Origin of the sequence: Prolixibacter denitrificans, assembly GCF_003014495.1 — a bacterium.
GTDB lineage: Bacteria > Bacteroidota > Bacteroidia > Bacteroidales > Prolixibacteraceae > Prolixibacter > Prolixibacter denitrificans.
Genome location: NZ_PYGC01000002.1, coordinates 346,028 through 461,370, shown reverse-complemented (window position 1 = coordinate 461,370; position 115,343 = coordinate 346,028). Strand labels below are relative to the sequence as shown.

Here is a 115,343-nt window from a genome sequence, read left to right as displayed (position 1 = left end):
CAAGGATATCTGATCATGCTGGTGGGCGGAATACTACTCGCCTTTGGAACCGGGCTCATCAGCTTGAAGACATTGCGAGCCATTTTAACTGAGCAATAAGTCTTCCGGTTGAACCGGAAAAATTAGTGCGATAAAGTGAACCGGAAGCTTACACCAATGTTGGAATTAGCCGTGGGATAAGAGAGCGAAATAAACGGATTATTCACAATTCGGTCGTAATACAACCGGACGATAAAGGCTTCACTCAGATTGTAATCGGCCGATAATTTGATGGTCATTGCCTGCTGGCCGGCCGTAAGCTGATCATCTGATTCCACCAGTTTTCTCAGAACGGTTTTGTTCTTCCGCAAGCCAAAGTCCGCCCTGACTTGCAAGTCGTTGTTCAATGTCTTCTGCGAGTTCTTCGTCTTAATGAACAACTTCAAATCCTCGAAACGGTAGCCCAAACCGACACTCATCTCGTTGTTGTACACTTCCGTCAACTGATTATTTGTCAAGCTAAGCGTCAAATTCCGTGATTTCCGGTATTCGAAACGAGTGGTCAGGTTATTTAACCAGGTCACATCCACGTTGAACAGCGGACTGAACGACTCATTGATACTGATGGCGTTAATGTCATTCTTTGGCAGGAAGTTATCCTGATAGTCACGCACATAACTGAAGCCATCACCAAGCTCATCATAATTCAGGTTACTGATAAACGACCCCACGTTATAAGAAGAACGGTAGGCATGTGAAATACTGACCGTTTTCATTATATTCTTCAAACCCGGAACAGCGTTAACAGCACCATTGTATTGAAGACGCCAGTTAGGCATCATGAACTTGACCGAAGGGAACGGATCGAGCGATACTTTATTTGGATCGGTTCCGGTATACGCAGCAAAGAACGAAGGTATCAGAACCTGAGCAGCGGTTGGACCATAGCCATCGGGGAATCCGGTCGTCGGATCAGTTTTACCCGGATCGTATCCCTGGTTCGGATTCGCCACCCGCTGAGCGGCTAACCGACCGGCAATAATATGACGGTAATCCCGAAACTTATCCCATGCCGAAGATTGCTGCACACCACTGGTACCCAGCTTATCGAAAGCTGATCCGATTGTAATAACCGACATGGTGAAGTTCCCGAAATAATTTTTGTTGTAAGCACCCCAGCCATCCTGCGCATCGTACAAATAGAATTCCGATGAGTTTTCGGAATAACTCCGGTTGGCCGTCAAATCAATTTTCAATCCCGGAATGGGTTCGAGTTTAGCCCGCAGGTTCAGTGTATTGTTGTGAGTCATTTGATACGGGCTGTTTTGAGCAGAATCCGTCGTCATCCAACCATTCTGAATCGCTTTCCAGGCAAAGTCCGGGTCCTGTTGTCCCAAAACAAAAGGCCATCCCGGGGCCAGTGATTTGACGGTACTGCCATCGGGAGCATAATTCTCCAGTCCAAAATAGCTGGTATTTGGCAGGTAGCCCGGAAGAACCGTTCCGTCGGTCTGTGTATAGGAAATATTGATATCGCGGACCATCATCAGTAAACGCGAAGTGAATTGGGCTATCTCCAGGGCGATATTGGCAGATGGTTTTTGTGTACCTACCACCAACACATTGGCATTGGTATAATCCCTGGGAGCTGTAAAAGTCACCCGGTTTTCATTCACGATCTTCACCTCACCGTTAATCGGTTTTCCCTTAGCATCCGTAACGGTTACCCGGACATCTTTCGTACCCAGCTTATGGAAAATCGAGCGGGCCTTCCCAGCCTTCAGGTTGAGTCCCTTGTCGGCGAACCGCACCTCTTTCCCATTCCCTCCGTTCCGGGCATCCGAACGCATCGGCGAAGGCCGCCGCATCATGCTTCTTCTTCCCCGTCCTCCCGAATATTTTTGATTTACTTTTCTCAGGAACGGGACTTTGTTATACAGGTTTACCAGGTTGGCCTGACCGTTAAACTGCATCGAACGTGAGTTTTGGATAATATTACCCAGCTGGTATTCACTGCTGGTAATCGGTCCGGTATCCCAGTCAAAAGTCGATTGATAGCGCGCCGAACCCGATGTCCAGTTCAGCAATGGAATTTTATTAATCGGCAATGTGTACGAAGCATTCACCGTATGATGATAATGCGTGTTACGACCTCCGTCGAGAATACTCTGAATAATTGTATCACGCCGTGCCTCATACTCATCCTGATTCTTGTTTAACCGGACTCCCAACGGCTCTTCCACGCGTGATGTATTCTGAGCCGAAACATCCAGCTTCAAACTGCGGGTGAGGCTGTATCGCAAATCATAGTAGCGGTCCCAGATAAAATCTTTCTCGTAAGAAGAAGGAATAATAAAATCGGGATTGGTGATGTTACGATACTGCAGCTCGCTGTACCTCCGGTTCATATCCGAGCGGAAAGAAATCTGTTCCGGCGAGTAATAGAAGTTGAAATCACGAATCAGCGAGAACCACGGCGAGCGAAACAACTTCACATTTTTGAAGGGCTCCACAGCCTTTGGACGTGTGTTGTAGTTGTACGAAAACAGCATGCGTGTATTACGCGTCTCATTCCTCGTGGTGTTGATGTCACGGTGATAATACTGGTTGAATGAATAGGTCACCGCGAAATTCGAAATATCATAGACCTTGGGTTTCCCTTTTTTGTTAGGCTTGTCGATGTGCACATTCGTGAAATTGATACTTCGACGAGTGGTATAATCCTGCGAAATTCGCTTGATAGAATCCCTTTCGGACTTATTCGCAGCAGCATCCAGCGCATCTTTCAATTTCACATCCGGGTCGAGCGGCGAATATTCCGGCGTTTGTACCGCTTTCGAAAAACCGAGGTACATCGGAATCTGTACTCCCGACTTCTCCCCAAAGAATTTTCCTAATTGAAGATTCGTAGAAATATCGTACTCATGGCTGTCTTCCATACTGCGCTGCTGCATCTTCGAATCGATACTTCCGAAGCCGGCCGTACTGGTTCGTCCGGCAAACGAATAAGTACCCAAATCAGCCAAGTTACCCGAAATGCGGCCCAAGGCTGCCCAACCACCTTTCTCGTCGAAATCCGTCAATCGAAGCTCGTTGACCCATACTTCCACCGATTTACTTCCCGGATGCGGGCTACCATCCTTGTTCCGGATACCAATCATCACCGAAGTCACCTCTCCCAGGTTGGGATTACCCTTCACCTTAATGATGTTCTGGTTGTTGTTCACACCATTCTGAATCTTTTCAAAGACATCATTCATCGAAAGCTGGGACCCAGCTTGCCGCATTTTGGCATTTCGCTCGAGCTTTAACTTTGGTAACAGATCCAGCGGGATATACATCCGGTTCGCTTCGGGCCACACAATGAACCGGTCGTTCTGCGAATCATTACTGTAGTAACCCGGCGGCGTCAGCTTCAGCGGAATTTCATATTCGTAATAGTTGTAGCGGTAATCCGACCCGATGCGAATGAAAAGCGAAAGATCGTCATCATTCAACGCATGGTTTTTAATTGCTTCGGCATGCACCTCCATTTTCAGCGTTTTATACCGCCGCATGTCTACTGTAGTGGTTTTGTATGCTGCCCGCGCATCGCCGGTTGGCAAATCGATCGTCCGCAGCACCATCGACTGTTCGTTCAGTTGTCGGATCTGCGGGTTGGCGGGGTCGATCACACGGCTGATTCCGGGAGGTAACACGTAGTTCACCGGCTCGCGATTCGCATTCTCCTCAATGTTGACAGCTGATATCTCGAACTTGGTATTCGGAGAAGGAACACTGTTGTTTTCCGACAAATCCTTTTCATAAATCCGCCAGTCAGAGCGAACCAAATCGAGCGTGGCAAAACGCAACACGACCGGCTTCTTCCATCCGCGCAGGAACATCCGCATAAAACGGATAGAACGGAAATCGGAAATAGTTCCGATAGTCGAAGTCGGTTGTTTGACCGGGATCTTAAACTGGTACCAGGTAATCTCCGAAGTGGTACCATCTTTCAGTTTAACACGCGCCGTTTTCGCGTCGGTGATGTAATTCTTTCCAACAGTCAAATCCTGCCGATCCAGCTTCAGGTGGTATTGAAAATATGACTCATTCTCACTTAACGTATTATCGTCGTTAATATCCTCGGCATCGGGAATTGATGTTGCGGCCGTACTATAGGGTTCCGGCGACATATCGGACGTCGGCGAGTTGCCATCAGGATTGTTGTAATTTTTGTATCGCTGAAGAATACCCAGCTTTTCATTATCATAATCGGTTCCCCGGAAATAGTGGAAGTTATCATTCGCCGGATCGGCATAAACCTTAGCGTATACACTATCAATCAACAAGCCTTTTAGCTGGTCGAGATACGTTTTATAAAAACTCTCTTCATCCTTCGAGTCCAGACCATCCAAACCAACATCCTGATAACGACGGGCCTGTGGATTGTTGTCGAAAGCCTTCACCAACGACTGTTGTCTCGAAACACGGCCCCAGGCAGTCGTATCGCAGGTAGCTGCGTAATTACCATCGGCCGGCAATCCGTTCTCAAACGATTTTCTTCCATCCCGAAGAATATCCTCTGACACATTTCCCAAATCGAAATACAAATCTCCACCTGGATTTTGCTGCAACGTATCTTCGGCAAACGGATCCATCATCCAGAACTCGATGTACTCGATATTCGCTGCTTCAAAATCGCTGGTCTGCACCTGACGCATAATTCCGCCCCAGCGCGTCTCAGGCTGATTCAGCGAACCATTGGGAGCTACACCGGCAGAGTAAGTCGAAGGGTAAGTATCAAAGTTGTATGGACCTTTTTCCGAAGGATAATATGCCAAATCAAGTGTCGGAATATTCGTAGGTTGACCTACAGGTGTCTGCCTGTCGGGATAAATTTCACTCTGATATACTTCGCGCACATAGTTACTCGAGCGCTGTTTCGGAAACTCTAAGAGATGCTTCGGCGTAGTCGCGGTATTTCGTTGCAAGAGCGGATCGATAACATACCACGCCAGCTTTGCCCGGTTGTAGCCATTGGCCAGGTTGTCAACCAGCTCTCCTTCCGGGAACATGTCTTGTCCCTGCGGCGTGCTGGCGAAGGTCCACGCATGCTGCGTTTTCATATCGATGGTCGTTTTCGTCCCCTCGAAATCATCGATATACACTGCACCGGCATTCGAAATCACCTTCGAGTGTCCGGGAAGTAACTGTGCAAACTCCGCATCCACAGCCACTTTCGATTCCGCTTTCGTATCAAGGAATGGCAGTGCATCCACCAAATTAGTAATCAGTTGCGATGATGTTTTATACGAAGCATTCAATCCCAGCATGGTGTTCGAAATGGGATCTTCACCGTAATTCACTTTCTGCGTCAGCGGCTTCTCGTGCAGATACATTACCGTACCGCCCAGATTAAAGTTCTTATTGAACTCGTAATTCATGTGGGTCCCCAACAAGGTCTTCCGCTGCATACTGAACAGATTGTTACTTTCGGTGGAAACCGAAATAGGCGTTCCCGATTCGAGCAGCCCCTGGTTAATAATCTTCACCGTTCCCTGGGCGTAATCCAGCACGTAATCGACGTTTTCCGTCAGCTCCCGGCCACCGGCAGTTACTTTTACCGATCCCCGCGCTACGTTAATTGTATTGAGCGAAATTTCGTTGCTGGCACTTCCCTTGTAACTACCTACCAACTGATATTTATTTTTTTCAGCATCCTGCTCGGCTACTGTCTTTGTTTCATCATACAAACTCTGGAAAACATATCGGTCGATTGCCGTCTGATCGCTCCCCAGTTGCTTTTTCAGGTTGGAACCGAATGGCTGAACAACCGGGAAGAACACCCGCCCTGTAGCGGCATCGATCGTCACGCCGTCGATAAAGTCGAAAAGTCCGTCGGGATACGGATCCTTTTGCTTGTTCAGATTGTCAAGGTTCATCACCTTGAGCAATATTTTCTCCTTCAGCGGACCTGTAGGCAGGTAATTCAAATTAGTACCGGTCGAATCGTTCTGGTATTCCACGTCGAAACGGAAATCTTCCGGCGAAAGCTGGTAAGCCCCGAGGTTATAGACGTTTTTCATCATCAAATCCCAATTCTTGAATTTGGGATTTAAATCGGTGCCTTTGATTAGTTTCAGAACCAACGTCTGCGGCGCATCGATACCATCGGTCGAGAATTCACCCACCTGGTAGGTTTTCCCGTTGGCCGTGTACTGGTAAGCGACAGCCAACACCTCATCCGCATTCAGAGCTGAGTTGAGCGAAATGTAACCCAGTTTCTTATTGACGGTATATTCTGAAGGAGAGAGCCTGCGGGCATTTTCTATTTTTTCGTAGTCGCGGCCGGCCACAAATCCTCGACTGGCCAACGGAGCCATTACCTGTGTCAGCTGTGCAATATTACGAATACCGGAATAGGTAGACGTGATGGACTTATACATTTGGTTGGCACCGTTGAACGTATAAACGTTTTCCGGGTACGAGAGTCCGGGCGTATCGCCAAATTCTGAAATCGATTGATTCTCACGGTTCGCACCCCGTTCACCCAGGTCGGTTAGTGCCAGAATATTTCGGGATTCCTTAAAGTCGTTGGATTTATTGGTGACCCATACTTCCACCTTGTTGATGGTGATGGCTGAATTGATAACCGGCAGGTTGGCCAGTGCCTGATCGTAGTGATCGTAAAAATACTGCCCGAGGAAGAAGTGCCGGTTGGCATCGTAATCCGTTACATCGAGTTTGAACTTGGTCTTCTGGGCACCGCCCTCCGTTTCGATGGTCTTGGTTTCTCCTTTTTGCTGCGAGAAAATTGTCGAAACCGCGAGTTTACCAAACTGCAGATCCGTTCTCACCCCAAAGAGATTAGTCCCTCCGGTAATCAGCGACCCCGACAACGGCATCGAAACGTTACCGGCTTCCACATTCTTCACAATCTCATCCTCATCGCCGGTGTAGTTCAGCTTCATCTTGTTTTCAAAATCGAAAGTCGCTTCGGTATTATAATTCACCCGCATATTCAGCTTACTTCCGATTTGTCCCACCACATTCATGTTCACTTTCTCGTTGAAATCGAATGTTGTGGTTTTACGCATCCTTTCGGGAATGGAAGGATTATCGATGCGGTTAGTTTGCACACCAAGGCTCAGTTCTACATAGCCCTGTGGGCGAATGCTCACCGTATTCGAACCGAATATTCTGTTGAAAGATTCGCCGCCTACCTTGAGTTGGGGGATGAGTTGCGACTGTTGTTCGAAGGATTGTTGTGCCATCCGTTGCCGCCAGTAGCGCTTAATGGACTCCTGAAAATCCCAATGGCGGTACTCTTCCAGCGACATGGTTCGCGGTAGCCGGTAGTTGAAGTCTCCAATCCGGTCGTAGAAAATATAATCGCCGGTTTCCGGATCGTACTCCACCTCCTTTTTCATATTCGAAGGATCATGAAGATACAAGGCGGATGAATCCTGTTGTCCTGCATTTCCGAAGGGGCCTTTATCCCGAAAGGGATAGGGTAATTTCCCAATGGTATCTACGGCAAGCGTATCACCCTCTTCTTTAACCGGACCGTTATCATTCCACCTGACAGCTTTTCCCATGTTGACCGACGCATCGCTGTTTCCGATAATGGACACAACGATAATCAGCAGGGGAATAGCCAGTATATATCTACGGTACCTTCTCAACACCAGCTACTACAAATTTTTTCCGCAAAAATGCAGGGAAAGGGAGCCCTCAAAGATTTTTCAGCGCAATTTTTATGGTTTCCTCAACAGAAATACCCGGATTGTCGGAAAAAATCCGGTCCAGTGCTTTTTCGATTGCCCGCTTGTTGAACCCCAGCATCACCAAAGCAGATAACGCTTCTTCCCGCGTGGTATTGTCTGCTTTGTCGAAAACCTGCACTGATTCTGATGATTTACCGATTTTATCCTTCAAATCGATGATAACCCGCTGCGCCGTTTTGGCTCCAATGCCTTTGATACTTTTGAGCACATTCACATTCTCGGTAGCAATAGCGTCCCTCAGCTGCTCCGGCTGATACGACGAAAGCATCATAACAGCCGTATTGGCTCCGATGCCGTTCACCGATATCAGTAACCTGAAGATCTCCCGCTCATCCCGGTCGGCAAAACCATACAGGAGATGGGCGTCTTCGCGAACAATTTGCTGAAGAAAAACCGTCACATTTTCCCGTCCGTTCAAACGGGTATAGGTGGTTAGTGAAATGTTGATAAAGTACCCGATACCTCCGGTCTCAACAATGACCGAAGCAGGCGTTAGTTCAGTGATATTTCCCTTGATGTATTCGTACATCCTTTGCGTTCATTCAAGTTTATTCATGGAATCGGGGAGAAAACTATTCTCCCCCGGTTCGATCGATCTCCTGACTCTGCAGCGGATCTTTCGAAAACTCTTTGTACTGCTCCCGGTTCAGGAACAGGTCAATGGCCAGGTACATGGCGTTCCGGAACGAATCTTCCGAAGCGGTTCCTTCACCAGCCAGACTGTAAGCCGTTCCGTGTCCCGGAGATGTCCTGACAATGGGCAAGCCTGCGGTGAAATTCACGCCCGACTCGAACGACGCCAACTTAAACGGCGTCAGTCCCTGATCGTGGTACATCGCCAGAATAGCATCGAATTTCTTGTAATCGGATGAACCGAAAAATCCGTCGGCGGGATACGGTCCCATGGCAATCATTCCCTCTTCATTCGCCGCTTTGATGGCAGGAATAATTTCACGCTCTTCTTCGTCACCAATCAATCCATGGTCACCAGCGTGCGGATTCAACGCCAGAACTGCAATACGGGGCTTGTGCAACGTAAAGTCCTCCATCAATGTCCGGTTCAATACCCGGAGCTTACTCAGGATCATGTCCGTGGTAATCGTCGAGGCCACTTTCGACAACGGAATGTGTTCAGTAACAATACCAACTTTCAGGTCGTTGCTCACCATCAGCATCAGGTGATCATCCGCCTTAAACTCTTCGGCCAGATACTGCGTGTGTCCCGGAAAGTGAAAAACGTTGGACTGAATATTCTCCTTGTTGATGGGAGCCGTAATCAGCACATCAATCTTCCCCTCTTTGATATCCTTAACAGCCGCTTCGAGTGCCATGTAGCTCGCTTCGCCGGCCATCTTGGTCGATTTACCCAGCTCGACCCGGATATTCTCATCGATACAGTTAATAATATTGGGCCGCTTGGGCACTGCTTCTTCCGCCGTGTTAATGTGGTTAAAACTGAAATTATTAATATTTAAGGCCTTTCGGTGATAAGCGGCTACTTTGGGCGAACCGTAGACAATGGGAGTACAGTTTTCCATTATCCGGTTGTCCAGCAGAGCCTTCATGATAACCTCATAACCAATTCCGTTGATGTCGCCGTGCGTAATTCCGACCTTGACAATATGTTGCTTCATAGTCCTGTCTAAATGTTAGATTTTCAACAATTCCCCTAAGGAGAAAGGATGGTCAAATTTAAACTTTTCTTCGGTATATCCCTGAACAGCCCGTGTTTTTATAGAGGTTTCAGAGCATATCATCCAACCATGCTTTTCAGGAAACGGTATAACAGGCGTACACCAGTGCCCGTAGCTCCCTTTCCACGATAGCCGTCCGGTTGCATCAGAAAAGCGGCTCCGGCGATATCCAGGTGAATCCAGGGATAGTCCACAAAGTTTTCGAGGAACTTCCCGGCAGTAATCATTCCTGCTTCGCGCGGCCCCAGGTTTTTCAGGTCGGCAATATCCGATTTCAACAATTCGCCATATTCCTCCCAAAAAGGAAATTCGACCACACGCTCGTACACTTCGTGCCCGGCTTTTTGAAGTTGCTGCATCACTTCCGGTTTCGCAGTTCCCATACCCGCAATTCCATAGTGTCCCAGCGCAACGGCTGCTGACCCGGTTAGCGTAGCCGCATCGATGACCAGTTGCGGTTCAAATTTCTTCGCATAGCTTAATGCATCGGCCAGCAACAAACGCCCTTCTGCATCGGTGTTGAGCACTTCCACGGTTTTGCCGCTATGCATCGTAATCACATCACCCGGAACATAAGCGTTTCCGTCGGGGCGGTTATCAGTTGCCGGAATCAGCGCAATAACATGCAATGGCAAACGGTTCAGCGCCGCCGCATAAATGGCTCCACCTACAGCAGCGCCACCGGCCATATCCGATTTCATGTAATCCATCGAATTGGCCGTCGGCTTGAGGCTCATACCTCCCGTATCGTACACCACGCCTTTACCGACCAGCACAATCGGTTTTTCATTCACCGGGTTTTCCGGTTTCCATTCCATGATGGTGAATGTGGGAGGATCGATACTTCCTTTATTGACCGCCAGCAGGCCGCCCATTTTTAGCGATTCTATTTTTTGCATATGGAAAACATCCACCGTCACTCCGGCTTCCTTTCCCATCTTCGTGAAAGCTTCTGCCAGCCGCTCAGCATTCATGTGCGACAGCGGTTCGTTTACTAAATCGCGTGTTTGGCAAACACTCTTCACCAGGTTGCTCAATTCAGTTACGTCAGCATCGCTCAATTGCTCAGAGACCAGAGACACACTTTTTAGCGAAGTCTCTTTCCCTTTTTTATCTGTAAAATGGTTCAAAAACCGGTAGCTGCTCAATGCCACTCCTTCAGCGACAGCCAAAACAGCCTGAGCATTGTTTCCCAATATGCCCAGATCTTCCAGTTTTTCCTCGGTAGCCCGCACTGCAATTTCATCTCCTTTTTTCCGGCATTGCTCTAAAAATGCCTCTTCACCTTTGTCCTGTTTCGGAACAACCAGAAAAATCCATCCATCCAATCGGTTGATGAAAATTAATTCGGCTTTATCTTCCAACCGCTTTTCGGCATATTTTTTTTCTTTTTCGCTAAGCGGAACAGAGGCCAGCTCCAGACCATCTTTTAATATGTATACCAGATTATTACCACTGTATTTGCTTTGTCTTTTCAGTTCCATATCGAAAATTTAAATTTACTGATGCAACATTATCCCCTGAAAAAGGTTGAATCTTTTTAAAAAGGATAGCCGTAAAAATCAGCAACTATCGTATTTGAAAATTAGTACCTTTACGCCAAATTTTTACTACATGAATTTCGAATCAATATACCAAAAAGCCTTAAATTTTGAGGCATTGACCGTTGATGAAGGATTGCTGCTGTATGAGCATGCTCCCACTCCGGAGTTGATGCATGTAGCAAATGAGCTGCGGAAGAAGAAGGTGCCCGGCAACGTGGTAACCTGGATAATCGACCGCAACGTAAATACCACCAACGTATGTGTGGCCCACTGTAATTTCTGTAATTTCCGACGCGATATCGGCGATAAGGATACCTATACAACCACCATCGAAGAGTATTCTGAAAAAATTGAGGAAATGCTCAAGCAGGGTGGTAATCAGCTGCTGCTCCAGGGCGGCATGCATCCGCGATATGGTATCAAGTTTTATACCGACCTGTTCAGTGAGTTGAAACGCCGTTATCCGGAAGTGAAACTGCACTCGCTGGGACCACCTGAGGTGGCACACATCGCCAAGCGCTCTCGTTTGAGCTTCCGCGATACGCTTATCCAACTGCGGGATTCGGGGCTGGATAGTTTGCCCGGAGCCGGTGCAGAAATTCTGTCGGATCGGGTTCGCCGGATTTTATCACCCGGAAAGTGCAACACGCAGGAGTGGCTTGACGTAATGCGTCAAGCTCACAAACTGAAAATGGTGACTTCGGCTACCATGATGTTCGGAACGATTGAAACCAACCGCGAGCGCATCGAACACCTGGCACTGCTTCGCGATGTGCAGGACGAACGCCCGGAAGGTAGTGATGGCTTCACCGCTTTCATTCCTTGGCCGGTGATGCTGGAAGATACCGAGCTCTACCAGAACATCGAAGTTACTCCGATTGAGCCAATGGAATATGTGCGGATGATTGCCGTTGCACGTATCATGTTGCACAATGTGACCAACATCCAGGCATCGTGGTTAACAGTAGGAAGAGATACCGCGCAGCTTTGTCTGAATGCCGGAGCTAACGACATGGGTTCCATCATGATTGAGGAAAATGTTGTTTCTGCCGCAGGCGCATCGTACCAGATGAATGCCAAAGGTATTCAGCAATCGATTATCGATGCTGGTTTCCGTCCGCAACTGCGTAACCAGGGTTACGAGCATGTAGAATTGCCGGAAATGGTTCCGGAATTGCAGCCGGCATAATTAAAAAGAAACTTTACTCCCGAGAGTTACCACATAAAAAAAGAGGCGGAATTAATTGTTCCGCCTCTTTTTTTTTATGCCCAATTGCTTTCGCAAATTTATTTCGTTTCTACCGAATCTACCGGTGGCGCACTCGTGTCGTTGCCCATCTCAGCCATCCGGTTAATCTTGTCGTTCTTTTTCTGGTCGGGGAAACGCACCGAATAAATCATCGCTTCCACCTGCCTCATCAATTCCCGCTTATCTTTCTTCGGAGCATAAACAAATCCTTCCAGTGTCAGCACACGACCACGAATCGGGTCGAGTGTGCTGATGCTAACAAAAGGACCTCCCATGAAATCGCCGTGCACCTTCCAGAGCCCGCGCAGCATAGCAGTGTAATTACCGTTCAGCTTAAAGGCACGGAAAAGAGTAGGAATCTGTCGCTCTGTCATCATGTAAGTTCCGGGATCGGGACCGGGAACATTTTTCTTCAGCACTGAATCGCGCTTATTCAGCAGATAATTCCTGGTAAAGGTACTATCGGAAGTATACGGGTACCAGTAAGCGATTACATCCTGGCTGATGTTCGGAGTCTCGTAACGAATCCATACAAAATTGGTCGTATCCACTGAAACAACAAATCCTTTCGGCACGTTGAGCGTGAAATGGTGCTCTTTTGCCATCCGCTCGGCAACGGCATCATTTTTAAATTTTCGGTCGGCATACATTTTCATCAACCGGTTCCGCTCTTCTTTCACGAAGATGCTCACGATATCGTTTCCCTTTTTGGCAAAGAAATCGGTAAAACTCTTTTCATTGGGCGCCTGTACCGAAACAATTATCTGCGGTTTCGCCCACACATTGCGCTGTATCGTAATCTTAGGTTCTTTCACCGAAGGGTTAATCTTTGTCAGCAGAAGATTTCTGCCGGTTTTAAAAATCTCGCCAAATGCCTGCGGCGGGATATGCACCACGTTCAACATCGGCTCCTCCTGGGGCAAATCGGCAACAGGCTGCGCCAGGAAATGAAAGATGGTATCGCCTGCCTCGCCCTCCCAGGTAGCCTTAGGAATCACGACAACAATTTCGCCTGGCTTTCCGGTAGAATTTTTCATTGTTGGATTACTGTCTCCCCCGCAGGAGGAAAGCATCGCTCCCAATACAAAGGTGACAGTCAGTTGAAATAGTATCTTCTTCATGATACGCTATATTTTAGATTTATTGACTCGATAAGAAAATAAACAGAAACAACCTTGCGACAAAACCGTAATCCGGTTCTCATTCCGGGACGAATCACAAATGGTCAGGTCAAGGCTGCATGGTTATCAAACGTTGTCTTACAAAATGATACAATGGTTAATTCGAAATTAACAAAATCATTTTAGGAAAAAAAGTTAAAGAATATCAACGAACGAACCCCGGCTCATTCGAACCAGGGTTCTGTTTGGTATGCTTAATATTTTGCAGACTACTCTTTGAGTGTTTCTTTCGAACTGTCTTCTTTCTTGGAAGATTTCTCTTCAGAACCACCCTCATCGTTGGTGGCGTTTTTAAACTCTTTCATACCCTTCCCAAGGCCGCGCATCAGTTCCGGTATCTTCTTGCCTCCAAACAGAAGCAGAACAATGACCAGTATGATAATGATTTCCTGCGGGCCAATGAACCCTGCTATCACGAATAAGTTCATAATGTCATGTTTTAAAGGTTTGGTTACAAATTTAGAATTTTTTTCATACGATGTTCTTCATCCACAGGAAATGACACACTAACCCTTGAATAATTTAATAATGTCGTTTCCATTGGCGAAAATCAACAGTGCAAACAGAATCACCATTCCGGCAATCTGCGCGTACTCCAGGAATTTATCGCTGGGCTTGCGGCCCGAAATAATTTCGTAGAGCAGGAACAATACATGACCACCGTCGAGTGCCGGAATGGGCAGAATATTCATTACGGCCAAAATAATCGACAGGAAGGCGGTCAGGTTCCAGAACGAGCGCCAGTCCCAAATGCCCGGGAAAATGTTCCCGATAGCAATAAAACCGCCCAACGATTCGTATGCTTTCGTTTCGGGCTGAAACAACAGCTTGAATTGCTTCAGGTAATTATCGACAGTATTAAAACCTTTCGTCACACCGGCCGGAATGGATTGCCAAAAACCATAGGTGAGTGTTTTAAAGGTAAACAGGCTGTCGAGGTTCATCATGGTACGTTCGACCCCAAGCAAGCCATTCTCACCAATCGTCACCGGTAATGTCTTCGTTGCACCGTCGCGGTCAATCGTCACATCCACCGTTTTGCCTTTCGCATCTTTCAGTGCCTGGACAAACTGGTCGTTGTAGGTAAAATGCTGTCCGTTGATGGCTACTACTTTGTCGCCAATATCCATTCCGGCATCCCGCGCGGGCGATTTCTTCATGAAGCCATGCACCTTAAGGGAATAAGGAATCCGGACACCCATTACGTTTTTATTATTCAGCAATTTGGCAATATCTTCCTGCGTAATCGGAACTTTCACGTCCTTGCCATCACGTTCCACCTCTACATAGCTCGCTTTTTCAAGCACAATGGTCGGAACGATTTTCGTGAAATCAGCAACCTTCTTCCCGTCTACATTTAATATTTTATCGCCGTTCTGAAAACCAATTTCTTTGCCGGTATCACTGGTGACGATTCCGTACTTCACATTAGCTGTCGGCAGGTATTGCTCGCCCCAGGTGTACAACACCATGGCATACAGGAAAAGCGCAAAAAGAAGGTTGAACAGCACACCACCAATCATGATTAACAGGCGCTGCCAGGCCGGTTTCGACCGGAATTCCCATGGCTGCGGAGGTTGTTTCATCTGCTCTTTGTCCATCGACTCGTCGATCATCCCCGAGATTTTCACATAGCCACCCAACGGCAGCCAGCCGACGCCGTACTCGGTTTCGCCTTTTTTGAATTTGAAGAGCGAAAACCACGGATCGAAGAAAAGGTAGAATTTTTCAACCCGGCACTTAAAGAGCTTGGCGAAAATAAAGTGTCCAAACTCGTGAAGGACAACCAGAATCGAAAGACTCAGGATAAGCTGAGCCGCCTTAACCAAAACAACCATAGTATCTTTATCGAATCGTTTTTAACTATTTTCATTTACCAATGAGACAGCCCTTTCGCGAGCTTCCCGATCGGTTTCAACATAATCTTCGTACGAAGGTTCATTTACCAACGAAGTTTTCATCATAACTGCCTCATTGATACATGCCATTTCGGTAAAAGCGATTTTTCTGTCGAGGAATGCTTTTACAGCAATTTCGTTGGATGCGTTGAGTGAACAGGCGATATTTCCACCCTGATGCAAAGCCTCATACGAAAGTGCAAGATTACGAAAATTTTCGGTATCGGGTGTATCGAATGTAAGCGTCGGGTAATCGGAGAACCGGAAGCGCGGGAAATCGCTCGCTAACCTTTCGGGATAAGCCAATGCGTACTGAATCGGGACCCGCATATCGGGCATGCCCAACTGCGCTTTCAAAGCGCCATCCTGGAACTCAACCAGCGAGTGAATGATACTCTGCGGATGCACGACCACGTCAATCTGTTCCGGCTTTAAGCCGAACAGCCATTTGGCCTCGATCACCTCAAAACCTTTGTTCATCAGCGAGGCCGAATCGATGGTAATTTTCGCGCCCATGTCCCAGCTCGGATGCTTCAACGCATCTTCCGGCGTAACTGCCCTCAACTCTTTCGCTGTTCTTCCGTGAAACGGTCCGCCCGAACAAGTCAGAATCACTTTTTCGATGGGATTCATGAACTCACCGGCCAGGCATTGGAAAATGGCCGAGTGTTCCGAATCCACCGGAAGGATATCCACCTTCTTTTCGTTGGCCAGTCGTACAATCAGCTCGCCGGCAACGACCATCGTTTCCTTGTTGGCCAGTGCGATGGTTTTTCCGGCATTAATCGCATTGATGGTCGGAAGTAAGCCCGAGTAGCCCACCATGGCTGTTAAAACCAGGTCGACGGAGCCCATCGAAACCACCTGTGCCACCGCATCGGCACCGGCATACACTTTTATCGGTTCCGAAGCCAGCGCATCGCGGACCTCGTCGTATTTTTCTTCGTTGGCAATAACCACAACATTGGGCCTGAACTGACGCGCCTGCTCAATCAACAACTTCGTGTTATTGTTGGCCGTCAATACCTCCACAGTGAACCGGTCGGGATTTTTCTCGATCACCTCCAGCGCCTGTGTTCCGATAGAACCGGTTGAACCCAGTATGGCAATGTTTTTCATGATGTTCCGCCTAAAAATTGATGTAATCTTCGGGATTCAAAGGTACACCAGATTGCCACATTTCAAAATGAAGATGCGGTCCGGTTGTTTCCATTCCGGTATTCCCCATAATGGCAATGGCTTCGCCGGCTTTCACCTTGTCGCCGGCCTTTTTCAGCAGCTCGGAATTGTGCTTATAGAACGTCACAAGGTTATGCTCGTGCTGAATCTCAATCACATATCCGGTTTGCATTGTCCATCCGGTAAATACAACCGTACCGTCGAGCACCGACGAAATACGGGTGTTTTTCTTCGCCACCACATCGACGCCAAAATGACCCGAGGCCGCATCGAAGTGATTGGTGATGACACCGTTAATCGGCGGGAAGAACAACAGCTCCGAGATGCCGCGTTTGCGGTCGGGAGCCTGGTTATTCAGAGATAGATTAAATTGTTCGCGCGACAGTTGGTCCTGGAACAGGCTGTCGTGGTCGTATTTTTTGAAATGTATCTGGTCGAGCCGAACGATGGTATCGGGCGAAGTCGTTTCGTCGGGGGGCGTTTCGCCGGCCAGCAACATACGGATGTCGCGGAAATACCGATCGCGCACAGCCAGCTCGCTTTCCAGCGAATCGACCATCAACGCATTTTGAACAATGGTTTGACGCATTTCTCCGGTAGGATAACCGGGTATATATTCCCTGAGCGGTGTAAAGGCGATAAGCAAGATAACAGCCACAATCAGTAAAATCACCACCGAGGCGATGAGCATGAACAACGATTGAGGCGTAAACCGAAACTGCCCAACGGTATGCAGGTTCTGGTCGTTAAAAATCACCATCCGCAGGGGATTCTTCATTTTATAGCGAAGGCGCTTCTTCTGGTTTTCCGTAATCATTCCATCCTGTTTTCTCTGGATGCCAAAGTTAATAAGAAAAAGGAGAAATTTTTTTATTTGCGGCTACCGCTTCACCTTCAAGTCACAACACCCAAAAGTGCTCCTATTCGCAATGAATTTTCATGAATTTATTTGGAGGGACACAAAAACTGATCTATATTTGCAACCGCGTTTGAGAAACATACTCAACGCCTACATTGCGGGGTAGAGCAGTTGGTAGCTCGTCGGGCTCATAACCCGGAGGTCGCAGGTTCGAGTCCTGTCCCCGCTACTACAGAGCCGGTTTCTTAACCGGCTTTTTTATTTCACCCTCCAAACATTTTCTGATTATGCTACCTTTGATGGACAGTAAGCATGATTAAAAACAACAAACCGACTATGGTTTTTTCCGATTTTCAAGAACTGAAACCTATCATACTAAAATCCGTCATCACCTGCCCCGAATGCGGTTTTCAGAAGGAAGAAACGATGCCTGAAAATGCGTGCAGTTTCTTTTACGAATGTACCAACTGCCACACCATCTTAAAACCTAAGGAAGGTGATTGCTGCGTGTATTGTTCGTATGGTACCGTTCCCTGTCCCCCAATTCAACAAGGAAAGAACTGTTGCTGATACAATCTCAGATTTTACTCATTCCAGATACGAAAAGAGAAACCCGAAGTCATTGGCTTCGGGTTTTTTGTTTTTTATTGATTTAATTGAAAAACGTTTTCAATAATAAAAGAATGTTATCGAATATTTCTAGGCAAATAATAATTAGTTATCGCTTCAGTTGCTGATGTATCCCTGCCAACGATTGTGAAACTTTTCAGATTTCCCAATCTTTCCAGTTCAGCTTCTGTTGTTCCGAACAAATCGTAACCAGAATCACGCCTCAAGAGACAATGGTAAGTTACCGATATACTGTCTTTTGAGTTTATCAGACTATCATACCAAAATAAGCTTAGCTGATAATAAAAATCATTCTTATCATTTGATGGTACAACAATCGCATCTGATATATTTCTTGACTGTCCTTGAAAAATTGGATTTGCCCATTGTGCAGAATCCAATGTATAAATTAAACTTGATTTGAAAAAAATTGCTCTTGATTTCAACTTAAAATTACATGCGGTTCGCTGCCCTGTATTCTTTATCTCCACTCTAAACAGCGGCAGGTTATAAATAAAGTAACTATTCTTCCCTAAATAATATTTCTTTTCTGGAACTCTTGATGCATAACCACGCTGATCCATTATTGATATCTGAGGTTTTGCTGCATTTACAGAAAATTGAAGTGTACAATACGCGATGTATAGAGATAAGGTAGCTACCAACACCGTCATCAAATTAACAATCGTACTAAACTTAACTGGCTTTATCCATCGCCACGTCCTCGAGAAGAACTTTTTAATTGATTCTAATAAAAGAATAGCAACGTTATATACTGAAGATTTGAGCGTATTAGCAAAGTTCACAAACCTGCTTTTCGCAGCAGATTTAGATTCTTGTCCACTGACCTGTTTCATCTAAGTCAAATATGATTTTCTTGAATAAAGTTAATAAAAAGTACTTACTGTTCAATAAAATAGCTCAAACCAATTATCTCTCTTGAACCAATACTAAATAGTTTTATCCTTCTCCTGAACATTTCCCCTTTCCAACCCTTTACTATATTTACGTTTTAAACCCATCGAAAATTCAATTATGAACTGGAAACATCTTGCGCGCGGAAGGTACCTACTGCTGATTCTTTCGCTCACGCTTCTCCTTTCTTCCTGCCAGAAGAAAACCGTCAACCTCGAATTCATCGAAACCAGCGATGTGCACGGCTCACTCTTCCCATGGAATTTTATGACCGATACGACCGCCAACCATTCGCTGGCATCGGTTTATTCTTACGTGAAAGCAGAGCGGGCCAAACCCGACCAGGATGTGATATTGCTCGATAATGGCGACATTCTGCAAGGCGAACCCGATGTATATTTCTCAAATTTCCTGCAGCCCGATAGTACCAACATCGTGGCACGGGTCTACAATTTCATGAAGTACGACGCCGCCACCGTGGGTAACCACGACATCGAAGCGGGCCATCACGTGTACGACAAGGTGCGCAGTGAGATGCACATGCCGTGGCTGGCTGCCAACGCCGTCCGCACCGACGACGGGAAACCGTATTTTAAACCTTACACCATCATCGAGAAAGAGGGCGTGAAGATTGCCGTGCTGGGCATGATTACCCCGCACATTCCGTACTGGCTTCCGGAGAAAATCTGGAAAGGGATGGAGTTTGAAGACATGATTGAAACCGCCCGCAAATGGGTGAAGATTATACAGGAAAAAGAGCATCCCGATGTGCTGATTGGCCTGTTCCATTCAGGTGTCGATTATACCTACGGCGGAACAACTGCCAAGACGTACAAAAACGAAAATGCCTCGGCGCTGGTAGCCGAGCAGGTGCCCGGTTTCGACATTGTATTTGCCGGCCACGACCACCGCGAGTGGAACAAGTGGGTGACCAACACCGCTGGCAAAAAAGTTCTCATCATGGGACCACAGGCCCATGCCCGGGAATTTCCGGTAGCCAAAATGAAGCTAACCTACGACAGCTCCGACAAAACCTGGAAGAAGGAAATCACTTCGGAAGTGAAGCATTCCAAAAACTACCAGCCCGACCCGGAATACATGGCGCACTTTAAGCCGTTTGTGAACGAGGTGAAAAAATGGGTGAACCAGCCGGTGGCCAAACTCACGGCCGAAATCGATACCCGCGATGCTTTCTTTGGTAGCTCCAGCTTTATGGGACTCATCCACAAGGTGCAGCTCGCACAAAGCGGCGCCGACATTTCCCTTTCGGCTCCCACCATTTTTGACACGCAACTGAAAAAAGGCGAGCTGTACGTCCGCGACATGTTCCGCCTGTACAAATACGAGAACCTGCTGTACACGATGAAGCTCTCCGGGAAAGAAATCAAAGGATACCTGGAATATTCGTACGCCGGTTGGTTCAACACCATGAAAAGCCCGAATGACCACCTCATCAACTTCCGCAAGGACAAAGAGGGCCACCTGATGGAGAACAAAGGTCGCGGCACGTATTCGCTGGCCAAGCCGTATTTCAATTTCGATTCGGCCGGCGGCATCAGGTACACCGTCGATGTGCGCAAACCGGCCGGTCACCGCGTACACATCATCTCCATGTCGGACGGAACGCCCTTCCGGGAAAACCACATCTACGAAGTGGCGGTGAATTCATACCGGGGAAATGGCGGCGGCGGTCACCTCGAAAAGGGAGCCGGCATCCCGCATGACGAATTGAATGCGCGACGCATTAGCACCACCGAAAAGGATTTGCGCTTCTACATGATGAAGTGGCTGGAAAAACAGGGAACTTATACTCCGGTTAATCCGGAGAACTGGAAAGTGATTCCACAAGCCTGGGAGAAAAAAGCCCGCGCCGTCGACGAACCGATGATGTTCGGCAAAGGAGGAAACGAATGATATTACCCTTTCGGGAAAACATATTGAAGAGGCTGTCTGTGAAGGCAGCCTTTTTTATTTAACTCAACCCGCTTCGGGGTTGGGGTCCAACCTCAGAAACCCAACCCTCAATTCCATTGGGGGAGATGAATATTCATCCGGCTTCGCCGGAAAAGCTAAGTAGATTTTGGCCCCAGTATCTGGAAACTGAGATTCCCGCAAGGGAATAATCATTCTTCACCTCAGGTGAAACCGGAGGACAAGCGACTTCGCTAAAAACCAACTCAGAAGTGTTGAATCGAAATGAAGAAATCTTTGAAAATTTGCGTCCCGTAATGTTGTGATATGAAAAAGCTCTCAGAATTTTCTTTGTCTCCGAGTTGCAGCATCAAAAAACTTCAACGGTTTTTGTTCCCCTTGGGCCAGGGCGTGAGAGAACGCGGTCGGATTCCGTTCTCCGGGAGCCCAGGCATGAAAAAACGCGGCCGGATTTTGTTCCCCTTGGGCCCGGGCATGAGAAAACGCGGACGGATTTTACTCCCCGGGGGCCCGGCACGAAAAAACGCAGGCGGATTTTGCTCCCCGGGAGTCAGGACACGAGAAAACGCAGAAAGTTTTGGTCGCCTCAGACTCGCGGTAACCTCATATTTTTCCCGAGCCGTTCCAGTCCAACCGAGCCCAGTTTCAGGATTCCGAACAGGATCACCAGCGCAAAGATGATGGAAGCACCCGAAGGAATATTAAAGGAATAGGAAAAGAGTAATCCGGCCATGGAACCAATGAAGGCAAAAATCACCGACAGAATCATCATGGTACCGAAGTTCCGGGTGAAGATATTGGAAATGGCCTGCGGAATGGTCAGCAGTGACATCACCAGAATGATTCCCACCACGCGAATATTCATCACGATAGTTAGTGCTACCAAACTAATCAACACCAGGTTGAATAACCGTACCGGCGCGTTGTTGGTAAGGGCAAACTCTTCGTCGAACGACACAAACAGGATCATCCGGAAGAAGGTGATGAAAAAGGCAATCACCGCCAGCGTTATCAGCCCCATGAAAAGTAAATTCCCGGCCGAAACCGTCAGGATATTCCCGAAAAGGTAACTCATCAGGTTGGGTGCATAACCCGGCGTGAGGTACACGAAAATAATTCCGATAGCCATACCAAACGCCCACAACATCGCGATAGCCGAGTCCTCGCGTACATCCGCTTTGCGCGTGAAGAATTCGATTCCCAGAGCTGACAAAACACCAAATATCAACGCGCCCAGAATCGGGTTAATGCCCAGGAAATATCCCAGACCGATTCCCCCAAACGAAGCGTGCGTAATACCTCCGCTGATGAAAACAATGCGTCTTGAAACAATGTACGTTCCTACCAACCCACAGGTGATGCTCGCCATGAGCGCCGCCCAGAAGGCATTTTGAAAAAATCCGAATTGAAAAATTGAGGCCAGGCTATCCATTAGTGATCGTGTTGTAAGAGAACGGTGTGCGGTATTTGTCCGTGCGAGATAATCTGAATCGGACATTCGTAAGCCGCCAGTTGTTCGGTTGATATTTTATTCGACGGGTGATAATGCAGGTTGCGGTTCACACAAGCAATGGTTTTTACATAAGAAGTAATCGTACCCACATCGTGGGAAACCAGCATTATCGCCATATCCTTGTTCAGGATACGCAAGCGCTCGTACAATTCGCGCTCAAATTTATTGTCGACATACGTGTTCGGCTCGTCCAAAATCAACAATTTAGGCTGGTTCACCAGGGCACGGCACAGCAAAACGCGCTGCAATTGCCCACCCGACAATTCGCCTACTGCTTTTTTTCGCAAAGCGTAAATGCCCATCTTTTGTAACAAATCGGCTGTTCGTTCATTTTCCTCGCGGGAATAACGTCCAACCAGCCGCTTCCGCGACATCAATCCGCTTCGCACCACATCGAAAACAGTGATAGGAAACTTCTTGTCAATCCGGTTCACCTGCGGCAGATAACCGATGTGATGATGGGAGCCCTCCCGCATCGATTCGTTGAAGACAATTTCACCTTTGATGGGCGGCAACAACCCCAGCATGGTTTTCAGCAAGGTCGTTTTTCCACCGCCATTGGGGCCAATTACCCCGATAAAATCTTCGGGATTAACGGTCAGGTTCACGTTGCTCAGGACCACTTTCTTTTCGTAGCCCGCAGACATATTGCGTATTTCGAGGAGACTTTCCATGTGTATTCGTTTCCGTTTCAACCGCCGGTTCATTCCCCGATGGAATACTCCGTCAGTAAAAAATGAAATTAGCAATTAAACAATGAAGTAACAACCCTAAGCGGGAGTAGTTCACCAAAGACTGTCGAACAACTTGGCTGCAATAGAGAGTGTTTCCTTTGGCCAGTCCTCGTCCAGCGGGTCGATTTGCACCACATCCGCATGGATTTCCCGGGCAATGGTTTCGGCGTCTGCTTTATCGAATTGTTTCTGAATCAGGATCAGCTTGATGTGCTGCTTCCGGGCCTTTTTCACAATCTCCTCCATGTGTTTGGGTGAAGGTGATTTCCCTTCAAATTCGATCGACTCCTGAATCAGGCCATAGTCACGCGCCAGGTAGCCCAGTGACGGGTGGAAAATCAGGAACCGTTTCCCTTTCAAAAGGGACAGCTTCATGCCGACTTCGTGGTCAACCCGCGCAATTTCGTCGAACAGCTTCTGCAGGTTTTGGTAGTAATATTCCCGGTTACCCGGATCGATGGCCACCATTCCTTCGAAAATATTGATGGCAATTTGCTTGGCCTGCTTGGGCGATGTCCAGATATGCGGATCAACTCCTTCGTGGTGATCATGGTCGCCATGTTGTATGGTATCACCCTTAATCAGCGTAATTCCGGTGTCGGTGTAGAACAATTCCATGTTGGGATTGGCCTGCCGGATGCGATTCAACCACGCATTCTCGAAACCGAGATGACCAACCGCGAAGTAAGCCGCTGCATTCGATAGTTTTTGTATCTGCCGGGGCGTAGGCTCATAGGTCGCCGGACTGGCACCCGGCGGAACCATCACCTCGACGGGAAACCGATCGCCAATGATTTGTTTGGCAAAATATTTTAACGGTAGAATACTGACAAAAACCGCAGCAGAATCAGCCTGACTTCCACCAGACGATTTGTGCGAACGATTTGAACAGGAACCAAACAGAAATGACGCAATGGTCAACAAAATTAAAATCTTCTTCATGCAGAAATGCTACTTCAGTTTAAGGGGTTTCACTTTAATTTTTCTTGGCGGAACCGGGTCATACCCATGTGTCCCCCAGGGATGACAATGCAGAATACGTCGGGTTCCCAGAAACAAACCCTTAATGGGACCATGAATTTCCAGTGCTTTCACCGCGTACTCCGAACAAGTCGGAATATGGCGGCACGAAGCCGGAGTCATTGGCGAAATGAAATACCGGTAGAAGTACACCGGAATCTTCAAAATCCAGATAAAAATTTTACGAACCCACTTTCCCATCACTCAAAATCCCTGTAAAGTAAACTCGGTTGTATCCCCTGATTCAATTGATATTTTCCACTATTGTACCGTTCGTATTGCCCTTCGATGGAGTGGTAATAAATCTGGCAGATTTCCACACCAGCGTAGATACGAACCGGCTGAACACAAAATATTTCCAGTGTCCAGTAACCGCTGAACCCCACGTCGCCGAAGCCTGCAGTCACATGAATAAACAGCCCCAGTCGCCCGACAGACGAACGTCCTTCGAGCATCGGAACGTAATCCTCGGTCCGGGTGTACTCCAAGGTACGTCCCAGGTACAGTTTATTGGGTTGCAGTGTCAGGCCTTCCGGTGGAATTTCCATCTCACTCACCTTGTTCGGACTCTTCATGTCAAGCACATCCTCATCGTACACCAATAGTTGGTTATGCAAACGAAGATTGTAACTGTTCGGATTCAACTGCTCTGGCCGGAAGGGATCGATAAAGATCTTCCGGTTCAGCTGTTTTTCAATTTCCTTTCCCGACAGGATCATCGTGCGATGGTATTTCCATGAGATTCAAGACGTAAAATTACCTTTTTTAGCATGACTGCCGAAATTTTTGAAGGGAATTTCGGAGAAAGCCATCCAAATTATAGTGCATCAGTCATTTTTGACGAAAGTTGCCTGATTTTTCCCGACGCTGAACCAACCGGATGAATGGGTGTTTATTCAACACAAACGCATAACGCTTTATGGGAAAATCAGCTGATTACACAAAATACGACGACGAATTATACCAGGTGGCGCTTTTGAAAAATAACGAAATTGCCCCCGGTGTTTATGTCCTTTCCTTGCCCCGTCTTCATGATTTCAAAGCAGGTCAGGTGGTAAAAATCGGTCTGCCGGAAGGCGAACCACCTCGCATGTACAGCATTTGCAGCGGCGAAAAAGAAGATGAACTGAAAATCCTGTTCAACGTAAAAGGCGGAGGCTGGCTGACTCCACGTTTGGCCAAGTTACAGCCCGGCGATTCAATACTCGTTTCCGAGCCCATGGGCGACTTCACCGGTGATGATAAACCAGCCTGGTGGGTAGCTTCCGGAACCGGAATTGCACCTTTCTACAGCATGTTCAAATCAGGTCTGGGCTCCAACAAAACCGTTGTGCACGGCGGACGTTACCTGCAGAATTTCTATTTCGAAGATGAATTCATGCCCGAATTGAAAGACCAGTACGTCCGTTGCTGTTCGCAGGAAAAAGGCGGTGATGTATATCATGGACGACTTACCCATTTCCTGGAAGACCAGGATAATTTACCGAAGGATCAGAAATTCTATCTCTGCGGTAGCCCGGAAATGGTCGTCGAAACCCGCGACCTACTCATCCGGAAAGGCATTCCATACGGAAACATTGTGGCCGAAATCTATTTTTAATGAACGATTTACATGCATCGTTCGCGAAGCGGTGTACAATGATTATCTTTGCAGCGGCGAAAGGAAAATCAAAAGCTTTGGCCTAAACAGAGGAGCAGCATGGAGAAGGAAAGATTATTTGGAAAAACGCTCGATGAACTGAAAGCAGTAGCAGCACAGGTTGGCTTGCCCAAATTTGCAGCCAAACAGATGGCTGACTGGCTGTATAAAAAGGACATCCGTTCCATCGACGAGATGACCAACCTGTCGGTGAAGGGAAGGGAAGCGCTGAAAGAATTCTACGAATTCGGATTGACCGAACCGACCAAAGTACAGGCCAGCATCGACGGAACCAAGAAATATCTTTTCCCCACAGACCATGCGAAATTCATCGAAACAGCGATGATCCCGGAGAACGATCGCAAAACCGTTTGCGTATCATCACAAGTAGGTTGCAAAATGGGCTGCCTCTTCTGCATGACCGGGAAGCAAGGTTTCCAGGGACAACTGACCGCTGGCGAAATTGTGAACCAGATTCGCAGCATTGAGGAAAACGGTGAGGTAAGCAACATTGTCTACATGGGAATGGGCGAACCGTTTGACAACCTCGACAATGTCCTGAAGAGCGTCGAAATCCTGACGTCGGACTGGGGCTATGCGATGAGTCCAAAGCGGATCACCGTTTCAACCATTGGTATCATTCCGGCAATGAAAAAATTCCTGGAAACCAGCACGGCCCATTTGGCTGTCAGTCTGCACTCACCTTTCGATGAGGAGCGGAAACAGCTGATGCCGATCCAAACGGCTTACCCGATTCAAAAAGTGTTGGACGAGATCAAAAGCTGGGAATTTGGCAGACAGCGTCGCGTTTCATTCGAGTACATCATGTTCGGCGGATTAAACGATACGCCGGCACATGCCAAAGAGCTGGCCCGCATCCTCAACGGAATCAAATGCCGTATCAACCTTATCCGGTTCCATCCCATTCCGGATACGCCGCTTAAAAGCAGCGATGAAGAGACACTACAATCATTCAAGGATTTGCTCAACAGCAAAGGTATTCTGACCACCATTCGTGCTTCGCGCGGACAGGATATTTACGCCGCCTGCGGGTTGCTGTCGACCAAAGCGCTGGTGAAAAAAGAAGAAGAGCCGGATTATTAATCTCTTCGCGAAAGCGAAAAAATTCCAGACAGAATTTCATAAATTCGTTTTACCTTGGGTGAAAACAACTAATCTTTCAACCCATGGACCGTTACGAATATAAATTCTACCGGATTAAGCTGACTCCTTTTTTTAGGAAGCCCAAAGAAGACTACCAGGAGGTGATTGGCCGTATGACCAGAGATGGCTGGCGGCTAATTCAGATTTTTTCTCCGGCCGTTTCAGGCCACGGAGCCTCCAGCTATTTCGAGCTCATTTTCGAACGTCAGCGCATGTAATTTCGCTTAGCGCGGAGACAGCGTAACGAAAGGTACCAACATTTCCTCCAGTGAAATGCCACCATGCTGAAACGTGTCGCGGTAGTAGCTTACGTAATAATTGAAGTTATTCGGGTACGCGAAGAAATCGGTTCCGCTGGCGAAGATAAACGTTGAACTGACATTGGACGATGGCAAAAAGCCCGCTCCCGGATTCGTCATTTCAAATACTTCCTTCCGATTGTATTTAAGATTGCGGCCTTGCTTGTAGCGCAAATTGGTATTGGTCGAACGCTCACCTATCACCTTCAATGGGTTATGCACGCGTATGGTACCGTGGTCAGTCGTGACCACCAGTTTAATATCTCTTGTCGAAAGTTCCTTAATCAGTTCGAGCAACGGAGAGTGCCGGAACCACGATTCGGTGAGAGACCGGTAAGCTGCTTCGTCGTTGGCCAGCTCGCGAATCATATCCATTTCGGTCCGCGCATGCGACATAATATCGACAAAGTTGATGACCATCACGGAGAGCGGATTTTCAAGCATGTTCGCCAGATTATCGAGTACACGACGTCCAGATTTCAGGTTGGTCATTTTCTCGAAACTGAATTTCTCACTTCGCCCATAACGAGCCATTTGGCGTGTAAACAACTCTTCCTCGTGCTGGTTTTTGATACCCTCTTCCTCTTCGTTCAACCAAAGATTTGGATAGGTTTTCGCTATTTCCGACGGCATTAATCCCGAAAAGATCGCATTCCGCGCATACATCGTCGCAGTAGGTAAAATACTGAAGTACAATTCCTCTTCGTCGGTCGTATAGTATTCACGGACTATTTGCTGAAGAATACGCCATTGATCGTAGCGGAGGTTATCAATCAGCAAGACAAAGACTTTTTCACCCTGGTCAAGCAGCGGGAAAACGCGGTGACGGAATAGATCGGGCGAAATTAACGGACGTTCGCCGGCCGGTTGCTCCAGCCAGTCGAAATAGTTCTTTTTCACGAAACGGGAAAAAGCCTGGTTGGCTTCACTTTTCTGCATCAGCAGCACTTCGTCCATTGTGTGATCATCCGATTCCTCGAGTTCCAATTCCCAAAAAACCAGTTTCCGGTACACTTCCACCCAGTCTTCATGTGTCAGCGAATCGTTTATTTGCATTCCCAGCCGCGCAAATTCACTCTGATAAGCAGAGGTCGTTTTCCGGGTAACCAGCTCCGTCTTCTCGATATTCTTCTTGATGGAGAGTAGAATCTGATTGGGATTGACAGGTTTAATAAGGTAGTCAGCGATTTTGGCACCGATGGCCTCCTCCATAATGTCCTCTTCCTCACTTTTGGTAATCATCACCACGGGGATTCCGGGGACAACATTCTTGATGGAAGCGAGTGTTTCCAAGCCGCTAAGACCGGGCATGTTTTCATCAAGAAAAATAATGTCAAAGTTCTTTCGGTTGACCTGTTCGATGGCATCATCGCCGTTTGTTACAGCAGTTACGCTATACCCCTTTCCTTCGAGGAAAAGCAGGTGAGGTTTAAGCAAATCAATTTCATCGTCGGCCCAAAGAATTCGGATCGTCTTCATATATTAAGTTCAGGATTAACGTCTTTGTCTTACCGCAGTCCCAATTTAAAAAAACTATCTAGTTTTTCAGGTAGAACTGACCAAAGAACTCGAGATAAGGTGTGAGATTTTTCTTTTGCTTAAGAATCTTCTCATTGGACGCGCTGATGACAAAGTTTCTGTACTCCCTGTCTTCCAACGGTGTAAACAGCGGCCGGCTGGCAATCACCTTACGGAAATAGACCATTGAACTTTCCTTTCCTCCCAGACCACTAATCACTAACATCATCCGGCTAGCGTCCAGTGGTTCGGTCTCCACTTTGATTTTACCAGAACCAAAGTTGTCCGTATTAAACTTCTCGAAACCCGATTGTAATTTTGCCAAATCAACACCTGCAGCTGAGAAGACCAGGATAAACCGGTTGTCAACTCCCAGATTGGTATTGTAAGGTCCGTTGTACGAAGGCGCAGGCTTTGCCACCGGTGTTGCAGGCTGAGTTTGAGTTTCAGGTGCTGTTGTCTGTGGCGTTGATTCCGGCTCTTTCGGTTGTGGAATTTTTCCCAGATATGCGCGAGAGAAGAAATCCATGTAACCATCGATGTCTTTCTTTTTCTCCAGTAATTTCATGTTCGTATCCGAGATATAGAAATTCCGGTAGTTTCCACCGTTCAACGGAGCGAACAACTCGCGGGTTTTCACCACGGCTCCAAAATAATCTTTTGCCACTGCTTCCCCGGTTAAACCGGTTACCAGTAATGCCGGTTTCCCGGAAACGGTTCCTTTAACAACGGCCAAATTCAAATCGGCATAGTTGGTCGAATCGAATGCGGCAAACAATTTTAGCAGCGGCTGCAAATTCTGCTTCGCATTTTCCGGAATCAGCACAAACTGGTGCGCTTCATCAGCCGTCCGGTGGTAACTGTTCGGATCTACCGTCGTTTTCACCATCACAAACTGACCCTTTTCTTCCGGCTCTTCCTGCTTGCGCGCTTTGGCCAGCAACTCTTCCAGATTAGGCAATTCATTCTGCGGGAAATCGGAACTGATGTACCGGCTGTAATTCTTCATGAAGAACTTCAGGTATTCATGGTAATCGTGGTCAGCCAGCATAGTCCGGTAGTTAGGCGAAGAAGCAATGAAATTGACATATTCCACACCTTTGAGCGTTTCGAATACTTTCCGTTTCCGGATGATGGAGCGGAAATAAATCAAGCCTTCTTCCTTGTCGGGAAGACTGCGCACAACCACCATCTGCGAACGCGCGTTCAGGTTCACTTTTTCAATATCGAAATCCTGCTGCGTGTAATAGTCAATATCGTAATTGGCGATGTCGAAAATCAACCGGTTGACATCCACCTTCGCCTGACGCGGGAAGACGATAACAAAGTAATGGAACACATCTTCCTTGTAAGAGAATTTACCTCCGAACTCATCGTTCTTTTGGTTCTCCTCCTGCACAACTTCCGGGTTTTGAATATTCTGATGGATATATCCTTCTGCCAGCATTTTCTGGTAATCTGCCAGTGTACTGTCCTGAAGCCGACTGTAAATTTTATTGGCCAGCGGCAGTGTTTCCGCGTGGGGATTGGCAGCAATGTATGCTTTCAGACTATCGGCAAATACTTTGCGATCCTGCTGTGTACCTTTTGAAACCACTTCCAGGAAGCGGGTTTTGGCTACCAGCCCCGTGTCAGGGTGCATTGCTAGCAATTGACGCGCTTTCTGTGCAGCTCCTTTGAAATCCCGATCCTGATACAAGGTAAATGCCTTGCTGTAGATGCGGTTCATACTGTCGCGTTGTGCTTCCAACGTCACAAAGTAGTTCGGATCTTTCAGGAATTTCGCGTATTTCGAATTAGGATACTTGGCTACAATCAACTGCTCATATTTGGCGGCGTCTGCGGTTTTCTCCTGTGTCTTATAAATCTGGTACAAGTCGAACCACGACATGAGCTCCAAACTTCCTCCCGGGAATTTCCGGTCCAGTTCCTCCAGCATTTCCGCCGAGCGCTGATAATCGTTGAATTCTGAGCGGTAAATTCGTGCAGCATTGTAATATGCCAGCATCAACCGGTCGTTGGAAGCCGCCATCAGTGAATCGGTCAATGGCACATCCTGCAGGTAATAATCGCGCTGTCGCGGATCGGAAACCCGTTGTTCCGTCACCTGAGCGGAGTCGCTTTGCGTTTCTTCGGCCAGCTGGTCAGTATCGCTTGCCGAAAGCTGGGTTTTATTCAGCCTGCGCCAGTTATCCTCCAGTTTTCTCTTTCCCCAGATGCGGCGGAACTCTTCTTTCCCGATTCCCACTGTAGTGGGATTATAAAAATACCAAGAGCCGTCGTTGCTTCCCTGAATCGTATTTCTTCGCTGGTTATACCGGTAATAATTCTGCGTCAACTGCTGGTTGCGTTCTTCTTCCCGTTTACGGGCCTCTTCTTTATTAATTTTGGAAATCCAGCTGTCAATCAACGCATTCCGATCAGCGGTTGTCATTTGGGCCAACCGCTGCAAACTATCTTCCCGGGTAATGGTATTCAGGTTCGTCACCAGACGGCCTAAACTGGCTGCCCGCGATGAAATCTCGTCATATCCGGGATACGTATTATCAATCACGACCAATGTGCTGTCGTAATAACTTTGCGATTGCACATAGTTTTCATCCTGAAAATAAATACGAGCCAGAGTTAGGCAGGTTTCTGCCCGCTGAGCATTATTGTTCTTACTGTAAGCGGCCGATTTCCGGTAGTCATCAATAGCCTCCGCCTTCATGCCTTCCTTCATCGCCACTTTTCCCATGGCAAAGTAAATCCGATCGCGAAACTCTTCGTTTTTCTCGTCGCGAAGCATACGCCGCAACTGCTTTTTCAGATCGTCGGCACTTCCGGCTCCGGTGTATTCTTCGGCCCGGTTAATCCGAGCGTTGAAAGCCATCTCGTAAGGTGGACGCATCTTCAAAACCTTCCGGTAGTAAGCTACTGCATCTGACTGTTGGTCAGTTTCAGCATACAATTGCGCCAGAATATAGTTGTACCGAAGTTTCTTTTTTCGGGAAAACCGGTTATTTACAGCCGACTTCAAATGTGGAATGGCTTGCCTGTACTGGGCCTGCTTCATGAAATAATCAGTCTGCACCAGCTCAAACTCCTTCAACAGTTTTTTGGGAAAATTGGGATCGCCCTGCAGTAAATCGAAAATATCGCGGGCATTGCTGTATTGCCCATTTTCGTTGTATGCCCGGGCCAACCAAAGATAGGCATCATAACGAATAGGCTCTTTACTGAAGTTCCGAATGACGTAAGAGAAATTCTCGATGGCGCGGTAATAGTCGTGCTTGTAAAAATAAGCCCGCCCCATCAACAGGTACGCATCATCGACCCATTTGTTGAATTCCGTTTTCGAAGCAAATTCCTTGTACCGTTCCGAACGGTTACTTCGCCGGCGTGGCTTCTTGGTAATAGAGTGCTGTGTAATCAACTTCGAGCACTTCATAATGGCTACGTCCATCGTCGAACGGGCAGCATTCGCAGCCTCCTTTTCGCTGGCTTTATACAACGGAAGGATGTGCGTGTAGTCGTTCTTCACGGCCTGATCGACCTGCCCCAATCCCGATTTCACACTCTCTTTCGCATTGAAATAGATATTATAATGTGAAGTTAGGTTATTGTAGGCCCTCGACACAACCGTATTTTTACTGGTCGAACATCCCAGTACTAATCCACTCAGGCCAAGCAGAAAAAAAATATATCGGGTTTTCAGCTTCAACAATTCTTCCTTTTGCTATGGGAAATTGGAATTCAGCAACGAGCGGTAAAATAACCAAAATGAATCGCTCTGCCACAAAGATATAAAGATAATTAAGCCAGCAATCTGTCAAATACCATGCAAAAAAAGAGGGCACCGATTTTTCCGTGCCCTCCTTGCTGACTGCTATTGCAGTTATTTTCTTTCGGTTTTCACTTTTCGTGAAGGTTTGAAAAACTTATTGCGAAGATCCAAACGGTGAACAACCTGTTCGGCAACTTCCAGGAACGCCTGACTGGTTACCGAATCTTCTTTCGATGCAGCAGGAACCCCGTTATCACCGCCTTCGCGGATACTCATTACCAACGGGATTTGTCCGAGCAACGGAATTTCCAGCTGTTCTGCCAGCTCTTTTCCGCCATCTTTTCCGAAGATGTAGTATTTACTATCGGGAAGTTCAGCGGGCGTAAACCAGGACATATTTTCGATAATTCCCAGGACCGGAACATCGACTGATTTACTATTGAACATGGCCACACCTTTCACCACGTCGGCCAAAGCCACTTCCTGCGGTGTTGTCACAATGACCGATGCCGTAACCGGAATAGTCTGTACCAGCGTCAGGTGAATATCGCTGGTTCCGGGCGGCATGTCAATCAGAAGATAATCGAGTTCGCCCCAGTCGGCTTCAATCAACAGTTGCTTCAGCGCGTTGGAAGCCATCGGACCACGCCATACAAGCGCATCTTCCTTGTTCACGAAGAAACCAATGGACAACAACTTCACTCCGTATTTCTCAACCGGAACAATCAAATCGCGGCCTTCTACCTTGGTCATGACCGGACGGGCATTTTCCTCGTCGAACATTTTGGGAACTGAAGGCCCGAAAATGTCGGCATCAATCAATCCCACTTTCGCTCCGGTTTTCGCCAGGGCCACCGCCAGGTTGACCGCCACAGTCGATTTACCGACGCCGCCTTTACCCGAAGCAACCGCAATCGTATTCTTCACGCCGGGAAGAACGGGTGCCTGCATACGATGAATCGCTTTAGGCGTAATACTGATTTCAACCTCTGAGCCCAGCTCATCTTCAATCGCTTCGGCGCAAGCCTGAGCCACGTTTTGAATATTGGGGTCGTTGTCTTTTTGAAAAACCAGGGTAAAACTAATGCGGGTACCGGCAATCCGGATCTCCTGAACCATATCCAGCTCCACCACATTCTCTTCCGAACCCGGGAATTTTACCGATCGTAGAATATCGGTAATCTGCTTGGGAACAATAGCCATATCGTAAGTATTTTCTTGAACTTGAAATTGAAAAACAAAGTTATAAATAAGGAGAACATTATCCGTTTATGGTGTAGGAAAAGTTTCGTCAAACGGGAGTTCCTTCAAAGGGTCCCAAAAATGTTTTTGAAAATCGACAATCTGGTCTTCAACCACTTCGATACCTTCACTTTCCAGCAGTTCCTGCATCACGTCCGGTCCGCCAAAGTGCACCTTCCCGGTTAACAAGCCCTGACGATTCACCACCCGGTGGGCCGGAACATAAGGCTGCTGATTGTGTGCGTTATTCATGGCCCAACCTACCATGCGCGACGATTGCGGCGAGCCAAGATAACGGGCAATGGCACCGTAACTGGTAACCCTGCCTACCGGGATTTGCCGGACCACATCGTACACATTTTCGTAAAAGTCGGACATGATGACAATATTATTGCTTAATCGTCTGGCTGACGGCGCTTGCTCCGGCCAAAGCTACGGTAATCGTCAGGCTCCAGCTCTACATCGGGCTCCGTCAGCTCACCATCTTTCAGATGAAAACGAAGGTATTTGATGGTCTTTCCTCGTTCGAGCCACTGCTGTTCGTAAAATGTGCGGATTTCCAGTATCTCGTTGGCCAGATTGGATTGATACAAATCGTCCGTATCCACATCCACCGGAAGGTGATTCTCTTCAATCATCGCCCGGGTGTACTGGTACATAAAGTTACTGTCTGTCTTCAGGTGAATAACGCCACCGGGTTTCAGAAAGCTCCGGTACAATTCCATAAACCGGATCGATGTTAACCGCTTGCGCACCTTTTTCATTTGCGGATCGGGAAACGTAATCCAGATTTCAGCCACTTCTCCCGGAGCAAAAAAGGCGTCCAATAGTTCAATGTTGGTCCGCAAGAATCCGACATTATCCATATTGTCTTCCCACGATTCTTTGGCTCCCTGCCACATCCGGGCACCTTTGATATCGATGCCTATAAAGTTATGGTCGCGAAACCGGCGTCCCAGGCCAACCGTGTATTCGCCTTTGCCACATCCCAGCTCTAATACGATTGGGTTCTCATTCTTGAAAAAGCGCTCATTCCAAAGGCCTTTCATGTCAAAGCCCTCTTCCTTCAGTACCTTGAAAGGAACCTGCACCACGTGTTCGAAAGTTTCCATTTCTGCAAACTTCGACAGCTTATTTTTCCCCACGATTGTTTTGTGTAATTAAATGGTCACAAGAAAGGGCCTCTTTAGCCCTCTCTTTATTTTTAGTATTGTCAATTCGCTTTTTCTACGCGGAAACCAAAGTCGTGTATTCCCTTCAATATCCCGTCCTTACTTCTCATTCCCTGCTGCACAGAGAAGGTGTAATCACCGGGATTCGGGAAATAAACATCGTGCTTGTACGGATACTTTTTATCGTACATATCACCAATTCCTGAACCGTACCATTTACCGGCATCATTCGCCAGCATCAGCTCCACGGTATCCTGCATCAGTTTACCGCCATCGGGTGGCGTCACTTTAATAAACAGCCACAGGTTTTGATACGGATAGGAACCTTCGTTCCGAACGTTGAAATAGATATTGTACAATGTGGTCGAGTCGGGAATATTCACCGTAAAATCCAAGACAGAATCCTTGTTCCATTTTGAACCTTTCAGTTGATGATATTCGTCGTACACAGCACCACCACTGCACGAATAAAGTATTCCGGCCCAAACCAAAAGCATCAGGCCGGCAATCCATTTAGCGTTTCCTCGGTTTTCTCGGTTTCCCATGATTTTTGCTATTGCCGGAAGGTTTTTGATTGCTTGATGATGATGATGGATTATTGCTTCGGTTCGACGGTTTCCGCCGTTTCTTTTTCCGACGATTGCGCGAAGACGACGGCTTATCGAAGCGATCGAGACTATCCTGTCCGACTACCTTGTGGTAATCTAATACTTCGGCTTGCTCAACAGCTACCGGTTCCGAAGTCAACTGCGGAACTTTCTTTCCGGCTTTATTCAGACGGATAATTTCCTTCACTTTGTCCACCGAGATGGCAACCTGCCCACCGGGCTGATGTTCAGCAGGCGCATACCAGTAAAGCCTTTTGAAGATATCCGCCTTTAGGAAATTGTAGTTTCCTTTTTCCGTCTCCAACGGAATGTTATTCGGCGGGAAGTCCTTCTGCGCGTCGATGTACGAATCGAGCTCGTAATTCAAGCAGCACTTCAATTTTCCACACTGTCCGGCCAGTTTCTGCGGATTCAGAGAAATTTCCTGGTAACGGGCAGCATTGGTTGTTACCGAAACAAAATTAGTGATCCACGAGCTACAGCACAATTCGCGTCCGCAGGGACCAATACCACCAATCCGGCCAGCTTCCTGCCGGGCTCCAATCTGGCGCATTTCAATCCGGATACGGAATGTTTCGGCATATACCTTAATCAACTGCCGGAAATCCACTCGCTCGTCGGCGATATAATAGAAAATGGCTTTTGTCTTATCGCCCTGGTATTCCACATCTCCAATCTTCATATCAAGCCGGAGATCCTCGGCAATTTTACGCGCCTTCAACATGGTATCATGCTCCAGCGCCATCGCCTCTTCCCATTTCTGAATATCCACCGGTTTGGCTTTCCGGTATACTTTGCGCAATTCACCGTCAACGTAGGTTACCTTATGACGGTTCATCTGTTTCAGCACCAAATCACCGACCAGCGAGACCACACCGATATCATGTCCCGGGTTTGCCTCTACAGCCACCACATCGCCCTCTTTCAGTTTCAGGCCATTTACATTTCGGTAGTAATCTTTACGGGTATTTTTGAACCGGACTTCAACGATATCATCCGGGTTGAGAATATTGGGAACGTCTTTTAACCAATTAAAAACATCCAGCTTCGCCGTCGAACCGGCAACAGTGGATGACGGGCACCCTCGTGCCAGCTTTTCCTGTGAACTCATACAGTTATATATATTTAGTAGCCCTCAACCTTTTCGGGAAGGCTCGATTGTACTGATTTTCTACAAAAATAATGATTTACACGAAATCGCGATCGGCTTCCGACAAAGCCTGATTTCACATGTTCGCGCTTTTACGAACGCAGGAAGATAGCCACCTTCAGGGCCAAATCCAAAAAAATGATGCGGGCATTGCCATTCATGCTGATATCCCGGTAGGCCTGTTCAAACTCCTGAAACAACGGAATCACATTGCGCTCGTGAATAAACGGCGCAAAACGGGCCGAAAAATCCGATTGCTGATCATCCATATAAACCAGCTCCGGCTCTTTCATATTCAGTACAAAATTCTCGCGAAGGTATTCACTGCAATACTGCAGAAAACTTTTCTGCTTTACTCTTCCAATCCGGGAAACTTCGTCAGTCCACTTCAGCAATTCAGAATTCCCTTTGCGGGAATAAGCGAGTCGCATCAGCTTAGTGAAATTTTCGTGATTGGAAGCCCGCAATTCATCATTCTCCAGAAGCTCCAGCGCATAAATGAAATTTCCCCGTGCCAAACGGGCAACCGTCGCCGGGTTTTGTCTCCCGACAGAAGGATGTGTCGCTAATCCCGCTTCCAAATCATGATCGGCAATGCGCGGTATACGAACCACCTGGCAACGCGACCGGATGGTGCTGATGATTTGCTCTTCATCTTCCGCCACTAACAGGAAAACCGTGCGGGCCGGCGGCTCCTCAATCATCTTCAGCAGCTTGTTAGCACACTCCGCATTCATCTGCTCGGGCAACCAAACAATCGCTACTTTATAGCCACTCTCGAACGCTTTTTGATTCAGTTTCCGGATAATTTCCCGCGCCTCATACACATAAATGGAGCCCTGCTTATTTTCATCGGCAATCAGGTTCATCCATTTCTCAAATGCCGGGTAGCGATTCTCCAGGAAAAAAGGTCGCCACTTATCGATATAATCGGTACTGGTCGGTTCCTTGAATTTCTCACTTTTCACCACCGGGTAAATCATGTGCAAATCGGGGTGAATCAATTTCGAGAATTTACGGCACGAACTACATTCCCCACACGAATCACCATCTTTTCGGTTCGTACAATTCAAATACTGTCCGAAAGCATAAGCCATGGCCAGTTTACCGTTTCCGGCCGGACCGGTTAACAATTGTGCATGCGGAATACGATCTTCAGCAACTTCCTGTACCAGTTGCTTTTTCACCTCTTCTTGTCCGATAATATCTTTAAACTGCATGCAATTTTCAATTATAAGGTCACGTCCGGTTTCTCACCGGAATTTCACGATAATTTCCCTCAAAGGTAGAAAAAAACTGTGCAACCGTGACACCGTTAAATCATCGGAATGGCTCGGGGAAAAAACGGGGTTTCGGTATGTTATATAGCATGATTTTCCTATCTTTGGGGAAGCTAAATTTTTAACACAGCGAAACATGCAGACAATAGAGACTTACGATTTTTCCGGCAAAAAAGCGTTGATTCGCGTCGACTTCAATGTGCCGTTGAACGAAAAGTTCGAAATTACTGATGATACAAGGATGCGCGCCGCATTACCTACCATTGAAAAAGTGATTGAAAAAGGCGGTTCACCCGTTATTATGTCCCACCTGGGCCGTCCGAAAAACGGACCGGAAGACAAATTCTCTCTCAAACATTTGGTTCCGCACCTTTCTGAATTGCTCGGCGGACGTACGGTAAAAATTGCTCCCGATTGCATTGGTGAGGAAACCAAAAAAGTTGCCGATGCATTGCAGCCAGGAGAAGTGCTGATTCTCGAAAATCTTCGTTTCCATGGCGAAGAAACCAAAGGCGACGCTGAATTTGCCCGCCAGCTCTCCGAAATGGGCGACTGCTGGGTGAACGATGCATTTGGTACTGCTCACCGCGCTCACGCCTCAACCGCTGTGATTGCACAGTATTTCCCGAATGACAAAATGTTCGGATTCCTGGTAGGCAGCGAAGTAGCCAGCCTCGAGAAAGTGATGAAAGAGCCGCAGCGTCCATTCACCGCTATCATGGGAGGTTCCAAAGTTTCTTCCAAAATCACCATTATCGAAAACCTGCTCGAGCGTGTTGATCACCTCATCATTGGTGGTGGTATGACTTACACTTTCGTGAAATCGCAGGGCGGAAAAATCGGTGATTCCATCTGCGAAGATGATTATCTCGATTTGGCAAAAGACCTGATGAAAAAAGCCGAAGCCAAAGGTGTTCAACTGCACTTCGCCGTTGATGTACTGGAAGCTGACGACTTTGCAGAAACTGCCAACACCAAAGTTGTTCCGGCCAACGATATTGAAGACGGATGGCAGGGACTGGACGTAGGCCCGAAAACCATCGAAAAATTCAATAAAGTAATCAGCGAATCGAAAACTGTTCTTTGGAATGGTCCGGTAGGCGTTTTCGAGATGGACAAATTTGCTGAAGGCACCAAAGCCATTGGTGCCGCCGTTGTTGAAGCAACTAAAAAAGGAGCATTCTCGCTCGTAGGTGGTGGTGACTCAGTAGCAGCCGTAAACAAATTCGGTATTGCCGACGGTGTTTCCTACATTTCAACTGCCGGTGGTGCACTTCTCGAATACCTCGAAGGAAAAGACCTTCCGGGAATTGCAGCCGTTCGTCAATAAAATTATTGCATTATTATATGCGTCAAACCCGGGCAATTTTGTCCGGGTTTTTTAATTTGCATAAAAACCAGAATCTTATGAGCCGAATTTCAATCCGTCCGGGTTTTTATCTCGAAAGTTTGGGAATGGAACATGTCGACACCGTTTTTGAAGCTATAGATAAAAACCGTGAACACCTGAGCAAATGGCTTCCGTTCGTCAGTTTTACCCGGAAACCGGAAGACACAGAAGAATTTATCTCCTCGGTTACCAACAGAAAACCTCACGAAAAAGAAGAAGTCTTTACGATTTGGCACGACGAAGAATTCTCGGGCCTGATTGGCTATGTGAATACCGATCGTGTCAACCGGAAAACTGAAATTGGCTACTGGTTGGCAAAAAGTAAGGAAGGGAAAGGCATCATCACCGAAACCACCTTGCAATTAATCAAACTCGCCTTCAAAAGATTGCAAATGAATCGCATTACGATTCGATGTGCTGTGGGAAACAACCGGAGCAGTGCCGTTCCCAAGCGGCTTGGTTTCACTTACGAAGGCATAGAAAGGCAAGGTGAAAAACATGGGAACTCCTATTTTGATCTGGAAATTTTCAGTTTGTTAAAAGACGAATGGAAAAAACAGGGTTCATAAGGCCAAAAACAGTACATATTTATTGATAAATAGATGGTCCTTTTTTTGTTAAAATTTTCCGTTCACTAAACAGATCCGTACGTTCATCAAAAAAAAACGACCGTTCGTCAAAAATTTTTTTTTTATCGAACTTGTCCGCTTACCTTAGTTTCAGCTTTCAGAAATGAGAATCAACAAATCCTTTTTTAAGTTTTCTCTTTTCCCACCAAAAGCACATGCTATTGTTAACAGGCCGGTTCCCCTGCCGGCCTCCCCAAAAAAGGGATGCACCCGCATCCCTTTTTGTTTTATTCCGTAATTTTAATCTGCTCACCAAAAATCTCAATCGTCTCGCCAGCCCTTATTTTAGCCCGCTTTCGAAGTTCTACTTCACCGTTGCGTTTCACTTCTCCATCTTCGACCATCAGCTTTGCCTGGCCTCCAGATTCAGCAATACGGGCTAATTTCAGCAATTTCACCAGCTCAATGAATTCTGTTCCGTTCAGAGCGTATTCCATTTTCTTTAATTTTTAAAGATTTTGGTGCTCACTTCTTCGGGAATACTATTCCGGTTAACCGTAATGGCAATGGTATTCAACCGTACATAGCGTTCCGACATGTACAACATTCCGCCGTAGGCATTGCTTTTGGCCGACCACGAATTTTTCGTGATGTAATATTTATTACCGTCCGCGTCTTTAGCAATTCCCACGATATGCATCAAGTGGTCATCGGTGGTTTTCCAGGTAAGAAAAGCTTTCTGACGGGCTTGCTGGTCGACCGATACACTGTCCGGTACAACAGCCAAACCTCTCCGGTGCGAGAAGCCTTTATCACTGACATCGCCATCCCAAACCACCGTGTATCCTTGCATGATGGCATGGTCCATCGTCTTGATGATATCGTCCTCCGGCACATTGTAGTACAAATCGTGTGACCAGTTGTCCGGAACCTCGAGGCTGAACTGCTGATAAAACGGGTGATGCGTGTAGGAAGTGATCTCCACATATTGATTGGGATCCAAACCCAGCGACTTCATGAAAGACTCAGGTGTGAACGTTTTTCCGTCATATTCGAAACTCTTCGGGTCCTTTCCCAAGTATGCGTTCAAAACTCCATTCAACGCGTTCGACCAAACCGTCGATACGGTATTCATCTTATCAGAAACCAGGCCTTCCAACATTCCTTTCATCATGGCCTTCAATTCCGTATGATTGGCGTGTCCCGGATTATAGAGATTTCCCGGATAGACACTCTGTGGCACCAAACCGCATTTTTTCATTACATCCAGAACATCATGCGCCTGACCGCCTTCGTCGAAATTGGCTTTTCCGTGCAACTCGACAAAATATTTGGCTTTCGCCGGGTAAGCATTCCGCACAAAATACATTTCCGCCAGATCGAATTCGCCTTTTCCCATCCGCAGCAACTCTGATTCAAGAAAAGAGGTCGTTGCATAACTCCAGCAAGTTCCAGTACGTTGCTGATTTTTGACCGACGTATAAGCATTCTCTTTAACAACTTTAAACGAACTAACGTCCTGGGCCGTGGCTGAGCCCGCATAGAGTAGTCCTGCTAGAAGGACCAGAAATAACTTCTTCATAAAAACCAATATAAATGTAACTAACTTTATTCTAACTCATTTCGAACTTTTCGCGGCAACGATGACACCACCAGGCTGTACGATTCATCAATCCACTCCTGAATCAATTTATCCGGGATAGTATCGTCAACACTAACCGTATTCCAGTGTTGTTTATTCATGTGATATCCCGGAGTCACCTGTGGAAACTCTTCCCTTAACTCAATTGCCTTTTCGGGATCACACTTCAAATTAACCCAAAGCGGACCTTCGAGATTTGTCAAAGCAAACATCTTTCCACCAACTTTGAAAACGAGGGCATTTTCACCGAAAGGAAGTCCCTCCGTTGCTCCCTTCAACGACAGACAATATTTTCGCAACGACTCTATATTCATCTCGATTTGCCCTTAGGTTGCACCCAGCTAAAACTACAGCTTTTATTTTCCTTCCGGAATGACTATCTGCATATCTCTGGCAGGCCGCTATTTCTGTACAATATTAATATAATCGCCAAATGTTAAAAATACCTTGTTTAATAACGAGTCACAATTTTTGATCCCCGGATAATTTTATATTTTAGCTACTTCATCTAGAATCGTAACAAAATGACGAAAAGAATCCTTCTGGCAGAAGATAATTTGATGAGTCAAAAACTGGCGCTGCTGGGGTTAAAAAGCTATCACGTCGATGTTGCGAAAGACGGGGAAGAAGCGGTGGAGTTGTTTCGCAATAATACTTATGATGTAATTTTGATGGATATTCAGATGCCCAAAATGACGGGCGTGGAAGCAACCATCGAAATTCGTCAAATCGAAGTTTTAGAAAACAGAATCCCAAAAACTGTAATATTGGCGCTTACAGCCGATGTATTTTCCAGTGTAACCGAGGAATGTACCGAAGCCGGCATGAACGGATTTTTCCCAAAACCTTTCCGCCCGGCGGAGATGTCTGACCTAATTGAAGAAATGTACTCGCGTTTTGCGCATACCACTGCGCCGGAATAATGGCTAATTCACCGGAGGAATAAAAGCCCCGGGATAATGCTGCAACTCGAACTTTTCACCATAAAACACAACGGTAATCACGTCAAACCGACTTTCCACATCCAGATTTCGCATCCGCAGAAAGATATCCGCAGCCGTCACTAAATTTCTGATTTTACCCGACGAAATCGCTTCCAACGGATGCTCGTATTGATATCCTGTCCTTGTTTTCACCTCTACAAAAACCAGATCGTCACCGTCATAAGCAATGATATCGAGCTCCTTGTGATCGAAAATCCAGTTCCGCTCAATTATCCGATATCCTTTTCGGGTTAGGTAATCAGCCGCTATCTGTTCGCCTTTTTCACCAAGTTCTCTTGATTTTCGGGTCATATCTTAAAACTTAACCGGGATTCCTTCTCTCCAACCACCAGTCTTGTTTCTGCTCCCATGATTAATGGATAGTTAGGCATGATGTGACCAGCCGGGAAGCCAAACATAACCGGGTAGTCATATTCATCAACCGCTTCCTTAATAATCACCGCCGCCTCTTTCTCAAAGCCGGTATCACCATCTTTCATATCCGAAAAATGTCCAACCACCAGGCCGCTCAGCTTCGCAAGAATCCCTGAAACTTTCAGGTTCATCATCATTCGGTCGAGGTGGTAATGATATTCAGCCAAATCCTCGATAAACAAGATATTGCCTTCAGGCGATAAATCGAGCGGTGTTCCACGCAGGCTATAAATCATCGACAAATTTCCTCCAATTAACGAACCGGAGGCTTCTCCCGCACGGTTCAACGGATGATTTGCCTCTTTGAACCACGGAATTTTTCCTTTCAACAAATCGATTGTCAGCCGAAAACTCTCGGACGGCGTACCTTCCTGATCAAAGAACGCAGTCATCACTCCATGAATCGATGCAATTCCATGCTGAAAGAGGAAAGCATGAAATACCGTAATGTCACTGAAGCCGATAAGCCATTTGGGTCGTTGCAGAAACCTTCTCCAGTCGAGTAACTGATGCGTCCGCAAACTTCCGTAACCTCCCCGGGCAAAAAGGATGGCTTTTACCAAATCGTCGTCCAGAGCTTTTTGCATGTCGCCGGCTCTTTCGGCATCGGTTCCGGCAAAAACGCCCGATTGCGCAAAAGCATTTTCTCCGATTTCAACTTCAAAACCTTCTTCTCTGAGCCGCATGGCACCGTGTTTAACAATTTCAGGATTCACTTTCCCGGCAGGAGACACGATGGCAATTTTATCACCAACTTTTAGGTATGGAGGGTAAATCATAAAACGTGTTTGATTTCTTTGTTGTTCAGAACCAGTCGATTCTACATTAGCGGAATTTTTCGGTCCCGTTTTTAACTTGACTATGAAATTAAGAAAAGAAGACGGCCATGCAAAACGGTTCCTGAATACTCCTCCAAATTAGCTTTTGTTTCCAAATTGTTTCTGAAGTGTGAATATTTCATAAACAATTGCATTTCAATAAAATTGCCCATTCATGATAATGTGAATGCTTCTATCTTTAGAGTTATAATACCTGCGAGAACAGGAAGTTAAGTTTCACCAAAACCTCGTTTAAATGAGTATCAAAAAACAGACACTAAAGTCGAAGCCGGTTTGCAAAGTCACATTCCGGATTCCCAAGGAATTGGCACCTGAAGCCAATGAAGCAACCGTTGTTGGAGATTTCAACAATTGGAAAGAAAATGATGCCCCAATGCAAAAACTGAAGTCGGGTGATTTCACCGTAACGCTGGAGTTATCGCCCAAGCAATCCTACCAGTTTCGTTACCTGCTCAACAAATCCGTATGGATAAACGACCAGGAAGCTGATGGCTACATCCCCAATGCCTTTGGCGAAGAAAATTCAGTAGTCAACACCTTATGAGATGAGTAATGCCGGTACCCCACCGGCATTTTGCTTTTATTCCAGTTCCGATCCGCATTTTTTACAAAACCGGGCCTCCTGGTCCGGTTCGTGGTAGCTACACGAAGGGCAAACTAACTGCCTTTCCTGCTTCGAACTTTTTACGGCATCGCTTATTTCTACCGTGAGTATCCCGGTAGGAACAGCTATGATGGAATAACCGATGAGCATTGCCACCGAAGAAATAAATTTTCCCAACACGGTCACCGGCGCAATATCACCGTAGCCAACCGTTGTAATGGTCACAATCGCCCAATAAATACTTTGCGGGATGGAAGTGAAACCGTTTTGTTCGCTTTCGACCAGGTACATTAGCGTTCCCAGAAATAAAACCAGCGTTAATACCACACCAAAGAAGACCACTATTTTGTACATGCTCTTTTTCAGGGCCGAAATCAAGACCTGCGATTCATGCATGTACCTTCCCAGTTTTAGTATCCTGAAAATTCGCAGCAAGCGAAACGCCCGAACCGTTAACAGGAAATGAGACCGCAAGAAGAACAACCCGATGTAAGTAGGCAAAATAGACATCAGGTCAATAATCCCGAAGAAACTGGTAATGTACTTCCACGGACGTGGATGCGTCAAAATCCGTAAAAAATATTCCACCGTAAAGAGGATGGTGAAAAACCACTCTAAAAACTGGAAGGTTCCGGGATAGGCAACCCGAAATGATTTGACACTCTCGAGTACAACCGTCAAAACACTGAGCAGGATGGCCCAAAGTAATATCACATCGAAACCACGACCTGCCGGTGTATCAGTTCCAAAAATTATCCGGTAAAGAGTTTGTTTCAGCTTTTGCATTCCTGGGGAAAATTTACACCAAGATAATAAAAGTGAAGGAGTCGCGCAGTAAGCATGAATATGAAACAAAAGCCAATCTCTCTTTTCGTAGCCTGAATTTCCATTGCAAACCCCGTTGCATTCCGTAGGCATTGATTATCTTTGTGCTTCAATACGAAAAATCATTCATCAACGATATTTCAAACAACATGAGTCATTACAAACGAACGCTTATCACCTCGGCATTACCCTATGCCAATGGTCCGGTTCACATCGGTCACCTGGCCGGCGTATATGTTCCGGCCGACATTTATGCCCGTTACCTGCGTCTCAAAGGAGAAGAAGTGGCATTCATTGGCGGCTCGGATGAGCATGGCGTTCCCATTACCCTGAAAGCAAAAAAAGAAGGCGTTACCCCTCAGGATATCGTCGATAAATATCACGGCATCATCAAGGAATCATTTGCCAAATTCGGTATTTCCTTTGATGTTTATTCCCGCACCAGCGCGAAAATTCACTACGAAACGGCATCAGAGATTTTCAGAACCCTCTACGACAAAGGTGAATTTATCGAGCAAACATCGGAGCAATTCTACGACGAGGAAGCCAAACAATTCTTGGCCGACAGGTACATCACAGGAACCTGCCCGAAATGTAATTACGAAAAGGCTTACGGTGATCAATGCGAAAGTTGTGGTTCATCGCTTAACGCAACCGACCTGATCGACCCAAAATCAGTACTGAGTGGAAACAAACCGGTCTTGAAAGAAACCAAACACTGGTTCCTTCCGCTGGACAAGTATGAACCCTGGTTGCGTGAATGGATTCTGGAGCAACACAAAGAGTGGAAGCCAAACGTATATGGTCAGTGCAAATCGTGGTTGGACGGCGGACTAAATCCCCGTGCGGTTACCCGCGACCTGAGTTGGGGAGTTCCGGTCCCGGTAGAAGGTGCCGAAGGCAAAGTGCTTTACGTTTGGTTCGATGCCCCTATTGGGTACATCTCCGCAACAAAAGAGTTGACCCCCGACTGGGAAAAATACTGGAAAGATCCAGAAACGAAGATGGTCCACTTCATTGGAAAAGACAATATCGTTTTCCACTGCATCATTTTCCCGTCAATACTGAAAGCTGAGGGAAGTTATATTCTGCCCGATAATGTTCCGGCCAACGAGTTTTTGAACCTGGAAGGCGATAAAATTTCGACTTCACGGAACTGGGCCGTTTGGTTGCACGAATACCTCGAAGAATTTCCCGGTAAGGAAGATGTGCTGAAATATGTGCTCACAGCCAACGCCCCGGAAACAAAGGATAACGACTTTACCTGGAAAGATTTCCAAACGCGGAACAACAGCGAGTTGGTTGCCATTCTTGGAAACTTTGTGAACCGTGTACTGGTACTGACAAATAAATATTACGAAGGCGAAACGCCAGCTGCCGGTGCTTTGGAAGCGTATGATAGCGAAACGCTGGCTGACATCAGCAAGCTGAGAAATGACGTGGAGAAATCGCTCGATAATTACCGTTTCCGGGAAGCCCTGAAAGGTGCAATGGACATGGCCCGTTTGGGGAACAAATACCTCGCCGATATGGAGCCCTGGAAGGTCGTAAAAACCGATCCGGAGCGGGTAAAAACCATCATGAATGTGTGTCTGCAGATTACGGCCAATCTCACCATCGTTTTTGAGCCCTTCCTGCCTTTCAGCATGGATAAACTGCGCGGTTTCATGAACCTGGAAAAACTCAGTTGGGAAAATCTGGGACGTACCGATTTGATAGCGGCCGGTCACAAGGTTAACAAGCCGGAACTGCTTTTCGAGAAAATCGAAGATGCGACCATTCAGGCACAAGTTGACAAGTTGCTGGCAACGAAAAAAGCCAACGAACTGGAAGCTGCCGAAGCCAAACCAGCGAAAGAGAACATCGAATTTGACGATTTCGCGAAACTGGATATCCGCGTCGGTACCATCATTGAAGCCGAGAAAGTAGCCAAAACCAAGAAACTGCTGAAACTGAAAATCGATACCGGAATCGACAAACGAATCGTGGTTTCGGGTATTGCCGAATACTACACGCCGGAAGAGATCATCGGTAAGCAGGTTTCCATTTTGGTGAACCTGGCACCCAAAAACCTCCGCGGTATAGAGTCACAAGGAATGATCCTGATGGCTGAAAATCCGGACGGAACCCTGGCATTCGTTTCACCCGACAAAGCCATTAAAAACGGTGGCGAAATCAGGTAATCATCTGTAATAAAATAATTCAAACGGCCTTTCCGTACTTTTCGGGATGGCCGTTTTTATTTTCTCCTCTCCTTCCCATAACAACATAATATACAATCCCATGAACCATTCGCTCAATTGTTGAAAATTGATTGCGCAATCGGTTGCACAACTTTTTTACATTGCTTAATATTGTAAGGTGAAAAATCCGCGCATCACCATACACGACTTGGCCAAAGAGCTGGGATTATCTTCCTCTACTGTTTCGAGAGCACTGCAGGACAATCCCCGCATCAGCGAGAAAACCCGGAAGGACGTGACCGAACTGGCGGCCAAATGGAACTACCAGCCCAACAGCAATGCTTCGAACCTGCGCAAAGGTCGTAGCAACACCATTGGTGTGTTGGTGCCCCGCATCAGCCGGCATTTCTTTTCGAATGCGATTGCCGGAATTGAAGCGGTTAGCAGTGCTGCCAAGCGAAACGTGGTGATATTCCAGTCGCATGAAAGTCTGGAAAATGAAAAAGCCGGACTGGAAGCTTTCTTACGCATTCCGGTTGACGGATTTATCATGTCACTTTCGGCAGAAACCAGGCAATACGAACACATTCGGGAGGTGTTAAAGCGAGATATTCCCATCGTCTTTTTTGACCGCGTACTTGAAGAAGAGAACAACTACCGGGTCGTACTCGACGATTATGCCGGAGCCTTTCAGGCAACAGAACACCTCATCCGGCAAGGTTGTCGAAAGATTGCTTTCATGGGCGGTCCTGACTATTTGAATAACTACCGGGAAAGAAAAAGAGGTTTTACGGACGCCCTGGAAAAAAATAACCTTTCGGTGAATCCGGGATGGATGGCTGAGCAAGCGCTTACGCGTGAAGAAGGGGCTGCTTTCGTTGAGAAAATCTTTGGTCAGTCGGTTCAAAATCGTCCTGACGGACTTTTCTCCTGCAGTGACTACTCTGCACTAGGCGCGATTCTCTTCATGAAAAAAACAGGAATTCGTATCCCGGAAGAGGTAGCTGTGGCGGGTTTCGCTAACGAGCCCTTCACCGAATTCATGGAACCAGCTATGACCTCTGTCGACCAGTCAGCCGAAGAGATGGGACAAAGCGCGGCCGAAATGCTGTTCCGGATTATCGACTCCGGAGACGCTGAAAAAAGCGCTAAACAACAATACATTCAACCCAAACTAGTCATCCGAAAATCAACCATGAAATAAAATTTGCCGATGAAGACAATCGATTGCATAAAAATAAAATACAGTCGCCTCACAAAAGTACTGGTTGCGATAGTTCTGTTGCCAATCGTTTCGGTAAGTCGTGCGCAAACCACCGCACCATTATCCGGAGAACTCACGCGTCCGGATGTATATAGGGCGATGGAAAAGGTAGCCGACTGGCAACTCAAAACCCCGCTTCAACACCAGCTCACCGACTGGACGAATAGCGCTCTCTACAAAGGAATGGTCGAGTGGGCAAAAATTGCCAAATCGCCTGAATACTACAATTGGCTTTACAACATTGGCGAAAAGACTAACTGGCAACTGGGTAAACGGATTTATCATGCCGACGACCATGTGGTAGGACTCATGTACCTCGAGATGTACCGAAAGTACCACGAGAAAAAAATGCTGAAACCAACAAAGAAAAGGTTGGACTGGATCATGAAAAATCCGTCGGATGCCAGCATAAAGAATTTCTCGTATGAGAAAGGGAATAATTGTACCGACCGCTGGTCGTGGTGCGATGCCTTGTTTATGGGACCCACTGTTTGGGCGACGCTGGCTAACGTAACCGGAAAGAAGAAATACCTGAATTTCATGTTCAAAGAATATAAAGCCACCACCGATTACCTCTTCGATACGAATGAAAATTTGTTTTATCGCGATGACCGGTATTTCAATATGAAGGAAGCCAATGGCCAAAAGATATTCTGGGGACGAGGCAACGGATGGGTATTTGCAGGCTTGGCCATCATCATGACGGAGCTACCTGACAACTACAAGGAACGCCCCTATTTCGAAGATATCTTCAAGAAAATGGCGGCTAAACTGGCGACACTACAAGACTCTTCAGGATACTGGCATGCCAGCCTACTTGACCCGAAATCATACCCGGCTCCGGAAACCAGTGCTACCGCGTTTTACGTGTATGGCCTGGCCTGGGGAATCACCAACGGCCTGCTTGATAAAGAAACTTACCTGCCGGTTGTGCAGAAAGGTTGGCAGGCACTCGTCCGCGCCGTTCATCCTGACGGGAAACTGGGTTGGGTGCAACCCATTGGCGCCGATCCTAAACAGGTAACCAGTGACATGACGGAAGTTTATGGAGTTGGTGGATTTTTGCTCGCAGGAAGTGAAATATACCGAATATTAAAATAGTGATTCATTAAAAATCAAATAGATATGACTACCACATACGAAAAGAGACACAACGTCCACCCGGATGACGCCAAACGCTACGATACCGAGCGTCTGCGCAAAGAATTCTTAGTCGACAACCTGATGAATGACGACAAGATTCATTTCATCTACTCGTTCATCGATCGGTACATGGTTGGAGGTGCAATTCCGAAAAGCAAAGCACTCGAACTGGAGAGCATCGAACCATTGAAAGCCGATTATTTCCTGGAAAGAAGAGAAATGGGAATCATCAACGTGGGTGGAAAAGGGAAAATTACCGCCGACGGTGAGACTTATGAGCTCAACTTCAAAGAGGCACTTTATCTTGGTAGAGGAACGAAAAAAGTAAAGTTCGAAAGTGTGGATGTCAGCAAGCCGGCCCACTATTATATCAACTCCGCTCCTGCGCACACTAGCTACCCGAATAAACTGGTTACCATGGCCGATGCCAATGTGCTGGAACTCGGAGCGCTCGAATCATCAAATGCGCGAAAAGTCAACCAGCTCATCATTAATGGAATCGTTCAGACTTGTCAATTGCAGATGGGATTGACAGAACTGCAGCCCGGAAGCGTTTGGAACACCATGCCTGCGCACACCCACGATCGGAGAATGGAAGCGTACTTCTATTTTAATGTACCGGAAGGACAAAGCGTTTGCCACTTCATGGGCAAGCCGAAGGAAACCCGCCACATCTGGATGCACAATGAGCAAGCTGTTTTGTCTCCCTCGTGGTCGATTCACAGCGGTGCCGGAACCTCCAACTACTCCTTCATCTGGGGTATGTCGGGTGAAAACCTCGATTACAGCGATATGGATTTTAGTCAACCCGATGAACTGCGATAAACCATGATGAACTTATTTGACTTAAATGGCAAAGTAGCGCTGGTAACCGGTGCCACTCATGGTTTGGGGATGGCGATGGCCAAAGCGCTGGCACAGGCGGGAGCAACTCTGGTCATTAACGGCCACACCCCAGATAAGATGGAAAAGGCACTCGCCGCTTACGCTGAAGACGGTATCCAGGTAAAAGGCTATCTCTTCGATGTAACCAAAGAAGAAGAAGTCATCAAAAATCTTGATGCCATTGAAAAAGAGGTTGGCCCCATTGATATACTGGTCAACAACGCCGGAATCATTAAGCGTGTTCCGATGACTGAAATGGATGTGGAAGAATTCCGCACCGTTGTAGATATCGATTTGGTAGCTCCGTTTATCATGGGACGCAATGTGGTAAAGCGCTTGCTGAAAAGAAATGCAGGCGGCAAAATCATCAACATCTGCTCGATGATGAGCGAATTAGGCCGCGATACCGTTGGTGCCTACGCCGCAGCCAAAGGCGGACTGAAAATGCTGACCCGGAACATGGCCACTGAATGGGCCAAATATGATATCCAGGTGAACGGCATCGGCCCCGGCTATTTTGCAACCGAGCAGACTGCTCCTATTCGCGTAAACGGACATCCGTTCAACGATTTCATTGTTGGTCGTACACCGGCCGGACGATGGGGCGATCCGGAAGATTTGGCTGGAACCACCATTTTTCTGGCATCCAAAGCATCCGATTTTGTAAACGGGCAAGTAGTTTACGTCGATGGCGGAATTCTGGCTACCATCGGCAAGCCCTCGAATGAATAGTTTTCCACTATATCCAAAACAATCGACAGTAGGTTAATAAAGCAGATTATATCATTCATTTCAGGAATCCTGGTCAGGGGCACTTTGCTCTGACCGGGATTTTTTATTTCCTAAAAGTCTTCCCGCACAAGCAATACATCCTGAATTTTTTACGATTTGAATGCCCGATTGTACAATATGAAAATTATCAAAGGGGACTTCCATTGTAAATTTATAAAGGTGCTTCTCTCTTCTTTCGTGTAAACAATGTGTCAATCGCCCATTTGATTCCTTTAAACCCTTCATGCCTGGGAGAAAGGACACCAACCAAAAATCAAATTCATAACCTAAACCTGTCGAAATGTCTTTTCTAACAATGCCCCGAAAACGTCCGGTATACATGAAACGCTCCATTTTATTTCTGTTGCTGGCAACTATCAGTCTACTGACGACTGCTCAAACACTTCCCTTTAGTCTTACCGACTTAAACGAATCAGGAAATCCGGTTTATGCCCCTGAAATGATCGTCTCCGGCGAAACCATTCACACCATCTGGATAACCAGAAATTCGGATAATACCTACACCATGAACTACCGTCGCTCCACCGATAGTGGAGTCTCATGGGAAACAACGAAAGTTCTGTTTACATCCGACATCGAATCATGGCAAGGCATGGCGACCAGCAACAACTTTAAACGTTTAGCAATCGACAGAAACAAAGTGTTTGTGATGATACAGGCCGGCAATGTAGATGACAAAGCCGTTCTTTACCTAACCTCATCGACAGACGGAGGCGTCTCATTCAGCACGCCTAAACCAGTATACGAAGGTGATGTTTACAATTCGGTCGATCACTCGTTCGTACAATACTCCAACGGGACACTCTACAATGTGTTTGTAACGCACAATAACAACAATGGCGCTACACAATTCTATCTTTTGAGTTCTACCAATGACGGTGCGGATGTAACGCTCAATCCGTTTTTAGCACCGGAAAGCTGGGGTATCGATGATTTTCTGGCAGACGGAAATGATCTCTATATACTTTACTCGTACGCTTACTATTACTATGGCTTCAACTATGGCAATGTGAAGATGGCCGTTTCCCACGACGGGGGTGCTACCTTCAGTGAAACAGAACTATCAGTTCCGGCCGAAGGATACACTGATGACCGTCACCGGGCATCCATCTCCACTGACCGAAGAGCTCCTCTGATTGCAAAATCAGGATCCACTGTCTCCGTTATATGGACGCTCATTGACTCGGATGAAAAAACACACCTGCGCTATGCCCGGTCAGCGGATAACGGAGATACTTTTTCCACACCTGTTTCGCTTGCCAGCGATGATGACGTAGCCGGCACCATAAACGGACAAAGAATTACCATAGCAACTCTTGACGAAGATATCTTCATCATATTCCCCGATTACATTATCAACAAGGCTTCGTCGATGTACCTGATTACTTCGAACGACAACGGCAACAGCTTTTCTTCGGTGAAAACACTCAACACCGATTACAGCTATCCGAAAGGCAATCTTCCTTTGTTATCCCTGTCCCCCAACAAGGTCGCTGCAGCCTGGAGCCCCGGAGTCGTCCGCTATTCAACCGACAAAGGTGAAACATTCGATAGTGGACAGATGCTCTATCCCTACTCAACTTACATGTATGACATGATTTTGCGTGACTTCGTTTCTGACGAAGACAGAAACGTGAGGTTTCTGGGAAACGGAAGAATTTCATCCGATTTGGAAAACCAGGTAATCTTTGGTCGGTTGCTTTCAGCGAATACCCCTTCAGAAACCAATAGTGCCTTCACCATTACAAGGGGCGCCGACAATCCATCCTACCTCGAGATACCGGAAACGCCAGAAATAGCTATCGACTCAGCAATTACTATCGAATTTTGGACCCGGATTGACATTACAACAGAAGGAAGCTCAAGCTTTATTCTGTTCGAGAAACTGGACAGCCACGCCGGTTCCGCCGACCGGCAGTTCGAGATTGAAGTGATGCGTGATTACAATACGGCGAACAACCCGAAGTTAAGGGGAACCTTGATTACCGATAAGGGAACTTTTGTTATTGAAGCAAAAACGGATTTATACGACGATAAATGGCACCACATAGGTTATAGCTACGACGCACGGGCCGGTCTGAAAAACTACAAACTGTTTGTCGATGGGAAGGAGGTAGCCAGCAAAACGGTTACCGGGAAGATTGAACCGGAACCCGGTGTCTACATCTTTGGTCCTTATTATCTGAGCAATCCTCTAGGTCTCGGATTGGACGAAATCAGGATTTGGGAAAAAGGCTTTAACCAGGAAGAAATGGCTGAAAAGGCTACGCATATAATGACAGGAACCGAAGACAAACTTTTGGTTTACATCAATTGCAACGAAAGTCTGAAAGATTTAACCGGGCATGGTGCTGATGGCTTTAACCTGGTAACAGGTGAATTTACAGCCGCTTCGCCTCAACCGCCAGTAGTAGCCTTTGAAGCATACAAAAATATTCAAACCGTAAGTTTCAATCAGAAATCAGAAAACGCAACACAGTATTCCTGGGATTTTGGCGATGGGGAAACCTCCGATTTAGCTAATCCAACTCACGAGTATTCCGGACCCGGTGAATACAACGTGACACTCACTGCTTCGAATAACGGAACATCCTTTTCGGCAACCAAAACCATTACGATCGAAGGCATTGCCAGAATAGAAGATGACGTAGCCGGAAACACCGGTTATGCAACCGTGAAAATCTATGGCGGTGGTTTGACAGATAATTCTACTTTCAAAATTACCATGGGTGGAGAAGAAGTCGTTGCTGAAGAAATCAGTCTTTACCAACCGGGCGTGCTGATCGGAACCCTCGATTTGCACGAAAAAGCGGTTGGGAAATGGGATGTAGTCGTGCAATCTGCTTCCGGAACAGTAACCATTCCTGAAGGTTTCACGGTAGTGGAAGGAGAAGAAGCTTCGCCCTGGGTAGAAGTGCAGGGACGAGGTCGCATTCTTTTCAACATGTGGCAAACGTACACTATCCGTTACGGCAACGACAGTAATGTGGATGCCATGGGTGTTCCTCTTTTCCTCGTTGTTCCTTGGGATACTGAGGTTGAGTTGATTGACTTTACCATAAGCTTCAACGGGTATGCTGAATCGAACGGAGAGGAAATTCCGGCTGAACTATTGCAACCCTTTTATGAAACCGATCAGGTGATGGGCGAGGAATTCCATGCCAAAGTTTACCCGTTTTATGTTCCCATCATTCCTGCGAACTCGAGCAACGAAGTACATATTCGGTTAAAATCACCATCGGATATCCGGGTTCTTGCCTGGGTTTCCGAGCCATTCTTCGGCTCGCCCATGGACGAAGAAATTCAGGATTGCCTGTTGCGCGCACAGGCAGGAGCGGTCGCCAACGGCTTGGTCAATCTGGCTGCCAGTGCACTTCCCGGCGCCGGCTGTGTAAAAGATGTGGTGACCACGTATATCTGGAACCCGTTGGATTTCTCCAAGCCTAAAGCCGATGAAAAACCGACCTGGGGAAGTATGATTTGGAACTACGCTAAAACAGTTGCCAGCTGCGCGGTCGATTTTGTTCCGGCAGCCAAAGCTTATGAACTGGCTATTGGCGTCTTCCAGTTCGGAGCGGATATTTACGATAACTATCAGAAGGATCAAGAGTGTCGTAAGTTGGCGAAACAATCGAAAAACGACCGGGGAATAACGGCCGTCTCCTCATTTGACCCCAATGAAATTGTCGGTCCGGATGGTCCGGGAGCTGAGAAATATATCGCCGAAACGCAGCGTTTTCCGTACACCATTTATTTTGAGAACAAATCGTCAGCATCGGCACCAGCGCATATTGTAACGGTTACTGATACGCTCGATTTAGCCCGGTTCCGCGCAAGCGATTTCACCTTTGGCTCCTTCGGATTCGGCGACACCATTATTACGCCCAACACCCAGGAAACGTATAGTTTCTCGTCAGATGTAGAACTCAACAGCAACCTGCTTCTTCGGGTAACCGGAAAAGTCGATACCCTGACCGGGGTAATTAGCTGGCAATTTGCCTCGCTAGACCCGTTGACCATGGATATCCACGAAGACCCGCAAGTTGGTTTTCTTCCACCTAATGTTACATCGCCCGAAGGGGAAGGATTTGTCTCCTTCACGGTAGGTGTACACGAGCCCGGAGCAAACGGGACGACTTACGAAAACCAGGCCACCATAGTATTCGATGCCAATGAGCCTATCAAAACCAATGTCTGGCATAACACCGTTGATGTCATTGCTCCGGAAAGCCAGGTGGAACAACTCGATGCAGAAACCGGACCAACCACTTTTACGGTTACCTGGTCGGGCACGGACAACGCAGCCGGAATTGAATATTACGACATTTATGTGAAGGTGAATGATGAGGACCCGGTTTTGTGGCTGGTTCACACGAAAGAGACCTCAGCTGAATTTGTTGGCGAGGTGGGCGATGTCTACAAGTTTTACAGTGTGGCCACCGACAACGTTGGAAATACAGAAGAAGCATCTACTACCTATGATGCTGAAACACTCGTGACGAGTTCGGATGAGCTTATCTCGCTGAACGAATCATGGACGCTTTTCCCGAACCCAACCAATGGTGAATTGAATTTGTCAATTAACGACATGGAAGGAGAACTGATTCTGTTGGAAATTTATTCCGCTACCGGGAACAAAGTTTTCGAACGACAAATCTCAATCCACGGGTGTCAACAAAATGAACATATTAATTTGAACCGGTACCCGTCGGGTATTTATATCGCCAGGTTGACGGTTGGAAACGAAATAACACAGAAATCCATTATTTTGAAATAACCAAAACCATACCCCGAAAACCGGCACCCCTTTTGTAGAAGCACCAAAAGCCGGATGCCCCCGTTTTTGCCATCCCGTTTATTCGGGGTGGCATTTTTTCGGATACAAAAAAGGCCGGCAATTAAGCCAGCCCAATATCGTATTGTCAATATTTTTCTATTCTTCCAGCAACCAGATTCCCGATTTAGGATTGGCTTTTGTCAGATTATCCAATACGGCCAACGCCTCGTCGCGATCGTTGTACGATTGAATCGTTACGCGGTAAAATCCATTATCCAGTGTAAAAATCTGGGAATCGTACCCCTGGCGAATCAAATCGTCCTGGTATTTCTTTGCGTTTACTTCTTTTTTAAAACTTCCGCCAACCAGGTAAAAACGAGTGGCTTCGTCGTTGGTTGCGGGCTTTTCTACTTTAACCGCCGGTTCACTCACCGACTGATTGTCTGCCAGCCTTTCATCCGCTTTGGATTTGGCTTTCGATTCCACCGGCACCGACTCCGCCGGAATTTTATCTGCTGCAACAAACGTGTCTGCCGGCGTGCTATCCATTACTGATAACACAGACGATGTAGTAGATGCCTGATCGCCTGACGTATCCCCCTGTTGCATGTGCTTGGAAAGAGGTATCAGGGTAAGTGCCAGCATCAGCGGAACTCCGATAAGCAATTTTTTTGCCGTCCGTGAATTGAAAACGACTCGCACAGCCTCTTTGTCTTCGAAGCGGGCGGTCGTCCGCACCAAATCGTTGCGCTCAATCTTCGGGAAATGAAAATCGCCCATTCCGTAGGAATCAAGCAATAGATTTTCAGCCTGTTCAGGTTCAAAAATCAGCTTCTCATGCCTATCGTAATGAAGCGAGCCGATGTGCTGGAATTCCAGTTTCTCACCGTTTTCGAGCTTCGACCATGCTTCATCAACAAATTCAGCAATAATCTGACGGGCTTCCAAATACCCTACTCCTTCGCTTTCGGAAATGTGATTCACCAACAAACCATCGTTTCCGGTCAGCTTGCTGTTAAAAACAATCTCTTTGCGCGGAGGAGCAAACGTATTTCGGTTGTAATCGACTCCAGCTGGCTGGTAATTCGAAATGAAACCACCCAGTTCAGGAACGATAACACAATCGTGAATTCGAACTAATTCAATAAGATAGATGCTGATATCCATTTTCCCTTTTCGCATTTCTTAGCAACCAAATGTAGCGAAAAATTAGGTGAAGCCAAACCTTACTTTACAATAAAGTTATCAAACAGAATAGCTTGAGAACTGATCCTCCTGAGAAGCAAAATTTTATCCTATAATTCCTATTTTTGAGACTCCAATAAAAATAAAAGGAACCTATACATGAAAAAGCAAATTCTGGTAACTGGAGGAACGGGTTACATTGGATCTCATACTGTTGTTGAACTACAGGAAGCCGGCTACGATGTGGTTATTATTGATGATTTGTCGAATTCGACTGCCGATGTAGTGGATAAAATTGAAAAGATAACCGGTATTCGCCCCACATTTGAGGAATTTAATCTTCAGGATTATAATCGACTGGAAGCATTCTTCAACAAATATCCGAATATAGAAGCCATCATTCACTTCGCCGCCAGTAAAGCAGTAGGAGAATCGGTTGAAAAACCATTGCTTTACTACCGGAATAATCTGGTTTCACTGATGAATTTGCTGGAGCTGATGCCCAAACATGATGTTCCCAACTTCGTTTTTTCATCATCATGTACCGTTTACGGTCAGCCTGATGTTCTTCCGGTTACGGAAGACACGCCCAGAAAAGAAGCTGAATCACCTTACGGGAATACCAAAGCAGTGGCCGAAGATATTATCCGCGACAGCGTAAAAGCTATGGAGAGAATCAACGCTATCGCACTTCGCTATTTCAACCCGGTTGGGGCACATCCGTCCTCACTTATTGGTGAATTGCCCCGTGGTGTTCCTAACAACCTGGTTCCTTTTATCACCCAAACTGCAGCAGGGCTTCGCGAAAAGCTAAGCATCTTCGGTGACGACTACAACACTCCGGATGGAACGGCCATACGCGATTACATCAACGTGGTCGATTTGGCCAAAGCCCACGTGGTAGCGATTGAACGACTACTCGAAAACAAAAATGATGCTCGCTACGAGTTTTTCAATATTGGTACCGGAAAAGGAGCCTCGGTATTAGAACTGGTAAAAACCTTCATTGAAGTTACCGGAGTAGACCTCAATTATCAGATTGTAGGACGCCGCGCAGGTGACATCGAGCAGACCTATGCCGATACTACCAAGGCTAACAAGATACTGGGCTGGAAGGCAGAAAAATCACTGGGAGAAACACTACTTTCTGCCTGGAATTGGGAAAAGAAAGTCAGGAATATACAGTAGCGACAACCTTTGTTATTACCTTTAGGGTTCTGAAATAGCAAGACCATGCAGAAAACTATTTTAATTACCGGAGGGGCCGGATTCATTGGCTCCCATGTTGTTCGCCGTTTGGTAAACGGTTACCCGGAATACCAAATCATCAACCTCGATGCGCTGACGTACGCCGGCAACCTGGAGAACCTGAAAGACATCGAAAACAAGCCCAATTACCAGTTCGTAAAGGGCGACATTACCGATGACGATTTTATACAAAAACTTTTCAGGAAATATCAGTTCGACGGCGTGATGCACCTGGCTGCCGAATCGCATGTCGATCGGTCCATCAGCAACCCGATGGAGTTCATCATGACCAACATCGTGGGAACGGTTAATTTGCTGAATGCAGCCCGCGAAATCTGGAAAGATGATTATTCCGGGAAACGGTTTTATCACATTTCAACCGACGAGGTTTACGGCTCGCTCGGAGCAACAGGTTTCTTTACTGAAACCACTTCTTACGACCCTAAAAGCCCCTATTCTGCATCCAAAGCCAGCTCCGATCATTTGGTCCGGGCCTATCACAACACCTACGGGCTTCCGGTAGTCATTTCGAACTGCTCAAATAACTATGGGCCAAATCAATTTCCGGAGAAATTGATTCCACTGGCCATCAATAACATTAAAAACAACAAGCCGATCCCGATTTACGGAAAAGGAGAAAATATTCGCGACTGGCTTTACGTTGAAGACCATGCACGTGCCATCGACCTCATTTTCCAGGAAGGAAAAGAGGGAGAAACATACAACATTGGTGGTAACAACGAATGGACCAATATTGACCTGATTCGCACCCTCTGCAAGGTGATGGACAAAAAATTGGATCGGGAACCCGGAACATCCGAGAAGCTCATCACTTTTGTGAAAGATCGTGCCGGTCATGATTTGCGCTACGCCATCGATTCGTCCAAGTTGATGAACGAGTTGGGCTGGAAACCGTCGCTGCAATTCGAAGAAGGAATCGAAAAAACCGTCGATTGGTACCTGGGAAACCAGGAATGGTTGGAAAATATTGTGAATGGAACCTACGAAAATTATTATCGTGAAATGTACGAGAACCGGTAATCACGAGTTCTGCATTCAAAATAAAAAGCCGGAAGTTGTTTTTATGCTTCCGGCTTTTCTACTTCAGGTATGGTATGTTATTCCACTTTGGAAGCCTTCACTTCGACGGGCCCATCCGGACTATTGGCTTCGCCCACTAAACTACCATCGACCAGTTTAAACTTAACCGTTACCAGATTATATTCGATTTCAATTTCCATCACCAGCTCATTATTTTCGAAAGCGACCGACGACGCGGGTAAACGATTCCCTTCGACCACCAGCTCTCCGGCCAAACCGCTTTCAGCTTCCTTCAGCACAATTCGTCCTGACGTGTAAGGATAGGGTGCAGTGGGTGCTGAATATTCCCAGGTACCAGCTATTTTATTCTTTTCATCGGTACCAGCTTTCGCTTGAAAAGCAACCATCAAGAGCAAAGCAAATGCAGCAATTATTCGACAAGTTTTCATAAGCACGTTTTTGTAGTTAATGACTTTGGTTTCACCTGCATGGTGCTTTCTAAATTTAAGGGCATTTTCTGAACATTAAAAATGAGAAGGCACAAAAAAAACCTGCCTCATCTGAAGCAGGTTTCTGTTCGATATCAAGTGTTCATTTTATTTCTTCAGTTCCCAGGAAAAGCCATCTTTGGTATCTTTTATTTCAAATCCAAGGGCACTCAATTCATTCCGAATCTTATCGGCGGTTGCCCAGTCTTTATTTTTCTTGGCCTCGATCCTCAAATTCAACAATAAATCCACAACGTGTGTCATCGTTTCTTCGCCTCCACCAGCAGCTGCTTGCTCCTCCGACTGCAAGCCCAGAATATCAAATGCAAATTCGTGGTACAGCTGTTGAAGCGCAGTCAAATCCTCTGCTGAAATCTTTTCTTTCCCATCATTAATAGAATTAATCATCTTCACACCATCAAACAGATGCGCAATCAGAATAGGACTGTTCAAATCATCGTTCATCGCTTCGTAGCACTTTTGCTTCAAAGCGGCTACATCAACGGTAGATTCAGCGGAAACTGGCAGATTTCCCAATACTTCAATCGCTTTCATCAAACGCTCCATCCCTTTCTCCGCCGCCTGCAGCGCTTCGTTCGAAAAATCAAGCGGGCTGCGGTAATGTGCCTGAAGAATGAAGAAACGAATCGTCATCGGACTGTAGGCCTTCTCCAGCAAATCGTGCTTACCTCCGAACAGCTCGTTGAGCGTAATAAAATTCCCCAGCGACTTGCCCATCTTCTGACCGTTGATGGTAATCAGGTTGTTGTGCATCCAGTAGTTCACCGATTCATGTCCGGTGCAAGCTACACTTTGTGCTATTTCCGCTTCGTGATGGGGAAACAGCAAATCCATTCCGCCTCCGTGGATGTCAAACCGCTCGCCCAGGTATTTGGTGCTCATAGCCGTACACTCCATGTGCCAGCCGGGATAACCATCGCTCCACGGCGAAGGCCAGCGCATGATATGCTCGGGCGTTGCTTTCTTCCACAGAGCAAAATCCATCGACGATCTTTTCTCCGATTGTCCGTCCAGTTCACGGGTATTGGAATAAAGGTCTTCCACTTTTCTTCCGGAAAGTTTGCCGTAATGATGGTCTTTCGAGAATCTCTCTACATCGAAATAAACGGAGCCATTACTTTCATAGCCGTATCCGGCTTCCAGAATCTTCTTCACCGCCTCAACCTGCTCGATGATATGACCTGATGCGGTCGGTTCGATACTCGGTGGAAGGTTATTCAGCCGGGCCATATTTCCGCGGTAGCTGTTGGTGTAGATCTGCACAACCTCCATTGGCTCCAGCTGCTCGACTTTCGCTCTGCGTTCAATTTTATCCTCTCCCTCATCAGCGTCGTCAACCAGGTGGCCTACATCGGTAATGTTCCTCACATAGCGCACTTTATAGCCTATGTGTTTCAAATATCTGAAAAGCATATCGAACGTGATAGCCGGCCGGGCGTGTCCCAGGTGTGCTTCACCGTAAACTGTCGGTCCACAGACATACATCCCCACCGCTCCGGGATGAATGGGTTTGAACAATTCTTTCTTCCGCGTAAGCGTATTGTAAATGACGAGCTTGTCCATTCGGGTTAAGAATTAAAAATTGATGCACAAAGGTAGAAAAATCAGTGCGGATGAAAAAGCGACATACCACAGCTTTCGCCGAAAGGAGTCGGATTGTCATTTACCGACGAATAACCGCCATTCACCGATTTTTCGTTTCATCTGCGTTCAGGTTATTCGATTTTTGAATTGTCATTGAAAAAGCGCCAGATCGTAAATTCAAGTCCCGAGGGTTTCCCGTTTTCAGAAAATGAGACGACCGGGGAAACACCACGGCTTAGATTTGCAAGACCAAACGAAGCCCCTTTTTCTAGTACTTGACAGATTTCACCAACCATGAAAAAACGAAGAACAATGGAAAATCATCATTCTGACATACCACAACGGAAACCTTTCCACATTGTCTGCTTCCTGTTCGGACACAATTTTGACCCAATAAATGCTTGCTCGAATGAGAACGAACATTGCCGACGTTGCGGAAAGAAATGCGATGAGCAAGACCGCTGGTTTGACTGGAACGGGTACATAAAGTGGAGACTATTACCGGTACGAAGAGCCGTTCAGAAAGTAAAAGGCAAGAGAGACATTTATTCCTTCTGACATTCCTCAATCTTTTACCGAACGCCATTCACCGATACAACGCCGCCGTTTACCGATTCCCTCTTGAAACGCATTTTGTCCCCCTCTATTTTTGCACTAACACCAGTAATTAAAATCGTCATACCTACCTCGTTAGTTTCCCCCAAACACAAAGATGTAAGTATGAAAAAAATAGATTAACCTGAATAATTAACGATGAGAAAGACACTTTTACTTGCTTCACTTTGCCTGATGTTTATTTACGGGGCAAAGGCCCAGCAACCGGACACACTATATTTCACACTTGATGAAGCGCTTCAGTACGCGATGGAGCACTCGTTCAATTCGAAAAACGCTGACATTGATTTGCAGACGTCTCAAAAAAAAGTGTGGGAAACCATTGCTTCCGGACTACCGCAGGTGGATGCCTCGGCCGGATATACGGCCAACCTGAATTTGCCGGTATCGCTTATTCCGGCTGAATTTGTTGGTGGCGATCCCGGAACCTATATACCAGTGAAATTTGGACAGGATTACAACTCCAATTTTGGCCTGTCGGTTTCCCAGATGATTTTCGATGGCTCGTACCTCATTGGCCTGAAATCAGCTAAAATTTATGTGGACTTGGCCCGTAATGCGAAAGAAAAAACCAATATCGCCGTAAGGGAAGCAGTCACCAGCGCCTATTTCACAACGCTGATTGCTGAAGAAAAAATGGGTATAGTGAAAGACAATCTGCTGAACAGCGAACAGCTGCTGAAAGAAGCAAAAGCCTATTACCAAAATGGCTTTCGCGAAGAACAGGATGTGGAACAACTGCAGTTGATGCAACAACAGGCCGAAAACGAAGTGATCAAAGCCGAGCGTGAAATCAGGGTATCGAAGATGGTCCTGAAATTCGCGATGGGCATGAATGTGGATTGGGACATTCAGCTGAAAGACAGTCTTTCGCGATTTATTCAGCCCATCCAAACCGGAGCAGCGTTAACCGGGAAGTTCGATTATACACAGCACATCGATTACCGGATGCAGGAAACCCAGGTAGCCGCCAAACAATCGTTACTCAGCCTGGAGAAGGTCAGTTTTCTGCCCAAGCTAAACGCTTTTTACAACTACCAGAAAACGGCTTACAGCAATGAATTTAATGTTACAACAGCCGATTGGTATCCATCCTCGATGGTTGGTTTGCAAATCACGTTGCCCATCACTTATTCCGGTGCACGTACTTCGCGGATCAATCAGGCAAAACTCGAAGTAAAAAAAGCTGAAAATGAACAGTTGCAAAACATTCAGAACCTTCAGATGCAATATCTGACCGCATTGTCGGACATGGAAAGTGCGATGGACAAATACAAAAACGATAAGGAAAACAGAGCCATCGCACAGCGGATTTACGACAAAACACAAATAAAATTCAATAACGGAATTGCCTCCAGTACCGAGTTATCGCAAAACGAGACGCAGTACCTGACAGCTTATTCCAATTACCTGATATCCATGCTACAGTTATTACAGTCGAAAATCAATCTCGACAAAGCAGAAGGAAATTTATAGTAATTGCTCAACGGTTTAACTACCAGTCAAGAAAATGAACATATACCAGCTTAACGATTTGAAATTGATACAACCCGGAAAGATGAAAAAGCTATTACTGATATTACCACTCGTTGTTTTGATGGCCTGCAGCGCCACTACAACCGAAGAAGGTGACCGCAAAGCCAAAGAACAATTGCTTCAGGATTATCGCCAACAGGCTACGGAACTGAAGCAGAAGATTGCCCAACTGGAAAAGGAACTGGGCACCGAAAAAGTAGATAAAACAATTCCCGTCAAGGTGGATACCGTTGTCCCGAAACGCTTTACGCATACCATCGAAGTGACCGGCAATGTAGAAGCCGACGAAGATGTTACGGTAGCTCCGGAAACCGCTGGAAACATTATTTCCATCGATGTAACCGAAGGACAGCATGTAAGAAAAGGAACTGTGATGGGCCGCCTGAATACCGAAGCGATTCAGCGAAACATCGAAGATTTGCAGATTCAGCTTGAGTTGGCCAAAACGGTTTTCGAACGTCAGCAGAAACTGTGGGACCAACACATCGGTTCCGAGATTGAATACCTGCAGGCCAAATCGAACAAAGAATCGCTGGAACGCAAACTGGAAGGATTGCAGGCTCAACTCGATATGGCGATTATTAAATCGCCGGTAGATGGAGTAGTCGATCGTATCTACCAAAAGCAAGGCGAGATTGCCGGACCAGCCATTCCGTTTGCCAAGGTCGTCAACATCTCCAATGTGCGGATTTATGCCGATGTATCGGAAGCCTACCTGACTTCCATTCATGCCGGACAGGAAGTAGATATCAATTTCCCGGCCCTGAAGAAAACGGTCACCGCACCGATTTTCCGGAAGTCGAGTACCATCAATCCCGACAACCGGACTTTCCAGGTCAGGGTTAACCTGAATAATCCCGACAAGGAGATTCGTCCGAACCTGGTTTCGTTGCTGCACATCACCGATTACAAAGCCAACGACGCCATCGTTGTTCCGTCTATCTTGATCAAGAATGATTTCAACGGAAAGTACGTATTTGTTGCCGCCCAAAATTCAGGAAAGTGGAAAGCTTCGAAGCGGTATGTCGAAACCGGTCGCAATAACAACAACTACACCATGTTGAGCAACGGCCTAAAATCCGGTGAAAAACTAATTGTAGAAGGTTACGAACAGGTCGTCGACGGTTCACCTATTGCCATTCATTAATTGCCAAACAACTTGTAACAAAAGATTCCGATGTCGAATATTGAGAACAACAATAATTCATCTAATACCGAGGGTATTCACCGGATTTTTAAGCCGACGTATGCTGCTCTGAAGAATAAAACAACGGTTTTTATTCTGACAGCGATCCTGGCTGGCTTCGGATTGCTCTCGTATCAGCAGATGCCGCGGGAGCTCAATCCGGAGATTGTGATTCCCTATGTGATGATTTCGACCGTTTATCCGGGAAACTCACCGGTCGATATTGAAAACCTGATTACGCGTCCTATCGAGAAGGAGTTGAAAAACCTGAAAGGCGTTAAAAATGTCAGCTCGTCTTCTTACCAGGATATGAGTTTGATTGTCCTCGAATTTGAAACCGATGTGCCGGTAAAACAGGCATTGCAGGACACCAAGGACCAGGTTGACAAAGCCAAGAGCGAACTTCCCGATGATTTGGATAATGACCCGTCGGTGGAAGATTTTGATTTTGAGGAATTTCCCATTATGAGCATCAACCTTTATGGCGACTACAGTTTGTCAGAGTTGAAGCGTTATGCGGAAAAACTGCAGGATGAACTGGAAGGATTGTCCGAAATATCGGAAGCCGATATCCAGGGAATCGACGAACGGGAAATTCAGATTGATGTCGATCCGTACATGCTCGAAGCTAGTAATGTGAGCTTCCAGGATATTGAAGATGCCATCCGGTTTGAGAATGTGACCATGGGGGCGGGAGAAATGATTTCCGATGATACCCGCCGTTCCATTCGTACGCAGGCCGACTACACCAACATGAACCAGATTCGCAACACGATTGTGAAATCGGAAAACGGAAACGTGGTATACCTGCGCGACATCGGGAATGTTACTGACGGATTCCAGGAACGAACTACCATCTCGCGACTGGACAAAATGCCGGTTGTGAGTCTTTCCATCGTGAAAAAGAGCGGTGCCAATGTATTGGATGCATCCGACAAAGTTTACCAGGTTATTCAAAAAGCAAAAGATAGCGGAGCCATTCCTTCCGGACTGAACGTTGTTGTTTCTGACGATAGCACGACTTATATCCGGAACCAAATCAACAACCTGGAGAATTCCATTATCATGGGAATGTTGTTGGTGATGTTCATTTTGTACCTGTTCATGGGGCCGCGTAATGCACTGTTCTCCGGTTTGGCCATCCCGATGTCGATGTTCATTTCGTTCATTATCATCAAGCAGATGGGCTATACGCTGAACTTCATGGTGCTTTTTTCCATGATTCTGGCGTTAGGTATGCTGGTCGATAACGCTATTGTGGTGGTCGAAAATGTCTACCGGCTCTATTCCCACGGAAGTGATGCGATGACAGCAACCAAGAAAGGGGTCAGTGAAATTGCCTACCCGATTATTTCGTCAACGGCAACCACGCTGGCAGCGTTCTTTCCATTGGTCTTCTGGAAGGGAATCATGGGAGAATTCATGAAATATCTTCCCATCACGCTGATTATCGTACTGACCTCGTCGCTGTTTGTGGCATTGATTCTGAATCCGGCATTTACTTCCACCTTCATGAAACTGGAGAATCTGCACGGGAAGAAGAACATCACCAAACTCTGGCGCAATGCATCAATTTTTGCCATTCTGTCCATTCCATTTTATTTCATGAAGTTGTATTGGCTGGGTAATGTAATGGCAGTCATCACGCTGATCATGCTGGGAAACCATTATATCATGCGTCCATTGGCGCGGGCTTTTCAGGAGCACTTTATTCCGCGCATGGAAAATGCCTACGAAAAAACACTCACTTTCGCGTTGAAAGGAAGAAAACCATGGCTCTTCGTTACCGGAACTTTTGTTGTTCTGGTTTTCTCTCTCATGTTTTTCATGAGCCGCCAATCGGGTGTCCTGTTCTTCCCGGACGTTGATCCAAGTTCGGTCTATATTACGATGGAACTCCCGGTAGGAACCGATTTGGATCGAACCAACAAAGTGTCGAAACAGGTTGAATCCATTGTCTACAAAACGCTTGAGCCGTACATGGACATTGTTAAGTCGATCAATACCGTCGTGGGCGTGGGCAAAGGTCAGATGTTAGGTTCGAACCGCGAGACGAACAAATCGCTTACGACTATTTCGTTCAAGGAATTTAAATACCGACACGGCGAGAATACGTCGGAGATTATGCAGAAACTGACAGATAACCTGTCGGGATTTGTTGGAGCTAAAATTTCGCTCGATAAAGACGAAATGGGACCACCAGTAGGAAATCCCATCAACCTGGAAATTTCCGGCGACGACTTCGATGAATTAATCAAACTCTCGACACAGGTGAAATCGTTAATCGATGCGGAAAATATTCCGGGAATCGACCAATTGAAAATCGACTTGAATGTAGACAAGCCGGAAATGGTGGTAGACGTTGACCGCGATAAAGTGCGACGGTTTGGATTGTCGACACAACAGGTTGCCTATGCGCTCCGGAGTTCATTGTACGGCCGCAAAGTTGGCAAGTACAAAGAAGGTGAAGACGAGTACGACATCATGCTCCGGTTCAAGGATAAATACCGGAACAATGTCGCTTCTCTGATGAATCAGCGCATTGATGTCAACGGTGGCGGCGACGGTGCCAAAAAGGCTATTCCAATTTCGGCTGTAGCCGATTTCCAGTACGGAACCACCTACGACAAGATCAACCGGAAGGATTTTACCCGGGTTATCACACTTTACTCAGGCGTGAAAGAAGGTTACAATGCCAATGAAATTAATGAACGCATCCGCCAGGTATTAAAAGGATTCGATGTTCCTCCGGGCTACAAAATCGATTTCACCGGCGAGCAGGAAGAGCAAGCTGATACGATGGCCTTCCTTACCCAGGCATTGTTAATCGCGCTCTCGTTGATTCTGATTATCCTGGTCACTCAGTTCAATTCGCTCATCAGGCCGTTGATTATTGTGGGAACTGTTCTATTCAGTACCATTGGAGTATTCCTGGGATTGGGTGCATTCAAAATGCAGTTTGTCATCCTGATGACCGGAATCGGAATTATTTCACTGGCGGGAATTGTGGTGAACAATGGCATTGTATTGGTCGACTACATCGATCTGTTACGCCAGCGCCGGAAGGAAAAACTTTCGTACCGGCAGGATGCTTTCCTTGAGATAAAGGAACTGCAAGGACTGATTGTAAAAGCCGGAAAAACGAGGCTCCGTCCGGTATTGCTGACAGCCATCACGACTGTTCTTGGGTTACTCCCGCTGGCCATTGGATTGAATTTCGACTTCATTAAGCTGTTCACTTCATTCGATCCAGACTTCTACGTTGGAGGAGAAATGACTGCTTTCTGGGGACCGATGTCCTGGACGGTAATTTTCGGACTGGTATTCGCGACCTTCCTTACGTTGGTGATTGCGCCGGTCATGTACCTGATTACAGTAAAAGTAAACTACACTATTCGGAAATGGCAAGGAAAAATTCCTACTGATTTAATGACTGAGAATTACGGTCAGGAATTGATACAATAAAAAAAATCCACGATTAAAACGTAATGAAAGACGATCCGGTATGGATCGTCTTTTTTTACCACTTCTCTCAACACGACATTGACGTAGAGGCAATATTTGTGAGAAAAGCATAACGCTTCTGTGAGAAACGTATTAAGCTTCGACGAGAACAGTATAAAGAGAGTAAGGAGAAACGTACAAAGATTTGATGAGAACAGTATAAAGACAAGAAGAGAAACGGTTCTTTTTTGAGAGTAGCTTTTTCTCGAAGTCATCATCTTATTTTCCAAATGACGATGAAATGAGTAGAATATAAACGATAGAGAACAGTGCTCTTTTAGAAGCACAAAAAAACCGGAGGAAATATCCTCCGGTGTATATAAACTTGAATGAGAGTGCTATTTTATTCTAGGAATTTAATATTCCCAAAGATCCTGTTCGAAGTTGAAAATTTCGTTTTTAATTCGTTCCGATTCATTGGTAGCATACTGTCCCTGAGCATACTGACTAATTGCACGGTCGTTGTAAATGTTGGATTCCTTAGTAATATAACTGTCAAACTTGCGCAACAGGAAAATATCGTCAAAACTAAGGCTTCTTGAATCGTTGAAAGGATTCAACACCTCATATTTTGCCAACAACGGACGAACTTCGGGATAATATACCCAAAATACCTTTCTGCGAAGCGGACGATCATGGTTTACGTCGTCGTCACGAAAAAACTCTTGAATAGGACATAAGCCGATTATCCGAACCTGGAGCGTCGATGTTTGCTTATCGAAATACCAAACCTCTTTCACCATAATCTGCTTAATATCCTCGGGGTTAATATCCTGATCGACCTTGACATTTTCCATCTCTCCCGTTTCAAAATTCCTTCGCTCTACCATCTTAGGAACAGCACCAAATGCTTCCTTCACCTGATCGAACGTCATCGGAAGCTTGAACTCATTATCGGTGGAAGCATCGTAAGCAGTAATTTGCCCTTCTTTAATGCCTTTCAACAAAAGATTGATGAGGCTCAACCGACCATGCATTTCACGGGTAGGATAATACAAATCCTGATTCATCTTCTCCCGCAAGTCAATGATCCGCCAGATGGTTTTTGACCAAAACACATCAGCTTCTCTGACTGCAGGAAGCGGAGCCGGTTTCCGGTCGCGGGTAATTTTTTTCTGGTAAGGACCATCAATAACCTGCGCCATTGCTGGCTGGGTTGCGGCACAAGCCAGCCCTATTGCAAACAGAATCAAAAATAGCTTTTTCATTCTTCTCAAGTTTGTTCTTCCAAATTAATAATCTACCAGTTAGCGAATCAGTTAAGTATTTCTGTTACGTCCCGTAAATTAGGTTCAGCAGGATGTTTATCTGATTCTGAAACTGATGGCCGAAAGGTTACGGGTTGTCCCGTCTTCTCCTTTGGCTACAATGTTTTCAATATACAGTCTACTGCCGGAGTTAAGACTTTTCATCAAGTTAATCTGGTCCGGAGTAAACAAATTGCTGTTGGATTTTTTATCCACCACGAAACCTCCCCGTGTAGTTGAAACCACAAATGAGGTTACCGTAAATTTCATATCGAAATCGAAATCGGGGATTTCAGCGTAGACTCCCTGTTCGAGTAATAATTCGTTTTTGGTAATCTGACCTTCGTTTTTACCTCCGACGGTAGCCACCGGGTCAGGTACTCTTTTCACCCGGAAATCAGTCGAACCGATTGTCTTCACATGGCCATCAATTTCGGCTTTCACCGTAATAACCGATTTCACTCCCGGTTTCTTCGGATACACTAAATAATTCCGGCCATTCGACTTCATTGTTGCATTGGTAATCGACGGAATGATTTTGTTCGCCGGAATACCCGGCACTGAAATCGAGACAGGGTTGGCCAGACCTGCATAAAAGACATTCATCTTGGTAGGAGACACCGTCATCGACGGTTTAGCCACCTGGTATTCACCTTCAAACGGATATTGTCTGATTTGACCCGATGGGCCTTTATAATTAATGTACCCCTTCCAGTGGTGAGTTCCTTCGGTCGTCGCAGGAACCTTATATTCTCCGACTCCTTCACCTTCTAAAACCGGGACTTTTTTACCATCTACCAGAATCTGAGGCTCAGCCGTTGTATCAACTGCGGAAAGGAAGATTTTCGCTTCGTAAGTTCCGCCTTCCAATACATAGTCGGTCTTCGGCAATATCTGTGCTTTCAGCTTATTAAACTTAAACGAAGTGGCATCGATTTTAGAATACAGGTAATTGGCCACATCGGATTCGGTATTACGGATATCACTCTGCATCTTCGACATTAAGGTTACAACAGCAACCAACGGGTATCCCTGAAATATAGACTCCTGCCATGAAGGCGAATTACCTTCCACCGGAGGCGGATCGGATGTATTGAGACTACTTTTTATACTTGCAATCAACGCTGTATCTTTGGGATCGACCAACGACAAAAGATACTTGCGATACGATTCTATTGATTGCTTCAATTCTTTACCTAAACGCCCCTGGTGTTTTACCAGCATCAATTCCGGCGCTACCTGGGTATTATCCTTCGACTTAATGTTATGGATATTACCATCTTCACCGTCTGCTGCAACCACCAGCATCTTTTTCAGCTCTGTAATATAATTATAGAGCGAGTCAGTTTTTGCTTTAACGGTTTTCGCCTCCAGATTCAGATTTCCTGATTTTTCCGGATTGTCAAGAGCAGCCTTCGCGAAATCGGCATAAACCCTGGCATTCTTCGAATTGAAATTCTCGATAGTCGTCGATAACCCTCGATCCACAGTTTCAAAAGCATCCAGCACTGATTTATCGACGTTTAGTGCCAATAAAGCCATTAGCACCAGATACATCAGGCTAATCATTCGTTGCCGTGGAGTTTCCGGACAATTTTTTGCACTCATTTCGAATCGAGAATTTGGTGAATTACTTCTTGATATTCATGGCTCCAAGCATATTTCCATATACGTTGTTGAGCGCTTCAAGATTTTTATTTAACTCTTCTGCCTGGGCCTGATATTTTTTAGCCTCTTGTACCGAACTGGACAGTAACTCGTTCATCTGAGCAAAATCCTTGTGTACTGAAGAAGCTGTTTCAGCCTGTTTGCGGGCTCCTTCCAACTGTACTTCATAAGAGGCATTCAGAGACGAAAGATTCGAATTGATGCGCTCCAGTTCTTCGGTATAGTTGCCAGAATGATCATTTAATACCTTGAAGTCACGTTGAATGGTATTGACAAACTCGTGATAAGACTCAGCCAGTTTTTCTCCTGAATGAACCACTTTGTTAATAGTACTGTCAACACTCTCACCAGCCCTTGTATTTACTTCAGCAAATATATTCATGGACTCAGATGCAGCGTTCAGGTTCTTCACATATACATCTGTTGCCATTGTAGCAGAAGAAATATCGGCGAAACTCTGTGCCGTGTTACTCAAATCAGTCAGTCCTTTCTGCAGTTTATTCAGCAACTCAGGCGATATTTCTGTCGATTCCAGGAAGGTATCCATATCGAATGAGCTCTTCGGCTTCCTGTTCAGCGATTCTTCGAAAAGTTCGTCTGCATCCAGATGGGCAAAATCTTCTTTTAACTGCGGATAAACTTTGGTCCAGTCCGGCGGTTCGTTCGAAGGCTCAAAAGCAGACAGGAAAAATATCAACGCTTCAGTTGACATACCAATGGTCAGCATTATCGGACCACCGGGCCAGTGTTGAAGTTTAAACAGTGCACCCAAAAGTACGATGGCCGCTCCAATACTGTACACATAGTTCATGAAGACTTTCCATCGTCTGGAATGCGTAAAATCGGTCAATCCCATGGCAAAAGCAATTTAATGGTTTAATTCCTTTCTAAAATTCATCTCCAAATGACGATCGTACGCAACGGAATCCGATGTACGATTTCGCTGTATCCTGATACTCATAGGTACGTGTACCTACCTGCAGGAAGTATGAAATATCCTTCCAGGAGCCACCGCGAATCACTTTTCTTTTCATCGCCGGAGGATCATCCGGAAGAGCATTATATTCATAGTTCGGGTTAAAGTCATTCATGAAGTTGTACTCAGCTTCATCATAAGCAGTAATGGTCCATTCGGCCACATTACCTGCCATATCATACAATCCATATCCGTTCGGATCGTATGTTCCGACTTTAACCGTTGCCAGTCCTTTATCATCGATATAATTTCCCCGCATAGGTTTAAAGTTCGCCAGGAAACAACCTTCCTGAGTACGGGTATAGTAACCACCCCACGGATACATCGAATTCTGAAGTCCTCCACGAGCAGCGTATTCCCATTCAGCTTCCGAAGGTAACCGGTAATCCTGAACAGCATATTCACCTTGTTGCGCCAAAGCTGCATTCTTGTAACGGGTTCTCCAGATACAAAATGCTCTCGCCTGTTTCCAGGTCACACCAACAACCGGATAGTCATCAAAACCGGGATGCCAGAAATACATGGTAGCCCAGGGTTCATTATACGAATAGGTAAAATCTCGGATCCAAACCAAAGTATCGGGATACACATTAACCGCATCGCTCATGATAAAACTGGAACGGCCTTCGATCGGGACTTCTTTACCATCAATATCATTAACGGTTCCTTTATAACTCTGGGTTTTGTAATCATAAGCATTAGCCCGCTTAGCGGCTTGCTTCAGGTCAACCCAAAAATATTTGTAATTGAGTTTCCGCGTATCGATCTCTTTCTTGCCAAACAAACGATCTTTGGGCGCATAGTACAACCCTGCAAGTGCCTCCTTGTAATCCGGGTCGTTCCAGTCGATGCGCTCGTCCCAGTTTATTGTTGGCGGATCGATCGGATTTCCATCCCGATCTTCCGTGTTCAGGAACTCGTCAAATTGCTGTCCGAGCATCCGACGAGCAATGGAGTCGCGAACCCAGTACACAAACTGCCGGTATTCATTGTTGGTGATTTCCGTTTCATCCATCCAGAATGCATCCACAGAAACAGTTCTTGAGGGAGAGGTCGAATGAGAGATATCCTGATCACTCGGCCCCATTGTAAAACTTCCCCTGGGAACCATGGTCATTCCAAAAGGGGTGGGCTCAAAATACTTACCTCGTTTCCCCACTCCAACAAGTTCACCGTTTGTTCCGCGGTTACAACTACTCAGAGACAGGACGATGGCAACTACACTACCAAAGAAGAATAATCGTCTCATATTATTGTTCATATGTGGCACAAATATTTTCACGCTTCAATGTATTATTATAGAAATCGAACGCTTTTATATTTTTGTTCTCTTCTCCGGTTCAGATTAAACGAGTAAGCGATAAAAAACTCGTGAGAACCCGAACTGTAACGGGCGAGCGGTGAAATGGTCAGATCATAAGAATATCCTACCTTAATCCCATTTCGAAACTCCGTCCCAAGCAAAACAATCACAGCATCATTTAACCGATAGCCCAGTCCTCCCCATACGCGCTTGTTATAGCGCACATTCACATCTACATCGACCTGGTAACTGGCAGCATCTGTCTTAAACAATAACGATGGCTGTACTTCAAATAACGGGTCGGATAAACGAATATTGTATCCGCCCGAAAAATAATAGTTCCTTACCAGCGAATATTTTCCACTCTCTTCGTAAGAATAAACTGCCTGGTTCAGATGTTTCACCGACAATCCCAGGTAATAATCTTTGTGTTCATAGAATAACCCGAATCCTATATCTGGAACTAAAGCATTCACCTCACTCTGAGGAATTAGCGGATCCCCTTGATCGATTAGGTTAGCTCCGGCATCCGAACTCCAACCAGGCTTGAGGTTTTTATTCATCAAACCGATAGAAATTCCGGTTCCCAGTTTTCCGTTCCCAACATCTGTACGCCAGGCATATATTAGGCTAACCGAAATATTTTTCTCATAGCCTATTTCATCATTCATTACGGAAAAACCGATACCGTCCTCCTGACCGATAAGGCCAACAGTAGCATCTGCATTAAAAACGGTGGTAACTGGTGCTCCTGGAAATCCTACCCACTGAAAACGGTTGAGCAATGAAGCATTAATTGCATCACTTTTACCCGCAAATCCCGGATTGATAGTCAAATGATTGAACATGTTCTGACTAAACTGTGGGTCCTGCTGGGCTCTCGCAACGAAATTAACAATAATTAAAAGAAACAAAAATATCAGTATTCGCTTCATAGATTACGTCAACCTTGTCGAATATCCCCTCCTGAAAACAGGTCAAAAAAAGATTAATTCTACCGTTTTTAAATTGCTTAGTCTGTTAAGTTAATAACTCGCTTCTACCACTATTATTGTTTGGTTATATTTCATTCACACCCCAATAACGAATCCAACGTTCGGGGATTTCATTTTTCTGCGCCAAAAGGTAATCATTTTCAGAACAGGCAATTCGAACTTCTTCATTCTTTTTCGAATTTACCTCCATCCACCACCTTCCGGTAACGGGATGTTTTAGAAAAACAATGGGCTCATCCACCCCCCCAACCGGAACCATGAAATGTAAAAATTCCGATGCTTCTCCCACTGGCTCCTCATCTTTCTGCACGATCGCTCCTTTCAAAAAATACCACCCAATCTGAGCCGCCATTACAGCTCCCCAACGTTGTAAATCGAGCGAGGGGCTATAGCCAAAAATACCGGTCATATTCAGCTTCGTACTCATTCCGGCATACCATGCCAACTGGCAAGCCTCCTCTCCATAAAGTCCGTTGGGAGACAACCGCTGCTGACCGGGCGCTTCGTGGGCTTTCAAGGCACCGAAATCGAAGCTAATCACATCGGCCTCACGCAACATTGGTTCGCTTTCGCGAATATTTTCGCGTAAGTCCCCCAGTGGCAATTGGAGGCCCCGATGCTGTTTGAGTAAGTCGTCCGTTTTGTCTAATGGCGAGAAGTAGGCTTGCAGGCCCAATAACCGAAGAGTAGTGCCAGTCGTAATTTTTTCCAGGAAATTCTCGTCCGTTCCGAACTCCTCTCCAGCCTTATAATCGGGCCGGTCATCGATAACCGTCAACGTTTGCCGTTTAGTCTGCCTGCCTTCCAACAAGGGCAATGTTAAGTCCTGACTTCCTCCCAGGACCAACACCTGCAAACCTTTCGACACAAGCGATTCCGTGACCATCCGAACGGCCGCATACGTATCAGCAGGTGTATTTCCGGGGCGAACATTTCCAATATCTGCAATCAACGAAGAATCGCCAACAGCTGTCAACTGGTATAGCTGCTCGCGAATCATGTCCGGAGCATTTTCCAGACCTTCAAACCGGGATAAACGACTCTCCGGAATACCGAGAATCACCACTTTCAGCTTCTCGTTCTCCTCCCAGAGGTCAGCCTGAATCAATTGTTTTCCCAGGGAATCAGAAGCTCCCTGAAACAATCGAACCACGGTCAACTCGTTAGCCGGAATAAGCAGGTCGTTTAACATAGGCAGCAAAATACGAAATCTGAAAGTTGTTTGGTAGTAAAGCGGTAATATTAATTCAGTATAAAAAAGGGCAAACTCCATAAGTGTTTGCCCTGACTTCGTTTCTTACTTTGTTTTCTTCTTCGTCGTCTTCGTCGACTTTGTTTTTGTCTTCGAAGCGGTCGTTTTCTTTTTGGTTGTGGTCTTTTTGGCTGCTTTCTTTCCTGATGCCGGCCCCTTTTCAATAATCTTCTTGCAATCCTCCAGCGTCAGCTTTTCAGCTTCGGTACCTTTCGGAATCTTGTAATTCTTCTTATCGCTCGTTATATAAGGTCCCCAACGGCCTTGCAGCACCCTAATTTCGGGCTCCTCTTCGTCGAATACTTTGATAATCGCTTTCCGATCCTTCTCCCGCTTCTCTTCAATGAGTTCAATCGCCCGCTCCAGATCAATCGTGTGCGGATCATCTACATCTTTTTTCAACGACACAAATTTCCCGTCGTGTCGCACGTAAGGACCGAACCGGCCAATGCCGATCACTACTTTCTTTCCTTCGTACTCACCCACATCGCGGGGAAGTTTAAACAGCTCGAGGGCCTCTTCCAGCGAAATAGTCTCAATACTCTGCCCACTGCGAAGGCTGGCAAACTGAGGTTTCTCTTCTGATTCCTCTGACGCTTCACCGAGTTGAGCAAATGCACCGTAGCGACCAATTTTAACCGACACTTCTTTTCCGGTAGCCGGATCATTACCGAGGATACGTTCACCACGGGTTCGTTCCGAAACATTCAGCACCTCTTCAATATTTTCATGGAAAGGCCGGTAGAATGCATCAATCATTTCATACCATTGCAAGCCTCCAAGTGCGATATCATCGAATTGTTCCTCAACCGAAGCGGTAAAGTTGTAATCCATGATGCGCGGGAAATACTTCATCAGGAAGTCATTTACCACCAAACCAATATCCGTCGGGAAGAGCTTCGATTTCTCAGCTCCGGTAATTTCTGTTTTTTCTTCTTCCTGAATATCGCTGTCTTTCAACAGAATCGTCTTATATTTTCTCTCAACGCCGGGACGATCTTCCTTCACCACATAATTCCGGTTCTGGATGGTCGTAATAATCGGTGCATAAGTTGACGGACGTCCGATTCCCAGCTCTTCCAGCTTACGAACCAAACTTGCTTCCGTATAACGCGGTGGCTTCAGGGTAAAGCGCTCCGATGCAATAATGTTATCAAGATCCAGCTTCTGACCTTTATTCAATGGAGGAAGCAATCCTTTCTGTTCCTCATTCTGTCCTTCATCATCCGTCGATTCCAGGTATACTCCCAGAAAACCATCGAATTTCAACACTTCACCGTTGGCAACAAAATGCTCTTTAGCACCGGAAACATCAATGGTAACAGTTGTCTTTTCCAACTCGGCATCCGCCATCTGCGAAGCAATGGTGCGTTTCCAGATCAGGTTATATAACTTCTGCTCCTGCGGTGAACCGGAAATATTTTCTTTTCTCAAATCGGTCGGACGAATGGCTTCGTGCGCTTCCTGTGCTCCTTTTGCTTTGGTTTTAAACTGCCGTGTTTTGACATATTTATCGCCGTATAGCTCGGAGATTTTTTCTTTCGCCGAACCGATGGCCAGTTTCGACAAGTTCACCGAGTCGGTACGCATGTAGGTGATTTGTCCCGCTTCATACAACCGCTGAGCCACTGACATTGTCATACTTACCGGAAATCCCAGTTTTCGACTGGCTTCCTGCTGCAACGTCGAAGTAATAAACGGCGGCGCCGGTGATTTTTTGGCCGGTTTTGTAACGATATCAGCAATATCGAAATCGGAAGCATCGCATTTTTCCAAAAATGCTTTGGCTTCTTCGGCCGTATTGAAACGCTTGTCGAGTTCGGCCTCGAGCGGTGCCAATCGTCCGTTTTTATCAGGAACCATGAACAAAGCCCGGACGCGGAAAGAGGAAGTACTAACAAATTTGTTGATTTCGCGCTCGCGCTCCACAATCAGGCGAACGGCTACCGACTGCACGCGACCAGCTGAAAGGGATGGTTTCACTTTTTTCCAAAGTACCGGCGAGATCTCAAATCCAACGAGGCGGTCAAGTACACGCCGAGCCTGTTGCGCATCCACCAGGTTTTTATCCAGCTTCCTCGGGCTTTCAATCGCATGAAGAATAGCATCCTTGGTAATTTCGTGAAAAACAATCCGGTTGGTACTACCCGGATCAAGTTTTAACACCTCCATCAAGTGCCAGGCAATGGCTTCTCCTTCGCGGTCTTCATCGGATGCGATCCAAACCCGCTTCGAGTTCTTCACCATCTTTTTCAGTTCGCTGACAACTTTCTTCTTGTCGTCGGAGACAATATACCTGGGCTGGTATTTATTTTCGAGATCCACACCAAAATCTTTCTTGTCCAGATCGCGGATGTGTCCAAAACTCGAGGTAACCTGGAAATCTTTTCCAAGAAATTTTTCTATCGTTTTTGCCTTTGCAGGCGACTCGACAATAACTAGGTTTTCTTCCATCTTCCTTCCCGATAATTATGCATTATGCAGTGAAAACTATGCAAAGTAAAGGAAATCACGACCTATGTTCAAAATTTTTCTTCGCTTCTTTGTCAAACCGGCACGGTTTTTTATTGATTGAATCTACTTGAAAACGTTTATTTTCATTAGAATTACCATCATCTTCCACCTGTTTGATCTTGAGATCAGTTTAACGGAAGGAACATTAATTTTATATCTTTGTCCGTGTTCACTAGGATTGGCGCCATGACAGAAAATAAAAAACCATTCAGAAAATACCTCATAGCGTTCTGGAGTTTGTATGCTCTGGGCGTACTGGGAGTTGTAATTCTGTTTACTCTGATTGCAAAAGGAGATTTGGGCTTCATGCCTACCTTCGAAGAATTGGAAAACACAGAACCAGCTCTGGCTTCGGAAGTTTATACGCACGATGGAGAAGTGCTTCGGAAGTTTTTCAAGGAAAACCGTACCTATGTACGTTTCGAGGATTTGAGCCCGAATATTGTCAATGCCCTTGTAGCAACCGAAGATGTGCGTTTTTACCAGCATTCCGGAATTGACTTGCGCGGTCTGTTCCGTGTAGCCAAAGGAATTCTCACCGGAAATGAAAGTGCCGGTGGAGGTAGTACAATTTCGCAGCAGGTAGCGAAAATGCTCTTCCCGCGGGAACAATATGAAAATAAACTCGATTTCGTTATCCGGAAATTCAGGGAATGGGTAATTGCGGTAAAACTGGAACGGAGTTTCACCAAAGAGGAAATCCTGACCATGTACCTGAATAAATTCGATTTCCTGAATCTGGCAGTCGGTGTGAAATCTGCCGCTCAAATTTATTTCAATACTACACCCGATAGCCTTAATGTTGACGAGGCGGCTACGCTGGTCGGCATGGCCAAAAACCCGTCGCTGTTCAACCCGGTTCGAAGGCCGGACATGGTGCTTGGGCGAAGAAATGTTGTGCTTTCGCAGATGACGAAATACGGCTATCTGACGCCGGCCGCATTTGATACACTAAAAACCAAGTCGCTCGACTTAAAATACAAGAGAGAAGACTTTAAAAGCGGTTCAGGTACTTATTTTACTGAATATTTGCGGGTAATTATGACGGCCACCAAACCCGACCGGAGTAATTATGCTTCGTGGCAGGACGAAAAATTTAAAGAAGACTCCATTGAATGGGAAACCAATCCATTGTATGGCTGGTGCTCCAAGAATCTGAAGCCGGACGGGACCAACTACAACATCTATAACGATGGCTTGAAAATCTACACCACCATCGACTCGCGCATGCAACGGGATGCCGAACAATCAGTGGTGGAACATTTGAGTACCGATTTACAGCCCACTTTCTTCAGCAAGCTGAAAGAACTCAAGCATCCTCCGTTTTCGGATGACCTCTCTGTAAGTCAAATTGACGACATTCTCGATAGGGAAATTCGAAAAAGCGAGCGCTACCACGTGCTTCATGAGCGGGGATTGAACTTTAAAGAAATCAAGAAAAACTTCAATAAACCGGTTGAGATGAGCGTGTTCTCCTGGAAAGGTGAAGTAGACACGACCATGACGCCGCTTGATTCAATTAAATATTATTTGAGCTATCTCCGGTCGTCGATGATGACAATGGATGTGAAAACCGGAGCCGTGAGAGCTTACGTAGGCGGCCCTAACTACAAATATTTCATGTACGACATGGTGACCGGCGGGAAACGTCAGGTAGGTTCAACGGTGAAACCGTTCCTCTACACGCTAGCCATGCAAAACGGTTATTCACCTTGTACGCTGGTTCCCAATACCGAACAAACATTCTACCTGCCCGATGGAACAACCTGGACAGCCAAGAACTCTTCGTCGGAGCGCGAAGGGCAAATGGTAACATTGAAATGGGGATTGGCTAATTCGGTAAACCAGATTTCGGCCTGGATCATGAAGAAATTCAACCCTCAGGCCATGAAGAATGTAATGCGAAAAATGGGCATTATTAGTCCCATCGATGCAGTACCTTCGATGTTCCTCGGAACTTCAGATATTTCGTTGTACGAAATGGTCGGGGCTTTTGGAACGTTCGGAAATCACGGGGTTTATACCAAGCCTTATTTCGTCGATCGGATTGAAGACAAGGACGGTAATGTGCTGGCGCGGTTCACACCTCAACAGCACGAAGCCATTGACCAGAAAACGGCTTACCTGATGCTGAACCTGATGGAAGGCGTTGTCAATGAGGGAACAAGCCAGCGCCTGCGGTGGCATCCGGTTTACGGACATTTGACCGCTGACATTGCCGGTAAAACCGGAACAACACAAAACCAGTCGGACGGTTGGTTCATTGGTATTACGCCGGAATTGGTTACCGGTGTCTGGACCGGAGCAGACTTACGAAGTATTCACTTTAAAGGCATTCACTTTGGTCAGGGAGCCAACATGGCACTTCCAATTTACGGCCGTTTCATGAATAAGTTATATTCTGATTCAACACTGAATTTGTCGCAGGACACCAAATTTGACCGTCCACCGAACTTCAATATCAACCTCGATTGTGACGAGGTGAATAAGAAGAACAGTCAGAAAAATCAGACGACAACGCAGGATGACTTCTTCTAACAGAAAAAAGCATTTGAATTATACAAAAAAGGCGGAAATAACATTCCGCCTTTTTTATTTTCGTTGACTGAAAACCATCCGGACCATTTTCTCAATCCGGTCCACCTGGTTAACCTGTATTTTAAAGCGGGAAAAATCGACTCCCTTGTTGTATCTCGAAATATAAATTTCGCTGAAGCCTTGCTTTTCGGCCTCGGTAATGCGTTGCTCAATCCGGTTCACCGGGCGAATTTCTCCGGTCAACCCCACTTCTCCGGCAAAGCATGACTGTTTACTTACCGGAATATCGAAATTAGATGAAAGAATCGATATTATGACTGCCAAATCCATGGCCGGATCATCAACGCGCAAACCGCCGGCAATATTCAAAAACACGTCTTTGGCCATCAGTTTAAAGCCAGCCCGTTTTTCCAAAACCGCCAACAACATATTTAAACGACGCAAATCAAAACCGGTCGCCGAACGTTGCGGTGTTCCGTAAGCTGCCGAACTAACTAATCCCTGAACCTCAATCATGAACGACCGCATTCCTTCTATAGAAGCCGCGATACTCGTTCCGCTCAGTCCATCATTGTGCTGCAGCATCAACATCTCCGATGGGTTGGAAACAATGCGCAGGCCATCCTGTCGCATTTCGTAAATTCCCAACTCAGAAGTGGAACCGAACCGGTTTTTTACCGAACGGAGGATGCGATATAAATAATTTCGGTCACCTTCAAATTGCAAAACCGTATCGACAATATGTTCCAGCACTTTCGGTCCGGCCAAATTTCCGTCTTTCGTAATGTGGCCGATTAAAATCACCGGAACATGCGCAGGCTTCGCCGTTTTCATTATGGCTGAAGCACATTCGCGGATTTGCCCAACGCTCCCCGGCGCTGATTCCAGGCCATCAGCTGTTAGCGTCTGAATGGAATCAATAATCACCAAATCGGGCTTTTCATTTTCAATGTGTGCCAAAACACTTTCCAGCGATGTCTCACTGAGAAAAAGACAATCAGTACTGTCTTGTTGCAATCTCCTGGCCCGCATTTTCAATTGCTGCAGACTTTCCTCACCCGAGATATATAAAACTTTTTTATCCTTCAATGCCAACGCCACCTGTAACACCAGTGTCGATTTTCCAATGCCCGGTTCACCACCAAGAAGTATCAAACTCCCTGGGACCAAACCACCGCCCAACACGCGATTCAGTTCACTGTTGCAGGTATCGATGCGCTCCTGCTTACCGCTGGTAATCTGGTCGAGGCGCAACGGACTGGAAGAACTTCGGGCTGTAGCCTGCACGGGCTGTTTGTTTTTTACCACGATTTCTTCCACCAGGGTATTCCACTCTCCGCAGCTGTTACATTGTCCCATCCATTTGGGCCATTGAGCTCCACAGTTCTGACAGGTATAAACGGTTTTGGCTTTAGCCATTTTCAGGGATTTTGAAGTTGATATGTACCAAAATTAAAAAACCCCACGGGAAAACCCACGGGGTATAGGTATGGAAAATGTTTTTATTGCTTATACCAGTTTATTGGTTTCCGTATCCGGAAAAACCAGACTGGGTTTCCACTTTTTCGCTTCTTCAAAATCCATGGTCGCGTAGGAAATGATGATAACAACATCACCAACAGCCACCTTACGGGCAGCCGGTCCGTTCAGACAAACTTCGCCTGAACCACGCTCACCTCTGATAACGTAGGTTTCGAGCCGCTCGCCATTGTTAATGTTAACGATTTGCACCTTCTCGTTCTCAATCAGGTTGGCCGCATCCATCAGATCTTCATCAATGGTAATGCTCCCCACATACTGCAGGTCGGCAGCTGTAACAGTTACCCTGTGAATTTTGGATTTGCAAACTTCAATATTCATCACCTGAATTTACTGTTTTTCAAGAATTACATTATCAATTAACCGGACTTTACCGGCATGTACCGCAATGCAACCTACTTTCACGGTAGGTTCGCCCCACGTTTTTACAGGCTGAAGGTAGTTATCATCAACTATCTCAAAATATTCAACCTCCAACAAAGGACTATTGTTTATTTTTTCCTGCACCCATGCTTTAAGTTCTTCTACGCTTTTTTCACCCACCAGTTTCTTTGCTTCGGAAAGGGTTTGTGAAATCAGCGGAGCTGCAGCCCGGTGTTCCGGCGTCAACAGTTGATTACGGGAACTCATGGCCAAACCATCGGCTTCGCGAACAATTTCGCAGGGCACGATCTTAATATCATATTGCAATTGGCGTACCATTTCCTTGATAATGGCCAATTGCTGGAAATCTTTCAGTCCAAAGTAAGCACGATGCGGCATTACCACGTCAAAAAGCTTGCTGACAATTTGACCGACGCCATTAAAATGTCCCGGCCGAAACTGACCTTCCATAACCGTTTCCAGATTTCCGAAATCAAATTGGCGGTTATCGGGTTCGGGATACATTTCTCTCACCGCGGGGGCAAAAATCAATGGATCGCCAACCGTTGCCAGCTTTTTCATGTCCTCTTCCAACGTCCTTGGATATCGTTCCAGGTCAGCCGGGTCGTTAAACTGTGTGGGATTAACAAAAATCGAAACCACCACCACATCATTCTCATTTCCGGCCTGGCTGACAAGCGAGAGATGTCCCTCGTGAAGTGCTCCCATCGTAGGCACAAATCCGATGCTTTTCCCCTGATTACGATTAGCATCCAAAGCTTCATTCAGCTCATTCCGGGTAGTAAAAAGTTTCATCTTTTCATTTGGTTACAGCGTGCAAAGTAACGAAATATATAAACACGATAAAACACTCTTTCGCTCCTTGCTGACAGGGCCATACCCCTTTCGTCGTTGAATATCTGAGGTATTTTTTCTATTTTTGCAGGATAAATTCTCAAAAGATCATGGAAAAGAAGAAGGTTTTATTCATCTCTCAGGAAATTACCCCCTACCTACCTGAAACAGAAATTTCGCAAATCAGTCGTCACTTACCTCAGGGTATACAAGAGAGAGGGAGAGAGATACGGACCTTTATGCCACGATATGGCAGCGTGAATGAACGAAGAAATCAACTTCACGAAGTTATCCGGCTTTCCGGAATGAATCTGGTCATTAATGACACCGACCATCCGCTGATCATCAAAGTAGCCTCCATCCAGGCAGCGCGTATGCAGGTTTATTTCATCGACAACGAAGATTACTTTCACAGGAAAGCCAAATTTGCCGATTCCAAAGGAAAAGAACTTGAAGACAACGATGAACGGGCCATCTTTTTTGCACGGGGAGTTTTGGAAACTGTAATCAAATTACGCTGGGCTCCTGATTTAATTCACTGCCATGGATGGTTCACTGGATTAGTTCCGTTATTCATCAAAAAAATCTATAAAGACAATCCGCTTTTTGCCAACTCAAAGGTAGTTTACTCTGCTTATAACGACGCATTTAAAACTCCGATGAACAGTCAGATCGTCTCTAAGATTGCAGAAGATGGCATTCCGAAAGAAGATATTTCTGTTTTGTCCGATCCTACCTTCGTAAATTTGAGTAAACTTGCGGTGGATTATTCTGACGCAACCATAAAAGGGAGTGAAAGCATCAATGAAGAGGTTGAGAATTACATGAAGCAGTCAGGAAAGCTCTTCCTTGATTATCAATCGGCTGATACATACATTGATGCCTATTCAGAGTTTTACGATAAAATTTTATAATTTCCGCGTCTCTTTCAAAAAACTACTAAAAACGGAAATACTTTGACACACAAATGTTTTTTCAAGCCCGGGGGTGTGGTGATAGCTTTGGCCCTCACCCTGCTGATGTTAGGAGGATGTAAAAAGAACGATGAAACGCTGGGTCTTGATTTACTGCCCGGTAGCAACATACTTGATTCACGTTACAGTAACGAAACCGGAAGTATTTCGTCTTACACTTTTACCGACACTAAAATAAGGGTAGACAAACCCGATTACAACGTTTTCGGAAGTTTTAATGACCCGCTGTTTGGACGGACTACCGCGTCGTTTGCAGCACAATTCCGCTTACCTTATTACCCGTCATACGCACAGGACGCGGTTCTCGACTCTGCTGTTGTGAGTCTCGTTTACCGGAAGGTTTACGGCGATACCATCACACCTCAGGAAGTGAAAGTGTACAAATTGGTTCAGCCACTCAATTTCGATGCCCAGTACCTCTCCTCGTTCGATCCAAAAACATTGACGAATGATACGGTTATCGGAATGGCAGACTTCACGCCGAAATTCAGGACCGATTCAACCGGGCAAGATACCACCGTGCAACAGATTTCAGTTCGACTGAACGATAATATCGGCAATATGCTGTTAAAAGCCGATTCACTGGATATGATAAACAACGATGTCTTTCTTAACTTTTTCAAAGGTTTATATATCGAATCGCAACCGCTGCAAGCTGGCGGGGGACTTGTTTACCTGAGATCACATGCATCGTTGCTCAATCTCTTTTACCACACGGCTGATGCCGACAGTTTAGTTTTCTCCTACCAACTGACAACGAACTCGGCTGATGTTCCGTATTTCGAACACGATTACTCTAACGCATGGTTCGCCGACCATCTGAATCAGGAAAATGTGGAGGATTCTCTGGTTTTTGTTCAGCCAACAGGCGGAACAAAGGTGAAGATTGACGTTCCCTCGCTCGACAACTGGACAGACTCGACCAATTGTATGATTAACAAGGCGACGTTGACTTTCCACGCTGATACGACAATGTCGGATTTCCACCAACATCCCATGCCCAGTCAGCTGTTTCTAAAGACCATTCAAGAAGACGGAAGCGAAGCATTTCCGATTGACAGCCAGCTGTCACTAGCCTACTATGGCGGCGTGTACAACGCAACAGATGCTACGTATACCTTCAATATTACTCAGCACTTGCAGCAAATTCTCGACGGAACGGTTCAAAACTTAGGTTTTTACCTGGTTTCTGCTACCAGAAAAAATTCAGCTGACAGGGTTGTATTAAAGGGAAGTAATAGTTCGCAACCGATACAATTGGAAATAAACTATACGCGGTATAAATAATATACCGCTACAGTTGTCCGTTGTTTCCTTGATTGACAGATAATATTTTTAACCTCAAAAGAAGAAATTTATGTGTGGAATCGTAGGCTACATTGGCGACAAGAATGCTTACCCCATTTTAATTAATGGATTGAAAATGCTTGAATACCGGGGGTACGATTCTTCCGGTATTGCTCTTTTAGGAGACGAGCAACGTGTGTACAAATGCCAGGGAAAAATTGCCAACCTGGAAGAGTTAGTCTCTGACAAAGATACCGGTGGAAAAATCGGCATCGGTCACACCCGTTGGGCAACTCACGGTGAGCCAACTGACCAGAATGCACACCCTCACACCTCTATGAACGGACATTTTACCCTTGTTCATAATGGTATTATTGAAAACTACAGCAACCTGCGCAATGATTTAAGCGAACTTGGTTACAAATTTCAATCGGAAACCGATACCGAAGTATTGGTCAATTTGATTGAGTATGTCTACCTGAATAGCGAAGAAAAATCAGCGGAGATTGCCGTTCGTGCTGCACTGAAAAAAGTGGTCGGTGCTTACGGAATTGTTGTTGTTTGTAAGGAAGAACCGAACAAACTCATCGCTGCCCGCAAGGGAAGTCCCCTGGTTATTGGTATTGGCAACGACGAATATTTCCTGGCATCTGATGCGACACCGATTGTTGGTCACACCAACCAGGTACTCTACCTCAACGACCATGATGTTGCTATCATCGAGCGTGGAAGTCTCACGTTGAAAAATATCAACAATGACCCGCTGGTAGCCAAAATCAAGCAGGTTGATTTGAGCATCGGCGAACTGCAGAAAAATGGCTACGACCATTTCATGCTGAAAGAAATTTTCGAACAGCCCAATACCATTGAGCAATCATTTAAAGGCCGTATTAAAACCGACAACAGCGACATTGTTTTAGGTGGCCTTCATAATGTGATGCCAAAACTGAAAGAAGCCCGTCGCCTCATCATCATTGGTTGCGGAACTTCGTGGCATGCCGGCCTGGTGGGCGAATACCTGTTCGAGGAGTATTGTCGCATCCCGGTAGAAGTAGAATACGCTTCCGAATTCCGTTACCGTAATCCCATCATCGACGAGGATGATGTAGTGATTGCCATCAGTCAGAGTGGTGAAACTGCCGATACATTAGCAGCCGTTAAGTTGGCAAAAGAACGCGGAGCAACTGTATTGGGGATCTGCAACGTAGTAGGTTCATCCATTCCACGCGAAACAGATGGTGGTGTATACATTCACGCTGGTGTGGAAATCGGTGTAGCTTCGACCAAAGCATTTACGGCTCAGGTCACCATCCTGACCATGATGGCAGCTCTTCTTGGTAAAGAAAAAGGCCGGCTGAGCGTGGAAGATTATCGCGTCATTATTCAGGAACTTTCAGAAGTGCCTGAGAAGATCAAAACCATCTTGCAAAGCACTGACCACATCCGGAAAGTAGCCGACAAATACAAAGACGCTGTTAACGCATTATACCTGGGACGTGGAGCGTTGTTCCCCGTTGCTCTGGAAGGTGCGTTGAAACTGAAAGAGGTTTCTTACCTGCATGCCGAAGGTTACGCTGCCGCGGAAATGAAACACGGTCCGATCGCATTGGTCGATGACAACCTTCCCGTTGTAGTAGTTGCCGCCAAAGACCGTTACTACGAAAAAGTGGTTTCCAATATTCAGGAAGTAAAAGCGCGGAAGGGAAACATCATCGCGGTGGTTTCGGAAGGTGATACGCAACTTGACAAAATGTGCGACGACATTTTCGAGATTCCTCGTTCGCACCCGGCCGTAGCGCCATTGCTTACCATCATCCCGCTACAGTTATTTGCCTATTATGTAGCGATACTGCGCGGTACCGATGTAGACCAGCCCCGGAACCTGGCCAAATCGGTGACAGTAGAATAAACGAAAAAAGATATCAGCAAAGCCGGCAAGAGTCAAACCTTCGCCGGCTTTTTTATGAAATTCGCCATTCATTTGCTTGCTCGTATCGACTGATCGCCTGCTCCCATAGCAACAAAGGATCGCGCGTTTCGCTCATTGCGTCATAAGCCAATTCTGTCAAATCGTTAATGGCGGGGCCAAAGCGGTAGAACAGCTCCATGAACCATGCCTCATCGATGCCGGTTTGCTTCGCCTCATAAAACTTCCGCTGTGCGAGCTCAAACACCTGGCTGATGTGACGGTCATCTTCCCCAGAGAACCAGCTGTCCGGAATCTTCCATTCGGTAATTCCAGGAAAAAGGTTCGCCAATTTCTCACTCATTTCCTCAGCGAGAAAATCAGGGATGGTCAAATCCGGCTTTACTGGAATGGCAGAAGTTTGTTTCCGGTTTTCGACAGGTAGAATATCTTCGTGACTGAGCGAAAAAAGCTGTTTTAACTCATCGATAATTTGCTTTTCGTCGTTTACAGTATCTTCTGCGAAAGCGGTAGCACGCACACTTTCTTTTCCCCGTGAAAGAATATAGTCCGCGAATTCACCGGAAATACGAACCGGATTTTTCCACTCTGTGTCAGGCAAACGAACTTCGAACTGGAAAAGCCGGGAGTCAGCAGTCAGCTGAATGACGCGTTCTGCCTTAATCTTTTTCTTCTCCTTTGAAATCAGGTCTTCCAGCTGCAAAACTCGTCCATCCCGGTCAGTCGCTTTAATAAAGTTTCCAACCAGTGCACCTTCGCGGGAAGCAGTTTTCAGCCACTCGAGCATCAAGCGGGAATGATTGTACCGGTATTCACGACAAAGAATTCCATGCGTATAACCACTTTGTCTGAAGAAAGAGAATTCAGGGTAGTCACCTAACTTTAAAGTTCCGGCTTTCTCCGAGTGATTCCTTACAGCTAGTTGGTTATATGACCGGGTTATTAATTGATTGCTGAGTGCATTTCCCCGCAGCCAGACCATTCGCTGCTGCAGAAAAAGGTGCGGGGCAGATTGCTGCATTTGTGCAGCATAATCCAGTCGTGATCCAACACCGGAAAGCTCCTTCATGGTTTCTGGAAACATGCGGGTAAACCGGAAATCATCCTGCCTCTCAAAATCACCCTCAATAAACAAAGCCACCTTTTTTCCTGCGGAAGCCAATTGGTAAGCAATCAAAACTCCGGGAAGGTTCACTCCCAGGAAAACAACATCAAAATCCGTTTCATTCAAATCGTTAAAAATCCTTGCAGACGGGGCTTTCTTCATCTATTTTTCCTTCCTTACTGTGAATATCGGACCAAGTTACCGGTTTTACCGAAAAAAAGAATGACGGGTAAAACCTCTTTAGGCCAGTTTTCGTAAGTTTGTAGCGTTTGTAAATCCATAATATCAACAGTTTGGACAAGAAATTTCCTTATCTAATCATCCTTGTATTTGGCTCATTAGCATTGTATACCTCGTGCGCCAACATGGGTATGCCGTCGGGAGGTGCCAAGGATACCATTCCACCGGTCGTTATTCGAAGCATTCCGCAGGCGAATCAAACCAATTACAAAGGTGATGAAGTCAGATTATATTTCGACGAATTTGTAGTGCCTGAGAAATTGAACGAAAAATTTGTGATTTCTCCGCCAATCGACAAACGTCCCATTTTCCGGACCAAAGGAAAATCGCTGATTGTCGATTTAAACGGGGCAAAACTGAAAGATAGTACCACCTATTCGCTCGACTTCAAAGACGCTATTGTCGACAACAACGAGAAAAACCCGCTAAAGAATTACCGGTTGGCATTTTCAACGGGCCCCGATCTTGATACGCTTCGCGTTGTTGGCTTTGTATTGAATTCGTTCAACCTGGAGCCGTCGGCGGGCACATATGTCATGCTGTACAAAAATTTATCGGATACCGCTGTCCTGACGACCAAACCCGATTACGTTGCCAAGACCGATGACAACGGCTTCTTTGCCGTGACGAATCTGCCCAAAGCAACCTACAATGTCTATGCGGTTACCGACAACGACAACAACATGATGCTGACATCGACGGCGGAACCAGTCGCATTTCTCGATTCAACGGTGACGCCTTCAGCCAAATATTTCCCAAAGCAGGACACAGCCGTTGTGGGGATGGATACCTTGCTGGTTTTTGGAAAAACCCGTTTTTATCCAAATCCGCTGTACTTGCTGCAATTCGAACAACCCTTCTTCGACCTGCGGCTGGACAACGAAACAAGGCCTACCCGGAAATATGTTGATCTGACGTTCACACAATCGGTGAAGGACACCTTCGATATTCAGCTATTAAACTACGAACCGAAAGGTAATTGGAAATATATTGAACATTCGGCCAACGATGACTCGCTTCGCGTTTGGTTGACCGATTCGATGGTGTATAAAAAAGATACACTCAAGTTCCGGGTTACCTACGAACAGCAAGATTCGACCGGAGTGAAATACGCTTACAACGACACCATCAATTTGTATTTCAGCGATGCCCCTACCGACAAAAAACGGGGAAGGAGAGATCGCAGAAAGATTGAAAAGAAAGATGTCAATGTATCGCTTAGTCTGAACACGCGTTCCAATGGTTTTGATGTTTACAAGAACGTGTCAGTGGAATCGCCGGAGCCTGTAAAAAGTATGGACACTTCCATGATCCATCTGTTTGTGAAGCAGGATACGGTGTTTAATCCGATCGATTTTAAAATACTGCCCGATTCCATCAACAAACGAAGGTTCTTTATCCACTATCCGTGGGATTACAAAACGGCCTACCGATTGAAAATCGATTCGGCAGCAGTGACGACTATTTATGGAGCCGTGTCCGACAGTGTGGAAAATACCTTTGTTACGCAGGAAGAAGAGCATTACGGCACAATTAATTTTGCCATACAGAATGTAACCGGGCCGACCATTATTCAGTTACTGAAAAATGACGATAAAGAAGAAGTTGTCCGGTCCAAAACCATTTACAAAGATGGCACGGTTGAATTTCCTTACCTGGAACCACAAAAGTACAAGGTGAAGGCTATCTTCGACCGAAACGACAACGGAAAATGGGACACCGGAAACCTGGAAGCGCATGTCCAGCCCGAGGAGGTATTCTATTATCCCGAGGTACTGAAGTTACGTTCCAACTGGACAATGAATCCGACCTGGCAACTGTCGACCCAGGAAGTTTTCAAAAAAGACATTGTCGATAAAGAAAAACAGGAAGAGGAAGCAAAACGGAAGAAAAAGGAACGTAACAGCAAGGCTTTTTAATCTTGGTTAAAAGCAAACCGATTTGTATCTTGCTTTGGGCTAAAAACAACCAGCCGCTCCTGTTTTACAAACACCGAACTGCTTATGCGGCGTCAGCGGTTCGCCTGAAGAAATTGATGCCGTTGACTACAGAAAACCGACCATTATGGCAAGTGTCAGAAGATTAAAAAAAGACATCGTTGAGCTGACAGCGCAACTTATCGGCGATTGCATCGACTACGTTGAATACTTCGATAATGCAGACGAAGAAAAAGCCGTCGCCATCATCAGCGATGCGGTAAAAATGCACAACGAAGCCATAGACAGAGCCAATCACCCCGACGGGAAAGACAATCCCAAACTGGTGAAAGCCCATTATAACAAACTGCAGGAAGATTTTGTGAAGGGAATTGATGAAGCTTACGCCGAACTCGAAAAGCTCGTAAAAGAATAAACCGCTTCGGCGGAAAAACAGGAAAGGAATCACCGAGAGGCTGGTTCCTTTTTTATTTGGCAACCAGGCGCAATGTTTTTTGGGCAACAATTTTTCCATCCAGCCAGGTGGTCATGGTCCAGTTGCCCAACTTATCTTCGAGAGGTTCCCAGATGCAGTCGCCCAGGAAAAATTCGTAATCGTTGCTTCGAATGTATTGTTCCCCGGTAAATGGCGGCGCTACTTTCCCTTCCTTATCGGGAAACGAAGGATGGTCGATACGGAAATCCAGTTTCTTACCTTTTCCATGCCGTATTTTCAACACATAACCAAACTCGGTTCCGATTTCCGCGCCAACCGTTTCCGTAATCGCCACCAACCTCGGAATCGATTTACTCTGCCTGTCCCATTCGGCATATTCACCGAAACTGTAAAGTTCGATTTCTACTTTGCGTTTCGCCATCCGGTCTGTTTTCTGCAAAAATAAACAACCATGCACTTTTTCGGAAACCGGGAGCCGGATGAAATTCGTTATCTTAGCAAGAATCAAACACTTTCCTGACATGATTAAATATGCACTCGTTATGATAGCTTCCACCATTTTGTTCACCATGCCGGCCCAGGGACAGAAGGCCGACCTCATCATTAAAAACGCCAAAATATATACCGTCGATCCGGAATTTTCAGCGGCCGAAGCATTGGCGGTAAAAGACGGTCTATTTATCGGCGTTGGTTCCGATGAAGAGATACTGAAAAAGTATACCAGCGACAATATCATCGATGCTGGCGGAAAAACCATCTATCCCGGTTTCATCGATGCACATTGCCACTTTTTGATGTACGGTCAAACGTTGCAGAAAGCCAATTTGCGGGACACGAAATCATTTGAAGAAATACTCGAAATTCTAAAGAGACACCACCGGGAAAATCCGGAAGGCTGGCTCGAAGGAACTGGCTGGGATCACAACGACTGGCCGGTGAAAGAATTTCCGGATAACCGAAAACTGAATGAGCTTTACCCCAATATACCGGTTGTTCTCACACGTATCGACGGACACGCCGTGCTGGCCAACAAAGCGGCGATTCAAGCTTCAGGCATTCGGGCAAATGATTTTGAGGAAAGTGAAATTATCCGTGAAAACGGAAAGATGACCGGCATTTTTTTGGAAAATGCCGCCGATGCACTTAAGAAAGCGATTCCTCCGGTTTCCCGGAAAGGAAAAGAAACAGCGCTGATGAAGGCTCAACGCAATTGCTTCGCTGTTGGCCTCACCTCGGTACACGATGCGGGCCTCCCGCATGATGATATTGCCTTAATCGATTCACTCCAGGAGAAAGGCGATTTGAAAATGCGCATTTACAGCATGATGTCTCCTGACGAGAAAAACATGGCACAACTGGCCAAAGGACCTATCGTCAAGCCCCGGTTGCATGTGGCATCCATCAAGCTTTATGCCGACGGCGCTCTTGGCTCGAGAGGAGCGAAACTGTTAGCGCCTTATTCCGATGCTCCGGAAACGTCAGGGATTTTTGTGAATGAAAAAGATTATCTGACAAGCATCTGCCGGAAGGCTTACGAGGCCGGATTCCAAATCAACACCCACTGCATCGGCGATGCTGCGGTGAAACGAATGCTCGATATTTACCAGGAAATTCTCGGCGGACCGAACGACCGTCGCTGGCGGATCGAACACGCCCAAATTGTGGCACCGGAAGATTTCGCCCGCTTTCGCGAATACAGTGTAATCCCATCCGTGCAAACCACACATTGCACCAGCGATATGTACTGGGCCGGTGACAGAATCGGGGAACGAATCAAGTACGCATACGCCTACAAGCAATTGCTGGATGAGAATGGCTGGCTGCCCAACGGTAGTGATTTTCCGATTGAAGAGATCAATCCGATTCTGGGTTTCTATGCCGGAGTGGTGCGAAAAGATCCGGCTGGCTGGCCTCCTGAACGTTTCCAGCCCGAGAATGCGATCAGTCGAAAAGAAGCGTTACGAGCCATGACCATCTGGGCGGCCAAAGCGGCTTTCGAAGAAAACGAAAAAGGTTCCATCGAGCCGGGGAAACTGGCCGATTTCGTCATGCTCGACACCGACCTGATGGAAGCCAAAGAAGATCAACTTGTCGATTCGAAAGTGCTGATGACTGTTTCCAACGGAGAAGTGGTTTACCGGAAGGAATGAATCAGGGAGCCAGGCGAACCAATTTCCAGCTATCTCCGTCACGGCTGTATAAAACGCGATCGTGCAGACGGTTGGCCCTTCCCTGCCAGAACTCAATTTTGTCGGGAAGCAACCGGTAACCGCCCCAGAAATCGGGCCGTTGGATAGCTTCATCGCCAAGCTCTTCCTGCTTCTTTTTCCACAGTTCTTCCAATGAAGAGCGGTCCTTCACTTCTTTACTCTGGGGAGAAATGGCCGCACTCAGTTGGCTTTCGGCAGGACGCGACGCAAAATAGGAATCCGATAACTCCGGACTGGCTTTTACTACATGCCCTTCTACCCGGACCTGACGTTCCAGCTCGGGCCAGAAGAAGAGAAGTGCTGCCTGGTCGTTCGCTTCCAGTTCTGTCCCTTTTCGGCTTTGGTAATTTGTGAAAAAGAAGAAACCATCGTGGCTGAAATATTTCAGTAGTACAATCCTCGCCGACGGTTTTCCTTCCGCGGAAGCGGTAGCCAATGTCATTGCTGTGGGGTCGGAAGTTTTGGCATCGAGCGCCTCATTCATCCATATCTCGAATTGCCTAATCGGATCGTTGTTTACTTCTTTAGGATCGAGCTGTTTTAACTGATACTCTCTTCGTACCTCGGATAGATTCATTACGCCTGTTTCGGTTTATCATCACTTGTTACATTAACCGGAAAAAACGATTCTGCAAAGGTTTTCCGGTTACGGCATCGTGAGTCTTAAAACAATGCTTCAACATATTTTGTTGTCCAATATCGGAATATCATCCCCTAAAAAGAAGAACTTTTTTTGCGATTCTCCCCCCTCCAAAGACGTTTGATCAGGACTAAAATAATATTACTTTTGTACGTACTCTAATTGGGTTGAAACCTTTGCAATACAGGGAAAACATGGCAAATCAGGAAAATAAATCATCAGCCGACAAACGGAACAACATTATTGTTATCGTTTTGGCTGTTTTGTTAGTTGTTGTCGGAGTCCTCTTCTTCTTTCAACGGAGGAATAACCAACAGATGGTGCAACAACTAAATGTGGAGAAAGATTCAATTCAAGCTGAGCTTTCCAGGATGGTCGTCTCTTATGACTCACTACATACCGAGAATGACACACTAAGCACGCACATCGATATGGCCCGTACACGCGTTCAGAATCTGCTAACGGAAATAGAACAACTGAAAAAAGCCAGTTATTCGCAGATTTCCAACTACCGTGATGAGGTAAACACATTGCGGGGGATTATGCGGAATTACATCGTTCAGATTGATTCGCTCAACACGCGGAACAAAATCCTGATGGCCGAAAACAAACAGGTGAAGCAACAGTATACCGAGGTGCAAACCCAAAACAAACAGCTGGAAGAGCAAAAGAAAAAGCTGCAACAAAAGGTTTCCCTCGCAGCTCAGCTCGATGCATTGAACCTCACCGCGACAGGCATCAACCGGAAAGGAAATGACACACCCAAGTCGAGAAAAATCGAAAAAATAAAAGTGAGTTTCACGCTCAGCAAAAACGTAACCGCCAAGCGTGGCTCCAAGAATATTTACGTCCGCATTCAGCGCCCCGATCAGCTACTGTTGGTCAAATCGAAGGACAATGTTTTCAAATTCGAAGACTTGAAAATTCCTTATTCTGCTATGCGTACCGTGGAATACGAGGGCGCCCAGCTTCCTGTGAATATTTACTGGGACAATACCGATGAACCGCAGCTGATGGACGGTACCTACACCGTTGATGTGTTTGCTGACGGTTTTAATATCGGGACCACCACCTTCGAAGTGAAATAATCGTAATTGAAATACCGAAAGCCGGAGCAGTCCATGTATCATCTTCCCGAACTGAAAAAACAGCTAAAAAACCGCAACGCCGGGCACCTGCTCGACGTCGCCACAGGTGAAGGTGACTTTCTGGCTTTCCTGTTGGATGCATTTGCCTTGTATGAATCGGGTACGGGATTGGATATGAATCCCGCCAATCTGAAAGTGGCCGGAGAAAAGCTTTCGCAAGCCACAATTACACTGGTAGAAGGAAATGCCGAACAACTGGACTTTGAAGATGAGTATTTCGACACGGTTAGCATTTCAAACTCGCTGCACCATTTTCCTAATCCCCGAAAGGCATTAAAGGAGATGACCCGGGTGCTCGCTCCCGGAGGATTGCTGCTGATTAGCGAGTTGATATGCGAAGATTTAACACCTGCGCAAGAGGCACACCTCACTTATCATCACCTTAAAGCCGATATGGATATGACCGCCGGGCATTTTCACCGCCATACCTTTACACAGGATGAAGTGGTGAACCTGGTAGAAGATCTCCCGATGGTTGTAGACAAAGTTTTTCTGTCTTTCGACAAAAAGCCGATGTTGAACTCCAGCGAACGGATGTGGCGCTTTTTCCGGATGCTCGACGAACGGGTAAGTGAATTTACCGGTCACGACCGGGGGAAAGAGTTCGAAGAACGGGCAGAAGCAGTTAAAGAAAATATTTCCAAACACGGTTTTATCCGTCCTCCCCAGGTATGTATCATGGGATTGAAGAGCGGTTTCGGGCGTTAATCGTTTCCACCGCTTTCTACTCCAATTATCAAAATCACATCAAATAATATCACTGGCTATAACATTATTTTTTCCTTTGGATAGCCATGATTACAGCCTTTTTTGTTATTTTCGATAATAATTGATATTCAACCTGAACCCACTGCAATGAAAAAGTTATTGCTATTTAGCCTGACCGGATTTATGTTCATTATAACCTCCTGCGTATCGCCGGGGAAAATCCGTACGACCAACAAAAACAACATGTTGCAAATTGAACCGGGGATGTCAAAATCCGACGTTATCAGCATCATGGGTGGCGTAGAAACCAAACCCGATGAGTTCGGTAAACTGCAGGTTAATCCGTACCACTACGAAATGTTCGAGGTAAATCCCGACGATACGGTAGAGGTTCTGTGGTATTATACCGACCAGGTATATGCCGACGGTATCGTCAATCAGGCCGAACTGACCCCCATCGTTTTGGATAATAATAAAGTGGTAGCCATTGGCTGGAAATTTTACCAGGATTTCTTCAAACGGAAAAAGTTATCTGCCGAAAAACGCGATGCCGAGCCAGTTGGAGAACAGGCAACGACGGATAATTCAGAAGCCAAATAACAAAAAAGAACATCATCAGATATGTACAAGAAGAGTCAAGCAGTTGGCTCTTCTTTTTTTGCATTCTGTTTTCATCTCTTCCTTTCACGTTAGTTTTCGTATATTTAAACCCAACCAGCCTAACTATCAAACAATTTAAACCTGACGAATGAAACGAAAACTACGCATGGGCATGGTCGGTGGAGGCGAAGGAGCTTTTATCGGGGCTATTCACCGCATCGCAGCTCAAATGGACGGACAAATGGAACTGGTTTGCGGCTGCTTCAGTTCCAATCCCAATGTCTCTTTACGCTCCGGACGTTCTCTTTTTCTTTCTGATAGCCGAATTTATGATTCCTACAAGGAAATGTTTGAGCAAGAATCACGGTTGCCGGAAAACGAAAGAATGGATCTCGTATCCATTGTAACTCCTAATCACCTCCATTTTGAACCAGCCATAATGGCGCTTGAGCATGGCTTTCACGTGGTACTCGACAAACCAATTACTTATAACCTGGAAGAGGCTCTTTTGCTTAAGCAGAAAGTGGAAGAAACCGGACTGATTCTCGCACTGACCCACACCTATTCGGGATACCCGGCCGTAAAAGAAGCCAGGAAAAGAGTTTCCGATGGTGATTTCGGGAGAATCAGGAAAATCTATGTGGAATATCCGCAGGGATGGCTCTCAGAAAAAGTTGAAAATTCAGGAAATCTTCAAGCATCATGGCGGGTCGACCCCAAACGATCGGGGAAAGCAGGTTGTATGGGCGATATCGGGACACATGCCCTGCAATTAGCTGAGTATATTTCCGGCCTGAAAACAACCCAATTATGTGCTGAACTCGACACGTTTGTAGATGGCCGGCAACTTGACGATGATGGTGCAGCCTTGCTTCGTTTTAACAACGGTGCCAGCGGTGTATTAATGGCGTCGCAAATTGCTGCAGGCGAAGAAAACGCTCTCAAAATACGGGTTTATGGCGAAAGAGGTGGACTGGAATGGTCACAACAGGAACCCAATACCTTGATTTTAAAATGGAACGACTATCCCTCTGAAATCGTCCGGACCGGACTGGGTTATATGAGCGGTATCGCCGCGCATAACACCCGCACTCCCGGAGGACATCCCGAAGGTTATCTAGAGGCTTTTGCCAACATCTACCGCAACGTTGCACTTACCATCGGCGCACGGTTGGAAGATCAGGAACCACAGCCGGAATGGCTCGATTTTCCCGATGTCAACGATGGCATCCGTGGCATGCAGTTCATCGATACAATCGTAAAGGCCGGGTATGATGAAGAAACCAAATGGGTGAAATTTCCAGACGAACCAAACAAATAACTAAACCATTCATATGAAACGACCTGTCACACTTTTTACCGGGCAGTGGGCCGACCTGCCTTTTGAAACCATGTTGAAAAAAGCCAAAGCCTTTGGGTACGATGGTGTGGAACTGGGCTGCTGGGGCGACCATATGGAAATCGACAAAGCAGATCAGGCCTATTGCGACGCGAAACGAAAGGTATTAAAAAAACATCAGTTAAAATTATTCACCATCTCCACACACTTGGTCGGGCAAGCTGTTTGCGATCGTCCAGACCAGCGCCATAAAGCCATTTTGCCCGACTATATTTGGGGTGACGGGGACCCGGAAGGCGTTCGCCAGAGGGCTGCGGAAGAAATCATTCAAACCGGGAGAGCAGCCAAACGACTGGGTATCGATACGGTGGTGGGATTTACCGGAAGCTCTATCTGGCATTTGCTATATTCTTTTCCAGCCGTTTCCGAGGAGATGATTGCAGAAGGATACGAAGATTTCAGAAAACGATGGAAACCGATTCTGGATGAGTATCAGAAACTGGGTGTGAAATATGCGTTGGAAGTTCACCCAACGGAAATAGCTTTTGACATCGAGACCGCCAAACGAGCCCTGGATGCAGTTGATTATCATCCGGCATTTGGTTTCAATTACGACCCCAGTCATCTAGGCTACCAAGGGGTCGACTACGTCAAATTCATTTACGAATTCAGTGATCGTATTTTTCATGTGCATATGAAAGATGTAACATGGAATGACGTCCCCGGAACTTCCGGTGTATTTGGCGGACATTTGCCTTTCGGCGATAACCGGCGATTCTGGAACTTCCGCAGTGTTGGCCGCGGCCGTATCGATTTTGAACGCATCATCCGTGCGCTAAATGATATCGGTTATACCGGGCCGCTTTCGGTAGAATGGGAAGACAGCGGCATGGATCGCGAAATGGGAGCAATGGAATCATGTGAATTTTGTAAACGGATTGACTTCTCACCCAGCGGCCAGGCTTTCGATTCAGTCATGAAAAATGACTAATCATTAGCAGCATTAAAAATTCCGGAGAAGTAGGCAGAAGTGTTTTATGACGCTTAATCCCGTTATTCAGAAAGAGTAAAACAGGCTTTCCGACTTCATGTTAAAACATAATTTATATCTTGGGGCTGCTCGCAATATGAAAGCTTAATTATACATAATAACTCCGAACAACTAACCGTTATTGGGAATAGAAGATCAGGCTGACCATTTTCAGTAATGGCAACATGTAAAACGAAGAACCAATTACCAAACAGAAGTACATGAACAAACTTAAAGCACTGGCATTGACAGGACTTATTGCGCTGATGGGCTGCAGCGGTGCATCTCACCAAGCCATTAAAGTGGAACTGAAAGACGGCTGGCAGTTCAGTCAGGCTGATAAAAATGATTGGTTGCCGGCAAATGTACCAGGTTGTGTCCATACCGACCTGATGAAAAACGGAAAAATAGAAGATCCGTTCTATCGGTTGAACGAGCATGATGTGCAGTGGATTGATAAAGTTAACTGGGAATACAAAACTACATTTCAGGTAACATCCGCCATGATGCGTCATGACAGGATTGCACTCGACTTTAAAGGTTTAGATACTTATGCCGACGTATTTGTCAATGATGAACAAGTACTTTCGGCCGACAATATGTTCCGCGAGTGGCAGGTCGATGTGAAGGACGCAGTGAAAAAAGGGCAGAACAATCTGCGCATTGTCTTCCGTTCACCAATTAAAGAAGGCATCAAAAAATACGACGCCAACGGTTACGTCATTCCTGTTTCGGACAACGACCTGGCAGAAATGGGAAAAGTTCCCGGCGACAAAAAAGTTTCGGTTTACACCCGCAAAGCGGGATACGATTTTGGCTGGGACTGGGGCCCCCGATTGGTTTCCAGCGGTATTTGGCGTCCGGTGTACCTGAAAGCCTGGGATTCGGACAGGATTGCAGATCTGCACATTGTTCAGGACAGCGTTTCCAAAGCACAGGCAGAAATGACCGCCGTGTTCGAAATCGATGCAGAGAAAAATGGTCCGGCACAACTGACCGTCAGCAATGATGGTAAGGTTCTGGCAACGGCCAATGTCAACCTGCAAAAGGGAACCCAAACCTATCCGGTTAAATTCTCCATCCAAAATCCCAAACTCTGGTGGACTAACGGGCTCGGCCCGCAGAATATGTATACCATCAACGGTGAGGTAAAAAACGATGTGACTACAGCTACCCGTTCAGTACGCATCGGTATCCGGACACTCAAATTGGTTCGTAAGAAAGACGATAAAGGCCGCACCTTCTACTTCGAATTGAATGGCGTGCCTGTCTTTATGAAGGGTGCGAATTATATTCCTAACGATATTTTCCCGTCAAGGGTAACCGATGCAAATTATAAGAAGGTCATTGAAACGGCTAAAGAATCGAACTTCAACATGCTGCGTGTTTGGGGCGGCGGTATTTACGAGAACAACATCTTCTACAATCTTTGTGATGAAGCTGGTATTCTGGTTTGGCAGGATTTCATGTTTGCCTGTGCCATGTACCCGGGCGACAAGGCTTTCCTGGACAATGTAAAACAGGAAGCTATCGACAACGTGAAGCGATTGCGTAACCATCCGTCCATCGCTTTATGGTGTGGAAATAACGAATGTTTGGTTGCCTGGAAACAGTGGGGCTGGCAACAGAAAGAGGAAGCAAAAAACAAAGCGGACGCCGATTCTATCTGGAAATCATACACCACCATCTTCCACGATATTTTGCCTTCAGTAGTCAAAAAATACGATCCTTCGCGCGCTTACTGGAGTTCCAGTCCATCATCAGGTCCCGGGGTTGTTCCCGACCTGGTTAGCGGAGACGAACACTACTGGGGCGTTTGGTGGGGAAAAGAGCCATTCAGCAGCTACGACACCCATCTGGCCCGTTTTATGAGCGAATACGGCTTCCAGAGTTTCCCGGAACTGAAAACGGTTAAACAGTATGCCGAGCCGAAGGATTTCAACATTTATTCCGATGTGATGAAATCGCACCAACGCTCATCCATTGGTAACGGTACCATCGTGGAATACATGAATCGTCACTACCGGAAACCGAAAGACTTTGAGTCGTTCCTCTACGTTGGTCAGGTATTGCAGGCTGAAGGCGTGAAAGAGGCGATGGAGGCACACCGCCGGGCCATGCCGTATGTAATGGGCTCGCTCTACTGGCAACTCAACGACTGCTGGCCGGTTGCATCGTGGTCGAGCACTGACTACTACCAACGCTGGAAAGCACTGCAGTATTTCGCGAAAAAGACATTTTCTCCGGTGCTTATTTCGCCTATCGAAACGAGGAAGTTCATCAAAGTGTATGTGGTGAGCGACCGCCTGAAGGCATTTGAAGGGCAGATTCACCTGCAAATTGTCGATTTCGACGGAAATGTCTTATGGCAAAAAGATGTGGAAACTACTATCAAACCCAACGCTTCCGAATCGTATGTCGATTTCCGGAGAGACAATGTTTTGAAGCCCATCGACACACATCATTCGTTGTTGGTCTGCACGGTATCAGAAAACGGCAAGACGCTTTCAACGAACCATTTATATTTCCACGACATCAAATATCTGCCACTGCCGAAAGCGCACGTCAAAGCGGAACTGTTTGAACTGCCCAATGGATACAGCATCACACTTTCGACCGATAAGCTGGCCAAAAATGTTTATCTGAGCGCAGACACCGATGCCGACCTGTTCTTTACGGACAACTACTTCGATCTGCTGCCTAACGAGAAGGTAACCATCGAATGTTATACCAACGGGAAAAGTGTTCCGAACCTGGCTGATAAGCTAAAAATCCAGACGCTTGCCGATACCTATTGATAACGAGATATTATTTCAACATACAACAAAGGCTGCTTCCATTCAGGGGGCAGCCTTTTTATTTCCTCTCCATTCTATAAATCGCCTTCATTCCTTGCTTTTAACTAAATGTTTTACAAATTTTAAACGGACCAACAACAGTCATTATCAACCTCAAATGACCTAACCATTGCACATGAAAAGAATAACTTCTTCTTCGTCCACTGTTCTCTTATTAGTCTTACTATTCTCCTTATCCTTACCGAAAGCAGAAGCTCAGCAACCAAAAGAGATTCTCGTCAAAACCAAAATCCAGCCGACGCGATACCTGACCGATAACCTGAAAGTCGAAAAATACATTCCGCTCGAGACGAATTCAGAAAGCCTTTTGGGAAGAATTTGGTCTATAAAATTCAGGAACGATACCATCTTTATTTTCTCGAAGAAACGGGTGTTCGTATTTTCCCCGACCGGAAAATATATAAACACAATTGGGACACTAGGCCGAGGCCCGAATGAGATGATTCTTCCTTCTGACTTTGCCATTATCCCAAAAAGTCAAGACATCGCAATCTGGGACAATGTAAAGAGTTCCATGTTCTTTTATAGTTTAAATGGAGAGATTGTGAAGACTTTCCGCCCGGCAATCAAGCGAATCACGAATTTTGAACGCACCGATACAGGGGCTTTTATTTATAATTCGCAATTCACCCCACAGTCCCAGGGGAACTACTCGATTTATCTCTCAGACGATTCGGGAAAAGAAATTTCCGGCCATATCCCGTTTGAGGAGGAAACCTCGGGCTATGGATTTTTGAGCTTTTCATATTTTCCGAAATATCAGAACCGCCAATATGCATGGATTGAATTTGATCCCATCATCTACCGAATAACCGCAAATAATAAGCTAAATCCGACCTACAAAATAAAATTCGACTCCAGAAATATCACCGAGTCTGACCTAATCAAATTCAAGGGTGATACCCACACGCTTGTAAATTACCGGCAGCGAAACGAATACAACAGCCTCGTATCATTCAACGAGTTTAGTAACTGCTACGTGATTAGTTACGTTACCGGGCGCAAGCGGAACACGAATATAATCTATAAGAACAATAACAAGCAGGTTCGCATGGTAATCCGGGATGAATCCTTTGATCCGCTGGGAAGTGTTCTGCCTCTGTTTAAAAATAATGAATGTATAGTCGGGGTATTACAACCTTATTTACTGAAATCAAACATGGAAAATCCAAAACTTGACGTCCCGGAACAGTTAGGCAGTAATTATTCAACTTTAAAAAAAATCAACTCGGAAATAAAAGCAGACGACAATCCCGTTCTAGTCGTGTTTAGGGTGAAGAATTGATGACAAATCAGAATACACAAACGATTGGCTACCCTTCACAGATGCAGCCTTTTATTTTGTACGCAGTCTTATTCAGAATGACAGTAACGCTTGCTGAAAATACCCTAATGGAACTTACCAAAGGCAAAAGCGTATACACCCAAAAAAATCTCTGCTTTCTATGCATACCAGTGTAAAGAAGGGATTTACTATCTATTCCCTTTTTATGAGAGATGTTGCTAAAACATTCACTTTCAATAAGAGTCTAAGATTACTTGAAGTTCCCTAATGACCTTAATCGTGGTGTTTTTGAAAACCAAGTATCATTTAAATTATAAAAAATGAAATTAAAAGATCTGCTTATTACTGACACTTCAAACGTTCTGGCACTGATCGCCAGATTGGCCCTGGCCATCGTGATTTTCCCACACGGAGCCCAAAAACTGTTGGGCTGGTTCGGAGGCGGTGGTTTTGAAGGAACCATGGGTTTTTTGACAGGCACAATTGGCTTGCCTTATGTAATTGGGGTACTGGTCATCATCATCGAATTTTTTGGTTCACTGTTTGTTTTCTTTGGATTCCTGACAAGAGTAGCAGCCTTCGGAATCATAGCAAACTTTATAGGAGTTGTACTCAGTGTCCATATTCACGCCGGCTTTTTCATGAACTGGTACGGACAAGCGCATAAAACAGAGGGGCTGGAATATTTCATTTTGCTATTTGGACTAGCCATCATCGTGCTGATTGCCGGCGGAGGCAAAGCCAGTATTGATGGACAATTACCGATAAACTCCAGGAAGTAGTCACCCCAACCAACGGATATCATCGTAAAATTTGAATTTGATTATCGGGCTCAAGTATCGAGTGAAGGTCCCTGGTAAGATAAATGCGGAAAAGTCCCAAAGAAATAAATTTAGTATTGCCAGGGGGTGAATAATTATGCATTCGCTCTCTGGCACTATTGATAATTACTTATCAAACCGATCATCCGATTGAATATCTTTCATCCGGTTCTCCTTGTCCTCGACCCAGCCCCATTTTTCTACCTGATGATCATCAAACTGCGGGATGTATGGCTTAATATCCAGCAGCGGCGTGCCATCCAGCATGTCCACATTTTCCACTTCCAGAATATTCTTATCAACATGCAGCAGTTTAACGACTGACATGCCGATGCCATTGGGCCTCTTCGGGGCCCGGGTCGCGAAAACGCCGTGCTTGTTATCATCCAGAAATGGCTTCACCTGCAACTCAAAACCGTTCGATTCATGAAAGTAATACACAAGGAAAATGTGGGAAAAACCGTCCAAATCGAGCAAGCCGGGAACAAATTCCTCTTTCAATTCAATCCGCCCCTTAATCCCTTTCGCTAAACGCGACTGAATGGGCATTCCCTCTTTGCTTTTAAAAGGAGTGAAAATGGTTCCTATGGGTTAAAGTGCTATCGACATAAGTCCGTAAATTTTCAAAGTTTTCCCTTCATTGGGCGATTTTCAAGGTAAGAAAATCGGGTGTAAATACCGCATCACATCCAATAGGTATCCAAACTCTGAATGAGCAAGCGCCAGTAGTTGCCAACATCGTGGATATCGGATGAGGTTCAGCCAGAATTTCATGACGCTAAACAGATTCCCGTTTCCTTCATCCTAAATTTCATGACGCCAAACAGGTTTTCAATTGGGATATCAAGATATCGGGAAGAAAAAAGCCCTGCGAACCTTTGATTCACCCAACTGTTTTCCTTATGAATTGTACAATGTAATGAAAAAACCGAGGATGACCGAAGAGAAAAAACAGCCACTGATCGCCCTTTTCGATACGAAACCCTACGACAAGGAAGTTTTCGATCAACTGAACAGCGAATACGGCTACAAAATAAAGTACTTTCAGTACCACATTACCCCCGACAACTGCATTTTGGCAAAAGATGCCGATGTGGTCGTTGTGTTTGTCAACGACATTATTTCAAAAGAAGTGATTGACCAGTTGACAGGATTCGGCGTAAAGCTGATTGCCCTACGTTGCTCGGGCTTCAACAACGTCGATTTGAAATACGCCAAAGGGAAGATTCCGATTGTGCGTGTCCCGGCTTATTCACCCAACGCCATTGCCGAGCACACCGTCGCGCTGATGATGACGCTGAACCGGAAAATTCACCGCGCCTATTTCCGTACCCGCGATTCCAACTTTACCCTCAACGGCCTGATGGGATTTACCATGCAGGGAAAAACTGCCGGGGTCATCGGGACCGGAAAAATCGGGAGAGCACTGGTGAAAATTCTGCGTGGTTTCGACATGGAAGTACTTGCTTACGACCCGTTTCCTGATAAGGAATATGCGAAGAAAGAAGGATTCCGCTACGTCGATCTGGACACACTGATGCAAACGTCGGACATCATATCGCTCAACTGTCCGCTGACGCGGGAAACCAAATGGCTGATTGACAAGGATGCCATCGACATGATGAAACCGGGCGTGATGATCATCAACACCGGACGTGGGAAGTTGATCAAAACTTCTGATCTGATTGATGGTTTGAAATCGGGGCAGGTTGGCTCCGCCGGCTTGGATGTATACGAAGAAGAGAGCGAATATTTCTTCGAAGACCTTTCAGACCGCGTGTTGTTCGACGATACGCTGGCCCGTTTACTCACCTTCAACAATGTTATCATTACGTCGCACCAGGCTTTCTTCACCCGCGAGGCTATGTTTAACATTGCGGGAACCACGATGGGAAATATCCGGGCTTTCTTGGAAAATAACGAGCTGTTAAACGAGGTTGTATTTAACCCCCAAAGCTAGAGATCTGTTTTCTCTTTGATGAGATTCGCCAGCTGCGTGCGGTTTTTCACAAACGTCTTGAGATAGATGCGATGGCTGTGATCTTTTACGGTTTGCAGACTAATAAACAGTTTATCCGCAATGTCTTGATTGGTTAGCCCTTTGCAGATTTCAAGAATAATTTCCGCTTCACGCGGAGAAATTTCGTATTTCCGGCAGAAAGACTTGAAAGACATATTGCCTGTGCCAGTTCCTTCTGATTCCATCATCGAAAAATCGGCAAAATAAGTAAGGAAAATGGGCAAAAAGGCATTCCCGAGAAAATAGAACAGGATGAATATGGCACCGATGTAATGATTATCTCGGTAAAACTCCAGAAAAATGCCCTGAACGACGGCGACAATCACAAATCCTACTGCCACCCATAAACGGTCGGAAAAATTCAAACTTTGCTTCTTCCCATCCATCAAAATCAGGATAGCAGATAGCAAAAAGAAGAGTGAATTGAAAGAAATGTAGTAATACTTTAGTAGTATCCTGACCTCCATATCGGGATATCGGTAAATCGCTCCCCCTAAAATCGCCAGACCAACTAAATTAAAAAGCAGGAAAAATATGATAAATGAGCGCCGTGTTGAACGCCCCGACATTTCGATAGAAGATCTCACCAACATGTACCAGGAAGCCACTAAAAAGGGAATTCCGATAAATGTCATAATGCCGGTAATCCGCTCTGTCAAATCTGTTTGCACGAAGGAAGAAATAAATGTCCGAAGAAGCACACTCCCCCAAATCCCGTAGAAACCAAAGGCATACGTAAATATTTGAAAGTATTGAACCGATGTGAGGAAACGTGTCTCGAAACGATTTCTCAACCGTTGCGACAACATTACACCACCAGCTGTAAGTGCAGAACTAAATGCAAATATGACGAGCAGCAGATAAATTAGCATAACATAAAAATACACATTTTTATCGTAACGCGTTAAATAATAGTTGCCCTACTAAAGTAGTGTTGCTACCTACCAAAGTAGGAAAAAGTTCGAACACTACTTCCGTCGCTAAAATCCGGCTCTACCGCGTCGTAATTTTGGATTAGAAATTCAATCAAAAACGATTGGGCCATGAAAGCAACAACAAATATTAAATCAGGAAATCAGGTGAACCGGATATTAACCGAAGGAAAAGATTGGGTCATGAATCACTTAGTATTTATACTCCTGGCTGTCGCGTTAACTGTTTTGGTCGCCGCACCTCAGCAAAAACAATCGCACGAGGTACAGCATCACTCCTCACCACAGGTAGTCTCTATCCTGGTAGGAAAATGCACATTAAAGTAACGAAAACGGCAAAACACTACTTTGGTAGTTAGCCTGTAAATAAAGGGATGCATAGTTTTACATCATTATAATATCTGTCAAACAAACGAAAAAACATACGCCATGAAAGCCATTGATTACAAACAACTGAAACCCGGAGCCGGAAAAGCCTTTGGCTTTGGCTGGGAGGTCATGAAAACCTATTTTCTCCACCTGTTCCTGGTGGTGATGGTTTTGTCCATTTTGGAATTTCCAATGAAAATAATGGAGCACGACGGTAACATGGGATGGGCCATTTTTCTTTCGAGTATTTTTGGGCTGGCCTACTATTTCCTGTTTCTTCCAATCATTAAATATGCGACCGACTTGATGTTCATTCAGGCAGTTAGGGGTGAAAAAATCGAAGTAGAAACCATTCTTGTTGGATTCAAAAATTACCTGAACATCATTCTGGCACATCTTCTAACCGCGGCTATTGTCGGACTTGGATTTGTAGCTATTATTCTTCCGGGAATCATTTTTGCCTGCCGACTGGCGTTCGTATCATACCTGGTGATGGACAAACACCTTGATCCGATTTCAGCCGTAGAAGAAAGTTGGCGAATGACTCGTGGGCATGGGTGGCGTATTTTCTGGATGGCCATCGTATCCTTCTTCATCTTCCTTGCAGGCTTAATCATGTTAGTTGTTGGAATCATTCCCGCAAGAATATGGGTCAAATCATCATTCGCAAGCCTTTACCAATCAGTCCTGAACGAGATGGAAGGCACTCCGGAAGCTCAGCCAGCGCATTAAACACACAATATCAATTATCCAGTTCAAAACGCTCCGAAGTTTTCGGGGCGTTTTTTATACGCTGAATCATTTTTTAGGAATATGACGAAGTTCGGTGGTGCTTTCACAAAGCCTTCTTACTTTTAGCCGGAGAAATTCTCTTTAAAAAAAAGCAAAACCTGCACCAGTGAAAGTCAACAATCAGCATTATCATACCATTTGGGTAAACGAAAACGATGCAACCATAATCGAAGTTATCGATCAACGTCGTTTGCCCTTTTCCTTTGAGACGGTACATTTAAAAAACGAGAACGACGCCTTTGAAGCTATCCGCAACATGACGGTCCGCGGGGCGCCACTCATCGGCGTGACGGGTGCCTATGGAATTTACCTGGCTCTTTTACATTTCGATGAAGAGATTTCCTTGCGGGAATACCTGGATGAGAAAGCGGCATTCCTGAAAACAGCCCGACCGACGGCTGTCAACCTGGCCATTTTGATTGATGAAATGGTCGATGCGTTAAACGATTGCGCAGAAAAGGAAACGGCTGTAAAGAAAGCTTTAAACAAAGCAGATGAGCTGAAAAACCGTGAAATATCGTGGTCGGAGCAAATTGGCGAATACGGCTGTGAGCTCATTGAAGAGATTAGCAAAAAGAAGAATGGTGCGCCTGTCAACATTCTTACCCACTGCAATGCTGGCTGGCTGGCCTGCATCGACTGGGGAACGGCCACAGCTCCTATCTACAAAGCCTTTCTGAAAGGCATTCCGGTACATGTTTGGGTCGACGAGACCCGGCCTCGAAACCAGGGAGCCAGACTGACTGCATGGGAACTGGGACAAGAAGGCGTTCCACACACCGTGATTCCGGACAATACGGGAGGCCACCTCATGCAACACGGCATGGTCGATATTTGCATTGTGGGCAGCGACCGAACGACCGGCACCGGCGACGTAGCCAATAAAATCGGCACTTACCTGAAAGCACTGGCTGCACACGATAATCAGATACCTTTTTATGTAGCCTTGCCATCCAGCACGTTCGATTTTAACCTGAGTGATGGCATTCAGGAAATTCCCATCGAGCAACGAGATGCTGCAGAGGTCAATCAGATGGAAGGCATTTCACCGGAAGGAGAAATTCAGACCGTGCGTATTATGCCGGAAGGAAGCCCGGTAGCCAATTACGGCTTCGATGTTACACCCGCCCGACTGGTCACCGGCCTAATCACCGAAAGGGGTATTTGTAAAGCAAACCGCGAAAGCATATCTTCTCTATTTCAGAAATAGTTACTGAATGTTACAGGAAGAAGGATATATCAAATTCAACTGTCACTGGAATCAGAAAACAGTGAATTTTCCGTCAATGGCGATAGACAAATTGAACCGATGGAGAAGCCAACTATACCAACAACAACTGATTGGCGTCTATCCGGACGGAATTGGATTTGGCAATATTTCCATCCGGCTAAACAACGAGAACCAATTCATCGTTACAGGTTCGGCCACCGGCCAATTTTCGGAAACAGGTCCGGAACATTATGCCCGGGTCGATGCGTTCAAAATAGCAACCAATGAAGTTTGGTGTACCGGACAAGTCAAGGCTTCCAGCGAATCCTTGTCACATGCCATCGTATACAAAACACTGCCGGAAGTAAATGGCGTTGTTCATGTACACGATTTGAAACGATGGGAGAAATGGAAAAACGTGCTTCCCACAACCGATGAAGCCACAGCATACGGAACACCTGAAATGGCGACGGAAATCGCCCGGCTTCTATCTATTCCGGGTAACCGTGAAAAAGGGATACTCATCATGGGTGGACACCGGGAAGGAATGCTGGCCTTTGGAAAATCTCTGGAAGAGGCCTGTGGAATTCTCCTTTCTCTTGAATAACTTTATAAAACTGAAATAAAAAAACGGAAGCAAACAGATGAAGTACATTGCCATCATTGGTGGTTCAGGGCTGGAAAATCCTGATATCCTGGAAGACTCGAAACGAATTGATGTGGAAACGCCTTACGGTGAACCGAGTTCCGATTTTCTCACGGGGAAAATTAACGGAGTCGATGTTGTTATCTTGTCGCGACACGGACGCGAACACACCATTCCTCCTACCCAGGTGAATAACCGGGCCAACATATGGGCCATCAAAGAATTGGGCTGCACCCACATACTGTCGACTACAGCGTGTGGAAGTCTGAAAGAAGACATCAAAAGAGGCGAGTTGGTGGTTCCCGATCAGTTCATCGATTTTACCCGGAGACGGCCCGTTACCTTCTTCGACAAATTCAAACCCGGCAAAATGAAACACACTCCCATGGCCGATCCGTTTGAAGAAAGTTTGCGCGCCCGGTTATTGCAAAGCGCCGGCAAGCTCAACATCAAAGCGCATGATGGAGGAACGGTGATAACCATTGAGGGACCCCGTTTTTCGACCCGCGCAGAATCCCGGATGTTTCAGATGTGGGGCGCCGATATTGTCAACATGTCGACCGCACCCGAAGCTATCCTGGCCAACGAATTAGGAATTCCTTATGCTACCGTTGCCATGGCAACCGATTACGATAGTTGGAAAACCGATGAAGCTCCGGTTTCCTGGGAAGAGATTCTGAAGGTATTCAATCAGAACGTTGAGAATGTCACAAGCCTTTTAACGAAAGCCATCGGGTTAATCTAAAAACATACAAAATGCTTGTGAAATACGGGACAAATCCGTAAAATTGCAATCCGAAATTCTAAGCGAATTTCCGGGCCCATAGCTCAGTTGGTTAGAGCGGATGACTCATAATCATTAGGTCGCTGGTTCAAGCCCAGCTGGGCCCACCATTTAGTTAAGTAAAACTCACAAAGACGCTTGAAATTAACCATTTCAGGCGTTTTTTCTTTTTACGCCCCACCAAAATTCACATTTATTCCCGGAATTAACGAGACTAAATCGAGACCTAAATCCACTTCTCTCAAAAGGTCTCGGCAAATCACATAAAATACTGATGTGATTGCAGTTAAATGCACTCCTTTGCAATTATTGCCTACCCTATTTCAGCGTAATTTTGTAGCCAAAAGAGACCTTGAAATAAAAGAAAGGAAAAAATATGAATAATACATTGGTATTAAACTTCATCTTAAAACGCTCAAAAACAAATCATGAGAATGGGAAAGCTCCTATTTATTTGCGAGTGACGATTAACGGCGTCCGCTTTGAAATGTCAACCAAAATCTTTGTCACGACTACCCAATGGGACGAAGCTTCACAGCGAATCAAAGGCCGCAAGGAGGAAGCCAGGCAAACCAACGAATACTTGAATAATATTCAGACGGAAGTGCAACGAAAGTTTTATCGCTATCAGGAAACAGAAGAATACGTAACAGCAGATAAATTCAAACGTTTTCTCAAAGGACAGGACAAACCACATAAACTACTGTTGAAAGTCTTCGACGAAGTGATAAAAACAGTGGAGGCCGAGCTGGATATAAATTACTCCATCGATACAGTAAAGCGGTACAAGATTTCCATCGAGAGGCTTAGGGCTTACATCAATGAGATACATCATTTGGAAGATATCCCGTTGACCGATCTGGACTACAACTTCGCACGTGAGTACGACCTTTTCCTACGTAAAACCTACGGTTGTTCCCATAATACAGCGATGAAATATATTAAGCATCTTAAAAAGGTTATTCATCGCGCAATGCTGTATGAATACATTGATAGAGATCCATTCTCCGCTTACAAGACAGCATATAAAGATGTTGACAGGGGCTTTTTGACAACCGAAGAATTAAGGACAATTGAAGAAAAAAGCTTCCGAGTAACAAGGCTGGAGGAAACAAAAGATATATTCATATTTGTTTGCTACACAGGCTTAAGCTATTCAGACCTAAGGAAACTTTCTCCAGAACACATTGTGAAAGGTAGTGACGATAAATTATGGATCATCAAGAATCGAGAAAAGACAGGGGTTCAGTCGCGTATCCCACTATTACCTCAGGCTCTAGAAATACTGAAAAAGTATCAGGAACATCCTGTTTGCGCTGCTGATAACAAAATACTGCCCATTCGAAGCAATCAGAAGCTCAATGCTTATTTGTCTGAAATTGCTGAACTGTGCGAAATAAACAAGCACATCACCATGCACCTGGGGCGGCATACTTTCGCAACGACCGTAACACTGTCAAATGATGTGCCCATTGAAACAGTACAAAAAATGCTGGGTCACAAAAATCTTTCGACAACCCAGATTTACAGCAGAGTTGTCGACAGCAAAATTGCCAATGACATGGGGCGTTTAAGAAAGAAAGTCGCTCGCAAAAAATAAATATTTAGTAGCTTAGGTCAGTTAATATATCAATTGACCTAAGCTATGTCAGAATCCATCAACATTGAGAATGAATTCAATTTTTTCAGTAAGCTCATATATGAGACAGAGGAAACGAGCTTTTTCAGGAAAGAATTTGAAGGTCAAAATGATCCTGAATATTGCTACAATAAACAAAAAGACGTTATTGAATACCAAAGGCAATTTCCGGTAGATGATGCAAAAAATGAATACGAACAACAATTCGATGTCGAGGAAGGAGAAATAACCTACGAAGAGTATGTCTTGGAAAAAATCCGGTGCGAGACGAATCGATTAAAAAAACTCATAAATAATTTCCACGAAAACCCCAGTAACGGCAAAGACCAGCACAACTGGTTTTACGAAAAAGTCCTTTCTTCCATTCATGAGAAATTGTTATTCCTTGACAATAATGACGTTGATTTCAAAGATGAGATCAAAAAAGCGTTGAAACAGGTTGCTACATATACCGCCAAATCATATAAAGAGTTTTTCCCCAATGACCCCCAATTCTTGAAGATGAAGGAATACATGACCGGGAAGAAAAGCGTTTTAAAGAGCAAAAAACATTTTACAATATTTAAATCAAACCTAAACGAGGCACAGTTAAAGTCAGTATTTGATACAGGAATTAGTTTAGAGCTTATCTCTACGGAAACATCCAGTGATGATTTCATTGATGCATTCTCCGGCTGGAATCCAAAAAATAAAATTCAATGGATCGGAACAACTTATTCCCTAGCGAGATTCATTAAGCAGATTGAAGGCTATGCATTACCCAAATTGGGACGAGGTAAATGGGAGATTGTTTCTGATATTTTTTGTACATCGAAACACGATCAGCTAACGCCGGACCAATTAAAACATCCATCAAAAGGGACAAACGAAAATCTTGATTCAGTCAATGCTTTCATCGCCGAATTTAATGACCCGCCTGAAGATTAATTCGAATTTTTACTCGGAACCCCAAAATTTTTTCCCCTGTAATTGCTAGTCTAAGGACTATCACAACTCGAACTTTGTCAATCTCCGAGTTAATCCCTCCTTACGTTTGTGGCGAGCGATATTGCTCCAAAATTAAAAATTGGAGGTAACATGCATGATGCATTATTTCCAGAGCATTTCAGAAGTGAGATCGCGAATACTATTCGGGAGGAGCTTCGAAATGCCGTCACCCCTCAACCTACGTGGTTGAGATCCTCTCAGGTAAGGGAAATGTTGAACATCAGCGATTCGACCTTACAGAATTTACGAATTAATGGTACACTACCGGCTTACAAACTCGGTACTACGTGGTTTTACAAACACGACGAAATTGTTGCCGCACTTGAAGCTGGTAGGCAGCACAGAAAGGAGGCCGATCATGAAAAGTAATGATCTGGCATTTGAATTAAAGCAGCTTAAACAAACGGTCAAGCAGCTTGGGGATGAAATCAAAACCCTAAAACAAAAACAACTGGACGACGAGATGTGGGATAGCTCCGATGTAATCCGGCATTGGAAAATTTCTCCCCGAACCTTGGCGTCCTGGCGAGCAGAGAAAAAGATTAGGTACGTACAGGTAGGCAATAAAATCTGGTACCCTCAGGAGGCACGTAAAGCATTTCTCGATCAACATGAAGTTCCGGGCGAAACCAGAAAAAAGGAGGAGCCATGGAATTAAATCAAGCATCGAACCAACGGCCTGCTAAAAAGGTGGCACGCAATCTAAGCGAACATCGAGAGGAGAATGAAGAACAGAAAGTATTTACAGCATTGGAGCTTTTCGAAATGGGCATTACAGAATTTCCAATGTTATTGGACCCGATTTTTCCCAAAGCGGGCTTGACCGTACTCGCGGGTTCAAGTGACACCGGCAAAAGCACTTTCCTGAGGCAGATGGCAATCGCCATTGCGCGAGGAGATGAAAAGTTTTTAGGGTGGACAATTAAAGCAGAACACAACCGGGTAATCTATGTTTCGACCGAGGATGACAAGATTGCCATTTCCCATTTACTAAACCAAACAATTGATGGGAATGGGGACATTCAAAAACTCGAAAACCTGAAGTATCTCTTCAGCTTGGACAATCCATTTGATGAATTAGATGCCATACTGAGTGAATACCCGGCCGATTGTATAATCATTGACGCTTTTTCCGATTTATTCCCTGGAGAAATGAACCAGGCAAATAAAGTTCGCACATTCATGAAACCTTTCTTTGAACTCGTGAACAGACACAATTGCCTGGTGATTTTTCTTCATCATACCGGTAAACGAACGGAAGAAAATCCACCTAGCAAGAACAACCTTTTGGGTTCACAGGGTATTGAAGGAAAAGCACGACTGGTAATCGAGCTCAGACGTGACCCATACGATTCAAGTTTTCGTCATCTGTGCATTGTAAAGGGAAATTACGTCGAAGACGACTTAAAAACATACAGCTACAAACTCCTTTTTAAGGACCGCCAATTCGAAATGACAGACGAAAGGGCCGATTTTGATGATTTGGTGGTCAATCCTGATGAAAAACAGAGAATAAA

At 45.9% G+C, this 115,343-nt stretch carries 96 protein-coding genes and 2 tRNA genes (2 of these 98 running past the window's edge); 51 read left to right on the top strand and 47 right to left on the bottom strand.

The window, feature by feature from the left end; genetic code table 11:
- Positions 1–99 carry the end of an oligosaccharide flippase family protein gene (locus CLV93_RS05645; protein ID WP_106541196.1) on the top strand. Its footprint begins 1,344 nt before the window's first position, so the window shows 99 of its 1,443 coding nt (coding positions 1,345–1,443); its start codon lies beyond the left edge, outside the window; its stop codon occupies positions 97–99.
- 23 nt (positions 100–122) lie between these two features.
- Here CLV93_RS05645 and sov read toward each other — a convergent pair whose 3' ends face one another.
- From sov to CLV93_RS05625, 4 genes are all read right to left on the bottom strand, one after another.
- Positions 123–7,646, bottom strand: coding sequence for a T9SS outer membrane translocon Sov/SprA (gene sov, locus CLV93_RS05640; protein ID WP_146141956.1), 7,524 nt, complete (start codon positions 7,644–7,646; stop codon positions 123–125).
- A gap of 49 nt (positions 7,647–7,695) precedes the next feature.
- Positions 7,696–8,277, bottom strand: a complete 582-nt coding sequence (ruvA, locus tag CLV93_RS05635) for a Holliday junction branch migration protein RuvA (RefSeq protein ID WP_106541194.1) — start codon at positions 8,275–8,277, stop codon at positions 7,696–7,698.
- A 43-nt stretch (positions 8,278–8,320) separates the two neighbouring features.
- Positions 8,321–9,382, bottom strand: a complete 1,062-nt coding sequence (pdxA, locus tag CLV93_RS05630) for a 4-hydroxythreonine-4-phosphate dehydrogenase PdxA (RefSeq protein ID WP_106541193.1) — start codon at positions 9,380–9,382, stop codon at positions 8,321–8,323.
- A gap of 119 nt (positions 9,383–9,501) precedes the next feature.
- On the bottom strand, positions 9,502–10,926 hold the full coding sequence (locus CLV93_RS05625) for a leucyl aminopeptidase family protein (protein ID WP_106541192.1): 1,425 nt from the start codon (positions 10,924–10,926) through the stop codon (positions 9,502–9,504).
- Between the two features lie 130 nt (positions 10,927–11,056).
- Between CLV93_RS05625 and mqnC the strand changes: the two genes are divergently transcribed.
- Positions 11,057–12,175: a cyclic dehypoxanthinyl futalosine synthase gene (mqnC, locus tag CLV93_RS05620; protein WP_106541191.1), complete on the top strand. Its 1,119-nt coding sequence runs from the start codon at positions 11,057–11,059 to the stop codon at positions 12,173–12,175.
- A gap of 98 nt (positions 12,176–12,273) precedes the next feature.
- On the opposite strand, the gene CLV93_RS05615 is transcribed toward mqnC, so the two are convergent.
- The 5 genes from CLV93_RS05615 to CLV93_RS05595 form a co-directional block, all read right to left on the bottom strand.
- Complete coding sequence (locus tag CLV93_RS05615) at positions 12,274–13,356, bottom strand: DUF4837 family protein (protein WP_106541190.1); 1,083 nt, start codon at positions 13,354–13,356, stop codon at positions 12,274–12,276.
- A gap of 269 nt (positions 13,357–13,625) precedes the next feature.
- A complete protein-coding gene (tatA, locus tag CLV93_RS05610; protein WP_174821579.1) occupies positions 13,626–13,844 on the bottom strand; it encodes a twin-arginine translocase TatA/TatE family subunit in 219 nt (72 codons plus the stop codon).
- A 78-nt stretch (positions 13,845–13,922) separates the two neighbouring features.
- Positions 13,923–15,254, bottom strand: a complete 1,332-nt coding sequence (gene rseP / locus CLV93_RS05605) for an RIP metalloprotease RseP (protein ID WP_106541188.1) — start codon at positions 15,252–15,254, stop codon at positions 13,923–13,925.
- Between the two features lie 21 nt (positions 15,255–15,275).
- Positions 15,276–16,433 carry a 1-deoxy-D-xylulose-5-phosphate reductoisomerase gene (locus tag CLV93_RS05600; RefSeq protein WP_106541187.1) on the bottom strand — a complete coding sequence of 386 codons (1,158 nt, stop codon included), beginning with the start codon at positions 16,431–16,433 and terminating at the stop codon, positions 15,276–15,278.
- Between the two features lie 10 nt (positions 16,434–16,443).
- Positions 16,444–17,310 (bottom strand): M23 family metallopeptidase, encoded by an 867-nt coding sequence (locus CLV93_RS05595; protein ID WP_106541186.1) that lies wholly within the window; start codon positions 17,308–17,310, stop codon positions 16,444–16,446.
- Between the two features lie 198 nt (positions 17,311–17,508).
- Here CLV93_RS05595 and CLV93_RS05590 point away from each other — a divergent pair.
- Positions 17,509–17,581: transfer RNA gene (locus CLV93_RS05590), tRNA-Met, on the top strand.
- A gap of 83 nt (positions 17,582–17,664) precedes the next feature.
- Positions 17,665–17,922, top strand: a complete 258-nt coding sequence (locus CLV93_RS20535) for a GDCCVxC domain-containing (seleno)protein (RefSeq protein ID WP_425529590.1) — start codon at positions 17,665–17,667, stop codon at positions 17,920–17,922.
- A 116-nt stretch (positions 17,923–18,038) separates the two neighbouring features.
- Here CLV93_RS20535 and CLV93_RS05580 read toward each other — a convergent pair whose 3' ends face one another.
- Entirely contained in the window at positions 18,039–18,818 is a 780-nt protein-coding gene (locus CLV93_RS05580) for a hypothetical protein (RefSeq protein WP_106541184.1), read from the bottom strand.
- A 178-nt stretch (positions 18,819–18,996) separates the two neighbouring features.
- Between CLV93_RS05580 and CLV93_RS05575 the strand changes: the two genes are divergently transcribed.
- The gene (locus CLV93_RS05575; RefSeq protein WP_106541183.1) at positions 18,997–20,790 is read left to right on the top strand and encodes a bifunctional metallophosphatase/5'-nucleotidase; all 1,794 of its coding nucleotides are present in this window, start codon (positions 18,997–18,999) and stop codon (positions 20,788–20,790) included.
- 604 nt (positions 20,791–21,394) lie between these two features.
- Here the strand turns inward: CLV93_RS05575 and CLV93_RS05570 are convergent.
- The 5 genes from CLV93_RS05570 to dcd form a co-directional block, all read right to left on the bottom strand.
- Positions 21,395–22,240, bottom strand: coding sequence for a metal ABC transporter permease (locus tag CLV93_RS05570; RefSeq protein WP_106541182.1), 846 nt, complete (start codon positions 22,238–22,240; stop codon positions 21,395–21,397).
- Positions 22,240–22,995: a metal ABC transporter ATP-binding protein gene (locus CLV93_RS05565; RefSeq protein WP_106541181.1), complete on the bottom strand. Its 756-nt coding sequence runs from the start codon at positions 22,993–22,995 to the stop codon at positions 22,240–22,242. Before CLV93_RS05565 ends, CLV93_RS05570 begins: the two co-directional genes overlap by 1 nt.
- 111 nt (positions 22,996–23,106) lie before the next feature.
- Positions 23,107–23,997 carry a metal ABC transporter solute-binding protein, Zn/Mn family gene (locus CLV93_RS05560; RefSeq protein ID WP_106541180.1) on the bottom strand — a complete coding sequence of 297 codons (891 nt, stop codon included), beginning with the start codon at positions 23,995–23,997 and terminating at the stop codon, positions 23,107–23,109.
- Positions 23,998–24,006: 9 nt separating this feature from the next.
- Positions 24,007–24,276, bottom strand: coding sequence for a membrane protein insertion efficiency factor YidD (yidD, locus tag CLV93_RS05555; RefSeq protein ID WP_106541179.1), 270 nt, complete (start codon positions 24,274–24,276; stop codon positions 24,007–24,009).
- Positions 24,276–24,794: a dCTP deaminase gene (dcd, locus tag CLV93_RS05550; protein ID WP_106541178.1), complete on the bottom strand. Its 519-nt coding sequence runs from the start codon at positions 24,792–24,794 to the stop codon at positions 24,276–24,278. Before dcd ends, yidD begins: the two co-directional genes overlap by 1 nt.
- A 200-nt stretch (positions 24,795–24,994) precedes the next feature.
- On the opposite strand from dcd, the gene CLV93_RS05545 reads away from it, so the two are divergent.
- The 3 genes from CLV93_RS05545 (at position 24,995) to CLV93_RS05535 (ending at position 27,096) form a co-directional block, all read left to right on the top strand.
- Positions 24,995–25,675 carry a ferredoxin--NADP reductase gene (locus CLV93_RS05545; RefSeq protein WP_106541177.1) on the top strand — a complete coding sequence of 227 codons (681 nt, stop codon included), beginning with the start codon at positions 24,995–24,997 and terminating at the stop codon, positions 25,673–25,675.
- 99 nt (positions 25,676–25,774) lie between these two features.
- Positions 25,775–26,818 (top strand): dual-specificity RNA methyltransferase RlmN, encoded by a 1,044-nt coding sequence (gene rlmN, locus CLV93_RS05540; RefSeq protein WP_106541176.1) that lies wholly within the window; start codon positions 25,775–25,777, stop codon positions 26,816–26,818.
- A gap of 83 nt (positions 26,819–26,901) precedes the next feature.
- Positions 26,902–27,096 carry a DUF4177 domain-containing protein gene (locus CLV93_RS05535; protein WP_106541175.1) on the top strand — a complete coding sequence of 65 codons (195 nt, stop codon included), beginning with the start codon at positions 26,902–26,904 and terminating at the stop codon, positions 27,094–27,096.
- A gap of 6 nt (positions 27,097–27,102) precedes the next feature.
- On the opposite strand, the gene porX is transcribed toward CLV93_RS05535, so the two are convergent.
- The 8 genes from porX to holB all read right to left on the bottom strand — a co-directional run bounded on the left by porX (position 27,103) and on the right by holB (position 37,853).
- Positions 27,103–28,656: a T9SS response regulator signal transducer PorX gene (gene porX, locus CLV93_RS05530; RefSeq protein WP_106541174.1), complete on the bottom strand. Its 1,554-nt coding sequence runs from the start codon at positions 28,654–28,656 to the stop codon at positions 27,103–27,105.
- Between the two features lie 58 nt (positions 28,657–28,714).
- Positions 28,715–32,398 carry a type IX secretion system periplasmic lipoprotein PorW/SprE gene (gene porW / locus CLV93_RS05525; RefSeq protein WP_106541173.1) on the bottom strand — a complete coding sequence of 1,228 codons (3,684 nt, stop codon included), beginning with the start codon at positions 32,396–32,398 and terminating at the stop codon, positions 28,715–28,717.
- Between the two features lie 174 nt (positions 32,399–32,572).
- Positions 32,573–33,664, bottom strand: a complete 1,092-nt coding sequence (locus CLV93_RS05520) for an Mrp/NBP35 family ATP-binding protein (RefSeq protein ID WP_106541172.1) — start codon at positions 33,662–33,664, stop codon at positions 32,573–32,575.
- 66 nt (positions 33,665–33,730) lie between these two features.
- Positions 33,731–34,081, bottom strand: coding sequence for an MGMT family protein (locus CLV93_RS05515; RefSeq protein ID WP_106541171.1), 351 nt, complete (start codon positions 34,079–34,081; stop codon positions 33,731–33,733).
- A 17-nt stretch (positions 34,082–34,098) separates the two neighbouring features.
- A complete protein-coding gene (gene trmB, locus CLV93_RS05510) occupies positions 34,099–34,815 on the bottom strand; it encodes a tRNA (guanosine(46)-N7)-methyltransferase TrmB (RefSeq protein ID WP_246187196.1) in 717 nt (238 codons plus the stop codon).
- Positions 34,816–34,916: 101 nt separating this feature from the next.
- Positions 34,917–35,420, bottom strand: coding sequence for a gliding motility lipoprotein GldH (locus CLV93_RS05505; RefSeq protein ID WP_106541169.1), 504 nt, complete (start codon positions 35,418–35,420; stop codon positions 34,917–34,919).
- Positions 35,389–36,594 (bottom strand): PSP1 domain-containing protein, encoded by a 1,206-nt coding sequence (locus tag CLV93_RS05500; RefSeq protein ID WP_106541168.1) that lies wholly within the window; start codon positions 36,592–36,594, stop codon positions 35,389–35,391. The genes CLV93_RS05505 and CLV93_RS05500 overlap by 32 nt, the downstream gene beginning before the upstream one ends.
- A 131-nt stretch (positions 36,595–36,725) precedes the next feature.
- Positions 36,726–37,853 carry a DNA polymerase III subunit delta' gene (holB, locus tag CLV93_RS05495; RefSeq protein ID WP_106541167.1) on the bottom strand — a complete coding sequence of 376 codons (1,128 nt, stop codon included), beginning with the start codon at positions 37,851–37,853 and terminating at the stop codon, positions 36,726–36,728.
- A gap of 196 nt (positions 37,854–38,049) precedes the next feature.
- Here holB and CLV93_RS05490 point away from each other — a divergent pair, with 196 nt between their 5' ends.
- Positions 38,050–39,243 (top strand): phosphoglycerate kinase, encoded by a 1,194-nt coding sequence (locus CLV93_RS05490; protein WP_106541166.1) that lies wholly within the window; start codon positions 38,050–38,052, stop codon positions 39,241–39,243.
- 77 nt (positions 39,244–39,320) lie between these two features.
- Complete coding sequence (locus CLV93_RS05485; protein WP_170108872.1) at positions 39,321–39,872, top strand: GNAT family N-acetyltransferase; 552 nt, start codon at positions 39,321–39,323, stop codon at positions 39,870–39,872.
- A gap of 287 nt (positions 39,873–40,159) precedes the next feature.
- On the opposite strand, the gene CLV93_RS05480 is transcribed toward CLV93_RS05485, so the two are convergent.
- From CLV93_RS05480 to CLV93_RS05470, 3 genes are read right to left on the bottom strand one after another with little or no spacing between them, the layout of a single operon-like run.
- Positions 40,160–40,369, bottom strand: coding sequence for an RNA-binding S4 domain-containing protein (locus CLV93_RS05480; RefSeq protein ID WP_106541164.1), 210 nt, complete (start codon positions 40,367–40,369; stop codon positions 40,160–40,162).
- A gap of 5 nt (positions 40,370–40,374) precedes the next feature.
- Positions 40,375–41,454 carry a C1 family peptidase gene (locus CLV93_RS05475; protein WP_106541163.1) on the bottom strand — a complete coding sequence of 360 codons (1,080 nt, stop codon included), beginning with the start codon at positions 41,452–41,454 and terminating at the stop codon, positions 40,375–40,377.
- A 26-nt stretch (positions 41,455–41,480) separates the two neighbouring features.
- Positions 41,481–41,828 (bottom strand): MmcQ/YjbR family DNA-binding protein, encoded by a 348-nt coding sequence (locus tag CLV93_RS05470; protein ID WP_106541162.1) that lies wholly within the window; start codon positions 41,826–41,828, stop codon positions 41,481–41,483.
- Positions 41,829–42,038: 210 nt separating this feature from the next.
- On the opposite strand from CLV93_RS05470, the gene CLV93_RS05465 reads away from it, so the two are divergent.
- The gene (locus CLV93_RS05465; RefSeq protein ID WP_106541161.1) at positions 42,039–42,437 is read left to right on the top strand and encodes a response regulator; all 399 of its coding nucleotides are present in this window, start codon (positions 42,039–42,041) and stop codon (positions 42,435–42,437) included.
- Positions 42,438–42,440: 3 nt separating this feature from the next.
- On the opposite strand, the gene CLV93_RS05460 is transcribed toward CLV93_RS05465, so the two are convergent.
- Together CLV93_RS05460 and CLV93_RS05455 are read right to left on the bottom strand one after the other, a co-directional pair.
- Positions 42,441–42,809 carry a YraN family protein gene (locus CLV93_RS05460; protein WP_106541160.1) on the bottom strand — a complete coding sequence of 123 codons (369 nt, stop codon included), beginning with the start codon at positions 42,807–42,809 and terminating at the stop codon, positions 42,441–42,443.
- Positions 42,806–43,711 (bottom strand): S66 peptidase family protein, encoded by a 906-nt coding sequence (locus CLV93_RS05455; protein WP_106541159.1) that lies wholly within the window; start codon positions 43,709–43,711, stop codon positions 42,806–42,808. Before CLV93_RS05455 ends, CLV93_RS05460 begins: the two co-directional genes overlap by 4 nt.
- A gap of 295 nt (positions 43,712–44,006) precedes the next feature.
- Here CLV93_RS05455 and CLV93_RS05450 point away from each other — a divergent pair, with 295 nt between their 5' ends.
- Positions 44,007–44,315: an isoamylase early set domain-containing protein gene (locus CLV93_RS05450; protein WP_106541158.1), complete on the top strand. Its 309-nt coding sequence runs from the start codon at positions 44,007–44,009 to the stop codon at positions 44,313–44,315.
- Positions 44,316–44,351: 36 nt separating this feature from the next.
- On the opposite strand, the gene CLV93_RS05445 is transcribed toward CLV93_RS05450, so the two are convergent.
- Positions 44,352–45,161, bottom strand: a complete 810-nt coding sequence (locus tag CLV93_RS05445; RefSeq protein ID WP_106541157.1) for an ion transporter — start codon at positions 45,159–45,161, stop codon at positions 44,352–44,354.
- A 188-nt stretch (positions 45,162–45,349) separates the two neighbouring features.
- Between CLV93_RS05445 and metG the strand changes: the two genes are divergently transcribed.
- From metG to CLV93_RS05410, 6 genes are all read left to right on the top strand, one after another.
- Complete coding sequence (gene metG / locus CLV93_RS05440) at positions 45,350–47,383, top strand: methionine--tRNA ligase (RefSeq protein ID WP_106541416.1); 2,034 nt, start codon at positions 45,350–45,352, stop codon at positions 47,381–47,383.
- A 178-nt stretch (positions 47,384–47,561) separates the two neighbouring features.
- Complete coding sequence (locus CLV93_RS05435) at positions 47,562–48,587, top strand: LacI family DNA-binding transcriptional regulator (protein WP_106541156.1); 1,026 nt, start codon at positions 47,562–47,564, stop codon at positions 48,585–48,587.
- Positions 48,588–48,596: 9 nt separating this feature from the next.
- Positions 48,597–49,748 (top strand): glycoside hydrolase family 88/105 protein, encoded by a 1,152-nt coding sequence (locus tag CLV93_RS05430; protein WP_106541155.1) that lies wholly within the window; start codon positions 48,597–48,599, stop codon positions 49,746–49,748.
- A 24-nt stretch (positions 49,749–49,772) separates the two neighbouring features.
- Positions 49,773–50,615: a 5-dehydro-4-deoxy-D-glucuronate isomerase gene (gene kduI, locus CLV93_RS05425; protein WP_106541154.1), complete on the top strand. Its 843-nt coding sequence runs from the start codon at positions 49,773–49,775 to the stop codon at positions 50,613–50,615.
- 3 nt (positions 50,616–50,618) lie between these two features.
- Positions 50,619–51,407 carry a gluconate 5-dehydrogenase gene (locus tag CLV93_RS05420; RefSeq protein WP_106541153.1) on the top strand — a complete coding sequence of 263 codons (789 nt, stop codon included), beginning with the start codon at positions 50,619–50,621 and terminating at the stop codon, positions 51,405–51,407.
- Between the two features lie 340 nt (positions 51,408–51,747).
- The gene (locus CLV93_RS05410; RefSeq protein WP_146141955.1) at positions 51,748–56,244 is read left to right on the top strand and encodes a PKD domain-containing protein; all 4,497 of its coding nucleotides are present in this window, start codon (positions 51,748–51,750) and stop codon (positions 56,242–56,244) included.
- Positions 56,245–56,400: 156 nt separating this feature from the next.
- On the opposite strand, the gene CLV93_RS05405 is transcribed toward CLV93_RS05410, so the two are convergent.
- Positions 56,401–57,426 carry an HU domain-containing protein gene (locus tag CLV93_RS05405; RefSeq protein ID WP_106541150.1) on the bottom strand — a complete coding sequence of 342 codons (1,026 nt, stop codon included), beginning with the start codon at positions 57,424–57,426 and terminating at the stop codon, positions 56,401–56,403.
- Between the two features lie 162 nt (positions 57,427–57,588).
- On the opposite strand from CLV93_RS05405, the gene galE reads away from it, so the two are divergent.
- Complete coding sequence (galE, locus tag CLV93_RS05400; RefSeq protein WP_106541149.1) at positions 57,589–58,617, top strand: UDP-glucose 4-epimerase GalE; 1,029 nt, start codon at positions 57,589–57,591, stop codon at positions 58,615–58,617.
- Positions 58,618–58,662: 45 nt separating this feature from the next.
- The gene (rfbB, locus tag CLV93_RS05395; protein WP_106541148.1) at positions 58,663–59,718 is read left to right on the top strand and encodes a dTDP-glucose 4,6-dehydratase; all 1,056 of its coding nucleotides are present in this window, start codon (positions 58,663–58,665) and stop codon (positions 59,716–59,718) included.
- Positions 59,719–59,795: 77 nt separating this feature from the next.
- Here rfbB and CLV93_RS05390 read toward each other — a convergent pair whose 3' ends face one another.
- Entirely contained in the window at positions 59,796–60,167 is a 372-nt protein-coding gene (locus CLV93_RS05390; RefSeq protein ID WP_106541147.1) for a hypothetical protein, read from the bottom strand.
- A 147-nt stretch (positions 60,168–60,314) separates the two neighbouring features.
- On the bottom strand, positions 60,315–61,790 hold the full coding sequence (cysS, locus tag CLV93_RS05385; RefSeq protein WP_106541146.1) for a cysteine--tRNA ligase: 1,476 nt from the start codon (positions 61,788–61,790) through the stop codon (positions 60,315–60,317).
- A gap of 315 nt (positions 61,791–62,105) precedes the next feature.
- Between cysS and CLV93_RS20640 the strand changes: the two genes are divergently transcribed.
- From CLV93_RS20640 to CLV93_RS05365, 4 genes are all read left to right on the top strand, one after another.
- Positions 62,106–62,369, top strand: coding sequence for a DUF1660 family phage protein (locus CLV93_RS20640; protein WP_106541145.1), 264 nt, complete (start codon positions 62,106–62,108; stop codon positions 62,367–62,369).
- Between the two features lie 195 nt (positions 62,370–62,564).
- Positions 62,565–63,902 (top strand): TolC family protein, encoded by a 1,338-nt coding sequence (locus CLV93_RS05375; RefSeq protein ID WP_106541144.1) that lies wholly within the window; start codon positions 62,565–62,567, stop codon positions 63,900–63,902.
- Positions 63,903–63,984: 82 nt separating this feature from the next.
- The gene (locus tag CLV93_RS05370) at positions 63,985–65,109 is read left to right on the top strand and encodes an efflux RND transporter periplasmic adaptor subunit (RefSeq protein ID WP_170108870.1); all 1,125 of its coding nucleotides are present in this window, start codon (positions 63,985–63,987) and stop codon (positions 65,107–65,109) included.
- A 30-nt stretch (positions 65,110–65,139) separates the two neighbouring features.
- Positions 65,140–68,613, top strand: a complete 3,474-nt coding sequence (locus tag CLV93_RS05365; protein WP_106541142.1) for an efflux RND transporter permease subunit — start codon at positions 65,140–65,142, stop codon at positions 68,611–68,613.
- Between the two features lie 395 nt (positions 68,614–69,008).
- Here CLV93_RS05365 and porN read toward each other — a convergent pair whose 3' ends face one another.
- From porN to topA, 7 genes are all read right to left on the bottom strand, one after another.
- A complete protein-coding gene (gene porN / locus CLV93_RS05360; RefSeq protein WP_106541141.1) occupies positions 69,009–69,860 on the bottom strand; it encodes a type IX secretion system ring subunit PorN/GldN in 852 nt (283 codons plus the stop codon).
- Between the two features lie 96 nt (positions 69,861–69,956).
- Positions 69,957–71,507: a type IX secretion system motor protein PorM/GldM gene (gene porM / locus CLV93_RS05355; RefSeq protein WP_106541140.1), complete on the bottom strand. Its 1,551-nt coding sequence runs from the start codon at positions 71,505–71,507 to the stop codon at positions 69,957–69,959.
- Between the two features lie 22 nt (positions 71,508–71,529).
- A complete protein-coding gene (porL, locus tag CLV93_RS05350; protein WP_106541139.1) occupies positions 71,530–72,423 on the bottom strand; it encodes a type IX secretion system motor protein PorL/GldL in 894 nt (297 codons plus the stop codon).
- Between the two features lie 31 nt (positions 72,424–72,454).
- Entirely contained in the window at positions 72,455–73,792 is a 1,338-nt protein-coding gene (gene porK, locus CLV93_RS05345; protein WP_106541415.1) for a T9SS ring complex lipoprotein PorK/GldK, read from the bottom strand.
- A gap of 47 nt (positions 73,793–73,839) precedes the next feature.
- The gene (locus CLV93_RS05340) at positions 73,840–74,781 is read right to left on the bottom strand and encodes a PorP/SprF family type IX secretion system membrane protein (protein WP_106541138.1); all 942 of its coding nucleotides are present in this window, start codon (positions 74,779–74,781) and stop codon (positions 73,840–73,842) included.
- A gap of 124 nt (positions 74,782–74,905) precedes the next feature.
- Positions 74,906–76,033 carry an arginase family protein gene (locus CLV93_RS05335; RefSeq protein WP_170108869.1) on the bottom strand — a complete coding sequence of 376 codons (1,128 nt, stop codon included), beginning with the start codon at positions 76,031–76,033 and terminating at the stop codon, positions 74,906–74,908.
- Positions 76,034–76,138: 105 nt separating this feature from the next.
- Positions 76,139–78,547: a type I DNA topoisomerase gene (gene topA, locus CLV93_RS05330; protein ID WP_106541136.1), complete on the bottom strand. Its 2,409-nt coding sequence runs from the start codon at positions 78,545–78,547 to the stop codon at positions 76,139–76,141.
- A 246-nt stretch (positions 78,548–78,793) separates the two neighbouring features.
- On the opposite strand from topA, the gene CLV93_RS05325 reads away from it, so the two are divergent.
- Positions 78,794–81,145, top strand: a complete 2,352-nt coding sequence (locus CLV93_RS05325) for a transglycosylase domain-containing protein (protein WP_106541135.1) — start codon at positions 78,794–78,796, stop codon at positions 81,143–81,145.
- A 54-nt stretch (positions 81,146–81,199) separates the two neighbouring features.
- On the opposite strand, the gene radA is transcribed toward CLV93_RS05325, so the two are convergent.
- From radA to panC, 3 genes are all read right to left on the bottom strand, one after another.
- Entirely contained in the window at positions 81,200–82,564 is a 1,365-nt protein-coding gene (radA, locus tag CLV93_RS05320) for a DNA repair protein RadA (RefSeq protein ID WP_106541134.1), read from the bottom strand.
- 90 nt (positions 82,565–82,654) lie between these two features.
- The gene (gene panD, locus CLV93_RS05315; protein WP_106541133.1) at positions 82,655–83,005 is read right to left on the bottom strand and encodes an aspartate 1-decarboxylase; all 351 of its coding nucleotides are present in this window, start codon (positions 83,003–83,005) and stop codon (positions 82,655–82,657) included.
- A 9-nt stretch (positions 83,006–83,014) separates the two neighbouring features.
- Positions 83,015–83,863: a pantoate--beta-alanine ligase gene (gene panC / locus CLV93_RS05310; RefSeq protein WP_106541132.1), complete on the bottom strand. Its 849-nt coding sequence runs from the start codon at positions 83,861–83,863 to the stop codon at positions 83,015–83,017.
- A 149-nt stretch (positions 83,864–84,012) separates the two neighbouring features.
- Between panC and CLV93_RS05305 the strand changes: the two genes are divergently transcribed.
- The 3 genes from CLV93_RS05305 to glmS all read left to right on the top strand — a co-directional run bounded on the left by CLV93_RS05305 (position 84,013) and on the right by glmS (position 88,072).
- The gene (locus CLV93_RS05305) at positions 84,013–84,816 is read left to right on the top strand and encodes a glycogen/starch synthase (protein WP_106541131.1); all 804 of its coding nucleotides are present in this window, start codon (positions 84,013–84,015) and stop codon (positions 84,814–84,816) included.
- Between the two features lie 42 nt (positions 84,817–84,858).
- Positions 84,859–86,163 carry a DUF4270 domain-containing protein gene (locus CLV93_RS05300; protein WP_106541130.1) on the top strand — a complete coding sequence of 435 codons (1,305 nt, stop codon included), beginning with the start codon at positions 84,859–84,861 and terminating at the stop codon, positions 86,161–86,163.
- 70 nt (positions 86,164–86,233) lie between these two features.
- Positions 86,234–88,072, top strand: coding sequence for a glutamine--fructose-6-phosphate transaminase (isomerizing) (glmS, locus tag CLV93_RS05295; RefSeq protein ID WP_106541129.1), 1,839 nt, complete (start codon positions 86,234–86,236; stop codon positions 88,070–88,072).
- A gap of 52 nt (positions 88,073–88,124) precedes the next feature.
- Here glmS and CLV93_RS05290 read toward each other — a convergent pair whose 3' ends face one another.
- Positions 88,125–89,357 carry a glycerol-3-phosphate dehydrogenase/oxidase gene (locus CLV93_RS05290; protein ID WP_106541128.1) on the bottom strand — a complete coding sequence of 411 codons (1,233 nt, stop codon included), beginning with the start codon at positions 89,355–89,357 and terminating at the stop codon, positions 88,125–88,127.
- A gap of 131 nt (positions 89,358–89,488) precedes the next feature.
- On the opposite strand from CLV93_RS05290, the gene CLV93_RS05285 reads away from it, so the two are divergent.
- Together CLV93_RS05285 and CLV93_RS05280 are read left to right on the top strand one after the other, a co-directional pair.
- Positions 89,489–91,354 carry an Ig-like domain-containing domain gene (locus CLV93_RS05285; RefSeq protein ID WP_146141954.1) on the top strand — a complete coding sequence of 622 codons (1,866 nt, stop codon included), beginning with the start codon at positions 89,489–89,491 and terminating at the stop codon, positions 91,352–91,354.
- A 145-nt stretch (positions 91,355–91,499) separates the two neighbouring features.
- A complete protein-coding gene (locus CLV93_RS05280) occupies positions 91,500–91,787 on the top strand; it encodes a hypothetical protein (protein ID WP_106541126.1) in 288 nt (95 codons plus the stop codon).
- 52 nt (positions 91,788–91,839) lie between these two features.
- On the opposite strand, the gene CLV93_RS05275 is transcribed toward CLV93_RS05280, so the two are convergent.
- Positions 91,840–92,229: a DUF3859 domain-containing protein gene (locus tag CLV93_RS05275; protein ID WP_106541414.1), complete on the bottom strand. Its 390-nt coding sequence runs from the start codon at positions 92,227–92,229 to the stop codon at positions 91,840–91,842.
- Between the two features lie 100 nt (positions 92,230–92,329).
- Between CLV93_RS05275 and CLV93_RS05270 the strand changes: the two genes are divergently transcribed.
- Positions 92,330–93,958: an amidohydrolase gene (locus CLV93_RS05270; protein ID WP_106541125.1), complete on the top strand. Its 1,629-nt coding sequence runs from the start codon at positions 92,330–92,332 to the stop codon at positions 93,956–93,958.
- Position 93,959: 1 nt separating this feature from the next.
- Here CLV93_RS05270 and pdxH read toward each other — a convergent pair whose 3' ends face one another.
- Complete coding sequence (gene pdxH, locus CLV93_RS05265; RefSeq protein WP_106541124.1) at positions 93,960–94,595, bottom strand: pyridoxamine 5'-phosphate oxidase; 636 nt, start codon at positions 94,593–94,595, stop codon at positions 93,960–93,962.
- A 257-nt stretch (positions 94,596–94,852) separates the two neighbouring features.
- Between pdxH and CLV93_RS05260 the strand changes: the two genes are divergently transcribed.
- The 8 genes from CLV93_RS05260 (at position 94,853) to CLV93_RS05225 (ending at position 104,408) form a co-directional block, all read left to right on the top strand.
- Positions 94,853–95,746 (top strand): hypothetical protein, encoded by an 894-nt coding sequence (locus tag CLV93_RS05260; protein WP_106541123.1) that lies wholly within the window; start codon positions 94,853–94,855, stop codon positions 95,744–95,746.
- 6 nt (positions 95,747–95,752) lie between these two features.
- Positions 95,753–96,514 carry a class I SAM-dependent methyltransferase gene (locus tag CLV93_RS05255; protein WP_146141953.1) on the top strand — a complete coding sequence of 254 codons (762 nt, stop codon included), beginning with the start codon at positions 95,753–95,755 and terminating at the stop codon, positions 96,512–96,514.
- Positions 96,515–96,661: 147 nt separating this feature from the next.
- Entirely contained in the window at positions 96,662–97,114 is a 453-nt protein-coding gene (locus CLV93_RS05250; RefSeq protein ID WP_106541121.1) for a DUF3192 domain-containing protein, read from the top strand.
- A gap of 148 nt (positions 97,115–97,262) precedes the next feature.
- Positions 97,263–98,435 (top strand): Gfo/Idh/MocA family protein, encoded by a 1,173-nt coding sequence (locus CLV93_RS05245; protein WP_106541120.1) that lies wholly within the window; start codon positions 97,263–97,265, stop codon positions 98,433–98,435.
- Positions 98,436–98,448: 13 nt separating this feature from the next.
- The gene (locus CLV93_RS05240; protein WP_106541119.1) at positions 98,449–99,444 is read left to right on the top strand and encodes a sugar phosphate isomerase/epimerase family protein; all 996 of its coding nucleotides are present in this window, start codon (positions 98,449–98,451) and stop codon (positions 99,442–99,444) included.
- 260 nt (positions 99,445–99,704) lie between these two features.
- On the top strand, positions 99,705–102,281 hold the full coding sequence (locus CLV93_RS05235; RefSeq protein WP_211297747.1) for a beta-mannosidase: 2,577 nt from the start codon (positions 99,705–99,707) through the stop codon (positions 102,279–102,281).
- A 175-nt stretch (positions 102,282–102,456) separates the two neighbouring features.
- On the top strand, positions 102,457–103,626 hold the full coding sequence (locus CLV93_RS05230) for a 6-bladed beta-propeller (protein WP_106541118.1): 1,170 nt from the start codon (positions 102,457–102,459) through the stop codon (positions 103,624–103,626).
- Positions 103,627–103,946: 320 nt separating this feature from the next.
- Positions 103,947–104,408: a DoxX family protein gene (locus CLV93_RS05225; RefSeq protein ID WP_106541117.1), complete on the top strand. Its 462-nt coding sequence runs from the start codon at positions 103,947–103,949 to the stop codon at positions 104,406–104,408.
- Positions 104,409–104,573: 165 nt separating this feature from the next.
- Here the strand turns inward: CLV93_RS05225 and tsaA are convergent, their stop codons facing one another.
- Positions 104,574–105,026, bottom strand: a complete 453-nt coding sequence (gene tsaA, locus CLV93_RS05220; RefSeq protein WP_281351399.1) for a tRNA (N6-threonylcarbamoyladenosine(37)-N6)-methyltransferase TrmO — start codon at positions 105,024–105,026, stop codon at positions 104,574–104,576.
- A 340-nt stretch (positions 105,027–105,366) separates the two neighbouring features.
- Here tsaA and CLV93_RS05215 point away from each other — a divergent pair, with 340 nt between their 5' ends.
- The gene (locus tag CLV93_RS05215; RefSeq protein WP_246814588.1) at positions 105,367–106,407 is read left to right on the top strand and encodes a 2-hydroxyacid dehydrogenase; all 1,041 of its coding nucleotides are present in this window, start codon (positions 105,367–105,369) and stop codon (positions 106,405–106,407) included.
- On the opposite strand, the gene CLV93_RS05210 is transcribed toward CLV93_RS05215, so the two are convergent.
- On the bottom strand, positions 106,404–107,339 hold the full coding sequence (locus tag CLV93_RS05210) for a helix-turn-helix transcriptional regulator (protein ID WP_106541115.1): 936 nt from the start codon (positions 107,337–107,339) through the stop codon (positions 106,404–106,406). The genes CLV93_RS05215 and CLV93_RS05210 overlap by 4 nt on opposite strands.
- A gap of 171 nt (positions 107,340–107,510) precedes the next feature.
- Between CLV93_RS05210 and CLV93_RS05205 the strand changes: the two genes are divergently transcribed.
- The 11 genes from CLV93_RS05205 to CLV93_RS05155 form a co-directional block, all read left to right on the top strand.
- Positions 107,511–107,726 (top strand): hypothetical protein, encoded by a 216-nt coding sequence (locus CLV93_RS05205; RefSeq protein ID WP_106541114.1) that lies wholly within the window; start codon positions 107,511–107,513, stop codon positions 107,724–107,726.
- Positions 107,727–107,828: 102 nt separating this feature from the next.
- Entirely contained in the window at positions 107,829–108,500 is a 672-nt protein-coding gene (locus CLV93_RS05200; protein ID WP_106541113.1) for a DUF7847 domain-containing protein, read from the top strand.
- Between the two features lie 166 nt (positions 108,501–108,666).
- On the top strand, positions 108,667–109,770 hold the full coding sequence (gene mtnA / locus CLV93_RS05195) for an S-methyl-5-thioribose-1-phosphate isomerase (RefSeq protein WP_106541112.1): 1,104 nt from the start codon (positions 108,667–108,669) through the stop codon (positions 109,768–109,770).
- A gap of 7 nt (positions 109,771–109,777) precedes the next feature.
- Entirely contained in the window at positions 109,778–110,377 is a 600-nt protein-coding gene (locus CLV93_RS05190) for a class II aldolase/adducin family protein (RefSeq protein ID WP_106541111.1), read from the top strand.
- 37 nt (positions 110,378–110,414) lie between these two features.
- On the top strand, positions 110,415–111,161 hold the full coding sequence (mtnP, locus tag CLV93_RS05185) for an S-methyl-5'-thioadenosine phosphorylase (RefSeq protein ID WP_106541110.1): 747 nt from the start codon (positions 110,415–110,417) through the stop codon (positions 111,159–111,161).
- A gap of 72 nt (positions 111,162–111,233) precedes the next feature.
- Positions 111,234–111,310, top strand: a tRNA-Ile gene (locus CLV93_RS05180).
- 266 nt (positions 111,311–111,576) lie between these two features.
- Complete coding sequence (locus tag CLV93_RS05175) at positions 111,577–112,800, top strand: site-specific integrase (protein ID WP_106541109.1); 1,224 nt, start codon at positions 111,577–111,579, stop codon at positions 112,798–112,800.
- A gap of 45 nt (positions 112,801–112,845) precedes the next feature.
- A complete protein-coding gene (locus CLV93_RS05170; protein ID WP_106541108.1) occupies positions 112,846–113,766 on the top strand; it encodes a hypothetical protein in 921 nt (306 codons plus the stop codon).
- 150 nt (positions 113,767–113,916) lie between these two features.
- Positions 113,917–114,195, top strand: coding sequence for a helix-turn-helix domain-containing protein (locus CLV93_RS20530; RefSeq protein ID WP_106541107.1), 279 nt, complete (start codon positions 113,917–113,919; stop codon positions 114,193–114,195).
- Positions 114,185–114,484: a MerR family transcriptional regulator gene (locus CLV93_RS05160; RefSeq protein ID WP_106541106.1), complete on the top strand. Its 300-nt coding sequence runs from the start codon at positions 114,185–114,187 to the stop codon at positions 114,482–114,484. The genes CLV93_RS20530 and CLV93_RS05160 overlap by 11 nt, the downstream gene beginning before the upstream one ends.
- Positions 114,475–115,343: the 5' portion of an AAA family ATPase gene (locus CLV93_RS05155; RefSeq protein ID WP_106541105.1), read on the top strand. The gene runs 151 nt beyond the window's last position; 869 of the gene's 1,020 nt are visible here — the first part of the coding sequence; the start codon lies at positions 114,475–114,477; the stop codon falls past the right edge of the window. The genes CLV93_RS05160 and CLV93_RS05155 overlap by 10 nt, the downstream gene beginning before the upstream one ends.

Bases quoted from the DNA above. Each gene is read 5' to 3' on its own strand.
- CLV93_RS05580 (WP_106541184.1), bottom strand. From the start codon at position 18,818: ATGAAACAGGTCAGTGGACAAGAATCTAAATCTGCTGCGAAAAGCAGG.
- CLV93_RS05175 (WP_106541109.1), top strand. From the start codon at position 111,577: ATGAATAATACATTGGTATTAAACTTCATCTTAAAACGCTCAAAAACA.
- CLV93_RS05515 (WP_106541171.1), bottom strand. From the start codon at position 34,081: ATGTCCGACTTTTACGAAAATGTGTACGATGTGGTCCGGCAAATCCCG.
- CLV93_RS05535 (WP_106541175.1), top strand. From the start codon at position 26,902: ATGGACCGTTACGAATATAAATTCTACCGGATTAAGCTGACTCCTTTT.
- CLV93_RS05375 (WP_106541144.1), top strand. From the start codon at position 62,565: ATGAGAAAGACACTTTTACTTGCTTCACTTTGCCTGATGTTTATTTAC.
- radA (WP_106541134.1), bottom strand. From the start codon at position 82,564: ATGGCTAAAGCCAAAACCGTTTATACCTGTCAGAACTGTGGAGCTCAA.
- CLV93_RS05545 (WP_106541177.1), top strand. From the start codon at position 24,995: ATGGGAAAATCAGCTGATTACACAAAATACGACGACGAATTATACCAG.
- CLV93_RS05625 (WP_106541192.1), bottom strand. From the start codon at position 10,926: ATGGAACTGAAAAGACAAAGCAAATACAGTGGTAATAATCTGGTATAC.
- pdxH (WP_106541124.1), bottom strand. From the start codon at position 94,595: ATGAATCTATCCGAGGTACGAAGAGAGTATCAGTTAAAACAGCTCGAT.
- CLV93_RS20535 (WP_425529590.1), top strand. From the start codon at position 17,665: ATGATTAAAAACAACAAACCGACTATGGTTTTTTCCGATTTTCAAGAA.
- yidD (WP_106541179.1), bottom strand. From the start codon at position 24,276: ATGGGAAAGTGGGTTCGTAAAATTTTTATCTGGATTTTGAAGATTCCG.
- CLV93_RS20530 (WP_106541107.1), top strand. From the start codon at position 113,917: ATGCATGATGCATTATTTCCAGAGCATTTCAGAAGTGAGATCGCGAAT.
- CLV93_RS05465 (WP_106541161.1), top strand. From the start codon at position 42,039: ATGACGAAAAGAATCCTTCTGGCAGAAGATAATTTGATGAGTCAAAAA.
- CLV93_RS05235 (WP_211297747.1), top strand. From the start codon at position 99,705: ATGAACAAACTTAAAGCACTGGCATTGACAGGACTTATTGCGCTGATG.
- CLV93_RS05290 (WP_106541128.1), bottom strand. From the start codon at position 89,357: ATGAAGAAAGCCCCGTCTGCAAGGATTTTTAACGATTTGAATGAAACG.
- CLV93_RS05325 (WP_106541135.1), top strand. From the start codon at position 78,794: ATGACAGAAAATAAAAAACCATTCAGAAAATACCTCATAGCGTTCTGG.
- topA (WP_106541136.1), bottom strand. From the start codon at position 78,547: ATGGAAGAAAACCTAGTTATTGTCGAGTCGCCTGCAAAGGCAAAAACG.
- porN (WP_106541141.1), bottom strand. From the start codon at position 69,860: ATGAAAAAGCTATTTTTGATTCTGTTTGCAATAGGGCTGGCTTGTGCC.
- CLV93_RS05190 (WP_106541111.1), top strand. From the start codon at position 109,778: ATGTTACAGGAAGAAGGATATATCAAATTCAACTGTCACTGGAATCAG.
- CLV93_RS05390 (WP_106541147.1), bottom strand. From the start codon at position 60,167: ATGAAAACTTGTCGAATAATTGCTGCATTTGCTTTGCTCTTGATGGTT.
- rlmN (WP_106541176.1), top strand. From the start codon at position 25,775: ATGGAGAAGGAAAGATTATTTGGAAAAACGCTCGATGAACTGAAAGCA.
- CLV93_RS05275 (WP_106541414.1), bottom strand. From the start codon at position 92,229: ATGGCGAAACGCAAAGTAGAAATCGAACTTTACAGTTTCGGTGAATAT.
- CLV93_RS05225 (WP_106541117.1), top strand. From the start codon at position 103,947: ATGAAATTAAAAGATCTGCTTATTACTGACACTTCAAACGTTCTGGCA.
- CLV93_RS05460 (WP_106541160.1), bottom strand. From the start codon at position 42,809: ATGACCCGAAAATCAAGAGAACTTGGTGAAAAAGGCGAACAGATAGCG.
- ruvA (WP_106541194.1), bottom strand. From the start codon at position 8,277: ATGTACGAATACATCAAGGGAAATATCACTGAACTAACGCCTGCTTCG.
- porX (WP_106541174.1), bottom strand. From the start codon at position 28,656: ATGAAGACGATCCGAATTCTTTGGGCCGACGATGAAATTGATTTGCTT.
- CLV93_RS05600 (WP_106541187.1), bottom strand. From the start codon at position 16,433: ATGAAAAACATTGCCATACTGGGTTCAACCGGTTCTATCGGAACACAG.
- CLV93_RS05200 (WP_106541113.1), top strand. From the start codon at position 107,829: ATGAAAGCCATTGATTACAAACAACTGAAACCCGGAGCCGGAAAAGCC.
- cysS (WP_106541146.1), bottom strand. From the start codon at position 61,790: ATGGACAAGCTCGTCATTTACAATACGCTTACGCGGAAGAAAGAATTG.
- CLV93_RS05445 (WP_106541157.1), bottom strand. From the start codon at position 45,161: ATGCAAAAGCTGAAACAAACTCTTTACCGGATAATTTTTGGAACTGAT.
- CLV93_RS05615 (WP_106541190.1), bottom strand. From the start codon at position 13,356: ATGAAGAAGATACTATTTCAACTGACTGTCACCTTTGTATTGGGAGCG.
- CLV93_RS05280 (WP_106541126.1), top strand. From the start codon at position 91,500: ATGGCAAGTGTCAGAAGATTAAAAAAAGACATCGTTGAGCTGACAGCG.
- mtnP (WP_106541110.1), top strand. From the start codon at position 110,415: ATGAAGTACATTGCCATCATTGGTGGTTCAGGGCTGGAAAATCCTGAT.
- CLV93_RS05260 (WP_106541123.1), top strand. From the start codon at position 94,853: ATGGCAAATCAGGAAAATAAATCATCAGCCGACAAACGGAACAACATT.
- CLV93_RS05480 (WP_106541164.1), bottom strand. From the start codon at position 40,369: ATGGAATACGCTCTGAACGGAACAGAATTCATTGAGCTGGTGAAATTG.
- trmB (WP_246187196.1), bottom strand. From the start codon at position 34,815: ATGGAAACTTTCGAACACGTGGTGCAGGTTCCTTTCAAGGTACTGAAG.
- CLV93_RS05485 (WP_170108872.1), top strand. From the start codon at position 39,321: ATGAGCCGAATTTCAATCCGTCCGGGTTTTTATCTCGAAAGTTTGGGA.
- CLV93_RS20640 (WP_106541145.1), top strand. From the start codon at position 62,106: ATGAAAAAACGAAGAACAATGGAAAATCATCATTCTGACATACCACAA.
- CLV93_RS05245 (WP_106541120.1), top strand. From the start codon at position 97,263: ATGAAACGAAAACTACGCATGGGCATGGTCGGTGGAGGCGAAGGAGCT.
- CLV93_RS05455 (WP_106541159.1), bottom strand. From the start codon at position 43,711: ATGATTTACCCTCCATACCTAAAAGTTGGTGATAAAATTGCCATCGTG.
- dcd (WP_106541178.1), bottom strand. From the start codon at position 24,794: ATGATCCTGTCGGGAAAGGAAATTGAAAAACAGCTGAACCGGAAGATC.
- CLV93_RS05410 (WP_146141955.1), top strand. From the start codon at position 51,748: ATGTCTTTTCTAACAATGCCCCGAAAACGTCCGGTATACATGAAACGC.
- CLV93_RS05370 (WP_170108870.1), top strand. From the start codon at position 63,985: ATGAAAAAGCTATTACTGATATTACCACTCGTTGTTTTGATGGCCTGC.
- CLV93_RS05490 (WP_106541166.1), top strand. From the start codon at position 38,050: ATGCAGACAATAGAGACTTACGATTTTTCCGGCAAAAAAGCGTTGATT.
- holB (WP_106541167.1), bottom strand. From the start codon at position 37,853: ATGCAGTTTAAAGATATTATCGGACAAGAAGAGGTGAAAAAGCAACTG.
- CLV93_RS05170 (WP_106541108.1), top strand. From the start codon at position 112,846: ATGTCAGAATCCATCAACATTGAGAATGAATTCAATTTTTTCAGTAAG.
- CLV93_RS05215 (WP_246814588.1), top strand. From the start codon at position 105,367: ATGAAAAAACCGAGGATGACCGAAGAGAAAAAACAGCCACTGATCGCC.
- glmS (WP_106541129.1), top strand. From the start codon at position 86,234: ATGTGTGGAATCGTAGGCTACATTGGCGACAAGAATGCTTACCCCATT.
- CLV93_RS05420 (WP_106541153.1), top strand. From the start codon at position 50,619: ATGATGAACTTATTTGACTTAAATGGCAAAGTAGCGCTGGTAACCGGT.
- CLV93_RS05250 (WP_106541121.1), top strand. From the start codon at position 96,662: ATGAAAAAGTTATTGCTATTTAGCCTGACCGGATTTATGTTCATTATA.
- CLV93_RS05570 (WP_106541182.1), bottom strand. From the start codon at position 22,240: ATGGATAGCCTGGCCTCAATTTTTCAATTCGGATTTTTTCAAAATGCC.
- mqnC (WP_106541191.1), top strand. From the start codon at position 11,057: ATGAATTTCGAATCAATATACCAAAAAGCCTTAAATTTTGAGGCATTG.
- panC (WP_106541132.1), bottom strand. From the start codon at position 83,863: ATGAAACTTTTTACTACCCGGAATGAGCTGAATGAAGCTTTGGATGCT.
- pdxA (WP_106541193.1), bottom strand. From the start codon at position 9,382: ATGAAGCAACATATTGTCAAGGTCGGAATTACGCACGGCGACATCAAC.
- CLV93_RS05335 (WP_170108869.1), bottom strand. From the start codon at position 76,033: ATGTTAAACGACCTGCTTATTCCGGCTAACGAGTTGACCGTGGTTCGA.
- CLV93_RS05340 (WP_106541138.1), bottom strand. From the start codon at position 74,781: ATGAAGCGAATACTGATATTTTTGTTTCTTTTAATTATTGTTAATTTC.
- CLV93_RS05575 (WP_106541183.1), top strand. From the start codon at position 18,997: ATGAACTGGAAACATCTTGCGCGCGGAAGGTACCTACTGCTGATTCTT.
- CLV93_RS05305 (WP_106541131.1), top strand. From the start codon at position 84,013: ATGGAAAAGAAGAAGGTTTTATTCATCTCTCAGGAAATTACCCCCTAC.
- tatA (WP_174821579.1), bottom strand. From the start codon at position 13,844: ATGAACTTATTCGTGATAGCAGGGTTCATTGGCCCGCAGGAAATCATT.
- CLV93_RS05365 (WP_106541142.1), top strand. From the start codon at position 65,140: ATGTCGAATATTGAGAACAACAATAATTCATCTAATACCGAGGGTATT.
- CLV93_RS05475 (WP_106541163.1), bottom strand. From the start codon at position 41,454: ATGAAGAAGTTATTTCTGGTCCTTCTAGCAGGACTACTCTATGCGGGC.
- CLV93_RS05560 (WP_106541180.1), bottom strand. From the start codon at position 23,997: ATGAAGAAGATTTTAATTTTGTTGACCATTGCGTCATTTCTGTTTGGT.
- CLV93_RS05230 (WP_106541118.1), top strand. From the start codon at position 102,457: ATGAAAAGAATAACTTCTTCTTCGTCCACTGTTCTCTTATTAGTCTTA.
- rseP (WP_106541188.1), bottom strand. From the start codon at position 15,254: ATGGTTGTTTTGGTTAAGGCGGCTCAGCTTATCCTGAGTCTTTCGATT.
- CLV93_RS05500 (WP_106541168.1), bottom strand. From the start codon at position 36,594: ATGAGTTCACAGGAAAAGCTGGCACGAGGGTGCCCGTCATCCACTGTT.
- porK (WP_106541415.1), bottom strand. From the start codon at position 73,792: ATGAGACGATTATTCTTCTTTGGTAGTGTAGTTGCCATCGTCCTGTCT.
- rfbB (WP_106541148.1), top strand. From the start codon at position 58,663: ATGCAGAAAACTATTTTAATTACCGGAGGGGCCGGATTCATTGGCTCC.
- CLV93_RS05430 (WP_106541155.1), top strand. From the start codon at position 48,597: ATGAAGACAATCGATTGCATAAAAATAAAATACAGTCGCCTCACAAAA.
- CLV93_RS05505 (WP_106541169.1), bottom strand. From the start codon at position 35,420: ATGGGAAACCGAGAAAACCGAGGAAACGCTAAATGGATTGCCGGCCTG.
- CLV93_RS05160 (WP_106541106.1), top strand. From the start codon at position 114,185: ATGAAAAGTAATGATCTGGCATTTGAATTAAAGCAGCTTAAACAAACG.
- porL (WP_106541139.1), bottom strand. From the start codon at position 72,423: ATGGGATTGACCGATTTTACGCATTCCAGACGATGGAAAGTCTTCATG.
- CLV93_RS05205 (WP_106541114.1), top strand. From the start codon at position 107,511: ATGAAAGCAACAACAAATATTAAATCAGGAAATCAGGTGAACCGGATA.
- CLV93_RS05270 (WP_106541125.1), top strand. From the start codon at position 92,330: ATGATTAAATATGCACTCGTTATGATAGCTTCCACCATTTTGTTCACC.
- galE (WP_106541149.1), top strand. From the start codon at position 57,589: ATGAAAAAGCAAATTCTGGTAACTGGAGGAACGGGTTACATTGGATCT.
- kduI (WP_106541154.1), top strand. From the start codon at position 49,773: ATGACTACCACATACGAAAAGAGACACAACGTCCACCCGGATGACGCC.
- panD (WP_106541133.1), bottom strand. From the start codon at position 83,005: ATGAATATTGAAGTTTGCAAATCCAAAATTCACAGGGTAACTGTTACA.
- CLV93_RS05240 (WP_106541119.1), top strand. From the start codon at position 98,449: ATGAAACGACCTGTCACACTTTTTACCGGGCAGTGGGCCGACCTGCCT.
- CLV93_RS05210 (WP_106541115.1), bottom strand. From the start codon at position 107,339: ATGCTAATTTATCTGCTGCTCGTCATATTTGCATTTAGTTCTGCACTT.
- porM (WP_106541140.1), bottom strand. From the start codon at position 71,507: ATGAGTGCAAAAAATTGTCCGGAAACTCCACGGCAACGAATGATTAGC.
- CLV93_RS05405 (WP_106541150.1), bottom strand. From the start codon at position 57,426: ATGCGAAAAGGGAAAATGGATATCAGCATCTATCTTATTGAATTAGTT.
- CLV93_RS05565 (WP_106541181.1), bottom strand. From the start codon at position 22,995: ATGGAAAGTCTCCTCGAAATACGCAATATGTCTGCGGGCTACGAAAAG.
- CLV93_RS05450 (WP_106541158.1), top strand. From the start codon at position 44,007: ATGAGTATCAAAAAACAGACACTAAAGTCGAAGCCGGTTTGCAAAGTC.
- CLV93_RS05595 (WP_106541186.1), bottom strand. From the start codon at position 17,310: ATGATTACGGAAAACCAGAAGAAGCGCCTTCGCTATAAAATGAAGAAT.
- metG (WP_106541416.1), top strand. From the start codon at position 45,350: ATGAGTCATTACAAACGAACGCTTATCACCTCGGCATTACCCTATGCC.
- CLV93_RS05470 (WP_106541162.1), bottom strand. From the start codon at position 41,828: ATGAATATAGAGTCGTTGCGAAAATATTGTCTGTCGTTGAAGGGAGCA.
- CLV93_RS05520 (WP_106541172.1), bottom strand. From the start codon at position 33,664: ATGGCTATTGTTCCCAAGCAGATTACCGATATTCTACGATCGGTAAAA.